110 protein-coding genes and 5 tRNA genes (2 of these 115 cut by a window edge) are annotated in these 114,213 nt (G+C 59.2%); 66 read left to right on the plus strand and 49 right to left on the minus strand.

Going from position 1 to position 114,213, the window contains the following annotated elements; genetic code table 11:
- Positions 1-191: the 5' portion of a hypothetical protein gene (locus FY152_04510; protein ID UXS31395.1), read on the minus strand. Its footprint begins 49 nt before the window's first position; the window shows 191 of its 240 coding nt (coding positions 1-191); its start codon is at positions 189-191; its stop codon lies off the left edge, out of view.
- Between the two features lie 171 nt (positions 192-362).
- On the opposite strand from FY152_04510, the gene FY152_04515 reads away from it, so the two are divergent.
- The gene (locus FY152_04515; protein UXS31396.1) at positions 363-755 is read left to right on the plus strand and encodes a DUF2934 domain-containing protein; all 393 of its coding nucleotides are present in this window, start codon (positions 363-365) and stop codon (positions 753-755) included.
- A 104-nt stretch (positions 756-859) separates the two neighbouring features.
- Here the strand turns inward: FY152_04515 and FY152_04520 are convergent, their stop codons facing one another.
- Positions 860-1,780 carry a LysR family transcriptional regulator gene (locus tag FY152_04520; GenBank protein UXS31397.1) on the minus strand — a complete coding sequence of 307 codons (921 nt, stop codon included), beginning with the start codon at positions 1,778-1,780 and terminating at the stop codon, positions 860-862.
- 157 nt (positions 1,781-1,937) lie between these two features.
- Here FY152_04520 and FY152_04525 point away from each other — a divergent pair, with 157 nt between their 5' ends.
- On the plus strand, positions 1,938-2,963 hold the full coding sequence (locus FY152_04525) for an alcohol dehydrogenase catalytic domain-containing protein (protein ID UXS33204.1): 1,026 nt from the start codon (positions 1,938-1,940) through the stop codon (positions 2,961-2,963).
- A 369-nt stretch (positions 2,964-3,332) separates the two neighbouring features.
- Here the strand turns inward: FY152_04525 and FY152_04530 are convergent.
- Positions 3,333-3,407: transfer RNA gene (locus FY152_04530), tRNA-Asn, on the minus strand.
- 176 nt (positions 3,408-3,583) lie between these two features.
- Here FY152_04530 and FY152_04535 point away from each other — a divergent pair.
- Positions 3,584-3,862 (plus strand): hypothetical protein, encoded by a 279-nt coding sequence (locus FY152_04535; protein UXS31398.1) that lies wholly within the window; start codon positions 3,584-3,586, stop codon positions 3,860-3,862.
- A 4-nt stretch (positions 3,863-3,866) separates the two neighbouring features.
- Here the strand turns inward: FY152_04535 and FY152_04540 are convergent, their stop codons facing one another.
- The gene (locus tag FY152_04540; protein UXS31399.1) at positions 3,867-4,511 is read right to left on the minus strand and encodes an exopolysaccharide biosynthesis protein; all 645 of its coding nucleotides are present in this window, start codon (positions 4,509-4,511) and stop codon (positions 3,867-3,869) included.
- 525 nt (positions 4,512-5,036) lie between these two features.
- On the opposite strand from FY152_04540, the gene FY152_04545 reads away from it, so the two are divergent.
- Positions 5,037-5,624: a DedA family protein gene (locus FY152_04545; protein ID UXS31400.1), complete on the plus strand. Its 588-nt coding sequence runs from the start codon at positions 5,037-5,039 to the stop codon at positions 5,622-5,624.
- A gap of 137 nt (positions 5,625-5,761) precedes the next feature.
- Complete coding sequence (locus tag FY152_04550; GenBank protein UXS31401.1) at positions 5,762-6,316, plus strand: dual specificity protein phosphatase family protein; 555 nt, start codon at positions 5,762-5,764, stop codon at positions 6,314-6,316.
- A 198-nt stretch (positions 6,317-6,514) separates the two neighbouring features.
- Here the strand turns inward: FY152_04550 and FY152_04555 are convergent, their stop codons facing one another.
- The 3 genes from FY152_04555 to FY152_04565 form a co-directional block, all read right to left on the minus strand.
- Positions 6,515-6,718: a hypothetical protein gene (locus tag FY152_04555; GenBank protein UXS31402.1), complete on the minus strand. Its 204-nt coding sequence runs from the start codon at positions 6,716-6,718 to the stop codon at positions 6,515-6,517.
- Positions 6,719-6,944: 226 nt separating this feature from the next.
- On the minus strand, positions 6,945-7,205 hold the full coding sequence (locus tag FY152_04560; protein UXS31403.1) for a hypothetical protein: 261 nt from the start codon (positions 7,203-7,205) through the stop codon (positions 6,945-6,947).
- A 137-nt stretch (positions 7,206-7,342) separates the two neighbouring features.
- A tRNA-Pro gene (locus FY152_04565) sits at positions 7,343-7,419 on the minus strand.
- 227 nt (positions 7,420-7,646) lie between these two features.
- On the opposite strand from FY152_04565, the gene FY152_04570 reads away from it, so the two are divergent.
- Complete coding sequence (locus tag FY152_04570) at positions 7,647-8,186, plus strand: DUF1269 domain-containing protein (GenBank protein UXS31404.1); 540 nt, start codon at positions 7,647-7,649, stop codon at positions 8,184-8,186.
- 75 nt (positions 8,187-8,261) lie between these two features.
- On the opposite strand, the gene FY152_04575 is transcribed toward FY152_04570, so the two are convergent.
- The 5 genes from FY152_04575 to FY152_04595 form a co-directional block, all read right to left on the minus strand.
- Entirely contained in the window at positions 8,262-8,948 is a 687-nt protein-coding gene (locus tag FY152_04575; protein ID UXS31405.1) for a hypothetical protein, read from the minus strand.
- A 364-nt stretch (positions 8,949-9,312) separates the two neighbouring features.
- Positions 9,313-10,554 carry an O-antigen ligase family protein gene (locus tag FY152_04580; GenBank protein UXS31406.1) on the minus strand — a complete coding sequence of 414 codons (1,242 nt, stop codon included), beginning with the start codon at positions 10,552-10,554 and terminating at the stop codon, positions 9,313-9,315.
- Positions 10,551-12,104 carry an undecaprenyl-phosphate glucose phosphotransferase gene (locus FY152_04585; GenBank protein ID UXS31407.1) on the minus strand — a complete coding sequence of 518 codons (1,554 nt, stop codon included), beginning with the start codon at positions 12,102-12,104 and terminating at the stop codon, positions 10,551-10,553. The genes FY152_04580 and FY152_04585 overlap by 4 nt, the downstream gene beginning before the upstream one ends.
- A gap of 221 nt (positions 12,105-12,325) precedes the next feature.
- Positions 12,326-13,468 (minus strand): glycosyltransferase family 4 protein, encoded by a 1,143-nt coding sequence (locus tag FY152_04590; GenBank protein UXS31408.1) that lies wholly within the window; start codon positions 13,466-13,468, stop codon positions 12,326-12,328.
- Positions 13,469-13,485: 17 nt separating this feature from the next.
- Positions 13,486-14,058, minus strand: coding sequence for a polysaccharide export protein (locus FY152_04595; protein ID UXS31409.1), 573 nt, complete (start codon positions 14,056-14,058; stop codon positions 13,486-13,488).
- Positions 14,059-14,268: 210 nt separating this feature from the next.
- On the opposite strand from FY152_04595, the gene FY152_04600 reads away from it, so the two are divergent.
- A complete protein-coding gene (locus FY152_04600; GenBank protein ID UXS31410.1) occupies positions 14,269-16,527 on the plus strand; it encodes a chain-length determining protein in 2,259 nt (752 codons plus the stop codon).
- A gap of 15 nt (positions 16,528-16,542) precedes the next feature.
- Here the strand turns inward: FY152_04600 and FY152_04605 are convergent, their stop codons facing one another.
- Together FY152_04605 and FY152_04610 are read right to left on the minus strand one after the other, a co-directional pair.
- Positions 16,543-17,775: a GNAT family N-acetyltransferase gene (locus tag FY152_04605; GenBank protein ID UXS31411.1), complete on the minus strand. Its 1,233-nt coding sequence runs from the start codon at positions 17,773-17,775 to the stop codon at positions 16,543-16,545.
- A 98-nt stretch (positions 17,776-17,873) separates the two neighbouring features.
- Positions 17,874-18,086, minus strand: coding sequence for a DUF2842 domain-containing protein (locus FY152_04610; protein UXS31412.1), 213 nt, complete (start codon positions 18,084-18,086; stop codon positions 17,874-17,876).
- 128 nt (positions 18,087-18,214) lie between these two features.
- Here FY152_04610 and FY152_04615 point away from each other — a divergent pair, with 128 nt between their 5' ends.
- Positions 18,215-19,333, plus strand: a complete 1,119-nt coding sequence (locus FY152_04615; protein UXS31413.1) for a heme A synthase — start codon at positions 18,215-18,217, stop codon at positions 19,331-19,333.
- Between the two features lie 6 nt (positions 19,334-19,339).
- Here the strand turns inward: FY152_04615 and FY152_04620 are convergent, their stop codons facing one another.
- The 6 genes from FY152_04620 to FY152_04645 all read right to left on the minus strand — a co-directional run bounded on the left by FY152_04620 (position 19,340) and on the right by FY152_04645 (position 24,304).
- Entirely contained in the window at positions 19,340-20,185 is an 846-nt protein-coding gene (locus FY152_04620; protein UXS31414.1) for a phosphotransferase, read from the minus strand.
- Between the two features lie 10 nt (positions 20,186-20,195).
- Positions 20,196-21,128, minus strand: a complete 933-nt coding sequence (argC, locus tag FY152_04625; GenBank protein UXS31415.1) for an N-acetyl-gamma-glutamyl-phosphate reductase — start codon at positions 21,126-21,128, stop codon at positions 20,196-20,198.
- Between the two features lie 70 nt (positions 21,129-21,198).
- On the minus strand, positions 21,199-22,152 hold the full coding sequence (gene speB, locus FY152_04630) for an agmatinase (protein UXS31416.1): 954 nt from the start codon (positions 22,150-22,152) through the stop codon (positions 21,199-21,201).
- Between the two features lie 131 nt (positions 22,153-22,283).
- A complete protein-coding gene (rpsI, locus tag FY152_04635; GenBank protein UXS31417.1) occupies positions 22,284-22,751 on the minus strand; it encodes a 30S ribosomal protein S9 in 468 nt (155 codons plus the stop codon).
- 2 nt (positions 22,752-22,753) lie between these two features.
- Positions 22,754-23,218: a 50S ribosomal protein L13 gene (gene rplM / locus FY152_04640; GenBank protein ID UXS31418.1), complete on the minus strand. Its 465-nt coding sequence runs from the start codon at positions 23,216-23,218 to the stop codon at positions 22,754-22,756.
- Positions 23,219-23,467: 249 nt separating this feature from the next.
- A complete protein-coding gene (locus FY152_04645) occupies positions 23,468-24,304 on the minus strand; it encodes an EamA family transporter (protein ID UXS31419.1) in 837 nt (278 codons plus the stop codon).
- Between the two features lie 907 nt (positions 24,305-25,211).
- Between FY152_04645 and FY152_04650 the strand changes: the two genes are divergently transcribed.
- The 4 genes from FY152_04650 (at position 25,212) to FY152_04665 (ending at position 28,322) form a co-directional block, all read left to right on the plus strand.
- Positions 25,212-25,646: a CoA-binding protein gene (locus FY152_04650; GenBank protein UXS31420.1), complete on the plus strand. Its 435-nt coding sequence runs from the start codon at positions 25,212-25,214 to the stop codon at positions 25,644-25,646.
- A gap of 73 nt (positions 25,647-25,719) precedes the next feature.
- A complete protein-coding gene (locus FY152_04655) occupies positions 25,720-27,003 on the plus strand; it encodes an O-acetylhomoserine aminocarboxypropyltransferase (GenBank protein UXS31421.1) in 1,284 nt (427 codons plus the stop codon).
- 352 nt (positions 27,004-27,355) lie between these two features.
- Positions 27,356-27,868: a hypothetical protein gene (locus FY152_04660; protein ID UXS33205.1), complete on the plus strand. Its 513-nt coding sequence runs from the start codon at positions 27,356-27,358 to the stop codon at positions 27,866-27,868.
- A 112-nt stretch (positions 27,869-27,980) separates the two neighbouring features.
- The gene (locus FY152_04665; GenBank protein ID UXS31422.1) at positions 27,981-28,322 is read left to right on the plus strand and encodes a cupin domain-containing protein; all 342 of its coding nucleotides are present in this window, start codon (positions 27,981-27,983) and stop codon (positions 28,320-28,322) included.
- Positions 28,323-28,359: 37 nt separating this feature from the next.
- Here FY152_04665 and FY152_04670 read toward each other — a convergent pair whose 3' ends face one another.
- On the minus strand, positions 28,360-29,613 hold the full coding sequence (locus tag FY152_04670; protein ID UXS31423.1) for a cytochrome P450: 1,254 nt from the start codon (positions 29,611-29,613) through the stop codon (positions 28,360-28,362).
- A gap of 83 nt (positions 29,614-29,696) precedes the next feature.
- Positions 29,697-30,944: a GGDEF domain-containing protein gene (locus tag FY152_04675; protein ID UXS31424.1), complete on the minus strand. Its 1,248-nt coding sequence runs from the start codon at positions 30,942-30,944 to the stop codon at positions 29,697-29,699.
- Positions 30,945-31,397: 453 nt separating this feature from the next.
- Between FY152_04675 and clpP the strand changes: the two genes are divergently transcribed.
- The 5 genes from clpP (at position 31,398) to FY152_04700 (ending at position 39,553) form a co-directional block, all read left to right on the plus strand.
- Positions 31,398-32,030: an ATP-dependent Clp endopeptidase proteolytic subunit ClpP gene (gene clpP / locus FY152_04680; protein UXS31425.1), complete on the plus strand. Its 633-nt coding sequence runs from the start codon at positions 31,398-31,400 to the stop codon at positions 32,028-32,030.
- A 292-nt stretch (positions 32,031-32,322) separates the two neighbouring features.
- Positions 32,323-33,600 carry an ATP-dependent Clp protease ATP-binding subunit ClpX gene (gene clpX / locus FY152_04685; GenBank protein ID UXS31426.1) on the plus strand — a complete coding sequence of 426 codons (1,278 nt, stop codon included), beginning with the start codon at positions 32,323-32,325 and terminating at the stop codon, positions 33,598-33,600.
- 414 nt (positions 33,601-34,014) lie between these two features.
- Complete coding sequence (gene lon, locus FY152_04690) at positions 34,015-36,432, plus strand: endopeptidase La (GenBank protein ID UXS31427.1); 2,418 nt, start codon at positions 34,015-34,017, stop codon at positions 36,430-36,432.
- A gap of 288 nt (positions 36,433-36,720) precedes the next feature.
- Positions 36,721-36,996 (plus strand): HU family DNA-binding protein, encoded by a 276-nt coding sequence (locus tag FY152_04695; protein UXS31428.1) that lies wholly within the window; start codon positions 36,721-36,723, stop codon positions 36,994-36,996.
- A 358-nt stretch (positions 36,997-37,354) separates the two neighbouring features.
- A complete protein-coding gene (locus FY152_04700; GenBank protein UXS31429.1) occupies positions 37,355-39,553 on the plus strand; it encodes an esterase-like activity of phytase family protein in 2,199 nt (732 codons plus the stop codon).
- A gap of 650 nt (positions 39,554-40,203) precedes the next feature.
- Here the strand turns inward: FY152_04700 and FY152_04705 are convergent.
- Positions 40,204-40,279 (minus strand) — tRNA-Val (locus FY152_04705).
- 41 nt (positions 40,280-40,320) lie between these two features.
- Here FY152_04705 and FY152_04710 point away from each other — a divergent pair.
- The 26 genes from FY152_04710 (at position 40,321) to dnaE (ending at position 68,359) form a co-directional block, all read left to right on the plus strand.
- Positions 40,321-40,626, plus strand: coding sequence for a hypothetical protein (locus FY152_04710; protein ID UXS30543.1), 306 nt, complete (start codon positions 40,321-40,323; stop codon positions 40,624-40,626).
- Positions 40,627-40,724: 98 nt separating this feature from the next.
- Positions 40,725-40,801 (plus strand) — tRNA-Asp (locus FY152_04715).
- A 39-nt stretch (positions 40,802-40,840) separates the two neighbouring features.
- A tRNA-Asp gene (locus FY152_04720) sits at positions 40,841-40,917 on the plus strand.
- 438 nt (positions 40,918-41,355) lie between these two features.
- Positions 41,356-41,721 (plus strand): NADH-quinone oxidoreductase subunit A, encoded by a 366-nt coding sequence (locus FY152_04725; protein ID UXS31430.1) that lies wholly within the window; start codon positions 41,356-41,358, stop codon positions 41,719-41,721.
- Entirely contained in the window at positions 41,712-42,296 is a 585-nt protein-coding gene (locus FY152_04730) for an NADH-quinone oxidoreductase subunit B (protein ID UXS31431.1), read from the plus strand. The genes FY152_04725 and FY152_04730 overlap by 10 nt, the downstream gene beginning before the upstream one ends.
- 20 nt (positions 42,297-42,316) lie before the next feature.
- Complete coding sequence (locus tag FY152_04735) at positions 42,317-42,919, plus strand: NADH-quinone oxidoreductase subunit C (GenBank protein ID UXS31432.1); 603 nt, start codon at positions 42,317-42,319, stop codon at positions 42,917-42,919.
- Complete coding sequence (locus tag FY152_04740; protein UXS31433.1) at positions 42,916-43,344, plus strand: GFA family protein; 429 nt, start codon at positions 42,916-42,918, stop codon at positions 43,342-43,344. The genes FY152_04735 and FY152_04740 overlap by 4 nt, the downstream gene beginning before the upstream one ends.
- Position 43,345: 1 nt before the next feature.
- Complete coding sequence (locus tag FY152_04745) at positions 43,346-44,536, plus strand: NADH-quinone oxidoreductase subunit D (GenBank protein ID UXS31434.1); 1,191 nt, start codon at positions 43,346-43,348, stop codon at positions 44,534-44,536.
- Complete coding sequence (locus FY152_04750; protein UXS31435.1) at positions 44,536-44,796, plus strand: hypothetical protein; 261 nt, start codon at positions 44,536-44,538, stop codon at positions 44,794-44,796. Before FY152_04745 ends, FY152_04750 begins: the two co-directional genes overlap by 1 nt.
- 16 nt (positions 44,797-44,812) lie before the next feature.
- The gene (locus FY152_04755; GenBank protein UXS31436.1) at positions 44,813-45,910 is read left to right on the plus strand and encodes an NADH-quinone oxidoreductase subunit E; all 1,098 of its coding nucleotides are present in this window, start codon (positions 44,813-44,815) and stop codon (positions 45,908-45,910) included.
- 10 nt (positions 45,911-45,920) lie between these two features.
- On the plus strand, positions 45,921-47,225 hold the full coding sequence (gene nuoF / locus FY152_04760; GenBank protein UXS31437.1) for an NADH-quinone oxidoreductase subunit NuoF: 1,305 nt from the start codon (positions 45,921-45,923) through the stop codon (positions 47,223-47,225).
- Between the two features lie 149 nt (positions 47,226-47,374).
- A complete protein-coding gene (locus FY152_04765; protein UXS31438.1) occupies positions 47,375-49,456 on the plus strand; it encodes an NADH-quinone oxidoreductase subunit G in 2,082 nt (693 codons plus the stop codon).
- 13 nt (positions 49,457-49,469) lie between these two features.
- Positions 49,470-50,516, plus strand: coding sequence for an NADH-quinone oxidoreductase subunit NuoH (gene nuoH / locus FY152_04770; GenBank protein UXS31439.1), 1,047 nt, complete (start codon positions 49,470-49,472; stop codon positions 50,514-50,516).
- A gap of 36 nt (positions 50,517-50,552) precedes the next feature.
- On the plus strand, positions 50,553-51,044 hold the full coding sequence (gene nuoI / locus FY152_04775) for an NADH-quinone oxidoreductase subunit NuoI (protein ID UXS31440.1): 492 nt from the start codon (positions 50,553-50,555) through the stop codon (positions 51,042-51,044).
- A 136-nt stretch (positions 51,045-51,180) separates the two neighbouring features.
- A complete protein-coding gene (locus tag FY152_04780; GenBank protein ID UXS31441.1) occupies positions 51,181-51,795 on the plus strand; it encodes an NADH-quinone oxidoreductase subunit J in 615 nt (204 codons plus the stop codon).
- A 28-nt stretch (positions 51,796-51,823) separates the two neighbouring features.
- Positions 51,824-52,132 (plus strand): NADH-quinone oxidoreductase subunit NuoK, encoded by a 309-nt coding sequence (nuoK, locus tag FY152_04785; protein ID UXS31442.1) that lies wholly within the window; start codon positions 51,824-51,826, stop codon positions 52,130-52,132.
- Positions 52,133-52,139: 7 nt separating this feature from the next.
- Positions 52,140-54,137, plus strand: a complete 1,998-nt coding sequence (gene nuoL / locus FY152_04790; GenBank protein ID UXS31443.1) for an NADH-quinone oxidoreductase subunit L — start codon at positions 52,140-52,142, stop codon at positions 54,135-54,137.
- On the plus strand, positions 54,137-55,648 hold the full coding sequence (locus tag FY152_04795) for an NADH-quinone oxidoreductase subunit M (GenBank protein ID UXS31444.1): 1,512 nt from the start codon (positions 54,137-54,139) through the stop codon (positions 55,646-55,648). Before nuoL ends, FY152_04795 begins: the two co-directional genes overlap by 1 nt.
- Positions 55,649-55,666: 18 nt before the next feature.
- Entirely contained in the window at positions 55,667-57,109 is a 1,443-nt protein-coding gene (nuoN, locus tag FY152_04800) for an NADH-quinone oxidoreductase subunit NuoN (protein UXS31445.1), read from the plus strand.
- 26 nt (positions 57,110-57,135) lie between these two features.
- Positions 57,136-57,876, plus strand: coding sequence for a biotin--[acetyl-CoA-carboxylase] ligase (locus tag FY152_04805; GenBank protein UXS33206.1), 741 nt, complete (start codon positions 57,136-57,138; stop codon positions 57,874-57,876).
- 204 nt (positions 57,877-58,080) lie between these two features.
- Positions 58,081-59,748 carry a ribonuclease J gene (locus tag FY152_04810; protein UXS31446.1) on the plus strand — a complete coding sequence of 556 codons (1,668 nt, stop codon included), beginning with the start codon at positions 58,081-58,083 and terminating at the stop codon, positions 59,746-59,748.
- A 179-nt stretch (positions 59,749-59,927) separates the two neighbouring features.
- Positions 59,928-60,197 carry a DUF1467 family protein gene (locus tag FY152_04815; GenBank protein ID UXS31447.1) on the plus strand — a complete coding sequence of 90 codons (270 nt, stop codon included), beginning with the start codon at positions 59,928-59,930 and terminating at the stop codon, positions 60,195-60,197.
- A 728-nt stretch (positions 60,198-60,925) separates the two neighbouring features.
- The gene (locus tag FY152_04820) at positions 60,926-62,248 is read left to right on the plus strand and encodes a proline--tRNA ligase (protein UXS31448.1); all 1,323 of its coding nucleotides are present in this window, start codon (positions 60,926-60,928) and stop codon (positions 62,246-62,248) included.
- A 124-nt stretch (positions 62,249-62,372) separates the two neighbouring features.
- Positions 62,373-63,680, plus strand: a complete 1,308-nt coding sequence (locus FY152_04825) for a lipoprotein-releasing ABC transporter permease subunit (GenBank protein ID UXS31449.1) — start codon at positions 62,373-62,375, stop codon at positions 63,678-63,680.
- Positions 63,681-63,695: 15 nt separating this feature from the next.
- On the plus strand, positions 63,696-64,379 hold the full coding sequence (locus FY152_04830; protein UXS31450.1) for an ABC transporter ATP-binding protein: 684 nt from the start codon (positions 63,696-63,698) through the stop codon (positions 64,377-64,379).
- Positions 64,380-64,855: 476 nt separating this feature from the next.
- Positions 64,856-68,359, plus strand: coding sequence for a DNA polymerase III subunit alpha (gene dnaE, locus FY152_04835; GenBank protein UXS31451.1), 3,504 nt, complete (start codon positions 64,856-64,858; stop codon positions 68,357-68,359).
- A gap of 21 nt (positions 68,360-68,380) precedes the next feature.
- Here dnaE and FY152_04840 read toward each other — a convergent pair whose 3' ends face one another.
- The 3 genes from FY152_04840 to FY152_04850 form a co-directional block, all read right to left on the minus strand.
- Positions 68,381-69,619 (minus strand): L,D-transpeptidase family protein, encoded by a 1,239-nt coding sequence (locus FY152_04840; protein UXS31452.1) that lies wholly within the window; start codon positions 69,617-69,619, stop codon positions 68,381-68,383.
- 167 nt (positions 69,620-69,786) lie between these two features.
- Complete coding sequence (locus FY152_04845) at positions 69,787-71,070, minus strand: DNA polymerase IV (GenBank protein ID UXS31453.1); 1,284 nt, start codon at positions 71,068-71,070, stop codon at positions 69,787-69,789.
- A 70-nt stretch (positions 71,071-71,140) separates the two neighbouring features.
- On the minus strand, positions 71,141-71,449 hold the full coding sequence (locus FY152_04850; GenBank protein UXS31454.1) for a DUF3572 domain-containing protein: 309 nt from the start codon (positions 71,447-71,449) through the stop codon (positions 71,141-71,143).
- A 131-nt stretch (positions 71,450-71,580) separates the two neighbouring features.
- Between FY152_04850 and FY152_04855 the strand changes: the two genes are divergently transcribed.
- On the plus strand, positions 71,581-71,952 hold the full coding sequence (locus tag FY152_04855; GenBank protein ID UXS31455.1) for a response regulator: 372 nt from the start codon (positions 71,581-71,583) through the stop codon (positions 71,950-71,952).
- A gap of 18 nt (positions 71,953-71,970) precedes the next feature.
- A complete protein-coding gene (locus FY152_04860; protein ID UXS31456.1) occupies positions 71,971-73,341 on the plus strand; it encodes a PleD family two-component system response regulator in 1,371 nt (456 codons plus the stop codon).
- 549 nt (positions 73,342-73,890) lie between these two features.
- On the opposite strand, the gene FY152_04865 is transcribed toward FY152_04860, so the two are convergent.
- The 7 genes from FY152_04865 to topA all read right to left on the minus strand — a co-directional run bounded on the left by FY152_04865 (position 73,891) and on the right by topA (position 82,456).
- Complete coding sequence (locus tag FY152_04865) at positions 73,891-74,469, minus strand: deaminase (protein UXS31457.1); 579 nt, start codon at positions 74,467-74,469, stop codon at positions 73,891-73,893.
- A gap of 321 nt (positions 74,470-74,790) precedes the next feature.
- A complete protein-coding gene (gene rpmG / locus FY152_04870) occupies positions 74,791-74,958 on the minus strand; it encodes a 50S ribosomal protein L33 (GenBank protein UXS31458.1) in 168 nt (55 codons plus the stop codon).
- Between the two features lie 89 nt (positions 74,959-75,047).
- Positions 75,048-76,211, minus strand: a complete 1,164-nt coding sequence (locus FY152_04875) for an MFS transporter (GenBank protein ID UXS33207.1) — start codon at positions 76,209-76,211, stop codon at positions 75,048-75,050.
- Positions 76,212-76,228: 17 nt separating this feature from the next.
- The gene (locus tag FY152_04880) at positions 76,229-76,855 is read right to left on the minus strand and encodes an NUDIX hydrolase (protein UXS33208.1); all 627 of its coding nucleotides are present in this window, start codon (positions 76,853-76,855) and stop codon (positions 76,229-76,231) included.
- Between the two features lie 62 nt (positions 76,856-76,917).
- The gene (locus FY152_04885; protein UXS31459.1) at positions 76,918-77,361 is read right to left on the minus strand and encodes a DUF983 domain-containing protein; all 444 of its coding nucleotides are present in this window, start codon (positions 77,359-77,361) and stop codon (positions 76,918-76,920) included.
- Between the two features lie 59 nt (positions 77,362-77,420).
- The gene (rnr, locus tag FY152_04890) at positions 77,421-79,775 is read right to left on the minus strand and encodes a ribonuclease R (GenBank protein ID UXS31460.1); all 2,355 of its coding nucleotides are present in this window, start codon (positions 79,773-79,775) and stop codon (positions 77,421-77,423) included.
- Entirely contained in the window at positions 79,772-82,456 is a 2,685-nt protein-coding gene (topA, locus tag FY152_04895) for a type I DNA topoisomerase (GenBank protein UXS31461.1), read from the minus strand. The genes rnr and topA overlap by 4 nt, the downstream gene beginning before the upstream one ends.
- 258 nt (positions 82,457-82,714) lie before the next feature.
- On the opposite strand from topA, the gene FY152_04900 reads away from it, so the two are divergent.
- Complete coding sequence (locus tag FY152_04900; GenBank protein UXS31462.1) at positions 82,715-82,945, plus strand: hypothetical protein; 231 nt, start codon at positions 82,715-82,717, stop codon at positions 82,943-82,945.
- Here FY152_04900 and dprA read toward each other — a convergent pair.
- From dprA to FY152_04925, 5 genes are all read right to left on the minus strand, one after another.
- Entirely contained in the window at positions 82,901-84,040 is a 1,140-nt protein-coding gene (gene dprA, locus FY152_04905) for a DNA-protecting protein DprA (protein UXS31463.1), read from the minus strand. The genes FY152_04900 and dprA overlap by 45 nt on opposite strands.
- A gap of 21 nt (positions 84,041-84,061) precedes the next feature.
- Positions 84,062-84,679, minus strand: a complete 618-nt coding sequence (gene plsY / locus FY152_04910) for a glycerol-3-phosphate 1-O-acyltransferase PlsY (GenBank protein ID UXS31464.1) — start codon at positions 84,677-84,679, stop codon at positions 84,062-84,064.
- A 48-nt stretch (positions 84,680-84,727) separates the two neighbouring features.
- Positions 84,728-86,020, minus strand: coding sequence for a dihydroorotase (locus FY152_04915; GenBank protein ID UXS31465.1), 1,293 nt, complete (start codon positions 86,018-86,020; stop codon positions 84,728-84,730).
- The gene (locus FY152_04920) at positions 86,017-86,958 is read right to left on the minus strand and encodes an aspartate carbamoyltransferase catalytic subunit (protein UXS31466.1); all 942 of its coding nucleotides are present in this window, start codon (positions 86,956-86,958) and stop codon (positions 86,017-86,019) included. The genes FY152_04915 and FY152_04920 overlap by 4 nt, the downstream gene beginning before the upstream one ends.
- 277 nt (positions 86,959-87,235) lie before the next feature.
- Positions 87,236-87,667, minus strand: a complete 432-nt coding sequence (locus FY152_04925) for a nuclear transport factor 2 family protein (protein UXS31467.1) — start codon at positions 87,665-87,667, stop codon at positions 87,236-87,238.
- A 327-nt stretch (positions 87,668-87,994) separates the two neighbouring features.
- Between FY152_04925 and FY152_04930 the strand changes: the two genes are divergently transcribed.
- From FY152_04930 to FY152_04950, 5 genes are all read left to right on the plus strand, one after another.
- A complete protein-coding gene (locus FY152_04930; protein ID UXS31468.1) occupies positions 87,995-89,647 on the plus strand; it encodes an acyl-CoA dehydrogenase in 1,653 nt (550 codons plus the stop codon).
- Positions 89,648-89,765: 118 nt separating this feature from the next.
- The gene (locus tag FY152_04935; protein ID UXS31469.1) at positions 89,766-90,377 is read left to right on the plus strand and encodes a GNAT family N-acetyltransferase; all 612 of its coding nucleotides are present in this window, start codon (positions 89,766-89,768) and stop codon (positions 90,375-90,377) included.
- 148 nt (positions 90,378-90,525) lie between these two features.
- Positions 90,526-91,170: a TetR/AcrR family transcriptional regulator gene (locus FY152_04940; GenBank protein UXS31470.1), complete on the plus strand. Its 645-nt coding sequence runs from the start codon at positions 90,526-90,528 to the stop codon at positions 91,168-91,170.
- A 253-nt stretch (positions 91,171-91,423) separates the two neighbouring features.
- Positions 91,424-91,585 carry a hypothetical protein gene (locus FY152_04945; protein ID UXS30544.1) on the plus strand — a complete coding sequence of 54 codons (162 nt, stop codon included), beginning with the start codon at positions 91,424-91,426 and terminating at the stop codon, positions 91,583-91,585.
- Complete coding sequence (locus tag FY152_04950) at positions 91,582-91,899, plus strand: hypothetical protein (protein ID UXS31471.1); 318 nt, start codon at positions 91,582-91,584, stop codon at positions 91,897-91,899. Before FY152_04945 ends, FY152_04950 begins: the two co-directional genes overlap by 4 nt.
- Here FY152_04950 and ruvX read toward each other — a convergent pair.
- Positions 91,851-92,330 carry a Holliday junction resolvase RuvX gene (ruvX, locus tag FY152_04955; GenBank protein ID UXS31472.1) on the minus strand — a complete coding sequence of 160 codons (480 nt, stop codon included), beginning with the start codon at positions 92,328-92,330 and terminating at the stop codon, positions 91,851-91,853. The two genes, FY152_04950 and ruvX, sit on opposite strands and share 49 nt — an antisense overlap.
- Before the next feature lie 11 nt (positions 92,331-92,341).
- Positions 92,342-92,644 carry an alkylphosphonate utilization protein gene (locus FY152_04960; GenBank protein ID UXS31473.1) on the minus strand — a complete coding sequence of 101 codons (303 nt, stop codon included), beginning with the start codon at positions 92,642-92,644 and terminating at the stop codon, positions 92,342-92,344.
- 82 nt (positions 92,645-92,726) lie between these two features.
- Here FY152_04960 and FY152_04965 point away from each other — a divergent pair, with 82 nt between their 5' ends.
- From FY152_04965 to gatA, 3 genes are all read left to right on the plus strand, one after another.
- Complete coding sequence (locus FY152_04965) at positions 92,727-93,431, plus strand: metal-dependent hydrolase (protein UXS31474.1); 705 nt, start codon at positions 92,727-92,729, stop codon at positions 93,429-93,431.
- Between the two features lie 127 nt (positions 93,432-93,558).
- A complete protein-coding gene (gene gatC, locus FY152_04970; protein ID UXS31475.1) occupies positions 93,559-93,846 on the plus strand; it encodes an Asp-tRNA(Asn)/Glu-tRNA(Gln) amidotransferase subunit GatC in 288 nt (95 codons plus the stop codon).
- A gap of 53 nt (positions 93,847-93,899) precedes the next feature.
- Positions 93,900-95,381, plus strand: a complete 1,482-nt coding sequence (gatA, locus tag FY152_04975) for an Asp-tRNA(Asn)/Glu-tRNA(Gln) amidotransferase subunit GatA (protein UXS31476.1) — start codon at positions 93,900-93,902, stop codon at positions 95,379-95,381.
- Between the two features lie 58 nt (positions 95,382-95,439).
- Here the strand turns inward: gatA and FY152_04980 are convergent, their stop codons facing one another.
- Positions 95,440-95,697, minus strand: coding sequence for a hypothetical protein (locus FY152_04980; GenBank protein ID UXS31477.1), 258 nt, complete (start codon positions 95,695-95,697; stop codon positions 95,440-95,442).
- Positions 95,698-96,014: 317 nt separating this feature from the next.
- Here FY152_04980 and FY152_04985 point away from each other — a divergent pair, with 317 nt between their 5' ends.
- The gene (locus FY152_04985) at positions 96,015-96,524 is read left to right on the plus strand and encodes a GNAT family N-acetyltransferase (protein UXS31478.1); all 510 of its coding nucleotides are present in this window, start codon (positions 96,015-96,017) and stop codon (positions 96,522-96,524) included.
- On the opposite strand, the gene FY152_04990 is transcribed toward FY152_04985, so the two are convergent.
- The gene (locus FY152_04990; protein UXS33209.1) at positions 96,521-96,838 is read right to left on the minus strand and encodes a DUF1294 domain-containing protein; all 318 of its coding nucleotides are present in this window, start codon (positions 96,836-96,838) and stop codon (positions 96,521-96,523) included. The genes FY152_04985 and FY152_04990 overlap by 4 nt on opposite strands.
- Before the next feature lie 151 nt (positions 96,839-96,989).
- Here FY152_04990 and gatB point away from each other — a divergent pair, with 151 nt between their 5' ends.
- The 5 genes from gatB (at position 96,990) to FY152_05015 (ending at position 100,715) form a co-directional block, all read left to right on the plus strand.
- Positions 96,990-98,495 carry an Asp-tRNA(Asn)/Glu-tRNA(Gln) amidotransferase subunit GatB gene (gatB, locus tag FY152_04995; protein ID UXS31479.1) on the plus strand — a complete coding sequence of 502 codons (1,506 nt, stop codon included), beginning with the start codon at positions 96,990-96,992 and terminating at the stop codon, positions 98,493-98,495.
- 174 nt (positions 98,496-98,669) lie between these two features.
- Positions 98,670-99,167, plus strand: a complete 498-nt coding sequence (locus tag FY152_05000; GenBank protein ID UXS31480.1) for a GNAT family N-acetyltransferase — start codon at positions 98,670-98,672, stop codon at positions 99,165-99,167.
- Entirely contained in the window at positions 99,164-99,637 is a 474-nt protein-coding gene (locus tag FY152_05005) for a GNAT family N-acetyltransferase (protein ID UXS31481.1), read from the plus strand. The genes FY152_05000 and FY152_05005 overlap by 4 nt, the downstream gene beginning before the upstream one ends.
- A 109-nt stretch (positions 99,638-99,746) precedes the next feature.
- A complete protein-coding gene (locus FY152_05010) occupies positions 99,747-100,145 on the plus strand; it encodes an NADH:ubiquinone oxidoreductase subunit NDUFA12 (GenBank protein UXS31482.1) in 399 nt (132 codons plus the stop codon).
- A 132-nt stretch (positions 100,146-100,277) separates the two neighbouring features.
- Positions 100,278-100,715, plus strand: a complete 438-nt coding sequence (locus FY152_05015) for a DUF2155 domain-containing protein (GenBank protein ID UXS31483.1) — start codon at positions 100,278-100,280, stop codon at positions 100,713-100,715.
- Between the two features lie 15 nt (positions 100,716-100,730).
- Here FY152_05015 and FY152_05020 read toward each other — a convergent pair whose 3' ends face one another.
- The 5 genes from FY152_05020 to FY152_05040 form a co-directional block, all read right to left on the minus strand.
- Complete coding sequence (locus FY152_05020; GenBank protein ID UXS31484.1) at positions 100,731-101,345, minus strand: leucyl/phenylalanyl-tRNA--protein transferase; 615 nt, start codon at positions 101,343-101,345, stop codon at positions 100,731-100,733.
- A 6-nt stretch (positions 101,346-101,351) separates the two neighbouring features.
- Positions 101,352-102,698 carry an acetyl-CoA carboxylase biotin carboxylase subunit gene (gene accC / locus FY152_05025; GenBank protein ID UXS31485.1) on the minus strand — a complete coding sequence of 449 codons (1,347 nt, stop codon included), beginning with the start codon at positions 102,696-102,698 and terminating at the stop codon, positions 101,352-101,354.
- Between the two features lie 12 nt (positions 102,699-102,710).
- The gene (locus tag FY152_05030) at positions 102,711-103,199 is read right to left on the minus strand and encodes an acetyl-CoA carboxylase biotin carboxyl carrier protein (GenBank protein ID UXS31486.1); all 489 of its coding nucleotides are present in this window, start codon (positions 103,197-103,199) and stop codon (positions 102,711-102,713) included.
- Positions 103,200-103,224: 25 nt separating this feature from the next.
- Complete coding sequence (gene aroQ, locus FY152_05035; protein UXS31487.1) at positions 103,225-103,662, minus strand: type II 3-dehydroquinate dehydratase; 438 nt, start codon at positions 103,660-103,662, stop codon at positions 103,225-103,227.
- A 125-nt stretch (positions 103,663-103,787) separates the two neighbouring features.
- Positions 103,788-104,555 carry a DsbA family protein gene (locus tag FY152_05040; GenBank protein ID UXS31488.1) on the minus strand — a complete coding sequence of 256 codons (768 nt, stop codon included), beginning with the start codon at positions 104,553-104,555 and terminating at the stop codon, positions 103,788-103,790.
- A 167-nt stretch (positions 104,556-104,722) separates the two neighbouring features.
- Here FY152_05040 and FY152_05045 point away from each other — a divergent pair, with 167 nt between their 5' ends.
- Positions 104,723-105,886, plus strand: a complete 1,164-nt coding sequence (locus tag FY152_05045; protein ID UXS31489.1) for an aminotransferase class I/II-fold pyridoxal phosphate-dependent enzyme — start codon at positions 104,723-104,725, stop codon at positions 105,884-105,886.
- Positions 105,887-105,915: 29 nt separating this feature from the next.
- Here the strand turns inward: FY152_05045 and FY152_05050 are convergent, their stop codons facing one another.
- Positions 105,916-106,599, minus strand: a complete 684-nt coding sequence (locus tag FY152_05050) for a winged helix-turn-helix transcriptional regulator (GenBank protein UXS31490.1) — start codon at positions 106,597-106,599, stop codon at positions 105,916-105,918.
- A 74-nt stretch (positions 106,600-106,673) separates the two neighbouring features.
- Between FY152_05050 and FY152_05055 the strand changes: the two genes are divergently transcribed.
- The 3 genes from FY152_05055 (at position 106,674) to FY152_05065 (ending at position 108,192) form a co-directional block, all read left to right on the plus strand.
- A complete protein-coding gene (locus FY152_05055; GenBank protein ID UXS31491.1) occupies positions 106,674-107,000 on the plus strand; it encodes an NIPSNAP family protein in 327 nt (108 codons plus the stop codon).
- Positions 106,997-107,356, plus strand: a complete 360-nt coding sequence (locus FY152_05060; protein ID UXS31492.1) for an antibiotic biosynthesis monooxygenase — start codon at positions 106,997-106,999, stop codon at positions 107,354-107,356. The genes FY152_05055 and FY152_05060 overlap by 4 nt, the downstream gene beginning before the upstream one ends.
- A 131-nt stretch (positions 107,357-107,487) precedes the next feature.
- The gene (locus tag FY152_05065; protein ID UXS31493.1) at positions 107,488-108,192 is read left to right on the plus strand and encodes an SDR family oxidoreductase; all 705 of its coding nucleotides are present in this window, start codon (positions 107,488-107,490) and stop codon (positions 108,190-108,192) included.
- A gap of 189 nt (positions 108,193-108,381) precedes the next feature.
- Here the strand turns inward: FY152_05065 and FY152_05070 are convergent, their stop codons facing one another.
- Complete coding sequence (locus FY152_05070; protein ID UXS31494.1) at positions 108,382-111,306, minus strand: ribonuclease E/G; 2,925 nt, start codon at positions 111,304-111,306, stop codon at positions 108,382-108,384.
- Between the two features lie 645 nt (positions 111,307-111,951).
- Between FY152_05070 and FY152_05075 the strand changes: the two genes are divergently transcribed.
- Positions 111,952-113,214, plus strand: a complete 1,263-nt coding sequence (locus tag FY152_05075) for an N-acetylmuramoyl-L-alanine amidase (protein ID UXS31495.1) — start codon at positions 111,952-111,954, stop codon at positions 113,212-113,214.
- Positions 113,215-113,541: 327 nt separating this feature from the next.
- Positions 113,542-114,213, plus strand: partial view of a penicillin-binding protein 1A gene (locus tag FY152_05080; GenBank protein ID UXS31496.1) — the 5' end (the start) only. Its footprint extends 1,776 nt past the window's final position; 672 of the gene's 2,448 nt are visible here — the first part of the coding sequence; its start codon is at positions 113,542-113,544; its stop codon lies off the right edge, out of view.

Genomic DNA, 114,213 nt, shown 5'->3' on the forward strand with positions numbered 1-114,213 from the left:
TCAAGGTCCGTGGAGACGATAAAGGCGTCTTCATGCTGCCGGGCCGCCTGTCGGCGTGCACGTAGGTTCATGGATTCATCCGGATAAATCTCGCCCTGCCTGGATTTGAGTTCGCTGTCGGTTTCGAAATGCGCCACGTCCTCGTCGCGAATGTCGAGCGGCTTGCTGTCTTTATGTTTCGGCGCGTCCATGGATGATCCTCCTGAAGGGTTTCCAGCAGGGCAAACGATCAGCGGCGAGGACGGTTCCCTATTTTTGAGGAAACGCCGCTTCGCAATGGGGCAGAGCGGAACAATTTCTTGCCTTTTCTGTTTTTCTCTCGGCACAATTGAAACCGGCGCAACGAAAGAGGGAGGCCCGTTATGAACCATGATCGCGAAGCCGCAATCCGTGAAAAAGCGCGCGCAATATGGGAAAGGGAGGGACGGCCGGAGGGACACCACGAACGGCACTGGATAGAGGCGGAGCGGGAGATTGCCGCAAGCGCGAAAACCGTGAAGGCCAATGGTAAAGAAGGCGCGAAAAAACCCGCTGCCGCCGCCAAGGCTACCGCAAAGAAGGCTCCAGTAGATAAGGCCCCGGCAAAAAAGGCAAAATCACCAGCAGTAAAATCGCTTCAGAAAGAGCAGAAGGCTGCAAGCCACGAAAAAGTCGATGACCTGACCGAGAGCCTTGAAGAAAGTTTCCCCGCCAGTGATCCGCCGGCTCTCACAAACGCCACCAAGGCGACGAAGCGCGCGGTCAAGAAAAGCTGACGTTCATAACCGTGCTCTGGGCAGCATAAGTGATGCTCGGCCCGAATATGCGTGTCGAATGCGCCTTGCCCGGCACAGTGGCAAGGCGCGGCCGGTGATGGTCGTCAATTACCTGAGAGCGTTTCAGTCAGCATGTTGATCAGCGCTCTCAGGCCGGATGATACATGCCGGCGTCCCGAGTAGTAGAGACATAGTCCCGGATAGACCGGACACCATTCTTCCAGAACGCGCTTGAGGCGACCGTCTTCAAGTGCGTCTGTCGCAAGATGGTCGGGCACGAAAGCGATGCCTATTCCATCGATTGCCGCCTCCACCATAAGCGGTTGGTCACTCAATGTGAGAGGTCCGGAAACGTTGATCCTCTCCACCACGCCCAGACGTTCAAATTCCCATCGATAGATAGCACCGCTTTCAAACCGGAATCGGATGCAGTCGTGGCTATAGAGATCCTGCGGTGCGACTGGATAGCCGCGTTGCTCGAAATACCCGGGCGACGCAACCGCAGCAAAGCGCACCTCCTTCATGACTGGGATCGCCACCATGTCTTTCGGCACGGCCTCCGCCAGTCGGATACCGGCATCGAAACCATCGGCAACGATATCACTGAGCCTGCCATCACTGACTATGTCGAGATGGACCTGAGGATATTCGCGCAGGAAGCGTGCGAGTACGGGCCGCAATATCAAGCGGATAGCGCCTTCACTGGCATTGATCCGAACGGTGCCGGTGGGAACGGGAGCATTACCCTCCAGCTCCTGAACGGCCTCCTCAATCGATGCCATTGCTGGCCTGAGTTTTGCGGCAAGGCGTTCTCCCGCCTCGGTCAAGGAGACGCTGCGGGTCGTTCGGTTGAAAAGGCGGACGTTCAAACGCTGTTCGAGAACCTTGATCGAATGGCTGATCGCCGAGGGCGTCATGTTGAGCTCGGTTGCGGCGCTGCGAAAACTGCGATGGGACGCGACCGTCAGGAATGCGGCAAAGGCCGCCAGATCGTTCCCCTTGGATTGGTGAATTGCTTTCATCATGTCATCAAGAATTGATCAGATTGTTTCGATAGTCAACGATCCATAAACTCCGCGCAGGGCGCAGCATTGCGGGGGGCAGCGACCGGCTGGTCGCTTCCAGGGCCCCGAACCGCCAATTCCACCAGCGGCCCGCCAAAGAGAGGAAAAGTTGATGAAGATGAAAGCTGTTGTGATGACCGGGGCGAACCGCCCCTGGGAAGTTCAGGAGGTTCCCATTCCCAGGGCAGAGCCCGGACTGGTCCTTGTGAAAGTCCACGCCTCCGGCATGTGTTATACGGACGTATGGGCTACGAAGGGTGCTGGTGGTGACATCTATCCGCAGACCCCGGGTCACGAAGTGGTCGGCGAGATTGTCGAGGTCGGCGCGGGCGTGCACACGCGCAGGGTCGGAGACCGGGTTGGCACCACCTGGGTGCAATCCTCATGCGGTCGTTGCCCATATTGCCGCCAGAACCGCCCGTTGACCGGCCAGACGGCCATGAACTGCGATTCACCCAGAACGACCGGTTTCGCGACACAGGGCGGACACGCAGAGTATATTGCGATCTCTGCCGAAGGCACGGTGTTGTTGCCCGATGGGCTGGACTACGTGGATGCCGCACCCATGATGTGCGCCGGCTACACCACCTGGAGCGGCCTGCGTGATGCGTCGCCGAAGCCCGGTGAAAGGGTCGCGGTGCTGGGTATCGGCGGGCTGGGCCATGTCGCCCTGCAATTCTCCAAGGCCTGCGGCTTCGAGACCGTCGCGATCACGCATTCGCCGGACAAGCACAAGCTGGCGACCGATCTGGGTGCCGACATCGTTGTCGCCGATGGCGAGGGGTTGCTGGCGGCAGGCGGCGCAGACGTTCTTCTGGTCACAACCAACGACTTCGACACCGCCGTAAAGGCGATGGCCGGCATAAGGCCCGACGGGCGCATCGTCCTTTGCGGGCTCGACTTCAGCAAGCCGTTTTCGATTCCGTCCGATGGCAAGCCATTCCACATGATGCGCCAACGCGTGATCGGCTCCACGCATGGCGGACAGCATTACCTTGCCGAAATTCTCGACCTCGCCGCAAAAGGCAAGGTCAAGCCCATTGTCGAAACCTTCACGCTTGATCAGGCAACCGAGGCATATGACCGGCTATCCTCCGGCAAGATGCGGTTCCGCGGTGTGTTCTTGCCCTCGCAGGGCAAATAATTTTAAGGCTAGAGCAATTCCGGCGACCCGTTTCGCCGGAATTTCTCCACCTAGAGAAATATTCCAGGATACGTTCCCATCCGACGGGAGCGAAGGTGTTTCCCTGTGCGGGCAGACGCACCATGCGCCGAGATCCTTGCCTGTCGTTGCTGATGCCGTGTTCCCTTAAACTGCGCCACATATTTCATGACAACGTGCGCTGCCATCTTGTCATTCTTATCGCTCCGTATGGAAGAATGTATGGAAAATGTATGCAGAATGGCAAGCGCGCCCAGAATAGAGAATGCGCGGGAAAGTCTTGTTTCTCGGCCATATCAACGGCTTGAAATGAAAAAGGGCTCGTATCTTTCGATACAAGCCCTTTGAAACTGGCTCCCCGGGCCGGATTCGAACCGGCGACCTGTCGATTAACAGTCGAATGCTCTACCGCTGAGCTACCAGGGAAAGTGCGCTGCTTGGCGCGCTGTGAGCGGGGTAATACAAATGCTTTTCCGATTTGCCAAGCGGTTTTTTCAAAAAAAACGCATTCCTCTTGTTTTATATCGCCGGAGTCCCGATTTTCCGGGCTTATCGCCTGTGAAAAAATTATCCACAGGCTGGATGCAAAAGGGCAGGATGGAATGAAATTCGGTATGGACCACAGAACGGGTCGCCTCAATCTCGGAAAATGGAGCCTCGCCATGCCGCGTTCGCGCGTCGGCAGGATCGTCACGGGTTCGGCGTTGGTCGTGGGCGGAACGCTTGGATTCCTGCCCATCCTCGGTTTCTGGATGATTCCGCTTGGCCTGATCGTACTCTCCCAGGATTTACCGGCGGTACGTCGCAGACGGCGACGGCTGGCAGTGTGGTGGGCATCGCGACAGAACCGCCGCGAGGCGCGCAATAAAGGCCGCCAGTAGCCGCTCAGCCGCCGATGGAGCTGCTGATGCCCTGACCGGCCCAGAAGGCCGCATAGGCAAGCGCTGTGAAGTAGATGGCCGTGAGGCCAAGGAAGAGATAGCCGCCAAGCACCGTGATGCCATCCCGCTGGATCATGCCCGCCGAAAAAAGCAGGATGGCGACGCCCGGCAGCGTGTTGGAAAAGGGAATGAAGCCGAGCGGCATCATCAGCAGGACGCCCGCTGTCATCAGGGCAAGGCCGTTTATCCTGTTGGCGACGATGCCCGTCGTCAGCGCGGGAATGCGCGGCCGGATGAAGCGATCGAGCTTGGAGACGATAGCGACACCCTTTTGCAGCGCTGGCACAAGCTTTGCCGTTTCCATCTGCCGGTCGAGAATTTTGGCGGGAAGCCACGGCAGGCGATTAAGCGTGATCGCCAGGCTCACGAGAATGATTGCGGCACCGAAGACGGTGCTGACACCGGGAATGGATACCGGTATGAGGAACGGCAGGGAGGCAATCGCGCAGATGAGCAACAGGCCCTGTTCGCCAATCGCCTCCATCAGCTCGCGCAATGTGATCGTCTGACCCTGCAGTTTTCCTATCAGTTTCTCAAGCGTGGTGCTGAGCTTTTCAGACGTATCAGTGAATGCGAATTCGTTCGACATGCCGCTTCCCGGAAGTTGTTTTAACTCCGGGTTTGATAACATTCATCCGGCCCGATGCCTATCACCGATAGAAATCGGCATCTTCGCCGTCTGTCGCGTCGTTCGCCTTTGTTAGTGCGAAACCCAGCTGCTGTAAGCACCGGCGAGAAGAACCACCAGCAGGATGACAAGTATGACCGGGTTGATCGACGTAATGAAGCCGACATAGTCCATGATAACTTCCTCCTCTTTCTTCCACGCCTTATTCTATCGCAAAAACAGAGGTTTATCTACCATAGGGTGAAATTTCGCATCGCAGCAACCTGTTGCCGCTAGGGGCTGGAATTGTTTGTTTTTCCTGTTTTCCGCAATGCAAAAATAAATCTCTCCATATTTGCCCCAACATTTGCCATTGTCGTACGTTGTCTCTAAATCGTGATGGGGTGATGGGCTGAAACGGCCGGTGCCCTGCCGACAAACCACCGCTGAGTTGCCTTGGCTCCCGCCTTGCCTTCGGTCTATGCTGATCTTCCCCGGGGACATGAAATGCTGAAAAACATCTATGCTTGGACGATGGCGCTTGCCGCCCGCAAGACGGCCGTGTGGTGGCTGGCGATCGTGGCTTTCGTGGAAAGCTCCGTCTTTGTCGTGCCGGCGGATGTGCTTTTCCTGCCCATGGTGCTGGCGAAGCCGAAGAAGGCGATGTTTTATGCATTTGTTGCCACCGTCGCCTCCGTTCTCGGCGGCATCGCCGGCTGGTTCCTCGGCCACTACGCTTTCGAAAGCATTGCAAGGCCCATTCTGGAATTTTACGGCAAGCTCGACAGCTTCGAGCACCTCAAGAATTCGGTTGACTATGAGACCATCGTTCTCCTGCTGGTGACATCCGGGCTTGCGCATCTGCCGCCGATCAAGGTCGTGACGATCCTCTCGGGTGCGGCCAATATCAGCCTCGGCCTGTTCATTCTTTCCGCCGTCGTCACGCGCGGTGCACGCTTTTTCATTCTCGCCGGACTGCTGCAGAAATACGGCGAGTCGGTGCGCCATTTCATCGAAAAACGCCTCGGCGTCATCACGGCTGCGGCTGCCGCTGCGCTCATCGCGGTCTATGCGGTTTACGTTTTCGTGCGTTGACCACGCGAAAATATCTACTCTTACAATACTGTCGCATAACTTTCAGCCTACTGTCAGAATCCGCCTGTATCCGTTCCCTTGTCGAATAAGGGAACCATTTTATTATGCGAAGATTCTGGAAGTGCTCCTTTTGGGGCATGGGTATTGCTGTGCTTGCCACAGGCGGTTATCTCTACGCCATCCAGCTTCTCGGCAACTTCCACGAGGTGCTGGCTGGGCAGCTTTATCGCTCCAACCAGCCGAGCGTTGAAGAACTTGTTCGCTACACCAAGGAAAATGGCATCAGAACTGTCATCAACCTGCGCGGCCCGAATGAATCAAAGGCCTGGTATCAGGACGAAATTAGAACAGCGCGCGAGCTTGGACTGAACCATATCGATTTTGGCATGTCGGCAAGCCGGGAACTCAATATGAACGAGGTGAATCAGCTGGTCGCCATCATGCGCGATGCGCCGAAACCCATCCTCATTCATTGCAAGGCCGGTGCGGACAGGACGGGTCTCGCAACCGCGCTCTATCTCAGCCGCATAGCGCTTCTCAGCGAAAAAGAGGCTGAAAGCCAGCTTTCCATCCGTTACGGCCACGTCGGCATCCCCTATCTGTCGGCAACCTATGCCATGGACCGGACATGGGAAAATGTGGAAGACATGCCGATCACCGCCGACTTCGCCGTTGCCTCCAACGAGTTCTGAAGGCGGGTCGGTCGGAACTCCTGCCGCAACTTGATTATCCAGCTGCAGCTGCGCGCCGCCTTGGTTGAACAGACCACCCGGGCAGCTGCGAAGCCGTCGGTATAGGCCGGGTAAATTCACAAAGTCCGGACATGTATTTGGATCACGTGGCGTGACATCTGCAGCAGGCCTGTATCGAAAACAGGGCTATAAAGCTGCTCAGTCGCGTCCGATATCCGGTGTCCATCCACGCGTATAGCCTTTTCCCATGATCGCAACCGCGAGGGAAAGCTGTTCCTGCAAATGCTCGATTTCGCCGAGAAGGGCCTCGACAGCCGCCTTCGCATCGCCGTCATGACACTGGATGACATATCCCGCTATGTCGTCCGGTCGTATGGGAGTGATTTTTTCAGCGTCGGGCATAATGGATGACCTCTCTTTTGTTCACTAAATGTTCTAATTTTAGCGGAGAGTCAATAAGGCAATGCGCGCTGTCCCTGGACGGCCGACGGCTTTACAATCGAGTTCATATTTTCAGGGGTTTAACCCGTGAATGCGCTCGAACATAAATGGAATGCTCGAGAGCGAAATGGGCAGAACGAGGGATTTGAACCCGAGACCTCCGGGGCCGGTGACGCGGAAGCAAGCGTTAATGAACCGACGGGTCTTCGCCGTCCAGAAAGCTGCGAATCCCATCTTTTTCGCAAGTTGCCAGGAATTCCTCCCAGGCGTCCTTATCGGTAGCGAAAGGTTCGTCCCACGTGGTGACATCGTCGTGCTCGCTGATAACCTCGAGCGTCCAGTCCTGCTGGGTGCCAGCGGGACGGTGGATATCAACCAGGACCGTGATGCCGTCGTCTTCAAACTCGCCTGAGAATTCTGAGTGTTCGATTTTCGTTTTTTTGGCCATCTCGGCACGCCTCATTCTCAGTTTTGGATAAACACACACCCGAACCGGTCTTAGTAATTCGCGCCTGGCGCTGACCGCAGGAGGGCTAAAACAAATATAGCCAGCTCTGGGGGAACTGGCTATCTATCTGTTTTTACTGGTCGGAGCGGCGGGATTCGAACCCACGACCCCTTGACCCCCAGTCAAGTGCGCTACCGGGCTGCGCTACGCTCCGAACCTGAAAGCCGTTTATATATAAGCCTGTTAGGGCGCAAGTGGAAAATCGTCTTTTCTCAAAAAAAGGAACAATGGATGTGGACGAGGGGAAGGGGAAAAGGCTTGGCCATCCCGCCGGATGGGTAGCCCGTCAAACGCCTGACACATCACCTTTCCATCATTGCGGGAACCTGCCGTGGTCTTTGGCGTTCAAACGCAGCGGAACTGAAACTCAGGGAGATGAATATGTCTGAACTCGTCGTTGTTGGTTTTGACGGAACGGAAGAGGCCGATCGGGTCCTTCTGAAGCTTGCAAGCCTGAAAAAGGAATATCTGGTCGATCTGGAGGATGCCGTGGTCGTGGTTCGCGATGAAAACGGCAAGGTGCATCTGAAGCAGAGCGTCAATCTGACCGCGCTCGGCGCAAGCTCGGGTTTTCTGTCCGGCGGTCTCTGGGGCGGCCTCGTTGGCCTGCTGTTCCTCAATCCCCTGGCGGGATTTGCCATTGGCGGCGCGATTGGCGCGGGCACGGGCGCGCTTGCGGGGTCGCTGACGGATTTCGGCATTGACGACGATTTCATCAAATCGCTTGGCGAGACCATTCCGAACGGTTCTTCGGCACTCTTCGTGCTGATCCGCAAGGTGCAACCGGAAAAGGTGCTGGCGGAACTGGAAGGGCTGCGCGGGCGGGTCATCAAAACCTCGCTGTCGCCAGAGCAGGAAGCGCAACTGCAAAAGGCGCTTTCCGGTGGAACCGAACAGGCCGCTGCCGCGCCCGCCGCGTGAAGCGGGCAGACAAAGAAATGGCTGCGACATGATCCATGTCGCAGCCATTTCTCGACGTAATCCGGAAACGCTCGCTTATACCGTCAGCGAGCCATCTTTCGCCTGTGGCCAGGTGAGGTAATAATAACGGCTGCCGACGCTGCCAAAAAAAGCATTGTCCCCAGAAATGCGGTCGACATAGGCGCCGCCAGCGCTCTTGGTATAGGCCGAGCCGTCGCGTTTGAGATGGTCCTTCAGAAAATCGCTCCAGCCCGTTGTTGCGATTTCCGATGCCGGTTTGGACGTGGTCTTCTTGTCGGCCTCCACATCCCACGCCTTGATCTGTGCACCTTCCGCCGGATCGGAGACGGTGAGCGTTCCTTTGGCAAGGGCTTCCAGCATCGCCTTGGCCTGTCCCGACTTGTCCGCATCTTTGGAGAGCTCTTCCAGCGTCTCTTTCAATTCCTTCATGAAATCGGCCTGGGTAATATCTCCGGAAGACACCGTGCTCGTATCGTCGGTCTGCGTGTCGTCGTCGGAGGTGTGGCCATATTGGGCCAGAAGCTGCGTCAGCCTCGTATTGGTGGAAGACGAGGAGGAGGTGTCGACCCCGTAGGAAGCGAGCAGCGCCGTTCGTGGTGACGAGGAAGTGGTTGCCGCGGAATTGTCTTCCTGCTCCCTGATGGCCTTGAGGGCGAGCTTGGTGGCGGTGAGGCGTGTGGAAAGGTCGATGGAGGAGACCATTTTTCTAACTGTTCCATGATCGGCTCCGATACGCATCATTCGTACCGAACCGGCTCGGCGCGGATCCTCGATCCCGCCTTTCGTCCTCTCTCATAAGAAGACCGGGTGCATCCGACGCCGTTTCCGGCTTGGATTGCACCCGGTCTAAAAGCCGGACTTTGCGCGACGCTTGCGTCTTAATTTTCCTGAACGGAAACGCCGTTCGGGCCGATATTCATCTCGATCCCCTTCGGCTTGCTTTCCTCGTGCCAGACATAAGCTCCGAGCCCGACAAGAACGACCAGAAGTGCGCCGATAATGAGATAGAGATTATTGGTCTGCGTCATAAGATGTTTCCCCGTGTGCCAACATAATCGGGGGCTAAACGCATGAAATAGCGCAGGGTTCCGTAAGGGTAAGTATTTTAGGAGTTGCTTCTGCTGCGGCGCAGGCTTTCGCGTTTTTCCAGCGCCATGCACCCCCACAATATGCCGAGCAGCAGGAAGAAATGCCGCCAGTGGTCGGTATCGATGACGGCGCCGATCATGACATGGCCGACGAAAGTCACCCAGGAAATGATCAGGAACGGCTGCCAGGGCCGCTGGCGCAGCAGATTCCTGAAGCCGGCGGCGATGGTCCAGCAGATCAGCGTGAGATAGATGACGAAACCGAACCAGCCATGCGTGGTCAGGCTTTTCAGCCAGATATTATGTTCGGCGGCGGGAAAGATATTGTCGAAGACCAGGGGCCCGATGCCGAGCGGATGCTCCATCGCCATCAGGAAACCGAGATAATGGCGGGCAAAACGCCCGAGATGGCCGCCATCATAGGATTGCACCGCCGAGGCGCGACTGGAGAACAGATCCGCCACCTGCTTGAACTGCAGCGCGATAATGACGGCCGCAACCATCAAGGCGACGGCAACAAGAAACAGCACGAGGATTTTCAGACGGAACGCGGCGGTGCGTTCCTTCAGCAGCATGACGAAAACCAGAAGGAGCGCCGAAAACAGGAACAGGCCCCAGGCCGCGCGCGAAAACGACAGGAAGACGCCGAGCGACAGGATGAGCAGGCCAACGATCCGCCACGGCGCATGCATCGCCTTGCCGGTCAGCAGGCCGTAAATCAGATAAAGCGAGGGTGTCACCAGAAAGGGACCGAAGACGTTCGGGTCCTGAAAGGCGCCTTTGGCGCGATCGTAAAGGGTGAAGACCTCGAAACCGGGAATGGCGTGGAAATAGCCGATAATGCCAAGCAGGGAGGTAATCAGCGCCGCCGCGAGCCAGGCCCGGAAAATCAAAAGCAGACGCTGATATTTATCCTCGATGATCGCCGCATAAAAAACCGAGGTCAGCGCCAGAAAGGTCGATACGGCGAGATAAAGCGGTCCCTCGTCCAGATCGGCCATGGTGGTGAGCGAAAGATAACCGCCGACGTTAAAGGCAAGCAGCAGGCACAAAAGCAGCACGACGGTTCGTGAAAGGCGCAAGCCCAGCAGGAACCAGATGGCCACCTGCCCAACCATCATCACCTCGTATGGCGCGGGCTCCGAAATCACGAAACCGGAGAGAAACACGCCGAAAGCGATAAAAAACGCACCGACCAGCCGCATGGCGGCAAGCGGCGCGTCGAAATCAGGGGCGTGCTGGTAGCCGGTGTGGGTCAATAGGCGTTTTCCGATTTGAGCAGTCGGATCGGCGTCAGGAACAGGATCTTGAGATCGAAGAACAGCGACCAGTTCTCGATGTAATAAAGGTCGTATTCGGTGCGGAACTTGATCTTGTCGCCGTGGTCGATCTCACCGCGCCAGCCGTTGATCTGCGCCCAGCCGGTAACGCCGGGCTTGACCTTGTGGCGCGCGAAATAATGCTCCACCACTTCGGTATATTTCAGGTCGCCCGTCTGGGCATGGACGGCGTGGGGGCGTGGTCCCACCAGCGAAAGATCGCCGTAAAGCACGTTGAAAAGCTGCGGCAGCTCATCCATCGAGGATTTACGCAGGAAGCGGCCGACCGGCGTGACGCGCGGATCGTTCTTCGTGACAGCCTTTTTTGCGGTCGGATCGCTGAGTTCCGTATACATGGAACGGAACTTCCAGACATTGATCGTTTCATTGTTGAAGCCGTGGCGCTTCTGCTTGAAGAGGACGGGGCCTTTGGACGTTGCCTTGACGGCGATGCCTGCGCCCAGCATCACCGGCCACAAAAGCGCAATGCCGATCAGGCTGAAGGTGATGTCGAATATCCGTTTCGCCACTGAATCCCAGTCGCGGATCGGCTTGTCGAACACATCGAGCATCGGCACATTGCCCACATGCGAATAGGCACGCGGACGGAAACGCAATTTATTGGCATGAGCCGCGATGCGGATATCGACCGGCAGCACCCAGAGCTTGCGCAGCAGCTGGAGAATACGCGCCTCGGCACTGAGCGGCAGGGCGATGATCAGCATGTCGAGCTTCGTCAGGCGGGCAAATTCCACCAGCTCCGCGAAGGTGCCGAGTTTGGGATATCCGGCGACCACTTCGGGCGAGCGCTCACTTTTGCGGTCGTCGAAAATGCCGCAGATGCGGATGTCGTTGTCCGATTGCTGCTCCAGCGAGCGGATGAGGTCTTTCGCCGTGTCACCGCCGCCAACGATGACGGCGCGGCGTTCCATGACGCCGTTGCGCCCCCAGTGGCGAATGGCAAAGCCGAGGATGAGCCGTCCGGTGAAAATCGCGATTGCGCTCGTGGCATACCAGATGCCGAAAGCCTGCCAGGAATGCAGCGCGTCGGGGAAAAGGGAAAGGAGGAAACAGGCGACGCCGACGAAGGAAAGGCAGACGGCGCCTTGAATGCGGGCGAACATTTTAAGCGGCGTTCGCAGCGTCGGAAGCTGGTAGCAGTCTCCCGCCTGCAGCAGGAACACGCAGAGCGCCGCACCCAGCACGCCAGTGCCGAAAACCGCCAGAAAGGTCTCGAGGCCGCGGTCGGCGGCAATGCCGTTGACGATGGCGGCGATGACCACAAGCATCGAAAATTCCAGCAGCCGCAACTGGCCGATGACCATGTTCGGGGAATGGTTGCCGACGCGCAGCTGGTTGGCGATCTGCCGCGCAAGTGGATTGAGAACGACCGTCTCGGACGCCGATGGTTCCCCGGCGTCACGCTCGGAGATCTGCTTGCGCAACGACGCCAGATCGAATTGCAGTCTGTCCTTGTCAGCCTTGGTCATTGCTTGGTCCGCACCCTCTAGCGCATCGGCCCGAAAACCGGAATCGGTCTTCGACAGGAACGATGCGCAACTTCAAAGTGGTAGAGTGTCCTCATGTAGCATCCGGATGGATGCACGCACTCTACGAGCAGGAAACTAGCCGAAACATGCTAAGAAACGTTTATGATGAGTTTTTCAGAAGAGTGGAATATACAATTAAAAATCGTGTTTTTGAAACGTTTCTAGGGCGAAAGCAGGTCGCGATAGAGCTTCATCATGTCATCGGCCATGACCGGGGTTGAAAATTTCGCCTTGAAGCTGTCGGGGAGGGGCATCACCCGTTTTGCCCAGTCGTCGTTTTCGGCGTCCTTGACCATGATCTGCGCCAGCGCACCGGCATCTCCGGCCGGAACGAGCGCCTCACTGTCCTCGCCCAGAACCTCGGCAATGCCGCCGACATGCGAGGCGATGACGGTTTTACCCGCCGCGAGCGCTTCCAGAACGATATAGGGCATGGCCTCGGCGCGGGAGGGAACCACCACTGTCGGCGCCAGTTCGAAAGCCTGTCTGGCGGGCATGGCGGCATGCATGGAAATGCGTTGGGAGAGCCCGGCCTTTTCGATCATCGCCGCATATTTATCCCTGTCCGGCCCGTCACCGACGATCACGCCGGACATGGGCCTTCCGATGCTGCGTTCCATGCTCGCAAATGCCTTGATGAAGACATCCGGTCCCTTCAGGTCGCGCAGCATGCCTATATAAAGGAAGCGCGCAGCGCCCTCTCGCGTGGGCACGGCCTCGAATTCGCTTTCCTGCACGCCGTTATAGATCATCGCGGTGCGCGTGCGCGGCTTGCCGACCTTTGCTTCGTAGGTCGCCTGCTCGAAATTGCAGACGAAACAGAGCGCGTCGGTAAAGCGCTCCTGAAACCGTTCCAGCCGCAGGAACAGCTGTCCCTTCAGGCTCTTGCGGTCATAGTGCAGGCTGCCGCCATGCGGCGAATAGAGGCGGGCTACGCGATACCTGTTTGCCCGCAGCAATGAGCCGATCAGCCGGGCCAATGCGCCACCCTTGGCGCTGTGCCCGTGCAGAATGTCCGGCCGCAAACTTTTGATATGGTTATAGGACTTGAGAAGGGCGGGCAGGTCGCCCGGGCTGATCGACCTTTTGATGGGAAGGCGGGTCAATCCCAGCTCCAGCATCGGGGCGATCTGCGCAAAAAGCCGCTCCTCATGGGCGCCGCCCGTGGAGCTGTCGCAGAGGATGCCGACCTTGTGGCCCTGTTTGACATGTTCTTCAATGAGGTCGCGTACATGGCGGAAGACACCGCCGACGGGCGAGCGGAAACAGTGAATGATGCGCAGGGGAGGGCCGTCATCCGACATCTGTGCCACTCCGTTCGTCAGAAGAAGCGTTCGCGCACATAGACCGTATCGCCCGCCAGAATGGGGGCGGTGATCCCGATCCGGCCGGTCAGCACCTCGGTATTGATCTTGCGGGTGATGTCGACATCGGCCTGATTGGCGCGCGGGGTGAAACCGCCGGCGATGGCGATGGCGTTTTGCACCGTCATGCCCGGCACGTAGGAATATTGGCCGGGACGGCCGACTTCGCCCATGATGAAGACGGGGCGATAACGGTCGATCTCGATCGTGACATCGGGATCGCGCAGATAACCCTGGCGCAATTTGGCGGCGATGGCGGCTTCGAGCTGCGGCAGCGTCTTGCCGCGGGCAGGAACCTGGCCGACGAGAGGGAAAGCGACGTAACCGGCCTGATCGACCGTATAGGTATTCGTCAGGCCGGTCTGTTCGAACACGTTGATGCGCAGCCTGTCGCCGCTATCGACATGGTAGGGCTGCAAGGCGACCTCGTGAAACGCCTTGGGTGCGGGTTGATATGCCGCGCAACCGGAAAGGGCCGTTAGGACGGCAAGCGTCAGTGCGGTGGCATGTCGTGATCCGGCGAGCGGCATCTCATCTGGCTCCGAGTCGATCTTTGATCATTCTTATCGTTCTGTTAGGGTTAATGCGCGGTAAACGCCCGACCCGAGTGATGATAATATCGGCTTTATTTCGTCGGATTCTGCGGGATTAACTGTTGTGTTACCGGAAAGACTTAAACTCCGCGAAAATTGGCCATCTATATTTGAGCGCCCGAGGTTTGCCTCGGTTACGGAGCCTGCATGAACGGCGATCGCATTGACGACAGGGATGTGGATATCGATCTTGCGCGGCTGGTCGCGGCCATATGGCAGCGCAAGGGCCGGATAGCGGCCGTGACGCTGCTGGCCGGGGGCGCCGCCTTCGTGATCGCGAGCATGATGTCGCCCGCTTACAAGGGGGAGGCGCGTGTCCTCATTGAATCCCGTGCGGCCTCCTTCGGCGCCTCGCAGCAGTCGAACGCACCGGCCGAACCCGTGCTTGATGAATTGACCGTTTCCAGCCAGGTGCAGATCCTGCAATCCGTGGATCTCATCAAGCAGGTCGCGAAGGACATGAAGCTTTATGAGCTGGAGGAGTTCGATCCAGAAGCGCACCCCTCCTTCATCTCAGGGCTGCTGGTGGCGATCGGCATCAAGAAGGACCCGCTGCAGGTGCCGCCCGAGGAGCGCATTCTGACGGCCTTCCGCGAGAAGCTGCAGGTCTATCAGGTCGAAAGCTCGCGTGTCATCACCGTCGAATTTTCCTCCGAAGACCCGAAGCTCGCAGCAACCATCCCCAACGAGATGATGAAGGCCTATATCGCGTTGCAAAGCGGCGCGAAGCTGGACACGAGCACCGAGGCGGCGCGCTGGCTGGAGCCGGAAATCGCCAATCTGCGTGAAAAGGTACGCGATGCGGACCGGAAGGTTGCGGATTATCGCGCCTCGTCCGACCTTCTCTCGGCGGGGCAGGGTGAAACGCTCGCCACCCGGCAGCTCAGCGATATTTCGACAGAACTCGGCCGTATCCGCGGCGAAAGGGCCAATGCGGAGGCGCGGGCGGAAGGCGTGCGCAACGCGCTTGCGAGCGGTCGCCCTCTCGACACTTTCCCCGATGTCGTCGGCTCTCCGACGATCCAGCGGCTGAAGGAAAACGAAACGGCCATCCGCAGCCAGATTTCCGATCTCTCGTCCTCGCTGCTGGGTGGCCATCCGCGCATCCGGGCGCTGCGTAACCAGCTTGACGGCATACAGGCACAGATTCAGGAAGAGACCCGCAAGGTTCTCGCAAGTCTCGAAAACGAGGCCAATGTGTCCCGCCTGCGCGAACGACAGCTGGTGCAGCAGTTGAACGTGCTGAAGACGGAGAGCGTGCGCGCCGGCGAACAGCAGGTTGGCCTGAACGATCTCGAACGTGAAGCGTCAGCCCAGCGGCAGCTTCTGGAAACCTATCTTGCCCGTTACCGCGAGGCGACCTCGCGCGCCGGTTCCGTGGATTCCACGCCCGCCGATGCACGTGTGATCTCGGCGGCGGTGGAACCGCGCGAACCCTATTTCCCGAAGACCGGTGCAATCACCATCGTCGTTACGCTGGCGGCGTTCCTGCTCTCCTGCATCGTCGTCATGCTGGTGGAGCTGTTCACCGGGCGTGCCCTGAAGCCGGTAGGCAAAAACCACGTTCCGCCCTTGTCTGATCCGCCCTCGCCAACGCGGGCGCCTGCGGAAAAGGACGAAACCACGGATGTGCCGGAGCAGCTCCTGTCCACGCCTCATGAGGATGAACAGCCCGCCATCCGGGTGATGCCCGCCGCGGCTTCCCAGCCCATTATCGAAGAGGAGCGGCCGATACCCGTTGCAGCCGTTGCTGCTCCACCCGCCTTGCCGGCGGAAGAGCCGGCTGCCGCAATACCGGATTTGTCGGAAGACGAGACGGATGCCGAGGGTGATTTCTCGATCGATGCCGTCGCAGGATTCCTTGCCACCCGTCTTGCCAAACCTGTCGCCGCCGTCGTGTCTCCGGCCGGTGATAGCGGTTCCACAACGACTGTTATGCTGGCGCGTGCCCTGTCGGAAATGGGCCGGTCGGTCGTTCTCGTCGATATGACGGCATCGGCCTGTCCGACGCGTCTGATGGCCCCCGAAGCTGGATTGCCGGGTGTCATGGATCTTCTGGCGGGTGCCGCGGCCTTTGGCGAAACCATTCACGGCGACCGACTTTCCGACGCCCACATCGTACCGCGCGGCAACGCGCAGCCACGCGAGGCCATGCGCGCCATCGATCGTCTGACGATGATCCTCAGCGCCCTTTCCGACGCCTATGATACGGTGCTTGTCGAATGCGGCGCCGTGCAGATATCGAGCCTTGAGAAGATGTTGCGCAATCTTCCGGCGGAAATCATTATTTCCGTGCCGGGCAAGGATAGCGAGATGCTGGAAAAGACGCTCGACGACCTGGTGGCTCAGGGATATGAACAGGCCTTGCCGATGACCGGCATGCGCAAGCCGGACCTTGCCGCCTGACCAGCTGCAAAATGCTTAGTCGGCGGCGGCCTCGGCGTCCGTCCGTCGCCGCCCGGCGCGGAAACGCTGGATAAGCGCATAAAGCGACGGATTGGATTTGATCAGGCTCTTTGTTCTCGCAATCGCCACGTAAGCGGATGCCGCAGCGCGGCCCTTCAATGTCACCGGCAGGAATATATCGTGCTGCACGGTGGAAAGCGGACACCAGCTGCGTTTGTAGGGCTGGTCGCCGACGCCGAAATCGAACAGCGTGGCTTTTTCCCTGCACGCCCTCTCGATCATCAGCCAGAATAGCAACTCGCCGGGGCTGAGCTCCGAAACCGCCTCATCGATTGAGCCGAACTGACAGATGATGTGATCCTGCTTGCGCGAAAGACCCGATATGGCGGCGATGACGCCTTCGCTTTCACCGTGCAGACGAATGGCATGCAGTTCCAGAAGACTGTCCGTGCCCGTCTCCGGAAAATTGGCCAGGTCGTAGAAAAAATTCTTCACCGTCTGATCGCGAAAGGCATCCGGAATGCCCTGAGAGGCAAAACGGGCGGCCTTCTGCCGGAAGAAAGCCTGCAGCAATTCGCATTTCTCTTTGGGCGAACGGGCGATCACATGGCTATAGCCACCCATTTCCTCGGCCCTTCGGCTCTGGATACGGAATTTCTTTCGCCGTCTCTTGGCATTGACCTGCCGAAGGGTGTTTTCGAAACTGTCGAGCAGGGGAAGCTGGAAGGCCGGGTTCTGGTTTTCAACCGAAGCCAGATGCGAGAGCGGGTTGGTCCTGCCGCGCCAAATCAGCGGTATGTTCTGCAGCGCGAGAATATCGGCCCGGCCATGCAGCAGTTTTCGCGCCTCGCGGGCGATGGCCGCCGCGGTCTTCTGTCCCGCCTCTTCGGCGAAGGACGCGTCGAAAAGTCCGGTATTGATATTGTTGAAACGTCCGCCGGGGAAGTGCGCCTTGCGGATGCCGCCTTCCTGAACGATTTCGAGCGGCAGCAGGAACACCGTCTTTCCGCCCTGCCGGCCGCGAATGATGACAAGGGGGCTGTTTTGCGTTTGCGCCCAGATGGAGCACCAGCCGAAACCCTGGTGCAGGGAATTGAGCGGATCACGCTCCAGCGCCTCCCAGTCGGAGCGGATTGCCGAGGCATCATCAACGAGATCGATGGTCAGACGGTCGGCGCCGCGCCGCTCGCCTTGCATGGCCGCAGGTTCCTTGCCCTCGCTTGTTGTGACCGGCCCCACAGCCGCCATCCACTCTCTCCGGTTGTTCCGATCGCACTATAGCGTTGAGCGGCAAACAATCGGTTTATAAAATTGCGACCTCTGGATGTCCCATGAAAAGAGGGCGGCTACCCCCGTTTTTTTGATCCGGCCATCCATTTGATGACGAGCATGGCGGGCAATATCCACAAGAGACCGCTCAGCACGAAATAGATGAGATGCACCCACCAGGGCGATTGCGCCAGCGTTGCCGATGCGATGGCCGTCGCCGCCACGGCGTAAACGACGACGAGGCAGATGATGACGATGGTGCCGATAAGCGATCTGAGGCGAGGGTGCATGAAGTCTTCCGTCATTGAGTATCTGCGCGGGACTATAGCGCCGCGACCCGATGCCGCAAACCCTGAGGCCTTGTTTTGTGGTGCGGGTTGGGGCTAATCAACATGACTGTATGATGGAGACCTGAAAGATGCGTTCGAGCGGCATGACGATGGCAAATGGTTCTGCGGAAATGGTGGTGGAGGCTGCCCTGCAGAAACAGGAGAAGGACCGCCGCCTGCTGCGCATCTGGCTGCGCGTCGTGCTCTTCACGCTCTTCTGTCTGGTCCTCGTCGGCGGCGCCACGCGGCTCACCGAATCCGGCCTGTCTATTACCGAATGGAAGCCGATCCACGGCGCCATTCCGCCGCTTTCCGTCGCCGAATGGGAAGAGGAGTTCCAGCTTTACAAGCGCATTCCCCAATATCAGGAAATCAACAAGGGCATGTCGCTCGACGAGTTCAAGACGATTTTCTGGTGGGAATGGGCGCATCGCCTGCTTGCCCGCGCCATTGGCCTCATCTTCGCTTTGCCGCTCGCCTTCTTCTGGCTCACCGGCCGCGTCGAAAAGCGCCTGCGCCTGCCGCTGGTCGGCCTTCTGGCGCTTGGTGGCTTTCAGGGCTTCATCGGCTGGTGGATGGTATCCTCAGGCCTCGTCAACCGCACCGATGTTTCGCAGTATCGCCTTGCCACGCATCTGACCATTGCCTGCCTCATCTTTGCGGGCTGTATGTGGATCTTGCGCGGGCTGTCGCTTCATTCCCCCGAGGCCGCCGACGAAAAGACGGGCAGGGGTTTTGCCGCGCTGCTGACGGTGCTCTGTCTCTTCCAGATCTATCTCGGCGCATTGGTGGCGGGGCTGAATGCCGGCCTTTCCTATAATACCTGGCCGCTGATGGATGGCTCGCTGGTGCCTGGCGATCTGTTCCTGCAACAGCCCTGGTGGATCAACCTCTTTGAGAACCCCAAGACGGTGCAGTTCGTCCACCGCCTTGGCGCCTACACGCTGTTTGCCGCCACGTTGTGGCATATGGTGTCTATGGCCCGCGCCTTGCCCAATACACCGCATGCCCGCCGCGCGGTGCTGTTCTTCGTGCTCGTCTCCATTCAGGCGGCGCTCGGGATCACCACGCTTTTGATGCATGTGGATATTCACGTCGCGCTCGCTCATCAGGGCATGGCGCTGATCGTGCTTGGTTTCGCCGTCGCCCACTGGCGCGGGTTCATCGGCGAATATCCGGCGCCCGTTGCGGTCGAGGTCAGGGACTGAGGTGGCTTAGAACTGCCCGAGCACCGTTTTGATGGTGGTCGCGACGGCGAGTTCGTTGTCGCGTTCCTCCGCATTGCCGTCCTCTTCATGCCACGCGGCAGAAAGGCAGCCATAGGCAAAGGCATATTGCAGCAATAGCCGTTCGTCCCGTTGCAGCGCCTTCGCAAAGATCGCCGCCATGGAGGCGATGCGCGCCTCGCTGCGGGTGAGGTCGAAACGGTCGAGCGGGTTGGAGAACATGTTGGCGACATCAAGCGCCGCATCGCCGATCAGGCCGGCCGGGTCGATGATGATCCAGCCGCGTTCGCTGCGCATGATGTTCTCGTGATGCAGATCGCCGTGCAGCGGCTTCACATCCCGTTGCTGGCTGATCAGTTCCTGCGCAAGCCCGGCCGCCTCGATATAGGGGCTGTCCACACTGTCGGTACGGTCCTGTTCGGCCTTGCGGAACAGGCTCTCGAAATAGAGTGGCAGAGTCAGCAGGCTTGAAGGTGGCGGCTGCTGCGATGGCTGATGATATCTGAGCAGGACATCGGCGGCGATCTCCGTGGTGGCATCGTCGTTGCCGTCGCGAAACAGCACGTCGCGCAGGGTCTCCGTACCGGCATGTTCCATCAGCAGAATATCGTCAGAGCGGTCGAGCAGTTCCACGCAGCCGATGCCGGCGCGCCATGCGATGAAATCCGCGCCGCGAAGGCTGTCTTCCAGCACTTTCTGTTTCAGAACCTTGGCGACGGCAAGGGAGCCGTCGCCGCGCGTAAGCTCGTAAACCACCCCGGCCGGCGTATCGGCAATAGGTTTCGCGGCCTCGATATTCCACGAGGCCGGAAAAGGGGGCGGGGCAATGTTCATGAGAAAAGTCTCATGCGGAGAGCATCAGTTCCATGTTCTGCACGGCAGCACCGGATGCACCCTTGCCGAGATTGTCGAGCAGCGCGACGAGGTTGATGTGTTCGCCGCCCGGCGTACCGAAGACGAACAGTTTCATCGTGTCCTTGCCTGCCAGTTCCTCGGCGTCGATGCGCGCGAGCCCCTTGCTTTCGGCAAGCGGCACCACATTGACGATGTCCTGTCCCGCATAGTGGGCAGTCAGCGCCGCATGGATCGTTTCGACGGTCGCGCCTTCCTTCAGGTCGGCGGCAAACAGCGGCACCTGCACGATCATGCCCTGCGGGAAACGCCCGACGGAGGGCGAAAACAGCGGTGCGCGGTCGAGCTGGCCATGAATGGTCATTTCCGGCACATGCTTGTGCTTGAGCGTCAGGCCATAGAGGAAATTATTGGCGCTGATCGCGTCATCGCGGCTCTGGTCTTCCATCTGGGCGATCATCTGCTTGCCACCGCCGGTGTAGCCGGAAACCGCATTGACGCTGACCGGATAACCGTCCGGCAGCAGGCCTGCGGCGCGCAGCGGGCGCAGAAGGGCGATCGCGCCGGTCGGGTAGCAGCCCGGATTGGCGACGAGACGGGCGGAACGAACCTTCTCGCCCTGTTCCTTATCCATTTCGGCAAAGCCATAGGCCCAGTCCTGATGGACGCGATAGGCGGTCGAGGTATCGATGATGCGGACATTGTTATTGCCGGCCACCATCGAGACCGCTTCCCGGGAAGCATCATCAGGCAGGCAGAGGATCGAAATGTCGGCATTGTTGAGCATATCCTCGCGCATCGCCGCATTGCGGCGCTCGGCTTCGGGTATGGACAGCAGGTCAATATCGCGGCGACCGGCAAGGCGCGTGCGGATCTGCAGACCCGTGGTGCCGTGTTCGCCATCGATGAAGATCTTCGCTGTCATATCCTTGTCCTGACTTTTCAAAGGGTTGCGAGGGTAATCGGAATCAGTGTGGCAAGCGCCGGTTTCTTTATCAGCCAGCCTTGGCCAGCCGTTCGGCGCGCAGGCCAAGCATATACATTGCAACGGTGGCTCCGGCAATGGCGGTAATGTCAGCATGGTCATATGCGGGCGCGACTTCCACCACGTCCGAGCCGCGAATATCGAGCTGGCCAAGCCCGCGCAGAACGGAGAGAATTTTAGCGCTGGTCGGCCCGCCGGCCACCGGCGTTCCGGTTCCCGGCGCGAAGGCGGGATCGAGGCAATCGATATCGAAGGTCAGATAAGCGGGCATGCCGGCCGTGTGTTTGACGATCAGCGAGGCGATATCGCCCGCCCGCATTTCCTCCACCTCGTAACCGTGGAGGATGCGAATGCCGAAATCGTCAGGCGCATGGGTGCGGATGCCGATCTGGATGGAGCGGTCAGGATCAATCAGGCCATCGCGCACGGCGCGCGCCACGAAGGAGCCGTGGTCGATGCGCTTGCCGTCATCGAACCAGGTGTCCTGATGCGCATCGAACTGCACCAGCGCCAGAGGCCCATGCTTGGCCACATGCGCCTTCAAAAGCGGCCAGGTAATGAAGTGATCGCCGCCAAGCGTCAGCAGGTAGTCCGTCTTGGAAATGATCCGGCGCGCTTCCTTTTCGATCGTATCAGGCGTTTTCCAGTGATTGCCATAGTCCAGCAGACAGTCACCATAGTCGATGGTCGGCATATGGGCGAAGAGATCGCGCGCGAAGGGATATTGCGGGTCATTGTCGAAGATCGCCGAGGCGCGGCGGATCGCCTGCGGCCCGAAACGGGCACCCGGCCGGTTGGAGGTGGCCGCATCGAAGGGAATGCCCCAGATGGCCGTCGATACACCCTTGAGGTTCTTGGTATATTTGCGCCGCATGAAGGAGAGGACGCCCGCGTGGGTCGGGTCGGTGGCGGCCGATGTCAGCGTCGTTGCGGTGAAGGCATGGTCGATGGTTTTGGACGGCATTGATCACCCCATTGCGATTTGCGCCGAGGTTGCTGTCTTCCTGATGAAAAAACAAGGGAGGAGACCATGAAAAAAAGGCGGAGCCGAAGCCCCGCCTCTCGAAGTTCTGAACGAACCGTTCGTAGAAGCGATTAGCGCTTCGAGAACTGGAACGAACGGCGGGCCTTGGCCTTACCGTACTTCTTACGCTCGACAACGCGGCTGTCGCGGGTCAGGAAGCCACCCTTCTTCAGAACGGAGCGCAGGCCCGGTTCGAAGTAGGTGAGGGCCTTGGACAGACCGTGACGAACGGCACCGGCCTGACCGGACAGACCACCACCGGCAACGGTGGCGATGATGTCGAACTGGCCCGTGCGGGCAGCGGCGACGATCGGCTGCTGAAGGATCATCTGCAGAACCGGACGTGCGAAATACGTGGTGAAATCGCGGCCGTTGATGATGATCTTGCCAGAACCGGCCTTGACCCATACGCGGGCTACGGCGTTCTTGCGCTTGCCGGTCGCGTAGGAGCGGCCGAGGGTGTCAACCTTGCGGACATGCACGGGAGCCGAAGCTTCCGATGCCGGGGCGAGGTCTTTCAGAGAGGAAAGATCGGCCATTATCAGGCGCTCCTTACGTTCTTCTTGTTAAGCGCGGCCACGTCGAGAACGGTGGGCTGCTGTGCTTCGTGCGGATGGTTCGAGCCGGCGTAAACGCGCAGGTTCTTCATCTGGCGACGGCCGAGCGGGCCGCGCGGGATCATGCGCTCGATGGCCTTTTCAACGACGCGCTCCGGGAAGCGGCCTTCGATGATCTGGCGAGCCGTACGCTCCTTGATGCCACCCGGGTGACCGGTGTGCCAGTAGTACTTCTTGTCGGAGTACTTGTTGCCGGTGAAGGCAACCTTTTCCGCGTTGATAACGATGACGTTGTCGCCATCATCAACGTGGGGGGTGTAGGTAGCCTTGTGCTTGCCGCGCAGGCGGGTTGCAACGATGGTGGCGAGGCGACCAACAACGAGGCCTTCGGCGTCGATGATGACCCACTTCTTCTCCACCTCAGCAGGCTTCTGAACGAAAGTAGACATGGATTTCACTTTCTAACGTGGACCCGGCATCCTCTTTTAAGAGCATACGGGCGTTTCTTGTTGCTTGGTTTGGTTGCCATCAAAGGCAACCGCAAATGACCCTATTCCAACTGGAATCCGGTCTGGCGCGCTTATACGGCGTGCGGGGGAAAGCGTCAACATGACGAATTCTGAAGGTCGTAAAAATAAAACAGCAAAAACAATGGCTTGATGATGGGGTATTATTTTACCTCATTATTCTGGCCCGTTTTACCCCAGCCGCATCACCAGAACGCCCGCTGCAATGATGCCTCCGGCAAGATAACGCCAGATGCTGGCGCGTTCTTTGAGGATCACCACGGAGATCACCAGCGCGAAGAGAATGGAGGTTTCCCGGAGCGCCGCGACAACGGCGACGGGCGCCTTGGTCATGGCGTAAAGGGCGAGCCCGTAGGAGAGGATGGAGCCGCCGCCGCCGATCAGTCCGCGCCACCAGTTACGCCGGACATGCTGGATGACAGGGCTTACCCCGCGCTGGTAAAACGCAAAACCGAAAAGCAGCACCGGCGGCAGAAGAGACATCCACAGCGTATAGGAAATCGCATTGCCGGAAAGCCTTGCACCGACGCCATCGACGAAGGTGTAGGAGGCGATCACGAAGGCGTTGATAAGCGCAAGGATGATCGCCTTTCCGCCGCCCCGCCGCGCCTCGAAGGCGAGCGTCAATATGCCGCCGGAAATGATGGCGATCCCGGCGAGCGCAAGCGGGCTCAAAACCTCACTCAGAAAAAGACTGCTTGTCGCCGCGACGATCAGCGGCGCCACCCCGCGCATGACAGGATAGACAAGGCCGATATCGCCGATCGTATAGGCGGCGGCGACAAGGCGGAAATAGGCAAACTGCAGAACGGCCGAGGCAATCAGAAATGGAATGGCCACGGGCGCGGGAAACGGCAGAAAGGGCAGGAAAGGCAATGAGCAGGCGGCGGCCCCGGCCGCAATCAGCGAGGCGTCGAGTGACTTGTCGGAGCCGGATTTGACCAGCGCATTCCAGCCGGCATGCAGTATCGCGCCCAGGAGCACAAGAAGAAGAATGTCAATTGTCACAATAGAGACTCGCTCGCAGGCTATTCTGTGCAACCTACAGCATCGGTTTGAAAACCGGAATCCATTTTCGACAAAGGTAATGCGGGACGGCTGATCGCCCGAAAGTGGATGTGAAACGCCGTTGGATCATGTTCTCGGCAGGCCGCAGCCGCTTTGCGGATTGCAACGCGTGTCAAATTTTCGGTTTATGCATGTTGCGAGGCAGGGCGGTCGGCTTTCGCGTCAAGGGATGCCTCGCGCTGCCCATGATTTCATCTGCGAAAACAGCCCACCAGTGCCGGATGCACAGCTGGTCTTCCTGTGATGGAGCGGTTTTTTCCTGAAATTTGGTCTGCTTTTATCGCCGGGTTCGACTGAAATCGCGTCGGCTCCCGCGCGAAAAACTGTATCAATTTAATGCTGCGACTGACGTTAAAAATGAAAAGGAATTTCATAACATTACTGAACCATTAACTGCAACGTTACAGATATGAATATGGATTGATTTGCAGAATAACTTTCTGAAAATTAGATATGCCTAATTCATCGGTGAACGGAATGAAAACAAACAGGAGACGAAGAGCGCATAAAATGCACGCAAATGTTGTTTTTGCAAGTATTTCTTCCAATATGCGCCTTTTTCGAAACTGGATTAGAATACTCAATACAACGGCGGTTACCGTATTTTTGTGAAATCATTTTGCGCGGACAAAATCCACGGACGCAGACGGCGACCCGGTGATTTTGTGATTTTCGGGCGGGGCAGGGGTTCAAGAAAGCGATGCCGTTTCCTAGATGGAGATGATCGCCGCTGGTAACGGCGCCAATGATGCTCATGCAGGAAACGTGATGCTTGCATCGGCTCTCCGATCGTGAGTTTGGGCTGGGAGCGTTGAAATTACCCGATCTGCCAGAAGGATAAGTTGACATGCAGCATGATACGTACGAGCCGGATTACCTCAGAAAAATCCTGACGGATGTCAGCACCATCGCTCTGCTTGGCGCTTCGCCCAATCCGGAGCGGCCGAGCCATGGCGTGATGCGCTTTCTGCTGTCCAAGGGTTACCGCGTATTTCCGGTCAATCCCGGTCAGGCGGGCAAGGAGATACTGGGGCAGAAGGTCTATGCCCGGCTGGCCGATATTCCCGAGCCGGTGGATATGGTCGATGTCTTCCGCGCGCCAGAATATCTGTCGGCCATCGTCGAAGAGGCGATATTGCTGCCGCGACGGCCGAAAGTGATCTGGGGGCAGCTTTCCGTCAGGGACGACAATGCCGCGGCCAAGGCCGAGACCTATGGCATAAACGTTGTGATGGACCGTTGCCCCGCAATTGAGTATCCACGTCTCAATATTGTGCGATAGTTGGTACAGATCGGACTTATCATTTGGCGGCAAGGCATTATGATCCCTCCAAAATTTCATTGGAGGAAACAACATGTCGAGCAGCAATCCCGGTTTTTCAACGTTGGCCGTACACGCGGGCGCGCAGCCTGATCCAACCACCGGCGCGCGCGCGACGCCTATCTATCAGACCACGGCCTATGCCTTCCGTGACGCCGATCATGCTGCCGCCCTGTTTGGACTGAAAGAGTTCGGCAATATCTACACACGCATCATGAACCCCACCCAGGCCGTTCTGGAAGAGCGTGTTGCCGCACTCGAGGGCGGCACGGCGGCGCTTGCGGTCGCATCTGGTCACGCCGCGCAATTGCTCGTCTTCCACACATTGCTGCAGCACGGCGACAATTTCGTCGCGGCCCGGCAGCTTTATGGCGGCTCCATCAATCAGTTCGGCCATGCCTTCAAGGGCTTCGACTGGCAGGTGCGCTGGGCCGATGCGACCGATCCGGCCAGTTTCGAACGTCAGATCGATGAGCGCACGCGCGCCATCTTCATCGAAAGCCTCGCAAATCCGGGCGGCACATTCGTGGATATCGCCGCAATCGCCGAAGTGGCCCATCGGCACGGCCTGCCGCTTATCGTCGATAACACCATGGCAAGCCCCTATCTGCTGCGGCCGCTGGAACATGGCGCGGATATCGTGCTGCATTCGCTGACGAAATTCCTCGGCGGCCATGGCAATTCCATGGGCGGCATCATCGTGGACGGCGGAACCTTCGACTGGTCGGCAACGGACCGCTATCCGGCGCTGTCGCAGCCGCGGCCGGAATATTCCGGTGTTGTGCTGCACCAGACCTTCGGCAATTTCGCCTTCGCCATCGCCTGCCGCGTGCTTGGCCTGCGCGATCTTGGGCCGGCGATCTCGCCCTTCAATGCCTTCCTCATCCTCACCGGCATAGAAACGCTGCCGCTGCGTGTTCAGCGCCATTCCGACAATGCACTTGCCGTCGCCAAGTGGCTGAAGGCGCATCCGAAGGTCGGCTGGGTGCATTATGCTGGGCTGGAGGACAGCGACAACTACGCCATCCAGCAGCATTATTCGCCAAAGGGCGCGGGCTCCGTCTTCACCTTCGGCGTCAAGGGCGGTTATGCGGCGGGCAAGGCGCTGGTGGAAGGGCTGCAGCTTTTCTCCCATCTCGCCAATATCGGCGATACCCGCTCGCTCGTCATCCACCCGGCTTCCACCACCCATGCGCAGCTGACGACTGAGCAGCAGACAGCGGCGGGCGCCGGACCGGATGTCGTGCGCCTGTCCATTGGTATCGAGGACGTCAAGGACATCATAGCCGATCTCGAACAATCGCTTGCCAGGGTCTGATGCGGTCCGCCACGCGGTCTTGATCCCGCATCGTTTCAGCTGAAATTTCACAGCCATTGAACCGCCGCCGAAAGACCCTGGAAACAGGGTGCTTTTGGCGGCGTCTATCTGAACCAATTCATGCCTTTTTTCAGGATGGGTGTTGCCGGTACGCATTGGCAATCTGGGGAGGCGGGCAAACGCTTTATGGCTCTGGCCTCTCAAATTTATCCGGAAATGCTATCCCCGTCCCCGTCGCTAGACGGTCGATCCGTCGAGTTCGCGCCACATGCCGGCCGTGCATCTATCGATTCCGCAACCGAATCTGCCTAGAACAGAACCCCTTGCAATCCCATCGTGAAAGATGCGCCTGATGAAAAGCTACGCTGGACTGTTTCGAATTGTTACCTTCTCTCTTGCGATTGGAATTGTGGTCATTTCCGGTATTCCGGGCATAGCACCGGCTTCGTGGGCGCATGCGCAGTCGGAATATTACCCGACACAGCAGGATTTTGTCGGCAAATGGAAGCTCAGCGGCGCGACCACCCGCCCGCCGCGGGATATGAAGACGGAGCCGACGCCCGAGCAGGAGGCGGACGCGACATTGTTCCAGGAAACGGTGACGACATTTTACACCGCCTTTGATTATCTGGAGATCACCGCTGATGGGCGTTACAATTTCCACCAGGCCGGTGACCCGCCAGCTTCATGCGTTTGGTGCGGAAAATGGTCTTTTGACAAGAGTTCGCTTTGGCTGAAACTCGATACGGCGCCCCGGCTCGATATTTATGCGAAGGACGGGGATATGCAGATGACGTATACCGCCGAGCCCGACGGGAAATCAAAATATACCTGGCTGGTTTTCGGCTGGACGAAGATGGAGTAGCGACGCGTTTCCTCCGCAGCAACGCTCGGCCGGGATATTCGAGACTATTTGACGAGACACCCACAATTGCGCAAAGCTGTATACCAACAACATTTGACGGACAGGGGACGTCATGACGAATTTTCTGTCCTTTGATGATGTCGCCGAACTGGAATATGGCGCGCCCGCGCCGGAACGGCTGATCTCCGGCGATCCCAGATTCACCACATGGAATCTCGAGGAGGCTCCCGGCGGCATTTATGCCGGCATCTGGCAGTCCACGCCCGGCAAATGGCGGGTGGTTTATGATGAATGGGAATATTTCAACATTCTCGAAGGCCATTCCATCCTGACCGAAGACGGCGGTGCGCCGCGCGATCTGAGACCGGGCGACCGCGTTATCCTGCGCCCGGGCTTTACGGGCACCTGGGAGGTCGTGGAAACGACGCGTAAGGACTACGTCATCCGGCTCTGAAACCGGATGGTCCTCGCGATGCTCTATCAGCCAAATCTCACCAACTGAGATCGAGCCGCTCCAGACCATGGAAATGATAGACATCCTTGACCCTGGGCGGCTCGGCGATCTTCAGGCCCGGCAGGCGTTTGAAAAGCAGCGGCAGCGCAAGATTGAGCTCCAGCCTCGCCAGCGGCGCGCCGATGCAGAAATGGATGCCCGCGCCGAAGGAGACATTGGCACCTTCGTTGCGGTCGGGCTGGAAGGTCAGCGGATCGGAGAACTTTGCGGGATCGAGATTGGCGGCTGCCAGGATGAGGCTGACCTTGTCGCCACGCTTGAACGTGACGCCGTCGATTTCGACGGGTTCCAGAACCCAGCGCTGGAAAATATGCACCGGCGCGCAGATGCGCAGGGTTTCTTCCACCGTCCGTTCCGTGGTTGCATCGTCGTTGAACAGCGTCTCTGGAGAGATGCCGCTTTCCAGAATGATGCGCACGGAATTGCCGATCTGGTGAACGGTCGCCTCGTGCCCGGCATTCAGCAGCACGATGGTGGTGGAGATGAGCTCGTCATCGGTGAGGTACTGGCCCTTGTGTTCCGTGTGGATCATGTGGCTCAGCAGATCGTCCTTCGGCTCCGCTCGCCGCTCCGCGATCACGCTGCGCACATAGTCTGAGAATTCATGTGCGGCCTTGTCGGCCAGAAGCTCATCTTCCGGCGTGCGCTTGAACATATACATGCCGACATAGGCATGCGACCATTTCAAAAGCTGCGGCCCCATCTCCTCGGGAATGCCGATCATGCGGGCGATCATCGTCACCGGGATGATGTCGGCATAGGAAGAGAGCAATTCCGTTTCGCCATTCGCTTCGAAGGCGTCGATCAGACGGTTGGCGAGTTCCTCGATTTCCGGCTTCATTTTGTCGACATGCCGCGACACGAAGGCGCGGTTGATGAGCGTGCGCAGCCGCGTGTGTTCCGGCGGTTCCAGTTCCAGCAGCGAATGCTGCTCGGCGGCGTCGAAATGCCTCACATGGTCCTGCGGCTCCGCCAGACCGATTTCCTCGCGGCTTGCCACATGCAGGATCTGCCGTCCGAACCGGCGGTCGCGCAGAAGGGCGCTGACGTGGTCGTATCCGGTGAAAAACCACTGCCGCTGCTCTTCCCAGTAGAAGGTGGGACATTCAGCGTGAAGGGCGGCATAGACCGGGTTCGGATCGCTGTAGAAAGCCGGGTCGCGGGCATCAAGGGAAACGCGGCGGGTGGCGGGGTCGATTTTGAGAAAGGGAAATGTCGTTGTCATACCCATGATCTATTCCGCGCGCGGCGCTTTGGGAAGGGAGGGAAATCCCTTCCGGATACCCCTATGTATGTCACTGGATGGTTACATCATCATCGGCTGGCGATGGCGGCTATCCGGTTCAGGGCCGCGACCTGGCGGTCGGCATTGTTGTCCATCGGATTTTCCTCGCGGTCCGAGGCGGGCACGACGACATTGGCCGAATTAACGTGGATGACGGTCCGGTTGCGCCCGGCCTTCTTGGCGGCATAGAGCGCGCGGTCGGCTTCCGTCATCATCACGCTCAGGTCGGCATCCTTGATCATGGCTTCGGATATGCCGACGCTTGTGGTTACCTCTATGCCTTCACCACGCGAACTGATCTTTGAAAGGCGCAGATTGCTGCGGATGGCTTCCGCAAGCGTCGCCGTGCTGGAAGGACTTTCGACTTCGGCAACCAGAGCGAATTCCTCGCCTCCCATTCTGACGAAAAGGCCACGATCGCCGATCGCGCGCTGCGCGATATTACAGAAATGCACGAGCACCGCGTCGCCGGACTGGTGGCCATATCTGTCATTGATCTTCTTGAAATGATCGATGTCGAACAGCACCAGAGCCACATAGCGGCTGGATCCCGGTGACCGCTTTTTGATGCGCTCGAACTCCTCCAGGAGACCGCGACGGTTGAGAACGCCGGTCAGATGATCGGTCATGGCGAGCCGGTGGAGACGAATCTCCGTATCCTCCATGATGATCTTGGCGCTGATCATGATGATAGCCGTGAAGCCGAGCATGCCGGAAATGGAGAGCGCCGACGTCATCGGAATGGCGTTGGGAACCGCGGCATTGGCAGGGATGACGATGGATGCGACGAGCGCTCCGGCAAAAGCCTGCAGGATCAGGATCGTGGCCAGTACCTTTCGGCTGCGTGTTGCGCGCGCCCTGCTGGCCAGAAGGACACCGGCGAGCATGAAATAGCCCGTGGCAGCACTGGCATGATAGAGCAGGATGCGGGCGACCATGTCTTCGCGCACGGATGGCACGAACATTCCGGCGATCCACAGCAGGGCGGGAATTGCAATCCAGCCGCCGAGTTTGCGCTGCTCCAGGCCTAACAGGCCTGCGAGCCAGAAGCCGAAGGCGGAAAGTGCGAGCGTATTGCCGACCTGAATGGACAGAAAACTGGAAATATCCCCGCGAAAGGCCACCATGACAGTGCCGAAGCCCGTGGCGAGGAAGCCGGCGGCGAAATAGAGATTATGCCGGCGGGAAGGGCGGTGCAGCCACAGCGTTCCCAAAAGCACGGCAAGGGTGAACGTTTCCGCCGCCCATAGTAGCGTGCTCGTCTTTGCATCCAGCATTGCAAAATCCTATCTGCGCCATAATGCGGTAAAAGCGGGCCCTTGCGCACGAGGTGCGTTATGCCCGCTTGAATTGTTGAGCTGCCATTTCGCCCGGATGGGCCCATTCCCCCGACGGGAACCGAAAATTCGCTGGTCAGTATCTGCAGCAAATACTAACGAGTTCTTGCCGGTGAGAAGTTATATCTGTGCATGGCGGGCGATTTTTGCCGTCGTCGCCTGCCATAGTAAAAAAATGGTGGCGGCAAAGGAAAGAGGCCCGACCGGCACCAGGCGGTTCGAAAGCCCGGTCAACCTCGGCCCGAAAGGCCCGCAAACGCTGTTGAGCCGTTAAGGATATGCGGCTTCGTGTCTTGAAGTACGGGGCAGGGACACTCTATGTAGGAAGAATGAAGGTTAGAAGTGATTCCGGAGCGGTTTTTCGCGAAGGGCAGAGTTTGACAAAGGACGGACATGAAAAATCCAGTTGATACCGCCATGGCTCTGGTGCCGATGGTCGTAGAGCAGACCAATCGCGGCGAACGCTCCTACGACATATTTTCCCGTCTTCTCAAGGAACGCATCATTTTCCTCACCGGCCCGGTGGAAGACCAGATGGCTTCGCTCGTTTGCGCGCAGCTGCTTTTCCTCGAGGCTGAAAACCCGAAGAAGGAAATCGCGCTCTACATCAATTCGCCGGGTGGCGTCGTGACCGCCGGCATGGCGATCTACGATACGATGCAGTTCATCCGTCCTGCGGTCTCCACGCTCTGCGTCGGTCAGGCTGCATCCATGGGGTCGCTGCTTCTGGCCGCCGGTGAAAAGGGAATGCGTTTCGCAACCCCGAACGCCCGCATCATGGTGCACCAGCCCTCCGGCGGTTTCCAGGGCCAGGCTTCGGACATCGAGCGTCACGCCCGCGACATCATCAAGATGAAGCGCCGCCTCAATGAAGTCTACGTGAAGCATACCGGCCGCACGCTCGAAGAGGTTGAAAAAACCCTTGATCGCGACCATTTCATGGATGCAGACGAGGCGAAGGACTGGGGTGTGATCGACAAGATCCTGACCTCGCGCCAGGAAATCGAGGGCGCCGCCGCGAATTGAGGCGCGACGCTTTTTTGACGTTTGTTTAACCCCGCAAAGTAATTTCGGGGCTTTCAACCGGAACAGAAAGCGATATTAGTATATATAAAGGCTGTGTTGAATTTTTATGACGTGGCCTTTGGTTTGATGGGGAATTCGTTGCAGCCGGTTGTCAGCTCCTGTATCTGATACGGCTAGTACCCCGGGAAACGAGGCGGATACGGCAATGCACCCAAGGGCTGGCCGTATCGGCGGGCGGTAAGTTGACCGCGATCCGTTTGGCGGACCTGCGGCGTGCTGGAAGGAAAGAGATATGAGCAAAGTCAGCGGCAGCAACGGCGGCGACTCTAAAAATACACTCTATTGTTCATTCTGCGGCAAGAGCCAGCACGAAGTCCGGAAACTCATTGCCGGACCGACGGTATTCATCTGTGATGAATGCGTCGAATTGTGCATGGACATCATCCGCGAGGAGAACAAGACGTCGATGGTGAAGTCGCGTGAGGGTGTTCCCACCCCGCAGGACATCATCAAGATCCTCGACGAATATGTCATCGGCCAGAAACAGGCGAAGAAGATCCTGTCTGTTGCCGTTCACAACCATTACAAGCGCCTCGCGCACGCCTCCAAGAATGGCGATGTCGAGCTTGCGAAGTCGAACATCATGCTCGTCGGCCCGACGGGTTGCGGCAAGACCTATCTTGCCCAGACGCTCGCCCGCATCATCGACGTTCCCTTCACCATGGCGGATGCAACGACGCTGACCGAAGCCGGTTATGTCGGCGAGGATGTGGAAAACATCATCCTGAAGCTGTTGCAGGCTGCGGATTACAATGTCGAGCGCGCCCAGCGCGGTATCGTCTATATAGACGAAGTCGACAAGATTTCCCGCAAGTCGGACAACCCGTCCATCACGCGCGACGTGTCGGGCGAGGGCGTCCAGCAGGCGCTTCTGAAGATCATGGAAGGCACGGTCGCTTCCGTTCCGCCGCAGGGCGGCCGTAAGCATCCGCAGCAGGAATTCCTGCAGGTGGATACGACCAACATCCTGTTCATCTGCGGCGGCGCCTTTGCCGGCCTCGACAAGATCATTTCGGCCCGTGGTGAAAAGACCTCGATCGGCTTCGGTGCCACCGTCAAGGCGGAAGACGATCGTCGCGTTGGCGAGGTGCTGCGCGAGCTGGAGCCGGAAGATCTGGTGAAGTTCGGTCTCATCCCGGAATTCATCGGCCGTCTGCCCGTTCTCGCAACGCTGGAAGACCTCGATGAAGATGCGCTGATCCAGATCCTGTCCGAGCCGAAGAACGCTCTGGTCAAGCAGTACCAGCGCCTGTTCGAGATGGAAGATGTGGAACTGACCTTCCACGAGGACGCCCTTCGCGAGATCGCCCGCAAGGCAATCACCCGCAAGACCGGCGCCCGCGGTCTGCGCTCGATCATGGAAAAGATCCTTCTGGACACCATGTTCGAACTGCCGACCCTGGAAGGCGTTCGCGAAGTGGTGATCTCCAACGATGTGGTCAGCGGCATCGCCCGTCCGCTCTACATCTATGCGGATCGTCAGGAAGAAAAGACCAACGTTTCAGCCTGATTGGTTGATCCGGTCTGTGGTGAATTTGAAAGGCCCGCACCCGTGCGGGCCTTTTCCGTTGGGCCAGAGCGCGAAACTTGCGCCTAACTTGGCTGAGCCCGATTTTGCGTTTGGAGCGGATTGCGCTTTGCTGATAAAGTCTTACAACTGATTTGCAGCGCGATATGACGGAAATGTGAATTACCGTCGGCGACCCGGTTCCTGATCCCTTGGGATAACCGGAAATGTCGGGAGTAATAGCCGGCGCTGGGTTTTGTGGAATTTTACGGTCTTGCCGCTGCGGGTGGACCGTCTCTTCCGGTGACTTGAAATCGGTGTTTCGAAACTCCACTTTCAGTCTCGAGAAATGAATATGTCGGGCGCCCCAAGACGTCCGGCAAAGTGTCCCGAAAGGGACCATGGAAAGGAAATGATATGACGAACATCACGTCTGCGGCATCTGGCGGTACCTATCCGGTACTTCCCCTGCGCGACATTGTCGTTTTCCCGCATATGATCGTTCCCCTGTTCGTCGGGCGGGAAAAATCCATTCGTGCGCTCGAGGAAGTCATGGGTTCGGACAAGCAGATCATGCTTGTCACCCAGATCAACGCCAGCGATGACGATCCGACCCCGGACGCCATCCACAAGGTCGGCACGGTCGCCAACGTTCTCCAGCTCCTGAAGCTGCCCGATGGCACCGTCAAGGTTCTGGTGGAAGGCAAGGGCCGCGCCCAGATCGATGAATATACCGGCCGTGAAGACTTCTACGAAGCCTCCGCGACGCCGCTGCAGGAGCCTGCCGAAGATCCGGTCGAGATCGAGGCGCTGTCGCGTTCGGTCGTTTCGGAATTCGAGAGCTATGTAAAGCTCAACAAGAAGATTTCGCCGGAGGTTGTCGGCGCTGCCGGTCAGATCGACGATTATTCGAAGCTGGCCGATACGGTCGCTTCGCACCTGTCGATCAAGATCACCGAAAAGCAGGAAATGCTGGAAACCGTCAGCGTGAAGCAGCGGCTTGAAAAGGCGCTCGGCTTCATGGAAGGCGAGATTTCCGTGCTTCAGGTCGAAAAGCGCATCCGCTCGCGCGTCAAGCGCCAGATGGAGAAGACCCAGCGCGAATATTACCTGAACGAGCAGATGAAGGCGATCCAGAAGGAACTCGGCGACGGCGAAGACGGCCGCGACGAGATGGCCGAACTGGAAGAACGCATCGCCAAGACCAAGCTTTCCAAGGAGGCAAAGGAAAAGGCCGAGGCGGAAATGAAGAAGCTTCGCCAGATGAGCCCGATGTCCGCGGAAGCGACCGTCGTGCGCAACTATCTGGACTGGCTGCTGGGTCTGCCCTGGGGCAAGAAGTCGAAGATCAAGACCGACCTCAACGCTGCCGAAAAGATCCTCGATCAGGATCATTTCGGTCTGGACAAGGTCAAGGAACGCATCGTCGAGTATCTCGCCGTCCAGGCGCGCGCCTCGAAGATCCGCGGCCCCATCCTGTGCCTCGTCGGCCCTCCCGGCGTCGGCAAGACCTCGCTCGCCAAGTCGATCGCCAAGGCGACCGGCCGCGAATATGTGCGCATGGCGCTGGGTGGCGTTCGTGACGAAGCGGAAATCCGTGGTCACCGCCGCACCTATATCGGCTCCATGCCGGGCAAGATCGTACAGTCGATGAAGAAGGCCAAGAAGGCCAATCCGCTGTTCCTGCTCGACGAAATCGACAAGATGGGCATGGATTTCCGTGGTGACCCGTCGTCTGCTCTGCTCGAGGTGCTCGATCCGGAACAGAACTCCACCTTCATGGACCACTACCTTGAAGTGGAATACGACTTGTCCGACGTGATGTTCGTGACCACGGCCAACACGCTGAACATTCCGGGTCCCCTGATGGACCGTATGGAAGTGATCCGCATCGCCGGCTACACCGAAGACGAAAAGCGCGAAATCGCCAAGCGTCACCTGTTGCCGAAGGCGATCAAGGAACACGCCCTGCGTCCGGAAGAGTTCTCGGTCAGCGATGACGCCCTGATGATCGTCATCCAGCAGTACACCCGTGAGGCGGGCGTGCGCAGCTTCGAGCGCGAGCTGATGAAGCTTGCACGAAAGGCCGTGACCGAGATCATCAAGGGCAAGGTCAAGTCCGTGGAAGTCACCGCAGCCAACGTTCCGGATTATCTGGGCGTTCCGCGGTTCCGCCATGGCGAGGCCGAGCGCGAGGATCAGGTCGGTGTCGTCACCGGTCTTGCCTGGACGGAAGTTGGCGGTGAGCTGCTCACCATCGAAGGCGTGATGATGCCGGGCAAGGGCCGCATGACGGTGACCGGCAACCTCAAGGAAGTGATGAAGGAATCCATTTCGGCGGCGGCATCTTACGTCCGCTCGCGCGCCGTGGATTTCGGCATCGAACCGCCGCGCTTCGACAAGAGCGACATCCACGTCCACGTTCCGGAAGGTGCGACCCCGAAGGACGGACCCTCTGCAGGTGTTGCCATGGCAACCGCCATCGTCTCCATCATGACTGGCATTCCGGTCTCGAAGGATGTGGCGATGACGGGCGAGATCACGCTTCGTGGTCGCGTGCTGCCCATCGGCGGCCTGAAGGAAAAGCTGCTTGCGGCGCTTCGCGGCGGCATCAAGAAGGTGCTGATCCCGGAAGAAAACGCCAAGGATCTGGCGGAGATTCCGGACAATGTGAAGAACGAGATGGAAATCATCCCGGTTTCGCGCATGGGCGAGGTGATCGAACACGCGCTGCTTCGCAAGCCGGAACCCATCGAGTGGGACGGCAGCATCGAGACGCCTGTTATCGCCACCGTCGAAGGTGTCGATGACGGCAGCCAGACGATCGCGCATTGATCGAGGCATCGGCGCGGAGGCCGGAATCGGTTTTCGCAAAAGGTGATGCATAGAATCAATGCGTTAGGTGCCGGAAGGCACAGGCGGTGCTTCGGCCCGCACAAGTGATGCCAATTTGGCACGAATATGTGGAAGGCCGGCAGAAATGTCGGCCTTTTTTGTGAAAAAAACCGCAGACCCCTTGTTTTTCAGGCGATTCCAGCGCTTTTGAGTTGCTGCGCGCGGATGCGAACGTATTCTGCGCCGGCTTAATTTGAGTCGTTTCAAACCATTGAAAGGGGTGGAAACATGAACAAGAACGAGCTCGTCTCTGCTGTTGCCGAAAAGGCTGGTCTCACGAAGGCAGATGCTGCTTCCGCTGTTGATGCGGTATTCGAAACCGTACAGAACGAACTGAAGAGCGGTGGCGACATCCGCCTCGCTGGCTTCGGCAGCTTCTCCGTTAGCCGCCGTGAAGCCTCCAAGGGCCGTAACCCTTCCACGGGTGCTGAAGTCGATATCCCGGCTCGCAACGTGCCGAAGTTTTCCGCAGGCAAGGGCCTGAAGGACGCTGTTAACTCGTAAGGTTTCCGGAAAGCCGCAGCGCCCGGCGGCGGGCGGGCGGCTTTTCAGGTTCACGAGGAAACATGTTTTGACGCCTTGACGCCATCATGCCGGCCCGAAAACCGGGCGGCTTTTCGAAAAGCTTTTTTCGGATAGCCCAGTTTTTCAACCCGGCATGATGTTGATTGAAAGTAGGGGAGCTTGCCTGTGTAGCCCCCATCCGGTCACACGGTGTTCCGATACGCGGAATGTGCGCATAAACAGGAAAGCCCGGTCTTTATGGCCGGGCTTTTTGATTCACCCGACAGGAAATGTCATGCCACTGTCATGTCTTTGACGCAGAAGCCATGGGGTATTTCTGGACCCAAGGGGGATTATGATGGCGTTCCGATTTTCTCACATGGCTTTGACTGCTGCGCTGCTCACATCCGCAGCCTTTCCGGCTGCGGCCGAGCCGGTTTTTAACCGCATTGCATCCTTTCCGGTGGCGAAGAACCTTCCCGCGGACAAGGACGCCAAGTCCGTCACCTCAGCTGAAATCGTCACTGCCAGCGAAGACGGCAAGACGCTGATCTATTCGGACAGCCCGCTTGGCGGCATCGGCTTCATCGACATCACCGATGCGAAGGCCCCCAAGGCTGGCGGCGCCCTGCTGCTCGAAGGCGAGCCGACCTCTGTCGCCGTCGCAGGCGTCAAGGTTCTGGCCGGCGTCAATACGTCGGAAAACCGCGCCAAGCCGTCCGGCAAGCTGGTAACGGTAGATATCGCCACCAAGAAGATCGAGGCAAGCTGTGATCTCGGTGGCCAGCCTGATTCCGTCGCCGTTTCCCCGGACAAGACCTTTGCCGCCATCGCGATCGAAAACGAACGCGACGAAGAGGTGAACGAAGGCGCCCTGCCGCAAATGCCCGCCGGTTATCTGGTCACGGTCGGCCTGAAGAACGGCGTCGCTGACTGTGGAACGCTGAAGAAGATCGAACTGACTGGCCTTGCCGAAATCGCTCCGGAAGATCCGGAACCGGAATTCGTCTCGATCAATGCCAATGGCGAGATCGCGCTCACGCTGCAGGAAAACAACCACATCGTCATCCTCGACGGCAAGACCGGCACGGTGAAGACGCATTTCTCCGCCGGTAAGGTCGATCTCGAAGGCGTCGATACGAAAAGCGATGGCCAGCTGAAGTTCACCGACAAGCAGGAAGGCCGCAAGCGCGAGCCGGATGCCGTGAAGTGGCTGGACAATGACCGCATCGTCATCGCCAATGAAGGTGATTGGCAGGGCGGTTCGCGCGGTTTCACCATCTTCGACAAGACCGGAAAGCTCGTCTACGAATCGGGTTCGTCGCTCGAACATGCGGTTGCGGCCATCGGCCACTATCCGGAGAAGCGCTCCAAGGCCAAGGGCATCGAGCCGGAAGGTCTGGAAGCGGCAACATTCGGTGACCAGAAATACTTCTTCGTGCTTGCCGAGCGCGCCTCTGTCGTTGCTGTCTACAAGGACACCGGCAAGGAGCCGGAACTGACGCAGCTTCTGCCGTCCGGCGTTTCGCCGGAGGGAGCCGTCGCCATTCCGTCGCGCAACCTTCTGGTTACGGCAAACGAGGTCGATCTGGTCGAGGATGGCGGCGTTCGCTCGCATGTCATGCTTTACGAGCGTGCCGAAGGCGAGGCGGCCTATCCGCAGCTCGTCTCCGCCACCGTCGACGGCGCGCCGATCGGTTGGGGCGCTCTTTCGGGTCTGGTCGGCGATGCCGAGAAGCCCGGCATTCTCTACGCCGTGTCCGACTCGGTCTATGGCAACCAGCCGTCGATCTTCACCATCGACGCAACGAAGAAACCCGCCACCATTACCAGTGTGCTGCGCGTCAAGCGTGACGGCATCGCTGCCCAGAAGCTCGACATCGAAGGCATCACCCTCGACGGTAAGGGCGGCTTCTGGCTGGCATCGGAAGGCGATAGCGCCAAGCTTGTTCCGCACGCGCTCTACAACGTCAACGCCAAGGGTGAAATCAAGGCTGAAATCGCGCTGCCGAAGGAACTTCTTGCCGGTGAGACCCGCTTCGGTTTCGAAGGCGTGACCATGATCGGCAAGGGCGACGATGCGACGCTGTGGATGGCCGTTCAGCGCGAATGGGGAACGGACGAGAAGGGCATTGTCAAGCTCGTCTCCTATAACCCGAAGTCCAAGGAATGGGGCGCCGTGCGTTACCCGCTCGACAAGACCGAGGCAGGCTGGGTCGGCCTTTCCGAAATCACCGCCCAGGGCGACTATGTCTATATCGTCGAGCGCGACAACCAGATCGGCGACAAGGCGAAGATCAAGAAGCTCTACCGCGTTGCAATCGCAGACCTGAAGCCGAGCAAGATCGGCGGCGAACTGCCACTGGTGGCCAAGCAGGAAGCGCATGATTTCCTGCCGGACCTCAAGGCCCAGACCAATGGTTATGTCGTCGACAAGCTGGAAGGCTTCACCTTCGACAAGGCGGGAACGGCCTATGCGGTCACCGACAATGATGGCGTCGACGATTCGTCCGGTGAAACGCTGTTCTTCACTGTCGATCTGAAGGCGATCAACTGATCGCCCCCGATAGTGCCGCAAATGAGAAAAGCCGGGCATAGCCCGGCTTTTTTATGTGGCATAAGCAAAGCCGGTCAGGGCCCGTTTGGTGCGATGTCAATGCAGGCTGTCAAGCCGGCACTGCTGCTTCGTTATCGGTCATCGGTGATTTGTCGGGGGACAGGGTGCAAAAGCCGAGGACCGATCGCAAAGGATCACCGCCCCATGGAATTCTTGCTTTTGGGAGTATTGTCTTTTTCCGAGTCCTGCTGGACCCAGCGAAAAAAAATATAAACAGGCAGCGCTATGAGCGCGAGTGTTACAAACGCGTCGACCATGGTTTCATCCATTATTTCTACCGCTCATCATGAAACGGCTCGAAAATAATGCCCGAAATCTCTTTAAAAAGTCTGAATCTGCTTATTTTTCGGTATGTTGCGGGGTGGCACACAGACCTGAAAAAGCTGTCGGAATGTGGAACAGAAGTGCCGATTTGGCATAGACGGGAACCGTAAAATGCGATTCCTCATCTCCAGCACGTGGATCCGGCTTCGACAATCCGCATGCCAGCGGGTAGGGGAATGATTCTTAAGCTGGAAATTCACATCAAAGAACGCGTGTCACGACAAATGTCGGGTTCAACTATGCAGCGATCTGGATGATTTGGAAAATGGTGGGCGATGAGAGACTCGAACTCCCGACATCCTCGGTGTAAACGAGGCGCTCTACCAACTGAGCTAATCGCCCTTCGCGTCCTGCGGATCATGTCCGCCGCGTCGGTGGCCGTGATGTATTCGGATCGGAAAAAAACCGCAAGGGCTTTTGTGAAGTTTTTTTGTTTTTTTTCCGGGTCGTATTTTCCCATGTCCGTGGCTGATGGCCAAAAGGCTGGAACTGCGGGCTTTTTGGCAAAAACAGAAGCCACAGCCAGCGCGAACGGCACAGGGGAATCTTCCTGCGGACGCCCGCGCCTGTGGACAAGTTTTTTGTTTTCGTTGGGAAAAGCCCGCAAAACAAGGCGTTTGCCGGAACGCTTATCAATGGCCTTCAGGTTTTTTCCGATCAAAATGAAGAAGCTTATTCTTTTGTCGTGAAACCTGCTTGACACCCCCGCACGAACGCCGTAGTTAGCCGCTCATCGAACAGCCGAGGCTGGTTCGAGCGGCGGGACAAGCTCCTGTCGTCAGGAGATGCGGGTGTAGCTCAGTCGGTTAGAGTGCCGGCCTGTCACGCCGGAGGTCGCGGGTTCGAGCCCCGTCACTCGCGCCATCCTATTCCTCGGAAAACACAGATGAATGTCTGTGGTGCGCGGGTGTAGCTCAGTCGGTTAGAGTGCCGGCCTGTCACGCCGGAGGTCGCGGGTTCGAGCCCCGTCACTCGCGCCATTTCTTCTTCCTGAAATGTCTCCTCAAAAATAGATCGACGCGCCGTCTGCGCGACTCCGTTTTTTTGACGATTCCGGCACCTGATTCCGGACTTTTCAGATGTGATTTTTCCTACTTTTTTTACTCAAGTTTCGATCTCCCGATATCGTCACTTCGCCGCCATTTCGACGTAAAATTCGTGTGACTTTTTTGCGGTTGCGTCCTTCAATCGATTATTATTGTATTTGAGGGGCTTAGGTCGGAATTGTGGCCCAAATTTGCGTCAATTCCGGCAATATTGTTGCCAATCAATGCGGCAGGTGTCTTGAAATGGTGCCTAAACTCTTGCAGAGAGAGCGCGGCTGCGCTAACCACTTTGGCGTTGCAACATATTTGTGCGCCTTGAGACTTATCAGTCGCAAAGGCAGGTCCGGCACCCGGCCGGGCAGGGAAGAGACCATGACTGAACTCCTCAGTTCCTACATTCCGATCGCAATCTTCATCGGTATCGCTCTCGTCATTGGCCTGGCGCTTCTCATTGCGCCTTTCGCGGTTGCCTACAAGGCTCCGGACCCGGAAAAGCTTTCCGCTTTCGAGTGCGGTTTCAACGCCTTCGACGATGCCCGCATGAAGTTCGATATCCGTTTTTATCTGGTGTCGATCCTGTTCATCATCTTCGATCTGGAAGTCGCCTTCCTCTTCCCCTGGGCGGTGTCTTTTGGTGAGATGGGCTGGTTCGGTTTTTGGTCGATGATGGTATTCCTCCTCGTCCTCACCATCGGCTTTATCTATGAGTGGAAGAAGGGAGCGCTGGAATGGGCATGAGCCAGAACAACAGCACGCTCGTTGCGCCGCAGCCGAAGGGGATCATCGATCCCTCGACCGGCAAGCCGGTTGGCAGCAACGATGCCTACTTCACGGAAATCAATGACGAGCTGGCCGACAAGGGCTTTCTCGTCACCTCGACCGACGAGCTGATCACCTGGGCGCGTACCGGCTCCCTGATGTGGATGCAGTTCGGTCTCGCCTGCTGCGCCGTCGAAGGCCTGATGCAGGCGTCCGGTCCGCGTTATGACATGGAGCGCTTCGGTGTCGCCCCGCGCGCCTCACCGCGCCAGTCTGACGTGATGATCGTCGCCGGCACGCTGACCAACAAGATGGCGCCGGCTCTGCGCAAGGTCTATGACCAGATGCCTGAGCCGCGTTACGTCATCTCCATGGGCTCCTGTGCCAATGGCGGCGGTTATTATCACTATTCCTACGCTGTCGTGCGCGGTTGCGACCGCGTCGTGCCGGTGGATATTTACGTTCCGGGCTGTCCCCCCACGGCGGAGGCGCTGCTTTATGGCGTGCTTCTGCTGCAGAAGAAGATTCGTCGTACCGGTACGATCGAGCGCTAAGGGCAAAGGACGGATTAAGAATGAGCGAAGCTCTCAACGATCTTGCTGCTTACGTTAAGGAAGCGCGCGGTTCCCTCGTGGTGTCGGCTGATATCGCCTATGGCGAACTGACGCTGAACACGACGCCTGAAAGTGTGATCGCGCTTTTGACCTTCCTGCGTGACGACGTGCAGTGCGGTTTTGTCAACATCATCGACATTTGCGGCGTTGACTGGCCGCAGCGCGAAAAGCGTTTCGATGTCGTCTATCACCTGCTGTCGCCGCGCCAGAACCTGCGCGTCCGCATCAAGCTGCAGGTAGCGGAAGACGAGGGCGTGCCGTCTTCGACCTCCGTTTACATGGGTGCCGAATGGTTCGAGCGCGAAGCCTGGGACATGTATGGCATTCCGTTCGAAGGCCATAAGGACCTTCGCCGTATCCTCACCGATTACGGTTTCGAAGGCCATCCGCTGCGCAAGGATTTTCCGGTTACCGGCTTTGTGGAAGTGCGTTACGATGACGTGCTGAAACGGGTTCTTTATGAACCGGTCGAACTGAAGCAGGAATTCCGCAACTTCGATTTCCTCTCCCCATGGGAAGGAACCGAATATGTTCTCCCGGGTGACGAAAAGGCCAAGCAATGAGCCAAGCCCCCGCGACAGAGCATGCGCAATGTCTTTGCGGCGCCGTCGGCTTCAACGCCGTCATCGGTGCCCGTGAATTTGGCGTTTGCCATTGCTCCATGTGCCGCCGCTGGTCCGGCGGTGCGTTTCTGGCTGTCGAATGCGCTGATATCTCCGTCGAAAACGAAGAGAACCTCGGCGTCTATTCCTCGTCGGAATGGGGTGAGCGCTGCTTCTGCAAGAATTGCGGCAGCACGCTGATGTGGCGTTCCAAGGACGGCAAACATTTTGCCGTTTCGCTGCAGGCTTTCGATAACCCTTCCAGTTTCAAGTTCGCGTCGCAGATTTTCACGGATGAGAAGCCTTCGAGCTACTCTTTCGCCGAAACCACGCAGAACATGACCGGCCCCGAATTCATCGCCATGATCACCTCGGCGGAGCACTAGAATGACTGAGCATAACGTCCGCAATTTCACGATCAACTTCGGTCCGGAACATCCGTCCGCGCACGGCGTGCTGCGTCTGGTTCTGGAACTGGACGGCGAAATCGTCGAGCGCGTCGATCCGCATATCGGTCTTCTGCATCGCGGCACCGAAAAGCTGATCGAGACCAAGACCTATCTGCAGGCCGTTCCTTACTTCGACCGCCTCGACTACGTCGCGCCGATGAACCAGGAACATGCTTTCGCGCTCGCCGTCGAAAAGCTGCTCGGCCTCGAAATCCCGATGCGCGGCCAGCTGATCCGCGTGCTTTATTCGGAAATCGGCCGCATCCTGTCGCACATCATGAACGTCACGACACAGGCCATGGACGTCGGCGCGATGACGCCGCCGGTCTGGGGTTTCGAAGAACGCGAAAAGCTGATGGTGTTCTATGAGCGCGCCTGTGGCGCCCGCATGCACTCGGCTTACGTTCGTCCGGGCGGCGTGCATCAGGACCTGCCGCCGGAACTGGTCGATGATATCGGCAAGTGGTGCGACCCGTTCCTCACCGTTCTCGACAATATCGAGGGCCTGCTGACCGACAACCGTATCTACAAGCAGCGTAACGTCGATATCGGCGTCGTTTCGCTCGAAGACGCCTTCGCCTGGGGTTTCACGGGCGTGATGGTGCGCGGCTCGGGCGCTGCCTGGGATTTGCGCCGCGCGCAGCCCTATGAGTGCTATTCCGATCTCGAATTCGACATTCCCGTCGGCAAGAACGGCGACTGCTACGATCGTTACCTGATCCGCATGCAGGAAATGCGCGAATCTGTGAAGATCATGAAGCAGTGCGTCGATCTTCTCTCCGGCAAGCACCGCATCGGCCCGGTCTCCTCGCTCGATGGCAAGGTGGTTCCGCCGAAGCGTGGCGAGATGAAGCGTTCGATGGAAGCGCTGATCCACCACTTCAAGCTCTACACCGAAGGTTACCACGTTCCGGCCGGCGAAGTTTACGCCGCCGTCGAAGCGCCGAAGGGCGAGTTCGGCGTTTACGTGGTCGCAGACGGTTCGAACAAGCCCTATCGCTGCAAAATCCGCGCTCCGGGTTACGCACACCTGCAGGCTATGGATTTCCTGTGCAAGGGCCATCAGCTTGCCGACGTTACAGCCGTTCTCGGCTCGCTCGACATCGTGTTCGGGGAGGTCGACCGCTGATGCGTCTGCCGCTCGCCATTCCGGCTTTTCTTGCTGCGATGTCGACCCCCGTTCTCGCCCAGACGGCGACGGACGAGGGCGGCGTATCGCTGTCGAGCGGCGGCGGTTCCACCATCAAGCAGCTTCTGTCGTCGGGATTCGAGATCAAGGCCTCGGTTCCCAATGGCAGCAAGTTCATCGTGTTCATGCAGAAAGACAAGGCGGCTTACGCCTGCGAATTCGTCACGGTGGCGAGATCGCGTTGTGAGACGTTAAACTGAAAAGGCGTGAGGAAGTATGTCCGTTCGTCGACTAGCCGAAGATCAGTTCCAGCCCGTGGCATTTGCCTTCAACCAGGAAAACACTGCCTGGGCTGAGAAGACGATCAAGAAATATCCCGAGGGACGCCAGCAATCGGCGGTCATCCCGCTGCTCATGCGTGCGCAGGAGCAGGACGGCTGGGTTACCCGCGCCGCCATCGAAAAGATCGCCGACATGCTGGATATGGCCTATATCCGCGTCATGGAAGTGGCGACCTTCTATACCCAGTTCCAGCTGAAGCCGGTTGGCACGCGCGCGCACGTTCAGGTCTGCGGCACCACGCCCTGCATGCTGCGCGGCTCGGAAGCGCTGATGGATGTCTGCCGCAAGAAGATCCACCACGATCCGCTGCACACCAATGAGAGCGGCACGCTCTCCTGGGAAGAAGTGGAATGTCAGGGCGCCTGCGTCAACGCGCCGATGGTCATCATCTTCAAGGATGCCTATGAGGACCTGACGCCAGAGCGTCTGGAAGAGATCATCGACACGTTCGAAGCGGGCAAGGGCGACACCGTCAAGACCGGTCCGCAGATCGACCGTCACGAATCCGTGCCGGTCGGTGGACTGACGACGCTGACGGAAGAGATCAAGCCGGATCGTTCCAATCTCGACAAGCCGGCCGAAGTGCCTGCGGATGCCGCACCGGTTCCGCCGTCCAACGCCGCCAAGCCGAAGACCGATGCGCCGGAGACCGATCCGAAGCTGAAGACGCCGGCAAACGAGCCGAAGGCTGCGGAAGCCAACGTCAAGGCCGCCGAAAAGGAAGCTTCGGGATCTGCGAAGCCGTCGCTCGATTCCAAGGATCGTCCGGCAGGCATCGAGAAGCCCGCCACGCCCGACGACCTGAAGCTCATTTCCGGCGTCGGTCCGAAGATCGAAGGCACGCTGCATGAGCTCGGCATCTTCACCTTCGCGCAGGTCGCGGGCTGGAAGAAGGCCGAATGCGACTGGGTCGACGGTTATCTGAATTTCAAGGGCCGCATCGAACGCGACGAGTGGATCAAGCAGGCCGAGGCGCTCGCCAAGGGTGGCGAAGCCGAGTATATCAAGGTCTTCGGCAAGAAGCCGCGGTAAGAGGTGAAGCATGTTAAAAGATCAGGATCGCATCTTTACCAATCTCTACGGCCTCAAGGACAAGTCCCTGAAGGGCGTGAGAGCGCGCGGCCATTGGGACGGCACCAAGCAGATCATCGAAAAGGGCCGTGACTGGATCATCAACGAGATGAAGGCATCAGGCCTTCGCGGTCGCGGTGGCGCTGGCTTCCCGACGGGTCTCAAGTGGTCCTTCATGCCGAAGGAAAATGACGGCCGCCCGCATTATCTCGTCGTCAACGCCGATGAATCCGAGCCCGGCACCTGCAAGGACCGCGAAATCCTGCGCAACGATCCGCATACGCTGATCGAAGGCTGCGTTATCGCCGGTTTCGCCATGGGCGCGCATACCGCCTATATCTACGTTCGCGGCGAATATATGCGCGAGCGTGAGGCGCTGCAGGCGGCCATCGACGAATGCTACGATGCCGGCCTGCTCGGCAAGAACAACAAGAACGGCTGGGATTTCGACATCTACGTCCATCACGGCGCAGGTGCCTATATCTGCGGCGAAGAGACGGCTCTGCTCGAAAGCCTCGAAGGCAAGAAGGGCCAGCCGCGCCTCAAGCCGCCGTTCCCGGCCAATATGGGTCTTTACGGCTGCCCGACGACCGTCAACAACGTTGAATCGATCGCCGTTGCGCCGACCATCCTGCGCCGAGGTGCTGCATGGTTCTCGTCCATCGGCCGTCCGAACAATGTCGGCACCAAGCTGTTCATGGTCTCCGGCCATGTCGAGCGTCCGTGCACCTTCGAAGATGCGCTGGGCCTGTCCTTCCGTGAGCTGATCGAGCGCCATTGCGGTGGCATTCGCGGCGGCTGGGACAATCTGCTCGGCGTCATCCCCGGCGGCGCATCCTGCCCCATCGTTCGCGGTGAGGACATGAAGGACGCCATCATGGATTTTGACGGCATGCGCGAAGTGAAGTCTTCCTTCGGCACCGGCGGCATGATCGTCATGGACAAGTCCACCGACGTCATCAAGGCGATTGCCCGCATCGCGGCCTTCTTCAAGCATGAAAGCTGCGGCCAGTGCACGCCGTGCCGCGAAGGCACCGGCTGGATGTGGCGCGTGCTGGAGCGCATGGTCAAGGGCAATGCCCAGAAGCGCGAAATCGACATGCTGTTCGAAGTGACGAAGCAGATCGAAGGCCACACCATCTGTGCGCTCGGCGACGCCGCCGCATGGCCGGTACAGGCGCTGATCCGCAATTTCCGTCCGGAAATCGAAAAGCGCATCGACCAATATACCTACAGGGCCATGGATGATGGCGCTGTTCTGGAAGCCGCTGAATAAGCATTGAGGCTTCAGGCGGAGCCGGAATTTTCCGGCCTCGCGACACCATGAAGCGTCTGGCAGACGATACGAGTGCCGGGCGTGATTAAGGATTTGTTGCGGACCGTGTGAGACATGGGACGAACAGGCAACAGGACGTAAGTAGGACCATGGCAAAGCTCAAGGTTGACGGTAAAGAGATCGAGGTTCCGGATCATTTCACGCTGTTGCAGGCGTGCGAGGAGGCTGGTGCCGAAGTTCCGCGCTTTTGTTTTCATGAGCGCTTGTCGGTCGCGGGTAACTGCCGCATGTGTCTCATCGAGGTGAAGGGCGGACCGCCCAAGCCTGCCGCATCCTGCGCCATGGGCGTTCGCGACGTTCGCGGCGGCCCGAACGGCGAATTGCCTGAAGTTTTCACCAACACGCCGATGGTCAAGAAGGCCCGCGAAGGTGTGATGGAATTCCTGCTCATCAACCACCCGCTCGATTGCCCGATCTGCGACCAGGGCGGTGAATGCGACCTGCAGGACCAGGCCATGGCCTTCGGTATCGCCGGTTCGCGTTACGCGGAGAACAAGCGCGCGGTTGAAGACAAATATATCGGACCGCTCGTCAAGACGGTCATGAACCGTTGCATCCACTGCACGCGCTGCGTCCGTTTCACCACGGAAGTGGCCGGCATTGCCGAACTTGGCCTCATCGGCCGCGGTGAAGATGCCGAAATCACCACCTATCTCGAGCAGGCCATGACCTCGGAGCTGCAGGGCAACGTTGTTGACCTCTGCCCGGTCGGCGCGCTTACCTCCAAGCCTTTCGCCTTCACCGCCCGTCCGTGGGAACTGAACAAGACCGAAACCATCGACGTGATGGACGCGCTCGGTTCGGCCATCCGCGTCGATACCCGTGGCCGCGAAGTCATGCGCGTCATGCCGCGTGTCAACGAGGCGATCAACGAAGAGTGGATTTCCGACAAGAGCCGTTTCATCTGGGACGGCCTGAAGACGCAGCGCCTTGACCGCCCTTACGTCCGCAAGGATGGTCGCTTGCAGCCCGCAAGCTGGGGTGAAGCCTTCGGTGCGATCAAGCAGGCGGTTGCCGCAACATCCGGCAGCAAGATCGGCGCGATTGCCGGCGATCTGGCCTCCGTTGAAGAAATGTTCGCGCTGAAGTCGCTTCTGGCGGCGCTCGGCTCGGCCAATGTCGATTGCCGTCAGGATGGCGCTGCACTCGATCCGTCGCTCGGCCGCGCCAGCTACCTGTTCAACTCCACCATCGAAGGTATTGAACAGGCCGACGCCCTGCTGATCGTTGGTTCCAACCCGCGTTACGAAGCGGCCGTGCTCAACGCCCGAATCCGCAAGCGCTGGCGTCGCGGCGGTTTCCCGATCGGCGTGATCGGTGAAGCCGGTGAGCTTCGCTACAATTACGAATATCTCGGTTCCGGCGCTGAAACGCTGTCCGACTTGGCCAATGGTTCGCACAGCTTCGCTGACAAGCTGAAGTCCGCCAAGAACCCGCTGATCATCATCGGTCAGGGTGCTCTGGCGCGCGCCGATGGTGCAGCCGTACTGGCTGCCGCCGCCAAGCTCGCTACCTCGGTAGGTGCTGTCACCGAAGAGTGGAACGGCTTCTCGGTTCTGCACACCGCCGCTGCCCGCGTTGGCGGTCTCGATATCGGCTTCGTGCCGGGCGAGGGCGGTGTTGCCGCCGCTGAAATGGTCGCGTCCATGGACGTTCTCTTCCTGCTCGGCGCCGATGAACTCGACCTGTCCAACAAGGGCGCCAAGTTCACTGTCTATATTGGTAGCCATGGCGATCAGGGCGCGATGAACGCCGACGTCATCCTTCCGGGTGCGGCCTATACCGAAAAATCCGGTATCTGGGTCAATACCGAAGGCCGCGTGCAGCTGGGCAACCGCGCCGGTTTCGCACCGGGCGAAGCCCGCGAAGACTGGGCGATCCTGCGTGCGCTTTCCGATGTTCTCGGCAAGAAGCTGCCGTTCGATTCGCTGTCTGCCCTGCGCGGCCAGCTCTATGTTGCGCATCCGCATCTGGCGGAAACAGACGAGATCGTAGCCGGCAAGGCCACGGATATCGAAGCGCTGGCCGGCAAGACCGGCTCGCTCAACAAGTCGGCGTTTGCCTCGCCGGTTAAAGACTTTTATTTGACGAACCCGATTGCGCGCGCATCCGCCGTCATGGCCGAGTGCTCCGCATTGGCCCGCAACAATTTCCAGGCTGCGGCAGAGTAAGGGTAGGGGATTTATGGAACAGTTTTTCTGGAGCTACGTCTGGCCCGCGCTGATCATGGTCGGCCAGTCCCTGCTGCTTCTCGTTTGCCTTCTGGTGGCCATCGCCTTCCTGCTGCTTGCCGACCGCAAGGTCTGGGCGGCGGTACAGCTGCGCCGCGGTCCGAACGTCGTTGGTCCCTTCGGTCTCTTCCAGTCCTTCGCCGACCTGTTGAAGTTCATTCTGAAGGAGCCTGTCATTCCGGCCGGCGCCAACAAGGCCGTTTTCCTTCTGGCGCCGCTGGTCGCCGTGACGCTGGCTCTCGCCACCTATGCCGTCATTCCCTTCAACGAAGGCTGGGTCGTCGCCAATATCAATGTCGGCATTCTCTACATCTTCGCGATTTCCTCGCTTGAAGTATACGGTATCATCATGGGCGGCTGGGCTTCGAACTCGAAGTACCCGTTCCTCGGCGCGCTGCGTTCTGCCGCGCAGATGGTGTCCTACGAAGTGTCGATCGGCCTCGTTATCGTCACCGTTCTGCTCTGCGTCGGTTCGCTGAACCTGACGGACATCGTTCTCGCCCAGAAGACCGGCCTCGGTACCATGCTTGGCCTGCCTGCCTCGTTCCTTGACTGGCACTGGCTGTCGCTGTTCCCGATGTTCATCGTGTTCTTCATTTCGGGCCTTGCCGAAACCAACCGTCCGCCCTTCGACCTTCCGGAAGCGGAATCGGAACTGGTTGCCGGTCACATGGTCGAATATGGCTCCACGCCTTACATGATGTTCATGCTCGGCGAATATGCTGCGATTGTCCTGATCTGCTGCCTGACGACGATCCTGTTCATGGGCGGCTGGCTGCCGATCGTGGATGTGTGGTTCCTGAACTGGGTTCCGGGCATTGTCTGGTTCGCGTTGAAGGGCTGCATGGTCTTCTTCATGATCGCTCTGACCAAGGCTTTCGTTCCGCGTTACCGTTATGACCAGCTCATGCGTCTCGGATGGAAGGTGTTCCTGCCGCTGTCGCTCGCCATGGTCGTTATTGTTGCATTCGTATTGAAGCTGACGGGGTGGGCCGGTTGATGTCTGTACTCCTCGCTCAGAAATCTGGAGACTGAGATGGCAAGCCTCTCCCAAGCCGTCAATTCACTGTTCCTCAAGGAGTTCGTGGGCGCGATCCTGCTCACGATGCGCCACTTCTTCAAACAGAAGGCAACGGTGAACTATCCTTTCGAAAAGGGCCCGGTCTCTCCGCGTTTCCGCGGCGAACATGCGCTGCGCCGTTATCCGAACGGTGAAGAGCGCTGCATCGCCTGCAAGCTGTGTGAAGCTATCTGTCCCGCTCAGGCGATCACCATCGAAGCCGGCCCGCGCCGCAATGATGGCACCCGCCGCACGGTGCGTTACGATATCGACATGGTGAAGTGCATCTATTGCGGCTTCTGCCAGGAAGCCTGCCCGGTGGACGCCATCGTCGAAGGCCCGAACTTCGAATTCGCGACGGAAACCCGCGAGGAGCTTTATTTCGACAAGCAGAAGCTTCTCGACAATGGCGACCGCTGGGAGCGTGAAATCGCACGCAACCTCGCACTGGATGCGCCTTACCGTTAAGGCGCAACCGTCTTTCCGGGGGAAACCCCGGAAAACGATGAAAAGTAAAATGCCTGCGCGGTTTTCGCCGGCGGGGACGAAACGGGTGAGGGGCCTTCGAGCCATCTTTGCCCGATGAGGACAAGAAGGCACCAACATGGGTCTGCACGCTGTATTCTTTTATATATTCGCTTTCGTCGCCGTGGCGTCTGCGTTCATGGTCATCGCATCGAAGAACCCTGTTCATTCGGTGCTGTTTCTGATTTTGACCTTCTTCAACGCAGCCGCGCTGTTCCTGCTGACGGGTGCCGAGTTCCTCGGCATGATCCTGCTGGTGGTTTATGTCGGCGCCGTGGCGGTGCTCTTCCTCTTCGTCGTCATGATGCTGGATGTGGATTTCGCGGAGCTGCGCTCCGGCGTGCTGCAATATGCCCCGGTTGGCGCGCTGATCGGTGTGATCCTTGCGGCGGAACTGATTGTCGTTGTCGGCGGCAGCGTCTTGAACCCGCAGGCGGCGAAATCGATCACCATGCCGATCCCGCCGGTCACCGAGCGCACCAACACCGCAGCCCTCGGCGACGTGCTGTATACCAATTACATCTACTTCTTCCAGCTCGCCGGTCTCGTGCTGCTGGTGGCCATGATCGGCGCCATCGTGCTGACGCTGCGTCATCGCACCGACATCAAGCGGCAGGATATCTCCACCCAGGTCGGCCGTGACCCGAAGACTGCCGTTACCACGGTCAAGGTCAAGCCGGGCCAGGGCATCTGAGGCGCGAACGGATCCAAGGAAACAGAATATGGAAATCGGTCTTTCCCACTACCTGACGGTCAGCGCGATCCTCTTCACGATCGGCATCTTCGGCATCTTCCTCAACCGGAAGAACGTCATCGTCATCCTCATGTCGATCGAGCTTATCCTGCTGGCGGTCAACATCAACATGGTGGCCTTCTCGGCTTTCCTGAACGACATTGTCGGCCAGGTCTTCGCCTTGTTCATTCTGACCGTCGCAGCCGCCGAAGCGGCCATCGGTCTTGCAATACTCGTTGTCTTCTACCGCAACCGCGGATCGATCGCCGTCGAAGACGTCAATATGATGAAGGGCTGATAAGGCTATGATCTACAAGGCTATCGTCTTTCTTCCCCTGATCGGCTTCCTGATCGCCGGCCTGTTCGGCCGCTCGATCGGCGCCAAGGCTTCGGAATATGTCACCACCGGTCTGATGATCGTGGTCGCCATCCTGTCGTGGATCGTCTTCTTCACCGTCGCGCTCGCCCATGGTGAGCCGGGCGAGGTGATCAAGGTCACCGTGCTGCGCTGGATCCAGTCCGGCGGCATCGATGTCGAATGGGCCTTCCGCATCGACACGCTGACGGCTGTCATGTTCGTCGTGGTCAACACGGTCTCGACGCTCGTGCATCTCTATTCGATCGGATACATGCACCACGATCCGCATCGCCCGCGCTTCTTTGCCTATCTGTCGCTCTTCACCTTCGCCATGCTGATGCTGGTGACCTCCGACAACCTGCTGCAGATGTTCTTCGGCTGGGAAGGTGTGGGTCTTGCGTCCTATCTGCTGATCGGTTTCTGGTTCAAGAAGCCGTCCGCATCGGCTGCCGCCATGAAGGCCTTCATCGTCAACCGCGTCGGTGACTTCGGCTTCATCCTCGGCATTGGCGGCGTGTTCGTGCTGTTCGGCTCGATCAATTTCGAAACCATCTTTGCCGCCGCCAGCACCTATCTGCCGGCTGAAGGTGCTGCCTCCACCGACACCGTCATCAACCTGTTCGGCATGCAGCTGGACAAGGCCAATGCGATGACGGGCGTGTGCCTGCTGCTCTTCATGGGCGCCATGGGTAAATCGGCGCAGTTCCTGCTGCACACCTGGCTGCCGGACGCGATGGAAGGCCCGACCCCGGTGTCTGCCCTCATTCACGCCGCAACCATGGTTACCGCCGGCGTCTTCCTCGTCGCCCGCATGTCGCCGCTCTTCGAACTGTCGCATGATGCGCTCACCGTCGTGACGCTGATCGGCGCGATCACCGCCTTCTTCGCGGCGACCGTCGGCCTCGTGCAGAACGACATCAAGCGCGTCATTGCCTATTCGACCTGCTCGCAGCTCGGTTACATGTTCGTGGCGCTCGGCGTCGGCGCTTATGGTGCGGCGGTGTTCCACCTCTTCACGCACGCCTTCTTCAAGGCTCTGCTGTTCTTGTGCGCCGGTTCGGTCATCCATGCCGTCGATGGCGAGCAGGACATGCGTTACATGGGTGGCCTGCGCAAGCATATCCCCATCACCTTCTGGACCATGACCGTTGGCACGCTGGCGCTGACCGGCGTCGGTATTCCGGGCACGATGATCGGTTTTGCCGGCTTCTTCTCGAAGGACGTCATCATCGAATCCGCTTATGCTTCGCATTCGGTTCTCTCGGGCGTCGCCTTCACGCTGCTGGTCATCGCGGCCCTGTTCACCAGCTTCTACTCCTGGCGTCTGGCCTTCATGACCTTCTTCGGCAAGCCGCGCGCTTCGGCCGATGTCATGCACCACGTGCATGAATCGCCGATGGTCATGCTGATCCCGCTCTTCATCCTCACCGTCGGCGCGATCTTCGCCGGTGTGGCCTTCGAAGGTTATTTCTTCGGTCATGAATATGCCGAGTTCTGGAAGGGCGCCCTGTTTACGCTTCCGGAAAATGAAATCCTCGAAGAGTTCCATCATGTTCCGCTGTGGGTGAAGTGGAGCCCGTTCTTCGCCATGGCGCTTGGTTTCGTGACCGCCTGGTACATGTACATCAAGTCGCCGGAGACGCCGAAGCGTCTGGCCGAGACCCATCGTGGCCTCTACCAGTTCCTCTTGAACAAGTGGTACTTCGACGAACTCTACGACTTCCTCTTCGTACGTTCCGCAAAGGCGCTCGGCCGCTTCCTGTGGAAAAAGGGTGACGTCGCCGTCATCGACCACTATGGACCGAACGGCATTGCAGCGCGTGTGGTTGACGTGACCAACCGCATGGTCCGCCTGCAATCCGGTTACCTCTATCATTATGCCTTTGCGATGCTGATCGGCATCGCGGCGCTTGTCACCTGGATGATGCTCGGGAGTGCCCTCTGATGACCGATTGGCCCATTCTTTCAACGGTCACCTTTCTGCCGCTCGTCGGCGTGGTGCTCCTGCTTCTGACGAATGAGAACGGCCCATATGGTCGCCGCAACATTCTCAATGTCTCGCTGCTGACGACCGTTTTCACCTTCCTGGTGTCGCTGTTTATCTGGATCGGTTTCGATAATTCGAATCCCGGTTTCCAGATGGTGGAAAAACACGCCTGGTTCGGCAACATCGCCGCCTATCATCTGGGTGTCGACGGCATCTCTATGCTCTTCGTCATCCTCACCACCTTCCTCATGCCTTTCTGCGTGCTGGCAAGCTGGGATTCGATCGAGAAGCGCGTCAAGGAATACATGATCGCCTTCCTGCTTCTGGAAGTCGTCATGATCGGCGTCTTCGTGGCGCTGGATACGGTTCTTTTCTACGTCTTCTTCGAAGCGACGCTGATCCCGATGTTCATCATCATCGGCGTCTGGGGCGGCAAGGATCGCGTTTACGCCTCCTACAAATTCTTCCTCTACACGCTGCTCGGTTCGGTTCTGACCATGCTCGCCATCATGGCCATGTACTGGCAGGCCGGCACGACCGACATGACGGAACTTCTGAAATACGGCTTCCCGGCCGGCATGCAGACCTGGCTGTGGCTTGCCTGCTTCGCGGCCTTCTCGGTCAAGATGCCGATGTGGCCTGTACATACCTGGCTGCCGGATGCCCACGTTCAGGCCCCGACCGCAGGCTCCGTCATTCTTGCCGGTGTCATGCTGAAGCTCGGCGGTTACGGTTTCATCCGCTTCTCGCTGTCGATGTTCCCGCTGGCCTCTGATTATTTCGCACCCTTCGTCTTCACGCTGTCGGTTCTCGCCATCATCTACACCTCACTGGTGGCGATGATGCAGGACGACATCAAGAAGCTGATCGCCTATTCTTCCGTTGCCCATATGGGTTACGTGACCATGGGCATCTTCGCCGCCAACGTTCAGGGCGTGCAGGGCGCGATCTTCCAGATGCTGTCGCACGGCATTGTCTCTGGCGCGCTCTTCCTCTGCGTCGGCGTTGTCTATGACCGGCTGCACACCCGCGAGATTTCCGCCTATGGCGGCCTCGTGAACAACATGCCGAAATATGCCGTCGCCTTCATGATCTTCACCATGGCCAATGTCGGTCTGCCCGGCACGTCAGGCTTTGTCGGTGAATTCCTGACGCTGATCGGCGTATTCCGCGCCAACACGCTGGTCGCACTGTTTGCGGCAACCGGCGTCATCCTCTCGGCCGCTTATGCGCTGTGGCTTTATCGCCGCGTGATTTTCGGTGCGCTCGAGAAGGAAAGCCTGAAGGCGATGCTCGATCTGTCGACCCGCGAAAAGGTCATCCTTTATCCGCTGGTCGTCCTGACGATCTTCTTCGGCGTCTATCCGGCGCCGGTGTTCGATGCCACCGCCGCATCGGTCGATCTTCTGGTAAACAACTATACGGCTGCATTGCAGGCGGCGCAAAATGTTGCGCTCACTATGAATTGACGACAGGACCCGTTGGACATGACCGCTGAAATCCTTTTTGCCAGTCTGCACATCGCGACGCCCGAGCTGATCCTTGCGGTCGGCGCGCTGGCGCTGCTCATGATTGGCGTCTTCTCGGGCGACAAGTCGACAACGACGGTCACGGGCCTCTCCGTGGCCCTGCTGCTCGTCGTCGGTCTCTGGATCGTCTTTGCGCCCGCTTCGGGTGTGGCCTTCGGCGGCGTTTACGTCGCCGATGCCTTCGGTAACTTCATGAAGGTGCTGGCGCTGATCGGCTCGATCACCGCCATGATCCTTTCTGTTGGCCAGGGCCGTTTCGAGCCGGTCGGCCGGTTCGAATATCCCGTGCTTCTGGTTCTGGCGACCCTCGGCATCCTGCTGATGATCTCCGCCAACAACCTGATCTCGCTTTATATGGCGCTTGAACTGCAGTCGCTTGCACTTTACGTCGTCTGCGCCATCAACCGGGAAAGCCTGCGCTCCACGGAAGCGGGTCTGAAATATTTCGTTCTCGGCGCGCTTTCCTCCGGCATGCTGCTTTATGGCATGTCGCTGGTTTACGGTTTCACCGGCAATACCGGCTTTGCCGAAATCGCCCAGGTGCTGACGGCCGAGACCCGTTCGCTGGGCCTCGTTTTCGGTCTGGTCTTCGTTCTCGCCGGTCTGGCGTTCAAGATTTCCGCCGTGCCGTTCCACATGTGGACGCCTGATGTCTATGAAGGCGCACCGACCCCGGTCACCGCCTTCCTGTCCGCGGCCCCCAAGATTGGTGCCATGGCGATCTTCGTTCGCATCGTCATTGATGCGTTCCAGCCGGTTTTTGCCGACTGGCAGCAGATCGTTGTCTTCATCTCCATCGCTTCCATGCTGCTCGGCTCGTTTGCCGCGATCGGCCAGAAGAACATCAAGCGACTGATGGCCTATTCCTCCATCGGTCACATGGGTTACGCGCTTGTCGGTCTGGCGGCGGGTACAGAAGCTGGTGTTTCGGGCGTCATTCTCTACATGACCATTTACATGGTCATGACACTTGGTACCTTCGCCTGCATTCTCTCCATGCGGCGTAAGGAAATCGGCAATGTCGAGACTGTCGAGGATCTGGCCGGGCTTTCCTCCACCAACCCCTTCATGGCGGTTGTGCTGACGATCCTGATGTTCTCGCTTGCCGGCATTCCGCCGCTCGCCGGCTTCTTCGGCAAGTATTACGTTTTCCTCGCAGCTATCGAAGCCAAGCTTTATCCGCTCGCCATCATCGGCGTGATCGGTTCGGTTGTCGGCGCTTATTATTATATTCGCGTCGTCAAGGTTATGTGGTTCGATGAAGCCAAGGGCAGCTTCGAACGTCCGGCCGGTGAACTGAAGGTCGTTTATGCGCTCTCCGGACTGTTCGTTGTCGCCTTCATCGTCTTTGGCGGTGCGCTCGGCAATGCGGTCACGGTCGCGGCAAAGACGTTCTTTTGACCAATACACACAAGCATACGGGCCGGGTGTCCATCGATGACTTCCGGCACGAGGCGATGGTGGAAACACCATCGACCAATATAGAATGTTTTGCCCGGGCGCGGGCGGGCGATGGCGGCAATCTGTGGATCACCGCCATCCGCCAGACCGGCGGGCGCGGCCGTCGCGGTCGGCCATGGGTCTCCGAGCCCGGCAATCTCTACGCCTCGCTTCTTCTGATCGATCCCGCTCCGATGGATCGCATAGGGTCTCTGCCGCTCGCCTTTGCGCTGGCTGTTTATCGCGCCATCCGCGCAGTGCTGCCGACGGGCGGTGCCCCGCTTGAAATCAAATGGCCGAATGACGTGCTGATTGGTCGTCAAAAAACCTGCGGCATTTTGATGGAGGCGGAGCTTCTGCCGGACGGACGGCGCGCCATCGTAATCGGCATCGGCATCAATATCGCCCACAAGCCGGAAAACCCGCTTTATCCCGTCACCATGTTGTCCGAACACGGTGCTTCCTGTTCACCCGACGAACTCTTCGCCCATCTTTTCCGCGAAACGGCGGATGTGCTGACGGGCTGGGATGAGGGCAGGGGTGTGGCCGGTGTCATGGCCGGCTGGCGGGCGGCCGCCTGCGGTATCGGCGAACATATCACCGTCAACTTCCCTGATCGCTCGATCGGCGGGCGTTTCGTCGGAATTGATGATAATGGTTTTCTGCTGCTGGACGAGGATGAGGGTACAAGACGCTCCATCGCTGCCGGCGACGTCTTTTTCGGATGAGGTGCGCGGTGCGGGCTTAAGGCCTGCGCCGAACCGGATCCCACAGGTTGGAGCTTTCCTGCAGCTCTTGAAAAGCAGGGTGGCAGACCGGCTCCGCATCGGCCCGGTCGATCAGATGGTTTAACAGGTCCGATGCTGGTAACCGGCGCGGGGCGCGGCAGATCGCCGTCGCTCGCGCGCTCTCGTGAATGGATAAGAAGAACAATGGCTAAACAGGACGAACTGGTATTTTTGCCGCTTGGCGGCGTCGGTGAAATTGGCATGAATCTGGCGCTTTACGGATACGGTCCGGCAAGCAAGCGCGAATGGATCATGGTGGATTGCGGCGTAACCTTTGCGGGTCTCGATCTGCCCGGTGTCGATCTGGTGTTGCCTGACATCACCTATATCGCCGAGCAGAAGAAAAACCTCAAAGGCATCATCATCACCCACGCCCATGAGGACCATTACGGCGCGCTGAACGATCTGTGGCCGGGCCTCAACGTGCCGGTCTATGCCTCGGGTTTCACCGCCGGCATGCTGGAGGCGAAACGCGCCTATGAGGGTACCCGTGCCGAAATTCCGGTAACGCCGTTCAAGGCTGGTGACCGCATCAATGTCGGCCCCTTTGAGATCGAGGCTGTCGGCGTCAATCACTCCATTCCCGAGCCGATGTCGCTGGTCATCCGCACGCCGCTCGGTAACGTCATTCATACCGGCGACTGGAAAATCGACGAGGCGCCGTCGCTCGGTCCGTTGACGGATGAAGCCCGCTTCCGCGCCATCGGCGAAGAGGGCGTGCTGGCGCTGATGTGCGACAGCACCAACTCAGTTCGTGACGGTGTCTCGCCTTCCGAACACGAGGTTTCCGAAGGCCTGCGGCAGATCATCGAAAATGCCGAGGGTCGCGTGGCCGTCACCACCTTCTCCTCCAATGTCGGGCGTATCCGCTCGATTGCGCAGGCTGCGGAGGCGGCAGGCCGTGAAGTTCTGCTGCTAGGCTCCTCTCTGAAACGCGTCGTCAACGTCTCGCAGGATCTCGGTATCATGGAGGGCATCAAGCCATTCCTCGCCGAAGACGAATATGGCTACATTCCACGCAACAAGGTGGTGCTGATCCTCACCGGTTCGCAGGGAGAACCGCGCGCAGCACTGGCCAAGCTTTCGCGTGACGAGATGCGCAATGTGGCGCTGGCTGCGGGAGACACCGTCGTGTTTTCCTCGCGCGCCATCCCCGGCAATGAGAAGGCGATCATCGATATCAAGAACGGCCTGATCGAGCAGGGTGTCCATATCATCACCGACAATGAGGCTCTGGTTCACGTTTCCGGCCATCCGCGCCGCAACGAACTTTTGAGAATGTATGAATGGACGAAGCCGCAGATCGTCGTGCCTGTTCATGGCGAGGCTGCGCATCTGGTGGCTCAGAAGGAACTGGCTGAGCAGGCCGGCATTTCGCAGGTGCCGAAGGTGCGTAACGGCAATATTCTGCGCCTGGCGCCCGGCCCGGCGGAAGTCATCGACGATGCACCGCATGGCCGCGTTTTCAAGGATGGCAACCTCATCGGCGACATGGATGAGATGGGCATCAGCAATCGCCGCAAGCTTTCCTTCGCCGGCCATGTCTCCGTTAATGTCGTGCTGGACAGCCGTTACGACTTCCTCGGCGATCCCGATGTCGTGCCTTTCGGCCTGCCGGAATTCGATGATGAGGGCGAGGACATGGAGGATACGCTTTATGACGCCGTTCTCGGCGCCGTGGAGAGCATCCCTCGCGCCCGTCGCAAGGATCTGGAACTGCTGCGCGAAGCGGTGCGCCGCGCCGTGCGCGCCGCAGCCAACCAGACCTGGGGCAAGAAGCCGATCGTGACGGTTTTCGTCACGAAGGTCTAAGCAGCCGGAAAGCCTGATGGCGGTCAGTTGCTGAGCAACGATCACCTTATTCGAGACAGGGCTTGCGCTGTAAAGCGCGGCCCTGTTTCCATTCATGGCTTTTTACGCTTGTGGCAGGGAAGTGATTCCGGTTTACGGATGAATGCGTTACAAAGGACGCATTATGCAGGGAGGATGTTATGCCGCTTCTTTCGGTCTTCGCCGTTTATTTCATCGTCTGGTGGACGGTTCTTTTCATCGTGCTGCCGATCGGACTTCGTACCCAGGCGGAAGAGGGCGATGTGGCGCTGGGCACGGTCGCAAGCGCACCGTCGCGGTTCAGAGGCGGTCGCATCGTCCTGTGGACGACGCTGATATCGGCGTTGATCTGCGGCATCTGGTATGGCGGCGGTTGGTGGTTCGGCATCAGCCTTGACGATCTGCCGAGAATTATTCCCGTTTACGACTGAAGTATCGTCCTTCTAGGCTCGGGCCGGAATTCACGCCGCCAAATGCCTGTCTTGGAAACAGTTTGCATCCTGCGAGACGCTGGGCGAAATGAATCTAGGATCAAGGCCGCAATGACGGGGGTATGGCGACACTCTGGCGGTGCTGTCCGCTTCTACACAGGGCGCAGGAGATTGTCATATGGATGTCATCTCCGTCGTGCACACAGCATGAGCGTGTCTGGCACCCGATTCACCGCCACAATTTTACCGGAATGGCGAGCCGGGTTGTAGTCGCGTCGATGAATCAAAAAAAAACAAGGCTTTTCAGCCTTGTTTTTCAGGTTTCGCGTGATCTGTAACCGTTGCCGGGGCTGCGAACGAGCGCGCCTAAGATCTGATCCTCCCAAGACTGACCGCGAAAACGGCAAGAATTTAGACTTCCTGCCTCTTTTGTAAGCTAAAGCTAGCTTAATCACCCATGCTTGTCATCTCATTTTTTGCATATTTGTTACAGTCGGCAAAAAATTCCCTGTGGTGCAATTTGTCGCACCGGAACAAGAATAATATTCCCATCAAAGCGTTTTGACGCGAATTAGCTATCGCGAAAATGCCATGAAATCGCCTTGCGGGCTCTTTTCATGGCGGGTTTTCTTCTTGGCGGGAAACGGCTATATCCGGCGCCAATATCCCTTTATTCGGGGCGATTCCCGCGCCTTTGCGCGCTCTCGTCCACATCAATGGAAGCCGTCATGCGTCTCAGCCGTTATTTCATGCCCATCCTGAAGGAAAACCCCAAGGAAGCGGAGATCGTCTCCCACCGCCTGATGCTGCGCGCGGGCATGATCCGGCAGCAGTCGGCTGGCATTTATTCCTGGCTGCCGCTCGGCAAGCGTGTGCTGGACAAGGTCAACAGGATCATCCGGCAGGAGCAGGATCGCTCGGGCGCCATCGAGCTTCTGATGCCGACGCTGCAATCGGCCGAGCTCTGGCAGGAAAGCGGTCGTTATGATGACTACGGCAAGGAAATGCTGCGCATCAAGGACCGTCAGGACCGCCAGATGCTGTATGGCCCCACAAACGAGGAGATGATCACCGACATCTTCCGTTCCTATGTGAAGTCCTACAAGAACCTGCCGCTGAACCTCTATCATATCCAGCTGAAGTTCCGCGACGAGGTTCGTCCGCGTTTCGGCACCATGCGCTCGCGTGAGTTCCTGATGAAGGACGCCTATTCCTTCGATCTGACCAAGGAAGACGCGATCCATTCCTATAACAAGATGTTCGTGGCTTACCTGCGCACCTTCGAGCGCCTTGGCCTGCGCGCCATTCCGATGCGTGCCGATACCGGCCCGATCGGCGGCAATCACAGCCATGAATTCATCATTCTGGCCGATACCGGCGAATCCGAAGTCTTCTGCCACAAGAGCTTCCTCGACCGCGCCATTCCCGCTGAAAATACCGATTTCGACGATGTCGCGGCGCTTCAAGGCGTTTTCGACGAATGGACGGCCGATTACGCCGCCACTTCCGAAATGCACGACGAAGCCGCCTATGACTCCATTCCCGATGGCGAGCGCCTTTCCGCACGCGGTATCGAAGTCGGCCATATCTTCTATTTCGGCACCAAATATTCCGAGCCGATGGGCGCGAAAGTGCAGGGCAAGGACGGCAAGGAACACCCTGTCCACATGGGTTCCTATGGCATTGGGCCGACACGCCTTGTTCCCGCCATCATTGAAGCATCGCATGACGAGAACGGAATCATCTGGCCTGCTTCGGTTGCTCCTTTCGATGTTGTCATCATCAACATGAAGGCTGGCGACGAGGCCTGCGATGCGGCTTGCGAAAAGCTGTATTACTCGCTGTCGAACGCCGGCAAGGATGTTCTTTACGACGACACAGACGATCGTGCCGGCCAGAAATTTGCCACCGCCGACCTCATCGGCGTGCCGTTGCAGATCATCGTCGGACCGCGTTCGGTCGCGAATGGCGAAGTCGAAGTGAAGGACCGCAAGACCGGCGAACGTGAAACCGTCACGATCGAGGCGGCAATGAACAGGGTGCTTGCCTAAGCACGAATGGAAAGATGGGAGCGGCCTTCACCCGAAGACCGCTCCAGTTTTAGAGCGGATGCCGCAGAGATTGGGACCGGTCTTTGAAAAGACCGATCTTGCAAGGTGAGATCAGGGAGACGAAATGGCAAAGGCCGAGGCTGACAAGGGTGCGGCTCCTTCCGTCCGGGAAAAGACCGCCCGGCCGTTTTCCGCTTTCGAGCGCATGGTGGCCTGGCGTTATCTGCGGTCACGGCGCAAGGAAGCGTTCATTTCCGTCATCGCCGGCTTCTCCTTTGTCGGCATCATGCTGGGTGTTGCGACGCTGATCATCGTCATGGCTGTGATGAACGGTTTCCGCACGGAGCTGATTTCGCGCATTCTTGGCATTAACGGCCACATGATCGTTCAGCCGATCGACCAGCCCTTCAATAATTATGATGAGCTGGCGAAGAAGTTCGCTGCCGTTCCGGGTGTCACCATGGCCTTGCCGCTGGTGGAAGGCCAGACCCTGGCCTCCGGTCGCGGCGGTGCAGGCTCCGGCGCGCTGGTGCGCGGTGTGCGTCAGGACGATATCGACAAGATCAAGGAAGTCTCCACCAACATCAAGACCGGCGACCTCGTTGGCTTCATGGCGGGAGACGGGGTTCTGGTGGGCTCGCGGCTCGCCGCCCAGCTTGGCGTGACGGCGGGCGACGACATCACCCTCATTTCGCCGGAAGGCGATGTGACGCCGATGGGTGTCAATCCACGCGTCAAATCCTACAAAATATCAGGTGTCTTCGAGATCGGCATGTCGGAATATGACGCCTCGATGATCTATATGCCCTTGTCGGAAGCCCAGCTTTATTTCAATGCCGACGGTATCGTGCAGTCCATCGAGCTTTATGTCAGCCGTCCCGACGATGTCGACGGAATCCGGCCTCTCGTGGAACAGGCCGCCGAACGGCAGATCTATATCACCGACTGGAGACAGCGAAACCAGACCTTCTTCTCCGCCCTGCAGGTGGAAAGAAACGTCATGTTCATGATCCTCACCCTCATCGTTCTGGTGGCGGCGCTCAACATCATTTCCGGCCTCATCATGCTGGTGAAGGACAAGGGTAGCGATATCGCCATTCTCCGCACCATGGGCGCCAGTTCCGGCGCCGTCATGCGCATCTTCTTCATGACCGGGGCGGCCATCGGCACGGTCGGCACCTTCGCCGGCGTGGCGCTCGGCGTCATCGTCTGCCTCAACGTGGAATCCATCCGGCAATTCTTCTCCTGGATATCAGGCACGGTATTGTTCGATCCGCAGCTCTATTTCCTGAGCCAGCTGCCGGCTGAAATGGATTTGAGCGAGACCATCACCGTCGTCATCATGGCGCTGACGCTTTCTTTCCTGGCAACGATCTTTCCGGCATGGCGGGCTTCCAAGCTCGATCCGGTGCAGGCCCTGCGTTACGAATAAGGACCGCTTCGCAATATGGCAAAAAAAACAGTGCTGCGGCTTACCGGCGTGGAACGGACTTACGGTCAGGGTGAAACGTCGCTTTCCATCCTGCGCAAGGCCGATTTTGAATTGAAGAGCGGTGAGATGGTGGCGCTCGTCGCCCCTTCGGGCACGGGTAAGTCTACGCTGCTGCATCTGGCAGGGCTTCTGGAACATCCCGATGCCGGCGAGGTCTTCATCAACGGTGCGCCCTGCAATGGGCTGGGCGACGAAACCCGCACGGCGATCCGTCGCAGCGATATCGGTTTCGTCTACCAGTTCCATCACCTGCTGCCGGAATTTTCAGCGGTGGAGAATGTGATGATGCCACAGCTCATCGCCGGTCTGACGCAGGCTGAGGCCCGCAAACGTGCCAGCGCGTTGCTCGACTATATGCGCGTCGGTCATCGCGGCGAACACCGCCCGGCCGAACTGTCCGGCGGTGAACAGCAGCGCGTGGCCATTGCGCGCGCAGTTGCCAATGCGCCGCTCCTGCTGCTCGCCGACGAGCCGACCGGCAACCTCGACCCGGAAACCGCGCATTATGTGTTCGATGCGCTGGAGGCGCTGGTGCGCCAGTCCGGTCTTGCAGCACTGATCGCCACCCATAATCACGAGCTCGCCAACCGCATGGATCGCCGTGTGACACTCGCCGACGGAAAGATCGTCGATTTCTGATCGTGACTGCACAGGGCGACCATTGTGACGCCCTGTCCGAACCGGTGAGTCTCCTCACCTGCGTCTCCCAGACGGCCGCTTACCCTTCCACAATTGAATTTTTCCGAACCCGGAGGCGTTTTTTTTGCCTCCGGGTTTTTCGCTTTGGAGTCAGGGACTTGCCGACGACGTCGACGGAACCCCGGCTGATTCTGTTGCGTTAGCAAGGGGAACATCAGCAGAACCCTGTTGACAATCGAACAAAATGAGAACAAAGTTGGAACATAACGAGTAAGGAGAGACCAATGACTGATTTCATCCGTGACGTTGCCGCTTTCGCTTCCATCGCTGTCTTTGTTGCCAGCTTTTCGGTGATCCTCACCGCGCTGTGAAGGACGCACCGGCGCAGAAGCCTGTATAGAGGCCGCAAGGCTGTGGACTTTGAGCGCCGGAAATCGGAAAATCGCCCCCTCGATTCAGAATGACAGGACGACGATATGGGCGATACGGTTGTGCGTGGAGAAACCTCTGGCGGAACGCTGAAAACCCCTGGTTTTGTCCATTTGCGGGTACATTCCGCCTACTCCCTGCTTGAGGGGGCCTTGCCCCTCAAGAAAATCATGTCCAAGGCCGTTGCTGACGGCCAGCCGGCCATCGCCATTACCGACACCAACAATCTTTTCGTTGCGCTGGAGTTTTCCGAAAAGGCGCGCGATGAGGGCCTGCAGCCGATCATCGGCTGTCAGGTGTCGATTGACATGCAGGATGCGGCGGATGATCGCCGCAACCATAATAGCCACCTCACGAAGCTTCCCGCCATCGTGCTTCTGGCTGCCAATGCCGAAGGATACGAGCGGCTGGTGGATCTGATCAGCCGCGCCTATCTGGACGGTGAGGGCAGCGGTGGCCATTCCGTGCATATTACCCGTGCGTGGCTGGAGGAAGCCTCCAATGCCGGGCTGATCGCGTTGACGGGTGCCTCCAGCGGCCCCGTTGATATGGCCCTGAAGGAAGGGCATGCATCCCAGGCAAAAGAACGCCTGCTGACGCTGAAGTCGCTCTTCGGTGACAGTCTCTACATCGAATTGCAGCGCCAGTCCGGTTACGACCGCGCCCATGAGCGGCGGCTGATCGGACTTGCCTATGAACATGATATTCCGCTGGTTGCCACCAATGAGGCGTTTTTCCCTTCAAAGGCCGATTACGAGGCCCATGATGCGTTGATGGCGGTGGCGCACAATGCCATCGTTTCCGATGACAGCCGGTTTCGCCTGACCCCCGATCACTATCTGAAAAGCCGCGATGAGATGACGGCGTTGTTTGCCGACCTTCCCGAGGCGCTGGAAAACACCATCGAGATCGCCCTGCGCTGCTCCTATGTGCTGAAGAAGCGCGGACCGATCCTGCCGCGCTTTACCGGTGCCAGCGACGACCCCGAGGCGGCGGAACGGGCCGAATCCGACGAGCTGCGCCGGCAGGCGGTCGAAGGGCTGGATCAGCGCCTTTCAGCGCTCGGCATGGCTGAGGGCTATACCGAACAGGATTATCGCGAAAGGCTTGATTTCGAGCTCGGCGTTATCGAGCGCATGCGGTTTCCCGGCTACTTCCTCATCGTTGCCGACTTCATCAAATGGGCCAAGCAGCAGGATATTCCGGTGGGTCCCGGTCGCGGTTCGGGCGCGGGATCGCTTGTCGCCTATGCGCTGACCATCACCGATGTTGACCCCCTGCGCTTCTCGCTGCTGTTCGAACGCTTCCTGAACCCCGAACGCGTGTCGATGCCCGACTTCGATATCGACTTCTGCCAGGATCGCCGCGAAGAGGTGATCCGTTACGTGCAGCGCAAATATGGCCGCGAGCAGGTGGCGCAGATCATCACCTTCGGTTCGCTGCAGGCGCGCGCGGCCTTGCGTGACGTCGGCCGCGTGCTGGAAATGCCCTATGGGCAGGTGGACAAGATCTGCAAGCTGGTGCCCAACAACCCGGCCAATCCGACGCCGCTGTCGAAAGCGATCGAGGAGGAGCCGCGCCTGCAGGAGGAGGCCGACAAGGAGCCGGTCGTCGCCCGTCTGCTGGATATAGCCCAGAAGATCGAGGGGCTTTACCGCCACGCTTCCACCCATGCCGCCGGTATCGTCATCGGCGACCGGCCGCTGTCGAAGCTGGTGCCGATGTATCGCGATCCGCGCTCGGACATGCCGGTCACCCAGTTCAACATGAAATGGGTCGAAAGCGCCGGCCTCGTCAAATTCGACTTCCTCGGTCTGAAGACGCTGACGGTGCTGAAGGTGGCCGTCGATTTCGTTGCCAAGCGTGGCATCAAGGTCGATCTTGCCGCCATTCCGCTGGATGACGCCAAAACCTACGAGATGCTCTCGCGCGGCGAAACCATCGGCGTGTTCCAGGTGGAAAGTGCCGGCATGCGCAAGGCGCTGATCGGCATGCGCCCGGACTGCATCGAGGATATCATCGCGCTGGTGGCGCTTTATCGTCCGGGACCGATGGAAAACATCCCGGTCTATAATGCCCGCAAACATGGCGAGGAGGAGCTGGAGTCCATCCACCCCACCATCGACCATCTGCTCAAGGAAACGCAGGGCGTTATCGTCTACCAGGAACAGGTGATGCAGATCGCCCAGGTTCTGTCAGGTTACTCGCTTGGCGAGGCCGATCTTCTGCGCCGCGCCATGGGTAAGAAGATCAAGGAGGAGATGGACAAGCAGCGCGAACGTTTCGTCGATGGCGCCATCAAGAACGGCGTGTCGAAGCCGCAGGCCGATACCATCTTCGACCTCCTGGCGAAGTTCGCCAATTACGGCTTCAACAAGAGCCATGCCGCAGCCTACGCCATCGTGTCCTACCAGACCGCCTATATGAAGGCGCATTATCCGGTGGAGTTCCTGGCGGCCTCCATGACGCTCGATATGGCCAACACGGAAAAGCTCAACGATTTCCGCCAGGATGCCGGCCGCCTTGGCATCGAGGTCGTCGCACCTTCGGTGCAGACCTCCTTCCGGCAATTCGAGACGGGCGAAAACCGCATCTATTATTCGCTGGCCGCCATCAAGGGCGTGGGTGAGGGGGCGGTGGAGCACATCGTCTCCGTACGCGATGGCAAGCCGTTTACCAGCCTTGAGGATTTCTGCCTGCGCATCGACCCCAAGCAGATCAACCGGCGTGTGCTGGAAAGCCTTATCAATGCCGGGGGTTTTGATTGTTTCGGCCGCGACCGCGCGGAATTGATCGGCGGGCTGGACCGGATCATCGGTTATTCGCAGCGCGCTCAGGAAAGCCGTGTCACCGGCCAGTCGGACATGTTTGGCTCCGGCGGCGCGAATGGGCCGGAAAAGCTCGTGCTGCCCGCCTTCCAGCCCTGGCTTGCCTCGGAAAAACTGCTGCGCGAATATCAGGTGCTCGGTTTTTACCTGACCGCCCACCCGCTCGATACCTATCGCCCTGTGCTGGAGAAATTGCGGGTGCAGAATTTCGCCGATTTTTCAGCGGCGGTGAAACAGGGGGCGACCGCCGGGCGTCTGGCCGGGACGGTGACCGGCAAGCAGGAGCGCAAGACCCGCACCGGCAACAAGATGGGCATCGTCACTTTTTCGGATGCATCAGGCCAATATGAGGCGGTGCTGTTTTCGGAAGGGCTCGGCCAGTTCCGCGATCTGCTCGAGGTCGGCAAATCGCTGGTCATCACCGTGCAGGCGGAAGAGCGTCCGGAAGGTATCGGCCTTCGCATCCAGACGGCGCAATCGCTGGAGGAGAAATCAGTGCAGATGCAGAAGGCCTTGCGCGTTTACGTGCGCGATTCCGGCCCGCTGAAAACCGTGGCACGCCACCTCAACACCAAGGGTGACGGCTCGGTCTATTTCATCGTCATCAAGGATGAGGGCAGCCGCGAGATCGAGGTGGAGCTGACGGAGAAATACCGCATCTCGCCGGAGATCGCCGCCGCGCTGCGGTCTGCACCCGGTGTCGTCGATGTGGAACTGGTGTGAGGCTCAAGCCTCACTCATCACTCATACCGGTCCTTCTTTCGTCACGGTGATGAAGTCCGTTCCGGCGCCTGTCTCCATCTGGTGACTGAGATCGGAAACCGTGATCGAGCTGCCGCTTGTGAGCTCCTGCTCGATCCGGCTGCGTATCTCCGTGGGAATTTCGAGACGGCTAAGCACGGCGCTCAACTGATCGAAACCGCCCGGCGCTTCGGTAACGGAGATGCCGAGCCGCTTGCGGGCCGCCGCCGGTAGGTGGTTTTCCAGCGTCACGCCGTTCCATTCGGCGGTGCCTTTTGCACGGTCCACGGAAACGGCTTCGAAAAAGTGGGTTCCGAGCGCCACCTCCGGATCCCTGATATCGATCGCGGCCTCGAACAGTGGCTTGAAATCCTGCCGCACCATGATCTGGCCGGTCGGGGGATGGTCTTCCCCGGCGGAAGCGTAGAGCGCTGCCACAAAAGCGTCGGTCAGAAGCGGCCCCGTGGTTTTCAGCCCTTTCCAGCGCTTGAAACCGTTGATGGCGCTGATCGTCATTTCTCCGGCATAACCGTCCGCAGAACCGGCATCGAAGCCGAGGCGGGTCAGCACGGTCTGAATATCCATCATCTTTTCCCGTTCGCCGCGCCGCGTAATGAGAATGCGCAGGGGAGAGGATTCCCTAGCCTTTGCGGTGGGTTTAAGGGAATTCGTCTTTTCATTGACGGCAACCTCGACCGTGCCCAAAGCGGCATCGAAGGTCGCCGGGCGCAGCTCGACGTCGGACAGAAGCAGCTTGCCGTCATCGCCATCGTCGCGCGGCTCAAACAGCGCCGGATGCTGCACGAAGCGCAGCGAGACCGGCCGGTCGGTGATGATGACATGCACGCCGCGCTGGGTATCTCCGAAGAGTGACTTTGCGAATTTGGAGGGCAGGCGCACGCAACCATGCGAGGCCGGATAATTCGGCACCTTGCCTTCATGGAGTGCTATTCCCGACCATGTCAGCCGCTGCATGAAAGGCATCGGTGCGGCGGAGTAAATATTCGATTCGTGGTATTTGCGCTTTTCCAGGATAGAAAATATGCCGCTCGGGGTCTCGTGACCGGCCTTGCCGGTGGAGACTTTAGATGTGGCGATGATCTCGCCATTTTCATAAAGCGCCAGCGACTGATCGTTTTTCGAAACGAGGATTTGCAGCGACCTGCTGTCGGCGGCAAGTGCTGGAAAGGCAAGAATGCTGGCCGACAGCATGCCGGTCAGAAGACTGAGGCGAAGGGACATGACGCAATACACCACATGTACAAAACTTCCCTCACTCAACCATGTGAAGTTTAATGAAGTTTAAGGGTGGGGCAGCTGCAACATCACTAATTTGTGTAAAATCTAAAATAAGTAGGCCCGGCGAGGGACGGCGCTTGCGCAGCTCCCGCATATCGGACCCCGGGCTGTTATTTGCGTGTGCCGAATGTATAGCCGGTCTCGACACTGCCCTTGCCGAATTTGTCGCGCAGCTTGTCCATGGCCGCTTCCGCCGCCGCTCGCCGCCCAGCCTGCCTGTCGACGAGATCGGGAGGATCGGCAAGGTCCGCATCGCGCAGATCGCTGACGCCGATGCCGAGCAGACGGAATTTGGTGCCGTCGGTTTCCTTTTCCAGCATTGAGAGGCCGGTGCGGAATATCCGGTCGGCAAGCTGGGTCGGGTCATCAAGTTTGCGGTTGCGGGTGCGGATCTTGAAGTCGGACGTTTTCATTTTCAACACCACCGTCTGGCCGGCAATGCCGTTCTTCTTCAGTCGCCAGGCCACTTTTTCGGAAAGCGAGCGCAGGATCGGGACGAGATCGTCGTGGCGGGAAATATCGTTGAAGAAAGTAGTTTCGGAAGAAACGCTTTTGACCGGGTCGTTGTCGTGCACATGCCGCTCGTCGATGCCGCGCGAAAGCCGGAAGAGCCTTTGTCCCATCACTCCGTAACGGCGCATTAGATCGCCTTCCTCCATCTCCTGCAGCTGGCCCACCAGCCGGATGCCATCCGCCTCCAGCGTTGCTGCAAATGCCTTGCCGACACCCCAGATTGTCGTCACCGGCCGCGTTGCGAGAAAGGAAAGCGCCTCCGCTTCCCCGATCACCGAAAAACCACGGGGTTTTTTGAGGTCGGATGCGACCTTGGCCAGAAACTTGCAGTAGGACAGCCCGGCCGACACGGTCACGCCGACCTCTTTTTCCACCCGCTTTGCAAATTTTGCCAGCACGCGGGCCGGTGGATCGTGGTGAAGTCTCTCTGTTCCGGAAAGGTCGAGAAACGCTTCGTCTATGGAAAGCGGCTGCACAAGCGGCGTCAATTCCTGCATCATGGCCCTGATTTCGCGCCCGACACGGCTGTATTTTTCCATATCGGGCTTGATGACCACCGCATCCGGGCAGGCTTCCAGCGCCTTGAACATCGGCATGGCGGAACGCACACCCTGAATACGCGCAATGTAGCAGGCGGTGGAAACCACACCGCGCTTTCCACCGCCAACGATGACCGGCTTGTCGGCAAGCTCGGGATTGTCGCGTTTCTCGACGGAGGCGTAAAAGGCGTCGCAATCGATATGGGCGATACTGAGATCATAGAGTTCGTCATGATAGACGAGGCGCGGACTGCCGCAGCTACGGCAACGCCTCAGCGCCGCTGGCTGGCCGGCCAGACAGTCTCGGCAAAAACCGGGATCATAGTGGTGCGACGTAAGCATGAACCGAAAACAAAACCAGAACGTCGCCGACCATACTCCGGTGGTGACTTTGGCTCAAGTGGCTGGCCTGTCAATACACGCCCGAATCCAGCCCCGGCCCGGAAAAATGGTGCCAGGCGGCGGCCACTGTTTCGGGAGATGTATCCGTCGCGGCGCAGAAGGCCATGAGATCGGGCTCGTGGCTCATCAGAAAGTCGGTGAGGCCCGCCAGAAAGCCGGGATCGTTGACGGCCTGGCGCAGCATGTTGGCCTGCAATCCGCTCAGCGCCAGAAAACGCGCCAGCATGTCCGGCTCGTTTGCCAGCCAGCCAAGTATGGCGGCCGCCGTTTCTTGCGGATCTTTGTCGCCATTGCCTTTGTTTTTCGTATCGCGCAGCATTTCTTCCCCGAAGTTACCTATTTTGAAACCAAATCCCTCTAGCCTTGCGCAACAAATGGACGATGGAATCGGTTCTCTGACAACTTATATGTCTGGGTGAAGGTTTCAAAGTGAAACGGGGACTGCTCACCATGCCCAAGCAGGTCATGATAGTCGAAGACAACGAGCTGAACATGAAGCTCTTTCGCGACCTGATCGAGGCGTCTGGCTATACGACGATCCAGACCCGCAACGGCATGGAAGCGCTGGACCTTGCCCGCAAGCACCGCCCGGACCTCATTCTCATGGATATTCAGCTACCGGAAGTGTCGGGGCTGGAAGTGACGAAATGGCTGAAGGAGGATGACGAGCTGCATGTCATTCCAGTCATCGCCGTCACGGCGTTTGCCATGAAGGGTGATGAGGAGCGCATTCGTCAGGGCGGATGTGAGGCCTATGTGTCGAAACCGATCTCCGTTCCGAAATTCATCGAAATCATCAAGACCTATCTTGGCGATGCATAAGGCGACTGGGGAACTGTTATGACGGCGAGAGTTCTGGTTGTTGACGACATACCCGCAAACGTCAAGCTTCTCGAGGCGCGGCTGCTGGCGGAGTATTTCGACGTCGTGACTGCCGAAGATGGCTTCAAGGCACTGGCGATCTGCGATGAGGAACAGGTCGATATCATTCTGCTCGACATCATGATGCCGGGCATGGATGGGTTCGAGGTTTGCGAGCGCCTGAAGGCCAACCCCAAAACGGCGCATATTCCCGTTGTCATGGTCACCGCGCTGGATCAGCCGTCCGACCGCGTGCGCGGCCTGAAGGCCGGCGCCGACGATTTTCTGACCAAGCCGGTCAACGACCTCCAGCTGATTGCCCGTGTTAAAAGCCTGGTGCGCCTCAAAGCCGTCAGCGACGAGTTGCGGGCGCGCGCCGAAACGGCAAGGCAGATCGGCATCGAAGAGATGCTGCGCAGCGACGGCCTCATGCAGACGCCCGGTCGCGTTCTTGTGGCGGATGGCCGTGCCAGCTCGCAGGAGCGCATCATACGGGCGTTGAAGCCGGTCGCCGAGGTCGATGCCGTCACCGAGCCGCAGGCGGCGCTGCTGAAGGCGGCGAGCAACCCCTTCGAACTTGTCATCGTCAACTCCAATTTCGAAGATTACGATCCGCTGCGACTGTGCTCACAGCTCCGCTCGCTGGAGCGCACCCGTTTCCTGCCGCTGCTCCTGGTGGCGGAGCAGGGGGCGGACGATGTGGTGGCGCGGGCGCTCGATCTCGGCGTGAATGACTATATTCTCCGCCCGATCGATCCGAACGAGCTTGTCGCCCGCTCGCTCACGCAGATCAGGCGCAAGCGCTATAACGAGCATCTGCGGCTCAATCTCCAGCACACGATGGAACTTGCCATCGTCGACGGGCTGACCGGCCTCAACAATCGCCGTTATCTCGACAATCATCTCAAGATACTTTTCGACCGTGCCGCCGTCCGTGGTCGACCGATTTCCATTTGCATGACCGACATAGACCGTTTCAAGCTGGTCAACGATACCTATGGCCACGATGTCGGTGACGAAGTCCTGCGGGAATTTGCGACGCGTATTCGCAGCACGGTGCGCGGCGCCGATCTTGCCTGCCGTTATGGCGGGGAAGAATTTGTGGTTGTCATGCCGGATACGCCAATCGAGCTTGCAGCAAGCGTTGCCGAGCGCCTGCGGGCAATCGTTGAGGACAAGCCCTTTTATGTGCGCTCCATCGACCGCGAACTGAGCATTACCGCGTCGCTCGGCATTGCCACCAGCAACGCCGCCTTCGGCACGCCGGACGAGCTTCTGAAACATGCCGACAGGGCTCTCTACGAGGCGAAACACGCCGGGCGCAACCGGGTCGTCGCGGCCGCCGCCTGAACATTCCGGACATGTGAGACGGAAAATCTTGTCGTCTCTTTTGTGTTTGACGCTGGAGATGGCAGCCAGCGAATTCAACAGGCTGCTCCGCACACCCCAAATCCCTGACCTTGCCCGTATTTTATCTTCTTGCAATGAAGGGGTGAAATTCAGCGGGATTAATAGAGTTCAAGTTGAAAAATACATTGAATTCAATCTGCCGGGAAACTATAGTGTGCCAGCGTTGTATATTTAACCATGTTTTCTAGGTGATGTATCGCTGGCTTAAGAATTTCTTGATTTTTATTTTACTTCTGCGCAAACTCCCTGATGAGAGTAACAGTTCTTCCGGCGGTTTTTCCGTCTTGTGATGGTGGGATAATGGCGGCCGACACCGCCATGATTTCGCTCGTCAGGGGCTGGTATTGCGTAGTTCGAATGCCCCATGATGCTCAGGTCCGCCGCATCTCCTGAATCGTGGGGTCGGTCGGCTGACGATGTCCGAATCGGTTCCTCGTGCCGTAATCACATCGTTGGCCGACCGCCTTACTCCCGAAATCCGGCTATGCGCTATTCCTGCCCTGAAATTTTCGCCGAAGAGCGTCGGTAATGCATGGCAACAACGCCGTTGCTGAGCGGCTTCGCCGAAACCAGTTCGAGCTTTCGCGTGCTCCGTAAGCCGCTCTCATACAGGGTGGGGCCATGGCCGACGATCCTAGGGTGAACGAGGAACTTGTATTCGTCAATCAAATCAAGCCGATCCAGCTCGGCTGCGAGCTTGCCGCTGCCCAGAAGCACGCCTGCCGGGGTCGCATCCTTGAGGTTCTTCACGCCTGTCCGCAGATCACCGGTGATGTGGTGGCTATTATTCCATGGGAAGTCGTTTCGCGTTGAGGACACCACGTATTTTGGCTTGGCATCCAGCTTAACCGCCCAGTCACGCATCGGCGGCGGCACGTCCGCTTCGCCGCGAGCGACCGCCGGCCAGTAGCTCTCCATCATCTCGTAGGTGACGCGGCCCCACAGCATCGCTCCGCTCTCGTCCATGAGGCGAGTGAAGAAGGCGTGTGTCTCGTCGTCGGCGATACCTTCCTGATGGTCGATACAGCCGTCCAAGGTCACGTTGATGCTGAAGGTCAGTCGTCCCATGCAACAAGCATACAATCTTGCGATACCGTCGTCACGTGGTTCAGCTGTGGGTGTTGCGGGCAGCGGAACAACCACTCTGGTGTCAGTCACGGCGATACGTTTCAGATCGTTCCTGCGGCGTGATTGAGTGCTTGTGTTCGTTCGCACACCACGCCCCGCAAGGCGGTGCGAGCGATTGGATTCTTGTCTGCGGTTAAAGTTACTTCGGCTCTGAGTCGCGCCAGGTCGGTGCCATCAGAAAGTCGGCGGAGATGCCCGATCCCCGCACAAACAAAAAACGCGCCCGTTGGGCGCGCTTTTGTCGGAGAACCCGATCAAGAATTACTTGATCTTGGTTTCCTTGAATTCGACGTGCTTGCGTACAACCGGGTCGTACTTCGTCTTCGTCATCTTGTCCGTGAACGTACGGCTGTTCTTGGTGGTGACGTAGAAGGTACCGGTGTCGGCTGTCGACAGCAGCTTGATCTTGATTGTTGTAGCTTTCGCCATGGTCGTCCTGCCTTTAAACAAAAGAGAAGCCGCAGGCGCTTCTCACCTCGGCTAAATCTGGCGCGAAACTACGTATCGCGCCTGAAAAGTCAAGTCTGTTTTGCCCGGAAAACAAAACGGAAGCCATAAAGCACCACGTAAAGCCCGAAAAATACGGCAAGCGCCCAGGCGAAACCATCGGTGCCTGCGACATCCATGGAAATGCCGACGGCCTGGGGGCCGGCAATGGTGCCCATGGCGTAACAGAAGATGAAGGCGGCGTTGGCGGCAACCAGATCGGCGCCCTTGAGGCGCGATCCCAGGTGCGTAAGGCCGACGGTATACATGCCGGAGACAAGGCCGCCCCAGAACAGCAGCAGGGCCGCCACGAGGATCCAGCTATCCACCAGCACGGGCAGCGCCAGCGTGCCGCAGACGCCCGCAAAGGCCATCAGCGCGAGCATGGTGCGCCGATCCTTCATCCGGTCCGATAACAGGCCGATCGGTATCTGGAAGACCATGTTGCCGATGCCCATCACGGTCAGCAGAAGCGCTGCCTGCGATTCGTTGAAGCCCTCACGCGTCGCATAGATGGGAAACAGCGACAGGCCGCCCGCCTGCACCGAACCGAACACGAAAGCCGCAGCCGAAGCCATCGGCACCAGCCAGACGTAGCGAACGAAATGGTGGTTGGGCCGCTCATCCAGCTCCGGGCTTTCGCCGCGGGCCATGAAGATGGGAATCGCCGCCAGAAGAATGATTGCCGCCCCGACGATAAAGGGCAGGATACCCTCGCTGCCGACAACGGAGAACAGCAATGGACCGACAGCGAAACCAACCGCAAGCCCCGTGGCATAGATGCCGAGAACCATGCCGCGTTTTTTGGGCGGTGCGGTCATGTTGATCCAGTATTCGGACAGGATGAACAGTGTGGTGGTTGCGCCATGGAAGACGATTCGCAGCGGAAACCACATCCAGAAGGCATCGGCGAAATAAAAACAGAGCGCACTCAGCGCCGAAACGACGACTGCAAACAGCATCGTCCGCGCCACGCCGAAATCATGGGCGATCTTGGTCGTCACCGGCGCTGCCATCATCGCCGCGACGCCGGCCATGGCCGAGTTGACGCCGATCATGGTGGAGGAGATGCCACGCTTCTCAAGGATGATCGACAGGAGCGGCAGGCCAAGACCGATGGCGACACCGACCGCACTGATGGCGGAAATCGCGGCGATCAGTGAGGGCCAGTGAATGGCATCCGCTTCGCATTTCATCTGTGACATAACGGCCTTTATACAAACTCTTGAATGAATCGGCCGTGGCGCGTGAAATAGAGCCGCGCGGGGCTGTCAAAGGGCAGTGAGGGATCACCTATCATGAGTTTTGTGACATCTTCGAGAACCGTACGCGTGATTTTCGGCATGTTCAGACCGGAAAGGTCATTCATGTCAAGCCATTGCACATTGTGCAGCTCGTCGGAGTCCCGGGTTAGCCGGGTATCCAGCCGCAATTCGTCGGCATAGCAGCAAAAAAATCGGGTGTCGTAACGCCTGATATTGCCGGGCGGGGTAATGGCGCGCGCCACATACCGGAAACAGGAAAGGTCCGGGCCGTCTGCGGCAAGCCCGATATCCACGCCGGTTTCCTCGACAAGTTCACGTGCGGCTGCGAGCGCCAGCGCTCTCGCCCCGGCAATGCTCAGGCGGCGCGCGGCGGAAGCGGTGAGGCTGTTGAGGACGGCGGGATGAAGGTCGCCGGAGAAGGGCAGGGCGTGGTCACGCGGGTCGCGTTTGCCGCCGGGAAACACGTAAGCACCTGGCATGAAGACGTGGGCATTGCTGCGCTGGCCCATCAGTACCCGCATCGCAGGCCCGGACCGGTCGAACAGGATGATGGAAGCGGCATCGCGCGGACGCATCGGCGTGCTCGCCGCTCCGGTGCTCATGGGACGCTGGGGCACGTGCAAGTTTCCGCCGGTCGTCAGTGGGAGGAACCGTCTATCTGCGCCTTTGGCTGCTTTCCGTCAAAGCCGTGCATCTTGAGCGCCCATTGCAGCCCGATGACGCCGCCCTTGATCGGTTGCAGCGTCAAGAGTGCGGCCAGAATGGTGATTGGCACCCAGATGGCGAAATGCACCCACATGGGTACGGAAAAGACCATATCCGTCATCATGAAGCCGCCGACGGCGATGTGGCCGATGATGACGATGGAGATGTAAGGCGGCAAATCATCGGAACGATGGTGGTGCATTTCGGCGCCGCAGGCGGCGCAATTGTCCACCGGCTTCAGAAAGGCACGAAACAGGCGGCCGCCGCCGCAGGCGGGGCAGCGGTTCGCCATACCGCGCATGATGGAACGTCCAAGCGGCCGCTCCGCGCTGTTGTCGCCGAAGGTGACCGTTTCCGAGCTCTGATGTGCACTCATCCTGAAGTCCTTCTCCCGTTTCCTTAACCGCCTGTCGCGGTCTTGTTATTGCAGCCGTCCTAATGTCGCCTTCTGGGCGGCCGTGTTCCGGGCTTTGCGGCAGGACGCGATGTCCGCCGGCCCGCCTTGTGGAACGACCGCGTACCGACCGGCATCTTGCGCCCCGGGCTCAGCATATCGAAACGCAGCGCACCCGCCAGTGGCACGGCTTCCGCAAGCCGCACCTGAACCGTGTCACCAAGCTGATAACCGAGACCCGTCTTTTCCCCTGTCAGGGCCTGATGGGCCTCATCGTAGAGGAAATAATCGGTTCCGAGTGTAGATATAGGAACAAATCCGTCCGCGCCAAACTGCGGAAGCGCGACAAAAAGTCCCGCCTTGGTGACACCGGAAACACGGCCCTCGAATTCTTCACCCACCCGTTCGGAAAGATGATGCGCGATCAGCCGGTTGATGGTGTCGCGCTCGGCAGCCATGGCGCGGCGCTCGAATGTCGAGATTTCGGCGGCGATGTCGTCCAGCGTCGCCTCTTCCTGCGGTGTGATACCGCCTTCGCCGAGGCCCAGAGAACCCACCAGCGCGCGATGCACGATGAGGTCGGCATAACGGCGGATCGGCGAGGTGAAATGGGCATATTTCATCAGGTTGAGGCCGAAATGGCCGATGTTTTCCGGGCTGTAGATCGCCTGGCTCTGGCTGCGCAGCACCATCTCGTTGACCATGATCTGGTGCGGCGTATCAATGGCGCGCGCCAGAATGCCGTTGAAGGAATTGGCGCGCATGGCCGCCCCCTTTGCCATGGATATGCCGATGGTGCCGAGGAATTCGCGCAGCACCTCCTGCTTGGAGAGCGTGGGTGCATCGTGGACGCGATAGACCAGCGGCTGCTTCTTCTTTTCCAGCGTCTCGGCGGCGGCGACATTCGCCTGGATCATCATTTCCTCGATCAGCTTATGCGCATCGAGACGTTCGGGAATGACGACCTTGTCCACCGTGCCATCGGGCCTGAGCTGAATCTTGCGCTCCGGCATGTCGAGTTCCAGCGGCTGGCGGCGGTCGCGGCCGCGCTTCATCACCTCGTATGCATGCCACAATGGCTTCAGGATCGGCTCCAGCAGCGTCCCGGTCTTGTCGTCGGGGCGGCCGTCGATCGCGGCCTGCGCCTGCTGGTAGGAGAGCTTGGCAGCGCTCTTCATCATGATGCGATGGAAGGTGTGGCCCGCCTTGCGGCCTTCCTTCGAGAAGGTCATACGCACGGCGAGGGCAGGGCGGTCGACGCCTTCCTTCAGCGAACAGAGATCGTTGGAGATACGCTCCGGCAGCATCGGCACGACACGGTCAGGGAAATAGACCGAGTTGCCGCGCTTCAGCGCCTCGCGGTCGAGCGGTGCGCCTGATCGCACATACCAGGACACATCGGCAATGGCGACCGTGACGATGACGCCATCAGGATTGTCGGGCGAGGTATCCGGTTCGGCATAGACCGCGTCGTCATGATCCTTGGCGTCAGCCGGATCGATGGTGATGAGCGGCAGGTCGCGCCAGTCCTCACGGTGCGACATGGTTGCGGGCTTTGCAGCATCCGCTTCGGCCAGAACATTCGAGGGGAAGATGTGCGGAATGCCGTGGGCATGGATCGCGATCATCGAGATCGCCTTTTCCGAGGCGACCGAGCCGATGACCGAGAGGACTTTCGCCCGCGTCAGGCCGTAACGGCCGCTATTGCGCGAGGTTTCCACCTCGATCAGATCGCCGTCCTTGGCGTCGCCGACACCATCCGGGTCGATCACCATCTCCTCGCCACGCCGGTCGATCGGCATCAGCCGTCCGCCGCCGCCTTCCGTTTGCTTGAACACGCCAAGCAGCGCGTTCTGGCGACGGTCGATCAGCTTTACGACGCGCGCCGTATAGGCCGGGCCGACGCTTTCCTTGGAGGGGAAGATCTTTGCCAGAATACGGTCGCCGAGACCGGCAGCCGGGGCTTTCTTGCCGCGATCCTGCGAGGACTGGCGGATGAGCACGGCAGGTGCCGCGCCCATATCTTCCGGCCATTCCGCCGGCCGGCCGATCAATTCGCCGTCCTTGTCGCGGGTGGTGATGTCGAGAACCGTAACCGGTGGCAGGCCGCCCGGCCGCGTCAGCGACTTGCGGCTCTTGTGCACCATGCCATCGACTTCGAGTTCCTTCAGCAGCGCTTTCAGAACGATGCGGTTTTCACCTTTCAGCCCGAAAGCTTTGGCGATTTCGCGCTTGGAAGCCTGCTGCGGATGGTCGGCGATGAATTTCAGCAGCACCTCGCGGGAAGGCACCTCGCCATGGATGATGCCTTCACCTTCGCTCACACGCTTGCCGCGTCCGGTGCGTCCAAAGCCGTCGCTGGCGGAACCCTGTCTCTGACGCGGCGTCTTGCTCACTCTGCTGCCTTCTTGGGTTTGGCTGCAGCCTTCGGCTTGGCGGCCGTCTTGCTCTTGGTTGCTGCCTTGGCTTTCGTCGCCTTCGGTTTTGCCGCGGCGTCACCATCGGCCTTCTTGGCGGCAGGTTTCTTGGCCTTGGCAGGCTTGCCGCCGGTGCCGGTCTTGGCAATGCGCTCGGCAATCAGCACCAGAGACTCGTCCAGCGTCACCGAGGCCGGATCCTGACCCTTTGGAATGGTGGCGTTGACCTTGCCCCAGTTGACGTAAGCGCCATAACGCCCGTCACGCACGGTGATCGGGCCGCCATCGGGGTGGTCGCCCAGTTCCTTCAGCGCTGCCGGCGTGCCGCTGCGGCCGCGTCCCGGTCCCTTGCTCTGCTTTTCGGCAATGACGGTGACGGCGCGGTTGAGACCGATCGAGAACACGTCCTCGATACTTTCAAGGTTCGCATAGGAACCGTCATGCAGAAGGAACGGTCCATAGCGGCCAAGCCCGGCTGATATCATCTTGCCGGTTTCCGGATGTTTGCCGATATCGCGCGGCAGGTTGATGAGCGCCAGCGCCTTCTCGTGGTCAATATCCTCAGGCTTCCAGCCCTTGGGCAGCGAAGAACGCTTGGCTTCCTTGCCGTCGCCGCGCTGGATATAGGGTCCGAAGCGGCCGGAGCGCAGCGTCAACTCTTCACCGGTCATCGGATCGGCGCCGAGCGCCTTCGGCTCGTTCGAGGCCGCAGCTTCGGCTTCCGAACCGTCAGAGGTGAGCTGGCGGGTGTAGTTGCATTCCGGATAGTTGGAGCAACCGACGAAAGCGCCGTATTTGCCGAGCTTCAGCGAGAGATTGCCGGTGCCGCAAACCTGACAGATGCGCGGATCCGAACCATCCTCACGCTTGGGGAACACCAGCGGTGCCAGAACCTCGTTCAGCGCATCCAGCACGTTGGTGACGCGCAATTCCTTGGTATCTTCGATCTGCGCGAAGAAATCCTTCCAGAAATCGCGCAGCACCTGCTTCCAGTCCAACTCACCAGCGGAAATCCGGTCGAGCTTTTCTTCGAGAGCGGCGGTGAAGTCGTATTCGACATATTTGGAGAAGAAGCTTTCAAGGAAAGCCGTCACCAGCCGTCCGCGTGAATGCGGGATCAGCTTGCGCTTGTCGACGATGATATATTCACGGTCGCTCAGCGTCTTCAGCGTTGCCGCATAGGTGGAAGGGCGGCCGATGCCGAGTTCTTCCATCTTCTTGATGAGTGAGGCTTCCGAATAACGCGGCGGCGGTTCGGTGAAGTGCTGGCTGGCATTGATCTTCTGCTTGGCGAGGTTCTCGCGCTCATTGATCTGCGGCAGGCGGCCTTCGTCGTCACCGTCGTCGCTCTGTTCGCCGTCTTCCTTCTGGTCGGTATAGGCGGCGATGAAACCGTCAAAACGGATCACCGAGCCGACGGCACGGAGACCGGCCTTCTCGCCGTTCTTGTCCGCAAGAATTTCCACCGTGGTGCGCTCGATTTCAGCGGACGCCATCTGGCTGGCGATACCGCGCTTCCAGATCAGGTCGTAAAGACGCAGTTGATCGGCATCGAGATAACGCTTCAGCTGATCCGGCGTGCGGTTGAAATCGGTCGGGCGGATCGCCTCATGCGCTTCCTGGGCGTTCTTGGCCTTGGTGGAATAGAAACGCGCCTTTTCCGGCACATAGCGATCGCCGAATTGCTCGCCAATGGCCTGGCGGGCAGCATCGATGGCTTCCGGTGCCATCTGCACGCCGTCAGTACGCATATAGGTGATAAGGCCGACGGTTTCTCCGCCGATGTCGATACCTTCATAAAGCTTCTGTGCTACCTGCATCGTCCGCGAGGCACCAAAGCCCATACGCGAAGACGCCGCCTGCTGCAAAGTCGAGGTGGTGAAGGGCGGGCCGGGATTGCGCTTGACGGGTTTTGCCTCGACGGAATCGACCACATAGGTCGCGCCTTCCAGCAACACCTTCAGCCGGTTCGCTTCCTCACCGGTCTTGATCCCGCGGCTCTGCAGCCGCTTGCCATCCGCGGATACCAGCTTGGCCTCGAACTCGTCACCGCGCGGTGTCTTCAGAAGCGCGCTGATGTTCCAGTATTCCTCGGAGACGAAACGTTCGATCTCGGATTCGCGATCGCAGACGAGGCGCAGCGCAACCGACTGCACGCGGCCGGCGGAGCGCGCGCCGGGCAGCTTGCGCCACAATACCGGAGACAAGTTGAAACCGACGAGATAATCCAGCGCGCGGCGGGCGAGATAGGCGTCGACCAGCGGCACGTCGATGTCGCGCGGGTTCGCCATGGCGTCCAGCACCGCCTTTTTGGTGATGGCGTTGAAGACCACTCGCTTCACCGGCTTGTCGCCGAGAACGCGCTTCTTCTTCAAAAGATCGAGAACGTGCCAGGAAATGGCTTCACCTTCGCGATCCGGGTCGGTTGCGAGAATGAGGCCATCGGAGGCTTTTACCGCATCGGCAATATCCTTCATGCGCTTGGCGGATGCGCTGTCGACTTCCCAGGACATTTCGAAATCCTGGTCGGGCAGCACCGATCCGTCCTTGGCAGGAAGGTCTCTGACATGGCCAAAGGATGCAAGAACCTTATAGCCCGAGCCAAGATACTTGTTGATCGTCTTGGCTTTGGCAGGAGATTCTACGACGACGACATTCATATTGTTTTTCTCTGGAACTGGTCCGTTAACGTGGCCCGATTGCAGCGCAATGCCGCAATTCGCCTTCTTTATAATTCGACATGGACAGGTAATGCCCCCGGGTCAAGAGGCAAGCCCGATTTTATCGCTCCAAGGTGATTGCAACCTATGGATAATCTATTGTTGTATTGCAATCTTTGGTAAATTGGTTATGATACCCAACATCATTTGAATCTACTTAATGCTTTTCGTTTCAGGCGGAATTTCCAGGATAAATATATGGTCCCGAACGCGACAGACAATAATGCCGATAATGATGGGACCCGGGAGAACTTGGCTTACATTCGCCAGATGCTGGCGGAACTGCGGCAGGTCGCCAGCCGCGAGGGTGCCGACATGCTGTGTTACCTGATCGAGATGGCCTATGTCGAAGTCGGCGACATCCAGAGCGGACGACGCAAGCTCTCAATCCGCGAGGAGCGAAACCCGACCCCCGGCATGCCGGTTTAACCGCCCGGCTATATCGAGCTCCAGCAGCACCAGATGAACGGTGGCAGCGGGAAAACCCGTGTGGCGGATAATATCGTCCGTATCCACGGGCGAGGGACCGAGAGCGGCGGCGATGATGTTACGCTCGTCGTCCCCTGGTGGTGACATCTCCATGTCGGATCTCGGTTCCTCGATTTTCCGCTCATAGGGCAATTGCGGTTCCATCAGCGGCCGCAGCGCCTCGAGAATATCTGAAGCGCCCGTCGTCAGCATCGCACCTTCCTTGATCAGCCGGTTGGTGCCTTCGCAGCGTGCATCGAGCGGGGAACCGGGCACGGCAAAAACGAGCCGGCCCGCTTCGCCGGCAAGCCGCGCCGTAATCAGCGAGCCGGAGCGCTCCGCCGCTTCCACGATGACGACGCCGAGGGAGACGCCGGCGATCAGCCGGTTGCGGCGGGGGAAATCCCGCGCGCGCGGTTCCCAGCCGAACGGCATTTCGCTGATCGTCGTGCCGCCCTGATCATATATCTCCTGCAAAAGCCCGAAATTTTCCTGCGGATAGGGACGGTCAAGGCCGCCCGCCAGCATGGCCACGGTACCGGTTGCAAGGCTTGCCCGGTGTGCGGCCGCGTCTATGCCGCGCGCCAGGCCGGAAGCGATCGTATAACCGGCTCTGCCGCAGTCGCGCGCGAGCATCGCGGCGAATTTCGCGCCGTTGATGGAGGCGTTGCGCGAGCCGACAATACCGATGCATGGTTTTGTTGCGGTGGATGCCGATCCTTTCATGGCGATCAGCGGCGGCGCGCCGTCCAGATGCCGCAGGGCGGAGGGGTAATCCGGCTCGCCGATGCCGACGAAACGCGCCCCGAATTTTTCCGCGGTCTCGATTTCGCCTTCCGCTTCCGCCTGAGTGGCAATGCGGGGGCTGCGCAATGAACCGCCGCGCCTTGAAAGTTCCGGCAGGGCGTCGAGCGCCTTTTCGGCGCTGCCAAAATGATTGATGAGTTCGCGGAAGGTGACTGGGCCGATATTGTCGCTGCGGATCAGCCGCAGCCACGCGACCCGCTGCCGGGAAGAAAGCTCTATGCCCTGCCGTGTCGTTTCCTCATGCGGCATGACATATCCTTAAGACTGGCCTTAGCCCTTTTGTCCGATCCGGCTTTCGGTGCCGGCCAGAAGCCGTGCGATATTTTCGCGGTGCTTCCACCAGGAAATCACGCTCAGCAGCGTTACCAGCAGTGCCGTCTTCTCAGGTCCGAGCACCCAGAGGGCCACGGGAATGATCAGCATGGCCAAAAGCGCCGACAGAGACGAGTAACGGGTGATGAAGGCGGTTGCGAGCCAGATGAGCGCAAAGGCCAGCATCATCAGGGGGGCGGCCCCCAAAAGCACGCCGATATAGGTCGCCACACCCTTGCCGCCCTTGAAGCCGAGCCACACCGGAAACAGGTGGCCGAGGAAGGCGAAGAAACCGGCGACCAGCGACGCTTCGTAACCCCAGAGCGCATTGGCGACCAGCACCGCCGCCGTGCCCTTCAGCGCGTCGAGCAGCAGGGTTGCGGCGGCGAGCTTCTTGTTGCCGGTGCGCAGCACATTGGTTGCGCCAATATTGCCGGAGCCGATCTTGCGCACGTCGCCCAGTCCCGCCATGCGGGTGAGGATGAGGCCGAAGGGTATCGAGCCGAACAGGTAACCGATAAGCGCCGCCAGCGCGAGAAGGGCAGGCGCCGTCTGCCAGTCAGTCAAAGCACTCATTCAAACGTCCCCTCTGTCGCGCTGGCCGCGTGATCTCTGTTGGTGATCTTATGCCAAGGAATGAACGGCTTTGCCAGCCACATAAGTGGCGACGGCACGGCCGCTGAAACGGGCATCCTCGAACGGCGTGTTCTTGGATTTGGACACCAGCTGTTCCCTGGTCACAAGCCATGGCTCGTCGAGATCGATGAGCGTGATATCGGCTTTCGCGCCCGCCTTCAGCGTTCCCGCATCCAGTCCGAAAATCTTTGCCGGACGGGTGGAAAGCGCATCGATCAGCCGCATCAGCGGAACCTCGCCGCTGTGGTGGAGGAGCAGCGCCGCCGCCAGCATGGTTTCCAGCCCCACCGCGCCGCTCGCGGCATCCGAAAACGGCAGGCGCTTGGTGTCGACATCCTGCGGGTCGTGTGAGGAGACAATGATGTCGATGGTGCCGTCCTTCAGCGCCTCCACCATGGCCTTGCGATCGTCTTCGGCGCGCAGCGGCGGGGAGAGCTTGAAGAAGGTGCGGTATTCGCCGATATCGTTCTCGTTGAGCGTCAGATGGTTGATCGAGATGCCGCAGGTGGCCTTGACGCCCCGCTGCCGCGCAACGCGGATCGCCTCAGCCGATTCCGGCACGGAAATCTTGGCGGCGTGGTAAATCGCCTGAGTCAGCCCGGCAATGCGCAGATCGCGTTCCAGCGGGATGATCTCGGCTTCCTTGGGAACGCCCGACAGGCCGAGCCAGCTTGCGAACAGCCCCTCGTTCATGTCACCGCCGCCGATATATTTGTCGCGGGTTTCGAGCGAGATGACAGCGCCCAGTTCGCGCGCATAGGTCATGGCGCGGCGCAGCACCAGCGTGTCGGAAAGCGCCTTGCGGCCATTGGTGAAGGCAACCGCACCGGCTTCCTTCAGCATGCCGAACTCGGTCATTTCCTCGCCATTGAGGCCCTTGGTCAGGGCCGCTGCCGGATGGACATTGACGATTGCCTTGTCGCGCGCCGTCTTCTTCACATATTCGACGAGTGCGATGTCATCGATGACAGGGTCGGTATCGGGCATGACGATGATGCTGGTGACACCGCCGGCCGCTGCCGCGCGCGCGGCGGATTCGATGGTCTCGCGGTGTTCGGCACCAGGTTCGCCGACGAAGACACGGGCATCCACCAGACCGGGAACGGCCACGAGCCCCTTGCAGTCACGCACGGTCGCGCCTTCCGGTGCGCCCTGATTATGCGCATCCTTGCCCGCCGCCAGAATAGTGCCGTCTGCGCCGATGATCACGCTGCCGGTCTCGTCGAGGTTACGGGACGGATCGACGATGCGGAGGTTCTTGAGAACGGTAACGGCACTCATACGCGCTCACCCTGATTTTGCGAGACAAGCAGGGTTTCCATGACCGCCATGCGCACGGCAACCCCCATTTCCACCTGGCTTTCGATCACGCTCTGCGGACCATCTGCCACGTCGGAGGCGATTTCCACGCCGCGGTTCATCGGGCCGGGATGCATGACCAGCGCATCTTCCTTCGCCGCCTTCAGCTTTTCGGCATCGAGGCCGTAATAATGGAAATATTCGCGCACCGAAGGCACGAAGGAGCCGGACATGCGCTCGCGCTGCAGGCGCAGCATCATCACCACATCGGCGTTCTTCAGCCCTTCCTTCATGTCGTGGAAAACCTCGACGCTCATGTCGCGGATACCGGAGGGCAAAAGCGTGGCGGGGGCGACGACGCGAACGCGCGCGCCCATCTGGTTGAGCAGTATGATGTTGGAGCGGGCGACGCGCGAATGCAGCACGTCGCCGCAGATCGCCACCGTGATGCCTGATAGTTCGCCCTTGGCGCGGCGGATGGTCAGCGCGTCGAGCAGCGCCTGCGTCGGGTGCTCATGCTGGCCGTCTCCGGCATTGACGACGGAGCAGGCGACCTTCTGCGCGAGAAGGGCTGCTGCACCGGCGGAGGAGTGGCGAACCACCAGCACATCCGGGCGCATGGCGTTCAGCGTCATCGCCGTATCGATCAGCGTTTCGCCCTTCTTCACCGAGGAATTGCCGACCGACATGTTCATCACGTCTGCGCCAAGGCGTTTTCCGGCAAGCTCGAAGGAGGACTGCGTGCGCGTCGAGGCTTCGAAGAACAGGTTGATCTGCGTCAGGCCCCGAAGCGTCGAGGTCTTTTTCTCGCGCTGACGGCTGATTTTCACCGCCTCGTCGGCCTTGTCGAGAAGCAGGGTAATATCCTGATGGGAAAGCCCCTTGATGCCGAGGAGATGGCGATGGGGGAAGAAGACCATGCGGTTTGCCTCCTGACGGGCGCCGCATTTTCCCGTGAAAATGCCCGGAACGCCCGAATGCTGATCCGTGCGCTCCCATTCGCTGTGAACACGCCTCAGGAGTGCCGCGGAATTCGGTCCTGCGCTCTATAGAGATTGCTTGCCGCAGGGGCAAGCGCCTGCGACGCCTGAAATGAGAACACGGCCATGTTTTCCCAGCGCGCAAGAAAAAAGTGGATTAGTCGAGGTTGCAACTATTCCAGAAGACGCGAGGGTCCGGCAGCATCTCGGCGGGCAGTCAGATGATGCCATGCTTTTTCAAAAGCGTCTGCTCATCGCCTGAGGCCCAGCCGAAAACTTTCGGCTTCCCGTCCAGCGCCTGGACGAAATAGTGAACATCGAAATCGATGGCGAGATCCGATTGGTCCTTGCCGGCAAAGGTTGCCGTCCAGGCGACGTGGGCGACGCAATGATGTTCATCGATGGGTGAAAGGTGGATATCGCGTATCCGCATCCTTTTCGTTCCTATGGCCCTATAGCGCTGATAACCCTTCGTCATGACCTGCTTTAGCTGCTCGTCGTTCTTCCCGGTCATCACCCCGGCAGGTGATGCGGCGATGAAGTCGGAGGCATAAAGGGATGAGACCTCTTCCATATCCATGTCGCCGTTGAGAGACTTGTTGAAAAAGCGCTCATATCGTTCAAAGAGCTTTCTGACGCTTGCCTCCATGGGCCTTCTCCAAATCTAGCTTTGTTCCTTAAGGTCATGAGCCGAGAGGAGCACTTGAAGGCGCAGAATGCCCAGTGAAGATACCCCAGGTGAAATCAACGCCTGCAATGCGCGTCTGTTCCGTCAGGCCGCCGCCGGCTCTCTCATTCGGCACGGGATGCAATGCCTGGCCGCGGCTTGTTTGCCTCGCCGCATCTGGCCTTCGGTTGAAGCAGCCCGAAAAATGTTCAATGCCCGGTTTTAATCGTCTCAATCGCTTCCTGTGGGCAGGATTTTGCAATATCACCCCACTATGCAATTCGAGTAAAAAGCAGCTAGAAGCAGTTGATGACCCAGAACTCCCGGACAGAAGAAACGCTCGCCGAACTGAACCAGCCAAGCCTCTGGTCCGGTATCAATGCTTATCGTTCCGATCCGCTGATCGTCGACCTCACCTCCGGCCTGTCACGCAATCTGAGAGAAGAGTTCGACCAGCTCGGGCGCTACGTCACCTCGCACGAGGCGCAGGAACTGGCGCGCATGGCCAATCAGGGCGTGCCGCAGCTGCACACCCACGGCCCGCGCGGGGAACGTCTCGATCAGGTGGAATTCCACCCTGCGTGGCACGCGCTGATGCGCCGCTCCATGTCATCGGGCCTTCATTCCAGCGTCTGGGAAAATCTGGCCGAAACACGCGGCAACGAACACAAGGCCCGCGCCACCAAATTCTATCTGACCTCGCAGCTCGAGGCCGGGCATCTCTGCCCGCTGACCATGACCAGCGCCTCCGTCGCCGCCATCATGGCCTCGCCGCGTGTGCAGAAGGAATGGGCGCCGAAGATCCTGTCGCGCAAATATGATTCCTCGCAAAAACCGGCCCTGCAGAAAACCGCCGTCACCATCGGCATGGGCATGACGGAAAAGCAGGGCGGCACGGATGTGCGCGCCAACCGCACCACGGCCGAGCGCGTGGGTGAGGGCATTTATCGCCTTTCCGGTCACAAATGGTTCCTGTCCGCGCCGATGAGCGACGGTTTCGTCATGCTGGCCCAGATGGGCGACGGCATGGGCTGTTTCCTGGTGCCACGTTATCTGGAGGATGGTTCAAAGAACGGCCTGCACTTCCAGCGCCTGAAGGACAAGCTCGGCAACCGCTCCAACGCGTCGGCCGAAGTCGAATTCACCGATGCTTTCGGTTATATTCTCGGTGATCCCGGCAGCGGCATCCGCACCATCCTCGACATGGTGACGCTGACCCGGCTCGATTGCGCGCTGGCGTCGGCCGGCATGATGCGCGCCTCGCTTGCCGAAGCGGTACACTACGCCCGCGGGCGTTCGGTTTTCGGCAAGATGCTGGTCAGCCAGCCGATCATGACGCGCGTTCTCGCCGACATGGCGCTTGATGTGGCTGCCGCAACGGCGCTCTCCTTCCGGCTGGCATCGGCCTTCGACGCAGCGCGTAACAACCCGGCGGAAGCCGCCTATGCGCGGGTCATGACGCCGATCGTGAAATACTGGTGCTGCAAGATCGCGCCGGCGCTCATCTACGAAGCGATGGAATGCCTTGGCGGCAACGGTTACGTGGAAGAGCGGCCGATTGCCCGCCACTACCGTGAAGCACCCGTCAACGCCATCTGGGAAGGCTCCGGTAACGTCATGGCGCTGGATGTGCTGCGTGTTCTTCAGCGTGGCAAGGATCTGTTCGATCTCGTCTTCCAGACGCTGGAGCGGGATCTGGGCGCTGCCGGCAAAAAGACTACCGATGTTCTGCGCGCCGCAATTGCCCTTGCCGAGCGCGATGAAGGGGCGGCCCGCCTGCTGGTGGAGCAATTCGCACTTGCGGCCGCTGCCGCCGAGCTTTGCCGTCTCGGTGCCGGCAAGATCGCCGATGCTTTCCTGGAAACCCGTCTTGCCGGCGGCTGGCGCCACACTTACGGCATGCTCGATTCCCGCTTCGATCCCAATTATATTATCGATCTTCTCTATCCGCCCGCGTCCTGAGTGACGAAGGGCTGATGGTTGTTGCATTCCCGGCGGGAGGGGGCTCGGATTTGAAAAAAAGCGGTGGCGTGGAGCGTGCATTTATCTGTCGTGGCGCGGCAATGGAGGGCGGCTGCAGATGCTGACCTTTCGTTCCGCCCGTCTGGAAGATGAGGACGCACTTTACGCCATAAGTCTCGCAACCGGTGACGCCGGCGAAGATGCGACGCCGCTTTATCGTGACGGCCGCATGGTGGGCCATATCTATTCCGTGCCTTACCTGCATCTTTGGCCCGATGCCGTTTTTGTGGCGGAGGACGAGGAGGGTGTCTGCGGTTACATCGCCGGAGCGCTCGATACGGCCTTGCATGACGAGCGGCTGGAGCAGGAATGGTGGCCGCATCTGCGCGCCCTTTATCCCGACCCCGGCGGCGACCCGCAGACATGGGACGCTGACCAGCGCCGGGCTCATTTCATCCACCACCCGCGCCGCTCGCCGACCTGGCTCACGGATCCGTTTCCGGCCCATATCCACATGAACCTTCTGCCGCGCACGCAGGGCAAGGGCGGCGGCACGCGGCTTTTGTCGCGCTGGCTGGATATGGCAAGGCAAAACAACGTCTACGGCATTCACCTCGGTGCCAGCGAACGCAACAATGCGGGTATGCGCTTTTGGGAAACACGCGGCTTCAAACGTCTTGAAAGCCACGAAACACCCGGCACCGTTTGGTTTGGCATGGCGCTGGAGTAATATCTCTGCCGTGTATCTCGGAGATACCAGTCTTCTATCTCCACTCATCCACAGGAACCTTCTTCCCATCCGCGCCGCCGCATTGTCCTTGCCTTCATGCTTTGTTAACCCCTTGGGTCAGGCCTTTTTAAAAGACGGGTAGGGAAGCATGCTGGCGACCGCAGAGGCAATTTCAGCCGACAGACCGGAAAAGCGCGTCAAGGATCGCGCCGCGACCGAGAAGGCGATTTTTAATGCGGCGCGATCGCTGCTGGCGGAAGAGGGCTTTCAGGGTTTCGGCATTAACGCGGTCGCCCGTCGCGCCGGGTGCGACAAGCAGCTCATCTATCGTTATTTCGGTGGTCTGGACGGCCTGATCGAGGCGATCGGCGAGGACCTCGGCTCCTGGGTGAAGGACCGTATTCCCGAAGACACCGGCGGCATGTTTCTTCTGACCTATGGCGATCTCATGGAAAAGCTGGCGCTTTATTTCATGGATGCGCTGCGTAGCGATCCTCTCGTCTGCAAGATCATCGCCTGGGAAGTGTCGGATGGTTCGCCGCAGGTGAGGCAGCTTGCCGAAGCCCGCGCCAAATCGCTTGGCAAATGGCTGGAGCGCATGCGCGGTTCGCTGGCGGCGCCGAAGGGTGTGGACACTGCCGCCGTCAACGCCGTGTTGTTCGCCGCCATCCAGCACCTCGTCATTTCCGCAGCAACCAGCGGCCAGTTTGCCGGCGTGCCGCTTAAATCCGACCGCGACTGGGACAAGATCGTCACCGCCGTCAAAAGGCTGGTGCGCGGCGTTTACGGCTAAGCCGCTTCAGGAGGGCGGGCATCTGTCCTGCCCTTGAAGGCTGGCGTGGGACCAGAGGAAAATCAGCCGTGTTTTCACCGGCGGGCAACCGTCCGGCGGCGCTGTCCTTTGCCCTGGCCGCACGCTTGTCCACAGACCGTCCGTCCGTGTTAACCATAATCACAGCTTTTATTTGCGTCGTCACGGCAGCCGGTCCAGTGTGAATTAACGAAGTGTTAACCATGCGCAATGATTGCGCATAAGGGAGCCGCAAGTGAGCCGCTGGACAGCTTTAGGCGTCATGATGACGTTTTTTGTGATGCTGCCGTTGGATATCGACGCGCCGGCGCTGAACCTTTGCCTGATGGCTCTGGTGCGCTGGGCGGTGCTTGCCGGCGTCCCCGACACGATGTTTGCGCGGGGGCAGGCGGCATGAAGTGGTTTCTGATCCTCTGGGCAGGCCCCGTCGCATTGCTGGGCAGCTGGTACTGGCTTTCCTATTACGACATGAGCTTCGGTTTTTATATGCTGACGCGCGAGACCCATGATCTGGTATTCCAGATCTACGGCAATATTCTCGGCCTGCCGCCGGAAAGCCTGCCGCCGCTCGTTGCGCGCGCCATAGCGGTCGACAGCCTCATCGTTTTTGCGATTGTCGCATTCCGCAGGAGAAAGCAGATCGCCAATTGGTGGCGGGGCCGTCAGTCGGCCGCGCGGGCAAGTGCCGAAAGCCTGTCGAGCGCGCCCTGAAGAATGAAACTCGCCGCCGCCGAATCGATGCGTTCGGCCCGTTTGGCGCGTGAGACATCCATTTCCAGGAGTGCACGCTCGGCCGCGACCGTAGAAAGCCGCTCATCCCAGAAAATGAAGGGCAGTGCAGTCTTCTCACCCATGGTGCGCACGAAAGCGCGTGTTGCCTGCACACGTGGCCCTGCCGAGCCGTCCATGTTCATTGGCAGGCCGATGACGAAGGCGGCCACCTTCTCCTTTTCGGCAAAGGCCAGTAGCACTTCGGCGTCCTGCGTGAATTTCACCCGCTTGATAACGGGACGCGGCGTTGCAAAGCGCCGCGACAGGTCCGACATGGCAAGCCCGATGGTTTTCGTGCCAAGGTCGAGGCCGGCAATAGCCTGTGCGGGCTGAAGCGTTTCCGCAAGTTCCTCGATGGTGAGTATCGCCATGGCGCGCTGCCCTATCGTTTGCGGACGAATTCGGTGCGCAGCACCAGACCCTTGACGGCCTCATGCCTGCAATCGATCTCTTCCGGATTGTCGGTCAGACGGATGGATTTGATCACGGTGCCCTGCTTGATGACCGTGCTGGTGCCCTTGACCTTCAGATCCTTGATCAATGTCACGGAATCGCCATCTGCAAGGAGATTACCTGCGGCATCGCGGACTTCATTTGCGCGCGATGCTTCGGCGGCCAGTTCGGAAGCGGGCCGCCATTCGCCGGTCGCTTCGTCATACACGTATTCGTCATCATTCGCGGCCATTGTCGCCTCTCTGAAATACCGGTAGTGCGGTTGTAAGGCCGTCCTATGTCACACTATGTCGGCAACACGAAGGAGAAAGTTCATGAAAATCACCTGGCTCGGCCATTCCGCCTTCCGCCTCGAAAATGGTGGCGCGAAGATCCTCATCGATCCGTTTTTCACCGGCAATCCCGGTTTTGCCGGGCAGGACGGGAAGGCGGCTGCCGAAGGTATCACCCATATTCTCCTCACTCACGGCCATGGCGACCATGTGGGCGATACCGTCCAGCTTGCCCGCGAGACGGGCGCGACGGTTCTTGCCAATGCCGATCTCGCCGCCTGGCTTTCGACCAAGGGTGTGGCAAAGGTCGATATGGGCAATACTGGCGGCACAGTGCATTTCGACGGTTTTTCCGCCACCTTCACCAATGCGCTGCATTCCTCGGCGCAGATCACCGAGGATGGCGTCTCGCATTCGCTTGGCAACGCCAATGGCCTGATGCTGCATTTTGAAGATGGTCCGACCGTCTACCACATGGGCGATACGGACATCTTTTCCGACATGAAACTCATCAACGAATTGCATCAGCCGGATATCGGCCTGGTGCCGATCGGCGACCGCTTCACGATGGGCGGCGCCGTGGCGGCGCTGGCGTGTCAGCGTTTCTTCAAGTTCGAAAATGTAATCCCCTGCCACTACGGCACCTTCCCGATCATCGACCAGACCCCGGATAAGTTCGTGGCAGGCATGGAAGGATCGGAAGCGCGCGTCCACACGCCCAAGCCGGGCGATGCGCTGTCCTTCTGACCTTTCGCTTTTACGCATGTCGTGACGGCAAAACCGTTACACAGTTTGATGCGACATGCTTTCTACCGTTGCGAATGGCGGACATGGTGATTATAGCGGGTAGGAAAATTCTGACCGGAGTAGAACCATGTCCGTCGATCTCGCCACCGTAAAGCGCGTTGCGCGCCTTGCCCGTATCGCAGTCAGCGAAGAAGAAGCACAGAATATGCTTGGCCAGCTGAACGGCATACTCGGTTTCGTGGAGCAGCTTTCGGAAGTGAATGTCGACGGCGTCGAGCCGATGACATCAGTGACCCCGGTGGAGATGAAAAAGCGCGCCGACGTGGTGACCGACGGCAACAAGGCGGAAGACATTGTCGCCAATGCGCCCGCGACCGACCGGGACTTCTTCATGGTCCCGAAAGTGGTCGAATAAGCGACCGCCTCCGCCGCCCGATTTTTCCAAGATTTCGAAAGCCGTTGCCGACCATGACCGACCTGACGAGCCTGACCATTGCCGAAGCCCGCGAAAAGCTGAAGGCCAAAGAATTTTCCGCCCTCGAGCTGACCGACGCCTATCTCTCCGCCATCGATGCGGCCAATGGCGCGCTGAACGCCTATGTCGCGCTGACGCCTGAAAAGGCGCGCGACATGGCGAAAGCCTCCGACGACCGCATCGCCGCCGGCAAGGCTGGTGAGCTGGAAGGCGTTCCGCTTGGCGTGAAGGATCTGTTCGCCACACGTGACGTGCACACCCAGGCATGTTCGCATGTTCTCGACGGCTTCAAGCCCAAATATGAATCCACCGTCACCCAGAACCTCTGGGATCAGGGCGCAGTCATGCTCGGCAAGCTCAACATGGACGAATTCGCCATGGGCTCGTCCAATGAAAGCTCCTGGTACGGCCCGGCCATCAACCCGTGGCGCGCCAATGGCTCCGACCAGAAGCTGGTGCCCGGCGGCTCCTCCGGCGGTTCCGCCGCAGCCGTGGCCGCGCATCTCTGCGCCGGCGCCACCGCGACCGATACCGGCGGCTCCATCCGCCAGCCAGCCGCCTTTACCGGCACCGTCGGCATCAAGCCCACCTATGGCCGCTGCTCGCGCTTCGGCATCGTCGCTTATGCCTCTTCGCTCGATCAGGCAGGCCCGATTGCCCGTGACGTGCGTGATGCCGCGATCCTGCTGAAGACCATGGCAAGCGTCGACGCCAAGGATACGACTTCCGTGGACCTGCCGGTGCCGGACTACGAAAAGGCCATCGGTCAGTCGCTCAAGGGTCTGAAGATCGGTATTCCGAAGGAATATCGCGTCGACGGCATGCCGGAAGAAATCGAAAAGCTCTGGGCCAAGGGCGTCGAGTGGCTGCGCGACGCCGGTGCCGAGGTCGTCGATATCTCGCTGCCGCATACCAAATACGCACTGCCTGCTTACTACATCGTCGCACCGGCGGAAGCCTCGTCCAACCTTGCCCGTTATGACGGCGTTCGCTACGGCCTGCGCGTCGACGGCAAGGACATTGCCGACATGTATGAAAAGAGCCGCGCCGCCGGTTTCGGCAAGGAAGTGCAGCGCCGCATCATGGTCGGCACCTATGTGCTGTCGGCCGGTTATTATGACGCCTATTACCTGAAGGCGCAGAAGGTCCGCACCCTCATCAAGCGCGACTTCGAAAACGTCTTCCACGAAGGCGTCGACGCCATTCTGGCGCCGATCACACCGTCTTCCGCCTTCGCAGTCGGTGACGAGGAACTCGCTTCCGATCCGGTGAAAATGTACCTGCAGGACGTCTTCACCATCACGGTCAACATGGCCGGTCTTCCGGGCCTCTCGGTTCCGGCCGGTCTTGACGGCAAGGGTCTTCCGCTCGGCCTGCAGCTCATCGGCAAGCCCTTTGAGGAAGAAACGCTGTTCAAGACGGCGCATGCCATTGAGCAGGCAGCCGGCAAGTTCACGCCCGCCAAGTGGTGGTGAGTGGATTCACCAAGCTCTCTACACGAACGGGCGGCATCAAATGCCGCCCGTTTGTTTTTCATCGATTGTCCAGCTCACCCCGCACCAGTTCCAGACCGCGCGTGGTGATGCGGTAAGGCTTGCCGCCGGAAGAGGCGATCGCTCTCTTCCGTTTCAGCTTGCGGAAGGTGAGGAGGTCGAGGCCGCTGAAAATCCAGCCGTCACGCGTATAGAGCGCGAGTTTTTCGATTTTGTGGGCGTCGTCTCGTACGAGTTCAATTCTGCCGCCCTGGGCGAGCAGGTGAAGAATGCGCTGTTCGGCGCGGGAAATGTCCATTTTTTGGAAGTCCGGTCGGCGTCATATAGACGCGTGAAAGCAAATCCGGGTGCCGTTAAGGCATCCGGCTCGGTTTCAGCATGGCCCGGCGCGCAAGAAACTTGCGGGCAGGGCCTTTACCGGGACTCCGATTGAGCGAACATAAAAACTCCTGACTTGCGCCTTTTGGTTAGCGGGCGAGGCCGTTGCGGTCAAGTCCGGCGTTTTCGCATCCTCCACCGCGCGGGCGGTCGCATGGATCGAGATTGCGTCTCAGGGCTGCACTGGCAGAATCGCGCTACCGGTGCTTTACTTCCTTCAGCCACGGAGGGCGCGGTTTGATCGTCATTCGCAATGCGTATGAACAGGAAGCGGAGGTTCTGGCGGCCATTGGCCTCAGGGCATGGCGACAGGCAACCGCGGCTCTCGGCATCACCCCGACCCTTTATGACAATGCAGCCAGCGCCTTTTCCAATTTTACCCGCTCGTCATGGTTGGCGATCAGGGTGGCGGAGTTTGGCGGCTCGGTTGCGGGTTGGGCGGCGCGGGAGCATTTCGACGAGACGATTTCCGATTTCTGGATCGATCCTGATTTTCATCGCAGAGGTGTCGGCAGCCACCTGCTGGGCGATGTCGAAAGGCTGATAGAGGACAGGGGTTTCGAGACCATCCGGCTTGAAACCCACGCCCAGAATGAGCCGGCCGTCGCCTTTTTCCGCCACCATGGCTACAGCGTCCGCTGGCTCTCCGTCTCCTATGCGCCGAAGCTCGATCGCGAGGTGCAATCGGTAGGCCTGCAGAAGCAATTGGCCGAGGTCGAGAGCGGTCTTTATGGGCCGGCTTTCTAAGATAGAGTTTGCAGAGCGCCCACCAGCCGCATCGGCCAGTCCGGCATGATGGCGAGCGATGCGACAAGGCCCACCTGCAATATCACGATCGATATCAGGATGCTGCGGAAGGGCTCCTTGCGCGTTTTATGCCGCAGCAGCCGTTGTGCCGAGATTGCGCCCAGGCTGCCGCCAATCAGCGCAAGCGATAACAGCGTGCTTTCCCGGATGCGCCATGCGCCATTTCTCGCCGCTTCCTTGTCCCACCAATAGGCAAGAAAGACGAAAAGATTGAAGGCGATATAGGTTATGAAACAAAGAGCGACCGTCACCATGACGTGAATTGAAACCGCGAAGCGTAAAAAACCCGTATCCTGTATCGGCGAAAATCCCGGGCCTGGCGTGAGAGGGCGCAACATGTCTTGCGCCCGCGCTCCATTTGTTCTACCCACCAAGGCCAAAGAACCCGTATATCGTGAGCTTCAGATGACCCTTGTAGACGTGCGCACCCCCGACCCGAAACGCTTCATTCCCGGCGCCACCGGCGATTGGGAAATCGTGATCGGCATGGAGGTGCATGCGCAGGTTCTCTCCAATTCGAAGCTGTTTTCCGGCGCTTCGACCACCTTCGGCAATGCGCCGAATGCCAACGTGTCGCTGGTTGACGCGGCCATGCCCGGCATGCTGCCCGTCATCAACGAGGAATGCGTCCGGCAGGCGGTTCGCACCGGCCTTGGCCTGAAGGCGCAGATCAACAATCGTTCGATCTTTGATCGCAAGAACTACTTCTATCCGGATTTGCCGCAGGGCTACCAGATTTCGCAGTTCAAGGACCCGATCGTCGGCGAGGGCACCATCACCATTTCGCTCGGTCCGGACCGTCAGGGCAATTTCGAGGATATCGAAATCGGCATCGAGCGCCTGCATCTGGAACAGGACGCCGGCAAGTCCATGCACGACCAGCACCCGACCATGTCCTTCGTGGACCTCAACCGTTCGGGCGTGGCGCTGATGGAAATCGTCTCCAAGCCGGATATGCGCTCGTCGGACGAGGCCAAGGCCTATCTCACCAAGCTGCGTTCCATCGTGCGTTACCTCGGCACCTGCGACGGCAACATGGACGAAGGCTCGATGCGCGCCGACGTCAACGTCTCCGTGCGCCGTCCGGGCGAAGGTTTCGGCACGCGCTGCGAAATCAAGAACGTCAACTCCATCCGCTTCGTCGGCCAGGCCATCGAATATGAGGCTCGCCGCCAGATCGCCATTTTGGAAGATGGCGGCGTCATCGATCAGGAAACCCGCCTGTTCGATCCCGGCAAGGGCGAGACGCGGTCCATGCGCTCCAAGGAAGATGCGCATGATTACCGTTATTTCCCCGATCCGGACCTCTTGCCGCTGGAATTCGACGATGCCTTCGTCGAAGCGCTGAAGGTCGACCTGCCGGAACTGCCTGACGACAAGAAGGCGCGTTTCGTGGCCGATCTTGGCCTGTCGGTCTATGACGCCTCGATCCTCGTGTCGGAAAAGGCGATTGCCGATTATTACGAGGCCGTGGCCGCCGGCCGCGATGCGAAGGCCGCCGCCAACTGGGTCATCAACGACCTGCTCGGCGCGCTGAACAAGTTCGGCAAGGATATCGAGACGACGCCGGTTTCGCCCGAACAGCTCGGTGGTATCATCGATCTCATCAAGGCCGAGACCATTTCCGGCAAGATCGCCAAGGACCTGTTCGAAATCGTCTGGAACGAGGGCGGCAACCCGGCCGAAATCGTTGAAGCCCGCGGCATGAAGCAGGTGACCGATACCGGCGCCATCGAAAAGGCCGTGGACGAGATCATCGCCGCCAACCCGGATCAGGTCGAGAAGGTCAAGGCAAAGCCGACGCTTGCCGGCTGGTTCGTCGGTCAGGTCATGAAAGCGACGGGCGGCAAGGCTAACCCGCAGGCGGTGCAGGCGCTGGTGAAGGCCAAGCTCGGTATCGAGGAAGAGTGATAAGGAAGCATGCCTCTTGCACGGCGTCATGGTCGGGCTTGACCCGACCATCCACGGCCTGCGGATGCATGGATCCTCGGCTCGTGGGCCGAGGATGACGTTGAGTATCGAAATTCAACATCACTTCTGCCGGGATCAACGCCCGGCATTTCTGTTTCAAGACGGAGCCAGATCATGTTTTTCATCCGCACGGCAAGCCAGCGCGATATCGAACCCGTCCGGGTGCTGCTCGCCACGACATGGCATGCGACCTATGACGCCATCTACGGCGCGGATAAGGTGAATGAGCTGATTGCCGTGTGGCATTCGCCACAGGCCATGAAGGACCGTATCGAAAAAAAGGGCGGCGAGTTTCTGGTGGCCGATGACGGCAAGCGGATTGGCGGCATGGCCTATGGCTCCATGTCCACCAAGATGGCGAAGACGGCCCTGTTGCACCAGCTCTATGTGGCGCCCGACCTCCAGCGGCAGGGCGTCGGCCGCGATCTCTTCGCCGAACTCGAAACCTGCTTTCCGGATGCGGAAATCATGCGTCTTGAAGTCGAGCCTAAAAATACTGTCGCAATCGCCTTTTATGAACGCGTCGGATTTGTCGAGGTCGACCGAATCGAGCGCATGGCGGGCATCGAGGGTCTGCCCGGCATCGTTATGGAAAAGAGCCTGACCCGATGAATGAGACACTTCAAAGACTGATCATCCGCACGGCGCGCGAAGATGATCTTCCCGCACTCGCCGCCATTTTTGCCGCTGACGAGATCGGCGGCCACGGCGATACGGCCGAAGAATCAGCGCAGCCGGACTATCTCGCCGCTTTCCGCGCCATCGAAGCGTCGCCGAGCGAAACGCTCTATGTGGCGGAACTGGATGGCGAGGTGGTCGGCACCTTCCAGACAGCGATCCTGACCAAACTCGTCGGGCGAGGGGCGAAGTCCATGCTGATCGAAGCGGTGCAGACCCGCGCCGACATGCGCGGTCGCGGCATCGGCGCGGTGATGATCAATCATTGCCTGGAAGAAGCCCGCCGTCAGGGCCTGAACGCTGCGCAGCTGACGTCCAACATGGCGCGGCTGGATGCGCATCGCTTTTATGAGCGGCTGGGTTTCGAGAAGCGGCATTTAGGCTTCAGGATGAAGCTGAAATAGCGCGGATATATCTCGAAATGCTGGACAATTGCCGTGAGGGGCGGCATAAGCATGTCTTGTGCCGTGCACGGAAAATCGCTGCGGCGCATTCAAGCCCGAGGAACGTAGAATGAAGACTCTCCTGACGCAAATCTTCACCTGGTGGAACGGCCAGACGATCGGAACGCGGTTTCATACCTGGCGTTTCGGCAAGAAGGTAGGACAGGACGAGTTGGGCAATACCTATTACGAAGGCGGCACAACCTCCTGGGGCATGCCGCGCCGCTGGGTGATCTATAACGGTTATGCCGAAGCGTCGGCCATTCCGCCCGGCTGGCATGGCTGGATGCATTACCGCACCGACGTGCCGCCGAGCCAGGAAAGCTACGTTGCGCGCGACTGGCAGAAGCCGCATCAGCCGAACCTCACCGGTTCGTCCAAGGCCTACCGCCCTCAGGGATCGTTGGCCGTGGCTGGCGAGCGTCCGCGCGTGACCGGCGACTACGATGCCTGGACACCCGGCAACTAAGCATCTTGTGATGCGCGGTGTTGTGCAAAACACCGCGCTTGCATCCGGCCTCACCGGTTTTTGCCACATTCCGCCCTTAGGCGTTGATCCGGTCGGCAGTTCGACACAGGCAAATATTTGGAGACATATCGTATGAGGAAAATCACGCGGGATCGTTCTTTGCGTGCGCTGACAGTCTCGCTGTTTGCAGCGGTCTCTGCTGTCATCCTCATTTCGCCCGTCTCCGCCGCCCGTCTCGAAAACCGCGTGGCGGTGTTTTCCGGCATCGACAAGATCACCGGCCGCATCACGTCCTTCGATGTCTATATCGATGAGACCGTGCAGTTCGGCGCGCTTCAGGTGACGCCGAAAGTCTGTTATTCCCGAGACCAGACCGAAACCCAGAAGATCGACGCCTTCATCGAGGTGGATGAAATCACCCTCGATCGCAAGATCAAGCGGATTTTCACGGGCTGGATGTTCGCCGACAGCCCCGGCCTCAACGCCGTGGAACACCCGATCTACGACGTGTGGCTGACTGGCTGCAAGCAGGAATCGGACGTTCCCGCTCCCTCAACGGCAAGCAAATAACCTAACGTAAAGTCTTCAGAATTGCAGGCTGGGCCGGTTGACGGCAAGGTCGAGCATTTTCGCATAATCCTGCTTCGGCACGTCGATTGCGCCGAATGTCTTGAGATGCTCTGTCGTGAATTGCGTATCGAGCAGTACGAAGCCGCTCGCTCTCAGCCGCTCCACCAGATGTACAAGGCAGATCTTCGATGCATTGGTGCGGCGGGAAAACATGCTTTCGCCGAAGAAGGCAGCGCCCAGCGAGACACCGTAGAGCCCACCGACAAGTTCCTTGCCTTCCCACGCCTCGACGCTGTGGGCATGGCCGATCTGGTGCAGCTCGGTATAAAGCTTGCGAATGGTGGTGTTGATCCAGGTGCTCGGCCTGTCCGGCGCTTCCGCTGCACATCCGGCCATCACCGCTTCGAAGGCGGTGTTGAAGCGTATCTCGAACGGCTTCTTGCGCATCGCCTTGGCGAGGCTTTTGGAAATGTGAAAATCATTGAGCGGGATGATGCCCCGCATTTCCGGCTCGACCCAGAAAAGCTCGGGATCATCAGCCGAATCGGCCATGGGAAACAGGCCGGCGGAATAGGCGCGCAGCAGGATATCGACCGTTATGTCGTTATTTCTGCTGCGCCGCCCAGCCATATCGTCTTAGTGAGACGCGTCACCGGCCAGATATTTTTCCAGCCAGTGAATATCGTAATCGCCGTTCAGAATATCCTCATTCTGGAGAAGATCCTGGAAAAGCGGCAGCGTGGTCTTGATGCCGTCGACGACGAATTCGTCGAGCGCCCGACGCAGGCGGCGGATGCATTCGTCACGGTCGCGGCCGTGGACGATCAGCTTGCCGATCATGCTGTCGTAATAGGGCGGGATCTTGTAGCCCTGATAGGCGCCCGAATCGACGCGCACGCCAAGGCCGCCCGGCGTGTGGAAATAGGTCAGCGTGCCCGGGGAGGGAACGAAGGTGCGCGGGTCTTCGGCATTGATACGGCATTCGATGGCATGGCCATGGAATTCGATATCCGCCTGCGTGACCGACAGGCCCTGGCCCGAAGCGACCCTGATCTGTTCCTGCACGAGATCCATGCCGGTGATGGCTTCCGTCACCGGATGCTCCACCTGCAGACGGGTGTTCATTTCGATGAAATAGAACTCGCCGTTTTCATAGAGGAACTCGATGGTACCGGCGCCGCGATATTTCAGCTTGCGCATGGCGCTCGCGCAGATCTCGCCGATCTTCATGCGCTGTTCGACTGTCAGTGCCGGCGAATTGGCTTCTTCCAGCACCTTCTGGTGACGGCGCTGGAGCGAGCAATCGCGTTCGCCGAGGTGAACGGCATTGCCTTCGCCATCGCCGAAAACCTGCACTTCGATATGGCGCGGTTTACCGAGGTATTTTTCCATGTAGACGGCGTCGTTGCCGAAGGCGGCCGCCGCTTCGGAGCGGGCCGTCGCAACGGCCTCTTCCAGATCGGCTTCGGTCTTCGCCACCTTCATGCCGCGACCACCGCCGCCCGCCGTCGCCTTGATGAGGACCGGGAAACCGATCGTCCGGGCGATTTCGAGCGCGTTTTCAGGCTTCACTTCGCCATCGGAACCCGGAACCACGGGAATGCCGAGTTCCTGCGCCGTCTGCTTGGCGGTGATCTTGTCGCCCATGATGCGGATATGTTCGGCGGTCGGTCCGATGAAGGTGATGCCGTGCGCGTCGAGAATATCGGCGAACTTGGCATTTTCCGACAAGAAGCCGTAACCGGGGTGAACGGCGTCCGCACCGGTGATTTCGCAGGCCGCAACGATCTGGTGGATGTTGAGGTAGCTGTCACGCGAGGGCGGCGGGCCGATGCACACGCTTTCGTCGGCAAGGCGCACATGCATGGCGTCCGCGTCGGCCGTGGAATGCACGGCCACCGTCGGAATGCCAAGCTCCTTGGCGGCGCGCAGGACACGTAGCGCGATCTCGCCGCGGTTGGCTATGAGGATCTTCGAAACCATGCTGAACCGCCTTTATTCGATGACCACGAGGGCTTCGCCATACTCCACGGGCTGAGCGTCGTTGACGACGATTTCCACGACCTTGCCGGACTTGGGAGCCGGGATCTGGTTCATGGTCTTCATGGCTTCGACGATGAGGATGGTCTGGCCTTCCTTGACGGTTGCACCCACTTCGATGAAGGGACGTGCGCCCGGGGCAGGCGACAGATAGACCGTACCGACCATCGGCGAGGACACGGTGTTGGCCGGGTTGCGGGCAGGCGCTGCGGAGGCAGCAGGCGCTGCAGGTGCGGCAACTGTCGGAGCAGCAGCGGGCGCTGCTGCCGGTACTGCGTAGGGGGCGGGCGCCGCGGCATAGACCGTGGCGGGAGGAGCGGCGCGCGAAACGCGGATGCGCAGGTCGTCCTGCTCCACTTCGATTTCCGAAAGGTCGGTATCATTGAGGATATTCGCGAGCTCGCGGATCAGTTCCTTGTCGATACCCTGTTTCTTTTCAGACATGACAAACCCTATTCTTTGTTTCTTTTTATGCCGTGATGTTCTTCAGCGCGTGAAGCGCCATGATGTATCCATATGGTCCGAAACCGCAGACCATGCCCTTCGCCGCCGGTGATACCATCGATTTGTGACGGAACTCCTCGCGGGCGTGGATGTTGGAAATGTGCACTTCCACGACGGGCGTGGAAATCGCGCGAATGGCGTCGTGCAGGGCGATGGAAGTGTGGCTGTAGGCGCCGGGATTGATGACGACGCCCACCGCCCGTTCACCCGCCTCATGCAACCAGTCCACGAGCACACCTTCGTGGTTGGACTGGCGGAATTCCACTGCGAAACCGAGATCGGCACCGGCTTGAAGGCAATCATTCTCGATGTCCTTCAGCGTCTTGCCACCATAGATACCCGGTTCCCTTTTTCCCAGCATGTTGAGATTGGGGCCGTTGATGACGATGATGATGTTGCTCATTCAAGTTTCCATAAGAAAATCAGCGACAGCTATAGACTGCGCAGCCGCCAAGGAAAAGCCCCCGCAAGCCGGAAAGCGCCGGCTTGCCCGGCATCTCACAGGGAATGCAGGGGCTTTTTTGGAAATCAGGAGCAGGTGGCTTTGCCACAGCTGCGCATATTGGCGATTTTTTCCTTCAGCGGGTCCGCGCCGACGGCGCCGAAAACCGCCTCGTCGCCGACAATATAGGAGGGGGTGCCGGTGATGCCGAGGCTGGTTGCCAGCTTGTAAGTCTCCTGCACCTGCTCGTCATTGGGGTTCTCCGCCATCGATTTGCGGATATCGGCTTCCTTGAGGCCGAGCGAGGTCGCGACTTCCATGGCGCTGTCCTCATTCGCGCGTCCGCGGCCGCCGAGCAAAGTGCGCTGGAATTCGGGGTACTTGGCCGGTGCAAGCAGCTTCACGGCGTTGGAAACGCGGTGCGCGGCAACCGATTCCGGTCCGAGGATCGGGAATTCCTTGAGGACGACGCGCACCTTCTTGTCGCTCTTCAGGATATTGTCCATGTCGCCCATGGCGCGTTTGCAATAACCGCAATTGTAATCGAAGAACTCGACCAGCGTGACGTCGCCATCCGGGTTGCCGAGCGCCAGATCGAATTTCGATTCGAAGATGGCCTTCTTGTTGTCGGCGACGGCTTCCGCCGCCTTGGCATTGCGCGCCGCATATTGCTTGCGCTCAAGCGCATCCTGAACCTCGAGCATGATTTCCGGGTTCTCGATCAGATATTGCTTGATGAACTCGCCCATTTCCTTCTTCTGCTGCTCGTCGAGCGCATGGGCGGGCAGGGAGGCGAATACCGTCGAAAGGGCCGTCACGCTGGCGAGAAGGGTGGAACGGAGAAAATGCGCCATATCGGTCCTCATTCTGTTCGGCCGAAGCCTCTTGAAATCTTATGAAGGCAATTACCTTACTTTAAGCCAAATGCCATACGGCAAAAATACTTGTCCGCATTATGATCTCATGATTGTGAAGATTGTGATTCTGCGGCAAGTCTCTGAAATACGGTTCAGGAAAGAGCATGCCCTTGATTACGATGTCGAAGCGGAGCGCAGTCGAACCCTTTCACGCCATGGATATTCTGGCGGAAGCGAACAGGCGCAGGCAGGCGGGCCGCCCCGTCATTTCCATGGCGGTCGGTCAGCCCTCGCATCCCGCGCCGAAAGCCTCGCTTGCGGCGGCGGAGGCCGCGCTGAAACACGGGCGCATCGGTTACACAGACGCACTGGGTCTGCGCGAGCTGCGCGAGGCGATTGCCGGCCATTACCGGCTGCGCCACCAGGTCGCCATCGATCCGGCCCGCATCGCCGTGACCACGGGCTCATCTGCCGCCTTTAATCTCGCTTTCCTCAGCCTTTTCGATGCGGGCGACCATGTTGCCATCGCAAGACCCGGCTATCCGGCCTATCGCAATATTCTGAAGGCGCTCGGCCTCAATGTCGTGGAAGTGCCGGTCACCGCCGAAACCGGTTATACGCTGACGCCGGCAAGTCTGGAGCGGGCGGAAACGAAAGCCGGCTGCAAGCTGAAGGGCGTGCTTCTGGCAAGCCCGGCCAATCCGACCGGCACGGTTACCGGCCGCGAGGCGCTGAAGCGGCTGGCAAGCTATTGCGAAAGCCGCGACATGGCTTTCATTTCCGATGAGATCTATCACGGCCTTACCTTTGTCGGCGAAGAGACGAGCGCGCTCGAAATCACCGACAATGCCGTGATCATCAATTCCTTCTCGAAATATTATTGCATGACCGGTTGGCGCATCGGCTGGATGGTCCTGCCGGAAAATCTGGTCAGGCCGGTCGAGTGCCTGGCGCAGAGCCTTTATATTTCACCGCCCGAGCTGTCACAGCTGGCGGCGACGGCGGCCTTTTCGGCAGCGGAGGAACTGGATGTTTACCGGGAAAGCTATCGCACCAACCGCGATTTCCTGATGGCGCGCCTGCCGGAAATCGGCCTGCCGCTGGCATCCCCGATGGATGGTGCTTTTTACGCCTATGTCGATACCAGCCGTTTTTCCAATGACAGCATGGATTTTGCCAAGCGCATGCTGGCGGAGATCGATGTGGCAGCGACGCCCGGCATGGATTTCGATCCCGAGGAAGGCCACAGGGCGCTGCGCATTTCCTATGCGGGTTCCGTGTCGGATATAGCCGAGGCTGTGGGACGTATTGCCGGCTGGCTGAAATAAGCCGTCGGCTCTCCTGTTCACATAAAGGATCAGGCGGGTGCGCAGCTGAAAGTGCTGTTAAACGCCTTTTCGCCCTTGGCAGTGAAGGTCAGCACACGGCCGTTTCCGCGCCGCAGCCAGTCGCGCTGCTGCATCGCCTCAAGCAGCGATGCGCCAAGCCCGCCGCCGAGATGATGGCGGCGTTCGCTCCAGTCCAGGCAATGCAGGCAGATCGGGCGTCGGGCTTTTTCGAGCGGCGAAAGGTCGATGCCGAAGCTTGAGAAGAAATTACGCCCGCTCTCCGTCAGGGAAGGGTCGTCGCCTGACGTCACGAGCCCTTTTGCGGTGATGGCGGCAAGCAGCGCCACGCCGCTCTCCCCGGCCAGATGATCGTAGCAGATGCGCGCTTCCCGCAGCGCCTTGTCCTTCGGTCCCGTGCGGACGCGGACTGCGCCCGTGCGCTGGGCAAGACCCATAAGCGCTTCCAGAACATGCGCCACATCCTCGTCGGAAAGACGGAAATAGCGGTGACGCCCCTGTTTTTCCGCTTTCAGGAGTTGCGCCTCGGAGAGCTTCGACAGATGCCCGCTGGCGGTCTGCAAGGTCACGCCGGCGGCTTCGGCAAGCTCGCTTGCGGTCAGTGCACGTCCGTCCATCAGCGCCGTCAGGATGTTGGCGCGGGCAGGGTCGCCGATCAGCGCGGCGACATTGGCGATCAGGGGTCCGTCTTTCATGCTTCGATGGTAACCGAAGCATTGATGCAAGGCAATGGCGTAAAAGAAAGAGGTAAACCACGAGGAGACAAACGATGCTGACCTGTTTCATCCGCTACGAGATCGATCCTTTCAAGGTCGACGCCTTCGAACGATATGCCCGCACATGGGGTGAGGCGATACCGCGCTGCGGGGCCGATCTGATCGGTTATTATGCGCCGAAGGAGGGATCGAGCACGATTGCCTACGGTGTCTACAACATCGAAAATCTTGCCGCCTACGAAGCTTACAGGGCAAGGCTCGCCGTCGATCCTGCGGGGCGGGAAAATTACGAATTCGCCCGCCGCGAACAGTTCATTCGCCGCGAGGACCGGCTTTTCCTGCGTCTCGCCTCCGCTCCGCACGCCGGAGGCGGACAATGATCGCCGTCATCTTCGAGGTCTGGCCGGCTGAAGGCGAGAAGCAGCATTATCTCGACATCGCGGCAGGCCTGCGGGCTGAACTGGAAACCATCGACGGTTTCCTGTCCGTCGAGCGGTTTCAAAGCATCGGCAATCCTGACAAGATGCTGTCTCTGTCCTTTTTCCGGGATGAAGAGGCGGTGAGGGCATGGCGCAACACCATGCTGCATCGCGCCGCGCAGTCGCTGGGCCGGTCCGGTGTTTTTTCCGATTACCGGCTGCGTATCGCGCAGGTGATCCGCGACTATGGCCTGGAGGAACGGGAGGAAGCGCCAGTCGACAGCCGGAAAGCCCATCCGGCAGAGGGAACAGCTTAGGCTGATGTCTCCAGCATCAGTTTTTCTGCATGCCGCTGCAAGGCTTTCTGGTTCGAACTCGCCTTTGAAACCCGTTATAGATGGGCCAATGTGGTGTGCGACACCCGTCGGATTGGACAAGGAGAAAAGCGATGTCGGCAGAAAAAGTAGCGATTGTAACGGCAGGCGGCAGCGGCATGGGGGCTGCCGTGGCGAAACGTCTGGCCGCGGATGGCTACAAGCTCGCAATCCTGTCGTCATCGGGCAAGGGAGAAGCGCTGGCGCAGGAGCTTGGCGGCATCGGCGTCACCGGCTCCAACCAGTCCAATGACGATCTCCAGCGGCTCACGGATCTGACGCTCGAAAAATTCGGCCGCATCGATGTGCTGGTCAACAGCGCCGGCCATGGCCCGCGCGCCTCCATCCTCGATATCACCGACGAGCAATGGCATACGGGTCTCGATGTCTATCTGATGAACGTCATCCGCCCAACGCGGATCGTGGCGCCTGCCATGGTCAAACAGAAGGCGGGCGCGATCGTCAACATCTCGACCGCCTGGGCTTTCGAGCCGAGCAGCATGTTCCCGACCTCGGCCGTGTTCCGCGCCGGCCTTGCCTCCTACACCAAGATTTTTTCCGATACCTATGCGGCCGATAATGTGCGCATGAACAATGTGCTACCCGGCTGGATCGACAGCCTGCCGGCGACGGAGGAACGCCGAGGGAGCGTGCCGATGCAGCGTTACGGCAAGAGCGAGGAAATTGCCGCCACCGTGGCATTCCTTGCCTCTGAGGGGGCAGGTTACATCACCGGCCAGAACATCCGCGTCGATGGCGGCCTGACGCGCTCTGTCTAAAGGGTAGGCGTAATGTGGGGCCATTTCCCACATTCGACGTCATCCTCGGGCCTGACCCGAGGATCCATGCCTGCAACCGGTTCCGGATACTCGCCTCAAGTCGAGGATGACGCAGGAGAGGAAAATGATTGGACCCCAAAAGCAAAACGCCCGCAACATGGTTGCGGGCGTTTTTTCATCCAGTTTCTATCAGAAGAAACCCTTGCGCTGCCACCAGCCGCCCTTGCGCGGCTTCGGCTCGTCACCATCGGGATTTGCCGTCGTACCGGAGGAGGTCACAACCGGCTCCGAACTGGAGACGTTGCTACCCCGGTTCGCGCGGACTTTTTCTTCCGTTGCAGATGCTTCCGGTTGAGAAGCCAGATCGGCCGAGGCTGCACCGACTTCCTCGATAGCGACATCAACGACGGTCGCTTCGACGATTGCCGGCTCAACGACCACTGGCTCGACCGTTTCAACGGCTTCTGCCTTCGGTGCTTCTTCCGTTTCCGTCTTGGCCTTCGCCTTGCGGGTACGGCGCGGCTTTTTCGGCGCTTCTTCTTCAACGATGTCAGCGACAACGCCTTCCACCACCTCGGCAGCGACCGGCTCTTCGGTGACCGGAGTTACGGCGGAGGCCTCTTCGCCTTCACCTTCCGTCTCGCCTTCGTCGCCAGCTTCGGTGCCTGCGGCATCGAGAGCCTCGTCTTCGGCGCGGTTGCGGCGGCCGCCGCGCTTGCCGCGACGACGGCGCTTGCGCTTGCCGTCCTCATCGGACGTTGCAGCTTCGCTTACGCCGTTTTCATCGGCTTCCGCTCCGGCCTCATCGGTTTCGACGCTATCGTCATCGTCCGAATCGTCGCCTTCGTTTCCGGCTTCGGCATCAAGCGCACCGTTCTGTTCATTTTGTCCGCCCTTGCCACGACGGCGGCGGCGACGCTTACGCTTGCGCTTGCCGTCCTCGCCATTGTCGCTCTGCTGCGGTTGCTGGCGCGGCTCGGCGCTCTGGGCCTTGACGATTTCTTCCTCGTCTTCGTCCTCTTCCACCTCGGCGACGAAATCGTCTTCCTCTTCCACGAAGTTCGGAAGCATCTGGATGAGGCTTTCGATCTTCACCGGATTTTCAACGGCTTCACCGCGATCAATGGCGAAATGCTGGGCGCCGACGCTCGAATCGGCGGCGATGATGATCGACACGCCGAAGCGGCCTTCATAATCGACGATCGTGCCGCGCTTGTGGTTGAGCAGGTAAAGCGCCGTTTCCGGTGTGGTGCGAACGGTGATGTTATGCGTCGTGTTGCGCAGCAGATATTCCTCGATACCGCGCAGAACATGCAGTGCGATAGAGGATTCCGAACGCACATGGCCCGTGCCGCCGCAATGCTGGCAGACCTGCGTGGTCGATTCCAGCACGGAAGCGCGGATGCGCTGGCGCGACATTTCCAGAAGACCGAAATGCGAGATGCGGCCGACCTGGATGCGGGCGCGATCGTTCTTCAGGCAATCCTTGAGCTTCTTCTCGACGGCGCGGTTGTTGCGCTTTTCTTCCATGTCGATGAAGTCGATGACGACAAGGCCGGCAAGGTCGCGCAGGCGCAGCTGGCGCGCCACTTCTTCCGCCGCCTCGAGATTGGTCGTCAGCGCGGTTTCCTCGATGGAATGCTCGCGGGTCGAACGGCCGGAGTTGACGTCGATGGAAACCAGCGCTTCCGTCTGGTTGATGATGAGGTAACCACCGGACTTCAACGTGACCTGCGGCTGCAGCATCCGGTCGAGCTGGGCTTCGATGCCGGAGCGCGAGAAGATCGGGTGAATGTCGCGGTAGGGCTGAACCACCTTGGCGTGGCTCGGCATCAGCATCTTCATGAAGTCTTTTGCTTCACGATAGCCTTCCTCGCCGGAAACGATGATCTCGCCGATATCCTTGTTGTAGAGATCGCGGATCGAGCGCTTGATCAGCGAGCCTTCCTCGTAAACGAGGCAGGGTGCCGTGGAATTCAGCGTCAGCGTGCGGACATTTTCCCACAGGCGCATCAGATATTCGAAGTCGCGCTTGATTTCGACGCGGGTGCGGTTGGCGCCTGCGGTACGCAGAATGACGCCCATGCCCTGCGGAACCTCCAGATCGCGCGCGATTTCCTTCAGGCGCTTGCGATCGGTCGGCTGGGTGATCTTGCGGGAAATACCGCCGCCGCGCGCCGTATTCGGCATCAGCACGGAATAACGGCCGGCAAGTGACAGGTAGGTGGTGAGTGCGGCACCCTTGTTGCCGCGTTCTTCCTTGGCCACCTGCACCAGAAGGATCTGACGGCGCTTGATGACTTCCTGAATGCGATACTGCTTGCGCGGCTTGCGGGCGACGCGGTCCGGAACCTCTTCCATCGCGTCTTCGGCGCCGACGGATTCGATCACTTCCTTTTCGTGATGATCGTCATCATCATCGTCGTCATCATCGTCATTGCCGCGGCGAAGGCCTTCGACTTCTTCGGAAATCGTATCGGTATCGACCATCGCTGCCATCTCGCCGCCGGTGCTGCCGTCTTCTTCGGCAGAGGCTTCAGCGGCTTCGGCTGCTGCTTCTTCCGCAGTCTTCTTCTTGGCGCGGGGGCGGCGGGTGCGCTTCTTCGGCTTTTCTTCCTCAGCGGGCGCTTCTTCTGCTACGGCCTCGACGGCTGCCTCTTCCGAAACCTCTTCCGCGACGGCTGCGGTTTCTTCCGTAACAACGGTTTCAATGGTTTCGCTCGCGGAAACGATGCCAACGTCCGGCTGGTCCACCTGCGAAAGGTCGATCATCGGTGCTGCGGGTTCAGGTGCATCAGCTGATTCGAAGTCGTCGCTGCGACGATGATCCTCGGCTTCCGCTTTCAGGAGGGCCTGACGGTCGGCAAGCGGAATCTGGTAGTAGTCCGGATGGATTTCCGCAAAAGCGAGAAAGCCGTGGCGGTTTCCACCGTAATCGACGAAGGCCGCCTGAAGCGAGGGTTCAACCCGCGTTACCTTGGCAAGGTAGATATTGCCGCGGATCTGCTTTTTGTGCTCCGATTCGAAATCGAATTCTTCGATCCGGTTCCCACGGACAACGACTACGCGTGTCTCCTCTTCGTGGGAGGCGTCGATAAGCATTTTGTCTGCCATGTAAGCTGTGCTCCTCGGCGCAGCCTTGTTTTATACGAGAACAGGCCCGCCACACGGACGAGCCTTTCATATGAGTGCAAGGATGTGCCGGAAATGAAGTCTCCGGCCGGGCCTCTGTAAACTGGCAGCATCCGGACCGACGGCGAGGCGCTTGGCCTGCTCCTGGTATCCGGTTCATGTGAAAACTGCTGCGACATCATTGGCCAGGCGGAACGACAATAATATATAGACCCCTTGGGATCCGATGAATTTGCTCTCCTCAGAGCGGCGGTGGCATTGCCACCGGGTAGGTCTCCGGCCACGGCCGGAATTGATCCAGTTTCAGGATAAATGTAACGACGGCAGATGATTGCCCGATTTGCAGCGCCAGCGTCTTTTTCGATTGGCAGCCGGCGGGCATCTATCCCGTCAACACTTTTAACCCTCGTCCTTGTTGTATGTTTTCTCTGTCATAATAGCAATAGGCTGGCTAAATATGCCATATTATTGGTGGAATTTCCGGGTTAATAATTGGTTCACCAAGGCCTGCGATTGTGGGGCGCAAACGCGCAAACAAACGTCCGGCGTGGTCGAAATCGTGCCGTTCGCGGTGCTTTTCCGCCCCATTTATCGAAAATGACTGAAATACGGAATTTCTTGAAGACCATGAATTTCACGCGCAGCGCAGCGATATTCGGTGGGGCAGGGCCGCTTGGTGCGCGAATCGCACGGATTGCGGGCGCCTTTTCGTTTCTTGTCGCCGCTTATGTTTCCGCGGTTCCCGCTGCGGCCCTGGCCGCCGAGCCGCTTGTCGTCCATCAGGCCCGCATCATCGGCGATGAAGCGCGTACCCGCATCGTTCTCGATTTTGCCGAAGAGCCGGAATTCGATGTTCACTATCTCGATTCGCCAGCCCGCATCGTCGTGGATTTTCCGGCGGTGAATTTCGCTTTTCCCGCATCCGACCTCAAGCCGACGGGCCTGTTTTCGGATATTCGCTTCGGCAGCATGGGGCAAAACAGCGCCCGCATCGTGCTGACGGCGAAAAAACCGGTTCAGGTGGCGGTTGCAGAAACCAAAAAGGGCGATGATGGCGCGTCGTTTCGTTTCGTTCTCGATACGGAGATCACCACCAAGGGCAAATTCGCCGAACTGGTGAAGGAGCAGCAATGGCAGGTGCCGGCGCCTGTCACCACCGCCGCAATCACTCCCGGCGACAAGACATCGCGTCAGGCGGAATTCGTCATAGCGGTCGATGCCGGCCATGGCGGCATCGATGCCGGTGCGACGGGCGGTGCGACCGGCACGGAAGAAAAGGTCATCACGCTCACCTTTGCGAAGGAGCTCGCGGAACGGCTGAACAGGGAGCCGGGTATCAGGGCCTTCCTGACCCGCGAATCCGACACGTTTCTTGCGCTGTCCGAACGGGTGACGATTGCGCGACAGAATAATGCCAACCTGTTCATTTCAGTCCACGCCGACACCCTGAAGCAGAAGGGCATCCGGGGCGCCACCGTCTACACATTGTCCGATCGGGCATCGGACCGGCAGGCGCAGGAACTGGCGGAGCGCGAAAACAAGTCCGACCAGATCGCCGGTGTGGCCGCCTCCACCGAACCGCCCGAGGTCGCCGATATCCTTCTGGATTTCACCCGTCGTGAAACCCAGGCCTTTTCGGTGACGCTTGCTGAAAACATCGTATCTTCTTTCGAAGGGCAGATTGGCCTGATCAACAATCCGCATCGTTACGCCGGTTTCATGGTGCTGCGTGCCCATGATGTGCCCTCGGTACTGCTTGAACTCGGTTTTCTCTCCAATGCGGAAGACGAAAAGCTGCTTCTCGATGGCGAATGGCGCGGGAAGGTCGCCGACAGGCTGGCAACGGCGGTCGGACGGTATCGCGCCAAGGCCATGGCGAACGGTGGATGAAACGCCATCCGGCGATGCAACGCTACTGTTGCCGCCGTGCCGCTTGCAGCCGAAAAGCTGTTCAATTCTTGGGCCTTGCGGACGATTAAGGACGCAAAGCCCTATTTTACTCACATTCGCCGCGTTACTCGGGAAGCGGATTCGGTGGCAATCCGCAAGACGGCAGGTGTGCGATTGCGGCGGTTGGTCCGGTAACATATCGGAGAATGCTGCCCTATCCGGCTTGTCATCGAAGGTATGGTGTGCAAAACGGCACGCGATATGCAAGGATGCGCCCGTAAATCGTCGGGCGTTGATGGTTACGATTCGAATTATCGGTAGCTTGGTATGATCAGACTGATTGGATATTTTTTCGGCTTGGCCAGCGTGCTCTTCCTGTGCGCCGCCGCCGCCGGTGCAATTTATTTGCACGGCGTGACGAAAGACCTGCCGGATTACGCAGTTCTGAGCACGTATGAGCCGCCGGTAACAACCCGCGTGCATGCCGGCAACGGTGCGCTGATGGCGGAATACGCCCATGAAAAGCGCCTGTTCCTGCCGATCCAGGCCATACCCGACCGGGTGAAGGCGGCGTTCCTTTCGGCGGAAGACAAGAATTTCTACAACCATCCGGGTGTCGACGTCTTCGGTCTCGGCCGCGCCATTCTCGTCAATATCCAGAATCTCGGCTCCGGCCGCCGTCCGGTCGGTGCGTCCACCATCACCCAGCAGGTGGCGAAGAACTTCCTGCTGACCAACGACCAGACCATCGACCGCAAGCTCAAGGAAGCCATTCTTTCCTTCCGCATCGAGCAGACCTATTCCAAGGACAAGATTCTCGAACTTTATCTCAACGAGATTTTCTTCGGCCTGAATTCCTACGGCATTGCCGGTGCGGCGCTCACCTATTTCAACAAATCGGTGACGGAACTGACGATTGCCGAGACAGCTTATCTCGCATCGCTGCCGAAGGGTCCTGCCAACTATCACCCGATCCGTCGCGAAAAGGCGGCTCTCGAG

Origin of the sequence: Agrobacterium tumefaciens (genome assembly GCA_025560025.1) — a bacterium.
Taxonomy (GTDB): domain Bacteria; phylum Pseudomonadota; class Alphaproteobacteria; order Rhizobiales; family Rhizobiaceae; genus Agrobacterium.

Bases quoted from the DNA above. Each gene is read 5' to 3' on its own strand.
- FY152_04515 (UXS31396.1), top strand. From the start codon at position 363: ATGAACCATGATCGCGAAGCCGCAATCCGTGAAAAAGCGCGCGCAATA.
- FY152_04520 (UXS31397.1), bottom strand. From the start codon at position 1,780: ATGATGAAAGCAATTCACCAATCCAAGGGGAACGATCTGGCGGCCTTT.
- FY152_04525 (UXS33204.1), top strand. From the start codon at position 1,938: ATGAAAGCTGTTGTGATGACCGGGGCGAACCGCCCCTGGGAAGTTCAG.
- FY152_04535 (UXS31398.1), top strand. From the start codon at position 3,584: ATGAAATTCGGTATGGACCACAGAACGGGTCGCCTCAATCTCGGAAAA.
- FY152_04540 (UXS31399.1), bottom strand. From the start codon at position 4,511: ATGTCGAACGAATTCGCATTCACTGATACGTCTGAAAAGCTCAGCACC.
- FY152_04545 (UXS31400.1), top strand. From the start codon at position 5,037: ATGCTGAAAAACATCTATGCTTGGACGATGGCGCTTGCCGCCCGCAAG.
- FY152_04550 (UXS31401.1), top strand. From the start codon at position 5,762: ATGGGTATTGCTGTGCTTGCCACAGGCGGTTATCTCTACGCCATCCAG.
- FY152_04555 (UXS31402.1), bottom strand. From the start codon at position 6,718: ATGCCCGACGCTGAAAAAATCACTCCCATACGACCGGACGACATAGCG.
- FY152_04560 (UXS31403.1), bottom strand. From the start codon at position 7,205: ATGGCCAAAAAAACGAAAATCGAACACTCAGAATTCTCAGGCGAGTTT.
- FY152_04570 (UXS31404.1), top strand. From the start codon at position 7,647: ATGTCTGAACTCGTCGTTGTTGGTTTTGACGGAACGGAAGAGGCCGAT.
- FY152_04575 (UXS31405.1), bottom strand. From the start codon at position 8,948: ATGATGCGTATCGGAGCCGATCATGGAACAGTTAGAAAAATGGTCTCC.
- FY152_04585 (UXS31407.1), bottom strand. From the start codon at position 12,104: ATGACCAAGGCTGACAAGGACAGACTGCAATTCGATCTGGCGTCGTTG.
- FY152_04590 (UXS31408.1), bottom strand. From the start codon at position 13,468: ATGTCGGATGACGGCCCTCCCCTGCGCATCATTCACTGTTTCCGCTCG.
- FY152_04595 (UXS31409.1), bottom strand. From the start codon at position 14,058: ATGCCGCTCGCCGGATCACGACATGCCACCGCACTGACGCTTGCCGTC.
- FY152_04600 (UXS31410.1), top strand. From the start codon at position 14,269: ATGAACGGCGATCGCATTGACGACAGGGATGTGGATATCGATCTTGCG.
- FY152_04605 (UXS31411.1), bottom strand. From the start codon at position 17,775: ATGGCGGCTGTGGGGCCGGTCACAACAAGCGAGGGCAAGGAACCTGCG.
- FY152_04610 (UXS31412.1), bottom strand. From the start codon at position 18,086: ATGCACCCTCGCCTCAGATCGCTTATCGGCACCATCGTCATCATCTGC.
- FY152_04615 (UXS31413.1), top strand. From the start codon at position 18,215: ATGCGTTCGAGCGGCATGACGATGGCAAATGGTTCTGCGGAAATGGTG.
- FY152_04620 (UXS31414.1), bottom strand. From the start codon at position 20,185: ATGAACATTGCCCCGCCCCCTTTTCCGGCCTCGTGGAATATCGAGGCC.
- argC (UXS31415.1), bottom strand. From the start codon at position 21,128: ATGACAGCGAAGATCTTCATCGATGGCGAACACGGCACCACGGGTCTG.
- speB (UXS31416.1), bottom strand. From the start codon at position 22,152: ATGCCGTCCAAAACCATCGACCATGCCTTCACCGCAACGACGCTGACA.
- rpsI (UXS31417.1), bottom strand. From the start codon at position 22,751: ATGGCCGATCTTTCCTCTCTGAAAGACCTCGCCCCGGCATCGGAAGCT.
- rplM (UXS31418.1), bottom strand. From the start codon at position 23,218: ATGTCTACTTTCGTTCAGAAGCCTGCTGAGGTGGAGAAGAAGTGGGTC.
- FY152_04650 (UXS31420.1), top strand. From the start codon at position 25,212: ATGCAGCATGATACGTACGAGCCGGATTACCTCAGAAAAATCCTGACG.
- FY152_04655 (UXS31421.1), top strand. From the start codon at position 25,720: ATGTCGAGCAGCAATCCCGGTTTTTCAACGTTGGCCGTACACGCGGGC.
- FY152_04660 (UXS33205.1), top strand. From the start codon at position 27,356: ATGAAAAGCTACGCTGGACTGTTTCGAATTGTTACCTTCTCTCTTGCG.
- FY152_04665 (UXS31422.1), top strand. From the start codon at position 27,981: ATGACGAATTTTCTGTCCTTTGATGATGTCGCCGAACTGGAATATGGC.
- FY152_04670 (UXS31423.1), bottom strand. From the start codon at position 29,613: ATGGGTATGACAACGACATTTCCCTTTCTCAAAATCGACCCCGCCACC.
- FY152_04675 (UXS31424.1), bottom strand. From the start codon at position 30,944: ATGCTGGATGCAAAGACGAGCACGCTACTATGGGCGGCGGAAACGTTC.
- clpP (UXS31425.1), top strand. From the start codon at position 31,398: ATGAAAAATCCAGTTGATACCGCCATGGCTCTGGTGCCGATGGTCGTA.
- clpX (UXS31426.1), top strand. From the start codon at position 32,323: ATGAGCAAAGTCAGCGGCAGCAACGGCGGCGACTCTAAAAATACACTC.
- lon (UXS31427.1), top strand. From the start codon at position 34,015: ATGACGAACATCACGTCTGCGGCATCTGGCGGTACCTATCCGGTACTT.
- FY152_04695 (UXS31428.1), top strand. From the start codon at position 36,721: ATGAACAAGAACGAGCTCGTCTCTGCTGTTGCCGAAAAGGCTGGTCTC.
- FY152_04700 (UXS31429.1), top strand. From the start codon at position 37,355: ATGGCGTTCCGATTTTCTCACATGGCTTTGACTGCTGCGCTGCTCACA.
- FY152_04710 (UXS30543.1), top strand. From the start codon at position 40,321: ATGTATTCGGATCGGAAAAAAACCGCAAGGGCTTTTGTGAAGTTTTTT.
- FY152_04725 (UXS31430.1), top strand. From the start codon at position 41,356: ATGACTGAACTCCTCAGTTCCTACATTCCGATCGCAATCTTCATCGGT.
- FY152_04730 (UXS31431.1), top strand. From the start codon at position 41,712: ATGGGCATGAGCCAGAACAACAGCACGCTCGTTGCGCCGCAGCCGAAG.
- FY152_04735 (UXS31432.1), top strand. From the start codon at position 42,317: ATGAGCGAAGCTCTCAACGATCTTGCTGCTTACGTTAAGGAAGCGCGC.
- FY152_04740 (UXS31433.1), top strand. From the start codon at position 42,916: ATGAGCCAAGCCCCCGCGACAGAGCATGCGCAATGTCTTTGCGGCGCC.
- FY152_04745 (UXS31434.1), top strand. From the start codon at position 43,346: ATGACTGAGCATAACGTCCGCAATTTCACGATCAACTTCGGTCCGGAA.
- FY152_04750 (UXS31435.1), top strand. From the start codon at position 44,536: ATGCGTCTGCCGCTCGCCATTCCGGCTTTTCTTGCTGCGATGTCGACC.
- FY152_04755 (UXS31436.1), top strand. From the start codon at position 44,813: ATGTCCGTTCGTCGACTAGCCGAAGATCAGTTCCAGCCCGTGGCATTT.
- nuoF (UXS31437.1), top strand. From the start codon at position 45,921: ATGTTAAAAGATCAGGATCGCATCTTTACCAATCTCTACGGCCTCAAG.
- FY152_04765 (UXS31438.1), top strand. From the start codon at position 47,375: ATGGCAAAGCTCAAGGTTGACGGTAAAGAGATCGAGGTTCCGGATCAT.
- nuoH (UXS31439.1), top strand. From the start codon at position 49,470: ATGGAACAGTTTTTCTGGAGCTACGTCTGGCCCGCGCTGATCATGGTC.
- nuoI (UXS31440.1), top strand. From the start codon at position 50,553: ATGGCAAGCCTCTCCCAAGCCGTCAATTCACTGTTCCTCAAGGAGTTC.
- FY152_04780 (UXS31441.1), top strand. From the start codon at position 51,181: ATGGGTCTGCACGCTGTATTCTTTTATATATTCGCTTTCGTCGCCGTG.
- nuoK (UXS31442.1), top strand. From the start codon at position 51,824: ATGGAAATCGGTCTTTCCCACTACCTGACGGTCAGCGCGATCCTCTTC.
- nuoL (UXS31443.1), top strand. From the start codon at position 52,140: ATGATCTACAAGGCTATCGTCTTTCTTCCCCTGATCGGCTTCCTGATC.
- FY152_04795 (UXS31444.1), top strand. From the start codon at position 54,137: ATGACCGATTGGCCCATTCTTTCAACGGTCACCTTTCTGCCGCTCGTC.
- nuoN (UXS31445.1), top strand. From the start codon at position 55,667: ATGACCGCTGAAATCCTTTTTGCCAGTCTGCACATCGCGACGCCCGAG.
- FY152_04810 (UXS31446.1), top strand. From the start codon at position 58,081: ATGGCTAAACAGGACGAACTGGTATTTTTGCCGCTTGGCGGCGTCGGT.
- FY152_04815 (UXS31447.1), top strand. From the start codon at position 59,928: ATGCCGCTTCTTTCGGTCTTCGCCGTTTATTTCATCGTCTGGTGGACG.
- FY152_04820 (UXS31448.1), top strand. From the start codon at position 60,926: ATGCGTCTCAGCCGTTATTTCATGCCCATCCTGAAGGAAAACCCCAAG.
- FY152_04825 (UXS31449.1), top strand. From the start codon at position 62,373: ATGGCAAAGGCCGAGGCTGACAAGGGTGCGGCTCCTTCCGTCCGGGAA.
- FY152_04830 (UXS31450.1), top strand. From the start codon at position 63,696: ATGGCAAAAAAAACAGTGCTGCGGCTTACCGGCGTGGAACGGACTTAC.
- dnaE (UXS31451.1), top strand. From the start codon at position 64,856: ATGGGCGATACGGTTGTGCGTGGAGAAACCTCTGGCGGAACGCTGAAA.
- FY152_04840 (UXS31452.1), bottom strand. From the start codon at position 69,619: ATGTCCCTTCGCCTCAGTCTTCTGACCGGCATGCTGTCGGCCAGCATT.
- FY152_04845 (UXS31453.1), bottom strand. From the start codon at position 71,070: ATGCTTACGTCGCACCACTATGATCCCGGTTTTTGCCGAGACTGTCTG.
- FY152_04850 (UXS31454.1), bottom strand. From the start codon at position 71,449: ATGCTGCGCGATACGAAAAACAAAGGCAATGGCGACAAAGATCCGCAA.
- FY152_04855 (UXS31455.1), top strand. From the start codon at position 71,581: ATGCCCAAGCAGGTCATGATAGTCGAAGACAACGAGCTGAACATGAAG.
- FY152_04860 (UXS31456.1), top strand. From the start codon at position 71,971: ATGACGGCGAGAGTTCTGGTTGTTGACGACATACCCGCAAACGTCAAG.
- FY152_04865 (UXS31457.1), bottom strand. From the start codon at position 74,469: ATGGGACGACTGACCTTCAGCATCAACGTGACCTTGGACGGCTGTATC.
- rpmG (UXS31458.1), bottom strand. From the start codon at position 74,958: ATGGCGAAAGCTACAACAATCAAGATCAAGCTGCTGTCGACAGCCGAC.
- FY152_04875 (UXS33207.1), bottom strand. From the start codon at position 76,211: ATGAAATGCGAAGCGGATGCCATTCACTGGCCCTCACTGATCGCCGCG.
- FY152_04880 (UXS33208.1), bottom strand. From the start codon at position 76,855: ATGCGTCCGCGCGATGCCGCTTCCATCATCCTGTTCGACCGGTCCGGG.
- FY152_04885 (UXS31459.1), bottom strand. From the start codon at position 77,361: ATGAGTGCACATCAGAGCTCGGAAACGGTCACCTTCGGCGACAACAGC.
- topA (UXS31461.1), bottom strand. From the start codon at position 82,456: ATGAATGTCGTCGTCGTAGAATCTCCTGCCAAAGCCAAGACGATCAAC.
- FY152_04900 (UXS31462.1), top strand. From the start codon at position 82,715: ATGGTCCCGAACGCGACAGACAATAATGCCGATAATGATGGGACCCGG.
- dprA (UXS31463.1), bottom strand. From the start codon at position 84,040: ATGCCGCATGAGGAAACGACACGGCAGGGCATAGAGCTTTCTTCCCGG.
- plsY (UXS31464.1), bottom strand. From the start codon at position 84,679: ATGAGTGCTTTGACTGACTGGCAGACGGCGCCTGCCCTTCTCGCGCTG.
- FY152_04915 (UXS31465.1), bottom strand. From the start codon at position 86,020: ATGAGTGCCGTTACCGTTCTCAAGAACCTCCGCATCGTCGATCCGTCC.
- FY152_04920 (UXS31466.1), bottom strand. From the start codon at position 86,958: ATGGTCTTCTTCCCCCATCGCCATCTCCTCGGCATCAAGGGGCTTTCC.
- FY152_04925 (UXS31467.1), bottom strand. From the start codon at position 87,667: ATGGAGGCAAGCGTCAGAAAGCTCTTTGAACGATATGAGCGCTTTTTC.
- FY152_04930 (UXS31468.1), top strand. From the start codon at position 87,995: ATGACCCAGAACTCCCGGACAGAAGAAACGCTCGCCGAACTGAACCAG.
- FY152_04935 (UXS31469.1), top strand. From the start codon at position 89,766: ATGCTGACCTTTCGTTCCGCCCGTCTGGAAGATGAGGACGCACTTTAC.
- FY152_04940 (UXS31470.1), top strand. From the start codon at position 90,526: ATGCTGGCGACCGCAGAGGCAATTTCAGCCGACAGACCGGAAAAGCGC.
- FY152_04950 (UXS31471.1), top strand. From the start codon at position 91,582: ATGAAGTGGTTTCTGATCCTCTGGGCAGGCCCCGTCGCATTGCTGGGC.
- ruvX (UXS31472.1), bottom strand. From the start codon at position 92,330: ATGGCGATACTCACCATCGAGGAACTTGCGGAAACGCTTCAGCCCGCA.
- FY152_04960 (UXS31473.1), bottom strand. From the start codon at position 92,644: ATGGCCGCGAATGATGACGAATACGTGTATGACGAAGCGACCGGCGAA.
- FY152_04965 (UXS31474.1), top strand. From the start codon at position 92,727: ATGAAAATCACCTGGCTCGGCCATTCCGCCTTCCGCCTCGAAAATGGT.
- gatC (UXS31475.1), top strand. From the start codon at position 93,559: ATGTCCGTCGATCTCGCCACCGTAAAGCGCGTTGCGCGCCTTGCCCGT.
- gatA (UXS31476.1), top strand. From the start codon at position 93,900: ATGACCGACCTGACGAGCCTGACCATTGCCGAAGCCCGCGAAAAGCTG.
- FY152_04980 (UXS31477.1), bottom strand. From the start codon at position 95,697: ATGGACATTTCCCGCGCCGAACAGCGCATTCTTCACCTGCTCGCCCAG.
- FY152_04990 (UXS33209.1), bottom strand. From the start codon at position 96,838: ATGGTGACGGTCGCTCTTTGTTTCATAACCTATATCGCCTTCAATCTT.
- gatB (UXS31479.1), top strand. From the start codon at position 96,990: ATGACCCTTGTAGACGTGCGCACCCCCGACCCGAAACGCTTCATTCCC.
- FY152_05000 (UXS31480.1), top strand. From the start codon at position 98,670: ATGTTTTTCATCCGCACGGCAAGCCAGCGCGATATCGAACCCGTCCGG.
- FY152_05005 (UXS31481.1), top strand. From the start codon at position 99,164: ATGAATGAGACACTTCAAAGACTGATCATCCGCACGGCGCGCGAAGAT.
- FY152_05010 (UXS31482.1), top strand. From the start codon at position 99,747: ATGAAGACTCTCCTGACGCAAATCTTCACCTGGTGGAACGGCCAGACG.
- FY152_05015 (UXS31483.1), top strand. From the start codon at position 100,278: ATGAGGAAAATCACGCGGGATCGTTCTTTGCGTGCGCTGACAGTCTCG.
- FY152_05020 (UXS31484.1), bottom strand. From the start codon at position 101,345: ATGGCTGGGCGGCGCAGCAGAAATAACGACATAACGGTCGATATCCTG.
- accC (UXS31485.1), bottom strand. From the start codon at position 102,698: ATGGTTTCGAAGATCCTCATAGCCAACCGCGGCGAGATCGCGCTACGT.
- FY152_05030 (UXS31486.1), bottom strand. From the start codon at position 103,199: ATGTCTGAAAAGAAACAGGGTATCGACAAGGAACTGATCCGCGAGCTC.
- aroQ (UXS31487.1), bottom strand. From the start codon at position 103,662: ATGAGCAACATCATCATCGTCATCAACGGCCCCAATCTCAACATGCTG.
- FY152_05040 (UXS31488.1), bottom strand. From the start codon at position 104,555: ATGGCGCATTTTCTCCGTTCCACCCTTCTCGCCAGCGTGACGGCCCTT.
- FY152_05045 (UXS31489.1), top strand. From the start codon at position 104,723: ATGCCCTTGATTACGATGTCGAAGCGGAGCGCAGTCGAACCCTTTCAC.
- FY152_05050 (UXS31490.1), bottom strand. From the start codon at position 106,599: ATGAAAGACGGACCCCTGATCGCCAATGTCGCCGCGCTGATCGGCGAC.
- FY152_05055 (UXS31491.1), top strand. From the start codon at position 106,674: ATGCTGACCTGTTTCATCCGCTACGAGATCGATCCTTTCAAGGTCGAC.
- FY152_05060 (UXS31492.1), top strand. From the start codon at position 106,997: ATGATCGCCGTCATCTTCGAGGTCTGGCCGGCTGAAGGCGAGAAGCAG.
- FY152_05065 (UXS31493.1), top strand. From the start codon at position 107,488: ATGTCGGCAGAAAAAGTAGCGATTGTAACGGCAGGCGGCAGCGGCATG.
- FY152_05070 (UXS31494.1), bottom strand. From the start codon at position 111,306: ATGGCAGACAAAATGCTTATCGACGCCTCCCACGAAGAGGAGACACGC.
- FY152_05075 (UXS31495.1), top strand. From the start codon at position 111,952: ATGAATTTCACGCGCAGCGCAGCGATATTCGGTGGGGCAGGGCCGCTT.